At 35.3% G+C, this 115,299-nt stretch carries 104 protein-coding genes, 1 tRNA gene, 1 pseudogene, 1 riboswitch and 1 other annotated feature; of the genes and pseudogenes, 81 read left to right on the forward strand and 25 right to left on the reverse strand.

The genetic code is table 11. From position 1 onward, the window contains the following. Positions 1-54 precede the first annotated feature (54 nt). Positions 55-1,749 carry an arginine--tRNA ligase gene (gene argS / locus ABS916_RS11320; protein WP_350452001.1) on the reverse strand — a complete coding sequence of 565 codons (1,695 nt, stop codon included), beginning with the start codon at positions 1,747-1,749 and terminating at the stop codon, positions 55-57. Positions 1,750-1,841: 92 nt separating this feature from the next. Further along, positions 1,842-2,078, reverse strand: a binding site (T-box leader). A 171-nt stretch (positions 2,079-2,249) separates the two neighbouring features. Here argS and argR point away from each other — a divergent pair. The 3 genes from argR to ABS916_RS11335 all read left to right on the forward strand — a co-directional run bounded on the left by argR (position 2,250) and on the right by ABS916_RS11335 (position 5,188). Beyond that, complete coding sequence (gene argR, locus ABS916_RS11325) at positions 2,250-2,705, forward strand: arginine repressor (protein ID WP_035023287.1); 456 nt, start codon at positions 2,250-2,252, stop codon at positions 2,703-2,705. A gap of 31 nt (positions 2,706-2,736) precedes the next feature. Further along, positions 2,737-4,266 (forward strand): phosphohexomutase domain-containing protein, encoded by a 1,530-nt coding sequence (locus tag ABS916_RS11330; protein WP_350452002.1) that lies wholly within the window; start codon positions 2,737-2,739, stop codon positions 4,264-4,266. Between the two features lie 61 nt (positions 4,267-4,327). After that, a complete protein-coding gene (locus tag ABS916_RS11335; protein WP_350452003.1) occupies positions 4,328-5,188 on the forward strand; it encodes an aldo/keto reductase in 861 nt (286 codons plus the stop codon). Between the two features lie 49 nt (positions 5,189-5,237). Here the strand turns inward: ABS916_RS11335 and zwf are convergent, their stop codons facing one another. Next, positions 5,238-6,725, reverse strand: a complete 1,488-nt coding sequence (gene zwf, locus ABS916_RS11340) for a glucose-6-phosphate dehydrogenase (RefSeq protein ID WP_350452004.1) — start codon at positions 6,723-6,725, stop codon at positions 5,238-5,240. A gap of 501 nt (positions 6,726-7,226) precedes the next feature. On the opposite strand from zwf, the gene ABS916_RS11345 reads away from it, so the two are divergent. Both ABS916_RS11345 and ABS916_RS11350 read left to right on the forward strand, forming a co-directional pair. After that, positions 7,227-9,239, forward strand: coding sequence for a KUP/HAK/KT family potassium transporter (locus ABS916_RS11345; protein ID WP_350452005.1), 2,013 nt, complete (start codon positions 7,227-7,229; stop codon positions 9,237-9,239). A 171-nt stretch (positions 9,240-9,410) separates the two neighbouring features. Next, entirely contained in the window at positions 9,411-10,760 is a 1,350-nt protein-coding gene (locus tag ABS916_RS11350; protein WP_350452006.1) for a DEAD/DEAH box helicase, read from the forward strand. 52 nt (positions 10,761-10,812) lie between these two features. Here ABS916_RS11350 and ABS916_RS11355 read toward each other — a convergent pair whose 3' ends face one another. Next, positions 10,813-11,562 carry a DUF1189 domain-containing protein gene (locus ABS916_RS11355; RefSeq protein WP_350452007.1) on the reverse strand — a complete coding sequence of 250 codons (750 nt, stop codon included), beginning with the start codon at positions 11,560-11,562 and terminating at the stop codon, positions 10,813-10,815. 256 nt (positions 11,563-11,818) lie between these two features. Here ABS916_RS11355 and ABS916_RS11360 point away from each other — a divergent pair, with 256 nt between their 5' ends. Both ABS916_RS11360 and ABS916_RS11365 read left to right on the forward strand, forming a co-directional pair. Then, positions 11,819-12,427 (forward strand): superoxide dismutase, encoded by a 609-nt coding sequence (locus ABS916_RS11360; RefSeq protein ID WP_035023270.1) that lies wholly within the window; start codon positions 11,819-11,821, stop codon positions 12,425-12,427. Positions 12,428-12,568: 141 nt separating this feature from the next. Continuing rightward, a complete protein-coding gene (locus ABS916_RS11365) occupies positions 12,569-13,099 on the forward strand; it encodes a hypothetical protein (protein WP_350452008.1) in 531 nt (176 codons plus the stop codon). Positions 13,100-13,230: 131 nt separating this feature from the next. Here the strand turns inward: ABS916_RS11365 and ABS916_RS11370 are convergent, their stop codons facing one another. Then, complete coding sequence (locus ABS916_RS11370) at positions 13,231-13,869, reverse strand: pentapeptide repeat-containing protein (protein WP_350452009.1); 639 nt, start codon at positions 13,867-13,869, stop codon at positions 13,231-13,233. Then, positions 13,866-16,640, reverse strand: a complete 2,775-nt coding sequence (locus ABS916_RS11375) for a YfhO family protein (protein WP_350452010.1) — start codon at positions 16,638-16,640, stop codon at positions 13,866-13,868. Before ABS916_RS11375 ends, ABS916_RS11370 begins: the two co-directional genes overlap by 4 nt. A 152-nt stretch (positions 16,641-16,792) precedes the next feature. On the opposite strand from ABS916_RS11375, the gene ABS916_RS11380 reads away from it, so the two are divergent. The 10 genes from ABS916_RS11380 to ABS916_RS11425 all read left to right on the forward strand — a co-directional run bounded on the left by ABS916_RS11380 (position 16,793) and on the right by ABS916_RS11425 (position 24,797). Continuing rightward, a complete protein-coding gene (locus tag ABS916_RS11380) occupies positions 16,793-18,913 on the forward strand; it encodes a peptidoglycan D,D-transpeptidase FtsI family protein (protein ID WP_350452011.1) in 2,121 nt (706 codons plus the stop codon). A 222-nt stretch (positions 18,914-19,135) separates the two neighbouring features. After that, entirely contained in the window at positions 19,136-19,486 is a 351-nt protein-coding gene (locus ABS916_RS11385; RefSeq protein ID WP_350452012.1) for a hypothetical protein, read from the forward strand. 24 nt (positions 19,487-19,510) lie between these two features. Next, positions 19,511-20,023 (forward strand): hypothetical protein, encoded by a 513-nt coding sequence (locus ABS916_RS11390; protein WP_350452013.1) that lies wholly within the window; start codon positions 19,511-19,513, stop codon positions 20,021-20,023. A 142-nt stretch (positions 20,024-20,165) separates the two neighbouring features. Continuing rightward, positions 20,166-20,315 (forward strand): 50S ribosomal protein L33, encoded by a 150-nt coding sequence (gene rpmG, locus ABS916_RS11395; RefSeq protein ID WP_007724164.1) that lies wholly within the window; start codon positions 20,166-20,168, stop codon positions 20,313-20,315. A 168-nt stretch (positions 20,316-20,483) separates the two neighbouring features. After that, positions 20,484-20,792 (forward strand): hypothetical protein, encoded by a 309-nt coding sequence (locus tag ABS916_RS11400; RefSeq protein ID WP_350452014.1) that lies wholly within the window; start codon positions 20,484-20,486, stop codon positions 20,790-20,792. Positions 20,793-21,003: 211 nt separating this feature from the next. Next, positions 21,004-21,711 (forward strand): rhomboid family intramembrane serine protease, encoded by a 708-nt coding sequence (locus tag ABS916_RS11405; protein WP_350452015.1) that lies wholly within the window; start codon positions 21,004-21,006, stop codon positions 21,709-21,711. An 11-nt stretch (positions 21,712-21,722) separates the two neighbouring features. Then, positions 21,723-21,929, forward strand: coding sequence for a YqgQ family protein (locus tag ABS916_RS11410; protein ID WP_350452016.1), 207 nt, complete (start codon positions 21,723-21,725; stop codon positions 21,927-21,929). A gap of 27 nt (positions 21,930-21,956) precedes the next feature. Continuing rightward, positions 21,957-22,931: an ROK family glucokinase gene (locus ABS916_RS11415; RefSeq protein ID WP_350452017.1), complete on the forward strand. Its 975-nt coding sequence runs from the start codon at positions 21,957-21,959 to the stop codon at positions 22,929-22,931. Between the two features lie 251 nt (positions 22,932-23,182). Continuing rightward, entirely contained in the window at positions 23,183-24,292 is a 1,110-nt protein-coding gene (locus ABS916_RS11420; protein ID WP_350452018.1) for a YqgU-like beta propeller domain-containing protein, read from the forward strand. A gap of 109 nt (positions 24,293-24,401) precedes the next feature. After that, the gene (locus ABS916_RS11425) at positions 24,402-24,797 is read left to right on the forward strand and encodes a rhodanese-like domain-containing protein (protein ID WP_350452019.1); all 396 of its coding nucleotides are present in this window, start codon (positions 24,402-24,404) and stop codon (positions 24,795-24,797) included. A gap of 129 nt (positions 24,798-24,926) precedes the next feature. On the opposite strand, the gene ABS916_RS11430 is transcribed toward ABS916_RS11425, so the two are convergent. Beyond that, positions 24,927-25,157 carry an excisionase family DNA-binding protein gene (locus ABS916_RS11430; protein WP_350452020.1) on the reverse strand — a complete coding sequence of 77 codons (231 nt, stop codon included), beginning with the start codon at positions 25,155-25,157 and terminating at the stop codon, positions 24,927-24,929. A gap of 149 nt (positions 25,158-25,306) precedes the next feature. On the opposite strand from ABS916_RS11430, the gene ABS916_RS11435 reads away from it, so the two are divergent. From ABS916_RS11435 to glnA (ABS916_RS11470), 8 genes are all read left to right on the forward strand, one after another. Continuing rightward, positions 25,307-26,038: a glycerophosphodiester phosphodiesterase gene (locus tag ABS916_RS11435; RefSeq protein ID WP_350452021.1), complete on the forward strand. Its 732-nt coding sequence runs from the start codon at positions 25,307-25,309 to the stop codon at positions 26,036-26,038. A gap of 1 nt (position 26,039) precedes the next feature. Next, the gene (gene miaA, locus ABS916_RS11440; protein ID WP_350452091.1) at positions 26,040-26,993 is read left to right on the forward strand and encodes a tRNA (adenosine(37)-N6)-dimethylallyltransferase MiaA; all 954 of its coding nucleotides are present in this window, start codon (positions 26,040-26,042) and stop codon (positions 26,991-26,993) included. A gap of 43 nt (positions 26,994-27,036) precedes the next feature. After that, the gene (gene hflX, locus ABS916_RS11445) at positions 27,037-28,299 is read left to right on the forward strand and encodes a GTPase HflX (protein ID WP_350452022.1); all 1,263 of its coding nucleotides are present in this window, start codon (positions 27,037-27,039) and stop codon (positions 28,297-28,299) included. Beyond that, positions 28,296-29,552, forward strand: a complete 1,257-nt coding sequence (locus tag ABS916_RS11450) for a methionine gamma-lyase family protein (RefSeq protein WP_350452023.1) — start codon at positions 28,296-28,298, stop codon at positions 29,550-29,552. The genes hflX and ABS916_RS11450 overlap by 4 nt, the downstream gene beginning before the upstream one ends. Positions 29,553-29,660: 108 nt before the next feature. Then, positions 29,661-30,026, forward strand: coding sequence for a MerR family transcriptional regulator (locus tag ABS916_RS11455; RefSeq protein ID WP_041556352.1), 366 nt, complete (start codon positions 29,661-29,663; stop codon positions 30,024-30,026). Positions 30,027-30,082: 56 nt separating this feature from the next. Then, on the forward strand, positions 30,083-31,417 hold the full coding sequence (gene glnA, locus ABS916_RS11460; protein WP_350452024.1) for a type I glutamate--ammonia ligase: 1,335 nt from the start codon (positions 30,083-30,085) through the stop codon (positions 31,415-31,417). A 233-nt stretch (positions 31,418-31,650) separates the two neighbouring features. Next, the gene (locus ABS916_RS11465; RefSeq protein WP_035023220.1) at positions 31,651-32,043 is read left to right on the forward strand and encodes a MerR family transcriptional regulator; all 393 of its coding nucleotides are present in this window, start codon (positions 31,651-31,653) and stop codon (positions 32,041-32,043) included. 43 nt (positions 32,044-32,086) lie between these two features. Next, a complete protein-coding gene (glnA, locus tag ABS916_RS11470) occupies positions 32,087-33,427 on the forward strand; it encodes a type I glutamate--ammonia ligase (protein WP_350452025.1) in 1,341 nt (446 codons plus the stop codon). An 80-nt stretch (positions 33,428-33,507) separates the two neighbouring features. On the opposite strand, the gene ABS916_RS11475 is transcribed toward glnA (ABS916_RS11470), so the two are convergent. Beyond that, positions 33,508-33,885 (reverse strand): PH domain-containing protein, encoded by a 378-nt coding sequence (locus ABS916_RS11475; RefSeq protein WP_350452026.1) that lies wholly within the window; start codon positions 33,883-33,885, stop codon positions 33,508-33,510. 161 nt (positions 33,886-34,046) lie between these two features. Here ABS916_RS11475 and ABS916_RS11480 point away from each other — a divergent pair. The 25 genes from ABS916_RS11480 (at position 34,047) to ABS916_RS11600 (ending at position 56,284) form a co-directional block, all read left to right on the forward strand. Beyond that, positions 34,047-34,120 (forward strand) — tRNA-Arg (locus ABS916_RS11480). Between the two features lie 480 nt (positions 34,121-34,600). After that, positions 34,601-34,834: a glutaredoxin-like protein NrdH gene (gene nrdH, locus ABS916_RS11485; protein WP_035023211.1), complete on the forward strand. Its 234-nt coding sequence runs from the start codon at positions 34,601-34,603 to the stop codon at positions 34,832-34,834. After that, entirely contained in the window at positions 34,831-35,196 is a 366-nt protein-coding gene (nrdI, locus tag ABS916_RS11490) for a class Ib ribonucleoside-diphosphate reductase assembly flavoprotein NrdI (RefSeq protein ID WP_350452027.1), read from the forward strand. The genes nrdH and nrdI overlap by 4 nt, the downstream gene beginning before the upstream one ends. Further along, positions 35,183-37,366, forward strand: a complete 2,184-nt coding sequence (nrdE, locus tag ABS916_RS11495; RefSeq protein WP_350452028.1) for a class 1b ribonucleoside-diphosphate reductase subunit alpha — start codon at positions 35,183-35,185, stop codon at positions 37,364-37,366. The genes nrdI and nrdE overlap by 14 nt, the downstream gene beginning before the upstream one ends. A gap of 15 nt (positions 37,367-37,381) precedes the next feature. Continuing rightward, entirely contained in the window at positions 37,382-38,344 is a 963-nt protein-coding gene (nrdF, locus tag ABS916_RS11500; protein WP_350452029.1) for a class 1b ribonucleoside-diphosphate reductase subunit beta, read from the forward strand. A 391-nt stretch (positions 38,345-38,735) separates the two neighbouring features. Further along, positions 38,736-39,644, forward strand: a complete 909-nt coding sequence (locus ABS916_RS11505) for a DUF975 family protein (RefSeq protein ID WP_350452030.1) — start codon at positions 38,736-38,738, stop codon at positions 39,642-39,644. A gap of 347 nt (positions 39,645-39,991) precedes the next feature. After that, positions 39,992-41,167, forward strand: coding sequence for a hypothetical protein (locus ABS916_RS11510; protein ID WP_350452031.1), 1,176 nt, complete (start codon positions 39,992-39,994; stop codon positions 41,165-41,167). A gap of 61 nt (positions 41,168-41,228) precedes the next feature. Further along, positions 41,229-41,906, forward strand: coding sequence for a lipoprotein (locus ABS916_RS11515; RefSeq protein ID WP_350452032.1), 678 nt, complete (start codon positions 41,229-41,231; stop codon positions 41,904-41,906). A 173-nt stretch (positions 41,907-42,079) separates the two neighbouring features. Continuing rightward, entirely contained in the window at positions 42,080-42,643 is a 564-nt protein-coding gene (locus tag ABS916_RS11520) for a CDP-alcohol phosphatidyltransferase family protein (RefSeq protein WP_350452033.1), read from the forward strand. A 36-nt stretch (positions 42,644-42,679) separates the two neighbouring features. Next, positions 42,680-43,357 (forward strand): CBS domain-containing protein, encoded by a 678-nt coding sequence (locus ABS916_RS11525; RefSeq protein WP_350452034.1) that lies wholly within the window; start codon positions 42,680-42,682, stop codon positions 43,355-43,357. A gap of 171 nt (positions 43,358-43,528) precedes the next feature. Then, positions 43,529-44,095, forward strand: coding sequence for an NADPH-dependent FMN reductase (locus tag ABS916_RS11530; protein WP_035023186.1), 567 nt, complete (start codon positions 43,529-43,531; stop codon positions 44,093-44,095). Between the two features lie 1,016 nt (positions 44,096-45,111). Then, positions 45,112-45,549 (forward strand): MarR family winged helix-turn-helix transcriptional regulator, encoded by a 438-nt coding sequence (locus ABS916_RS11535; RefSeq protein ID WP_350452035.1) that lies wholly within the window; start codon positions 45,112-45,114, stop codon positions 45,547-45,549. A gap of 176 nt (positions 45,550-45,725) precedes the next feature. Continuing rightward, entirely contained in the window at positions 45,726-46,070 is a 345-nt protein-coding gene (locus ABS916_RS11540) for a DUF2187 domain-containing protein (RefSeq protein WP_350452036.1), read from the forward strand. Positions 46,071-46,388: 318 nt separating this feature from the next. Continuing rightward, positions 46,389-46,838, forward strand: coding sequence for a fatty acid biosynthesis transcriptional regulator FabT (gene fabT / locus ABS916_RS11545; protein WP_350452037.1), 450 nt, complete (start codon positions 46,389-46,391; stop codon positions 46,836-46,838). Positions 46,839-46,856: 18 nt separating this feature from the next. Beyond that, positions 46,857-47,831, forward strand: coding sequence for a beta-ketoacyl-ACP synthase III (locus ABS916_RS11550; protein WP_350452038.1), 975 nt, complete (start codon positions 46,857-46,859; stop codon positions 47,829-47,831). A gap of 74 nt (positions 47,832-47,905) precedes the next feature. Beyond that, the gene (locus ABS916_RS11555; RefSeq protein ID WP_350452039.1) at positions 47,906-48,136 is read left to right on the forward strand and encodes an acyl carrier protein; all 231 of its coding nucleotides are present in this window, start codon (positions 47,906-47,908) and stop codon (positions 48,134-48,136) included. A gap of 25 nt (positions 48,137-48,161) precedes the next feature. Continuing rightward, entirely contained in the window at positions 48,162-49,121 is a 960-nt protein-coding gene (gene fabK / locus ABS916_RS11560) for an enoyl-[acyl-carrier-protein] reductase FabK (protein ID WP_350452040.1), read from the forward strand. 163 nt (positions 49,122-49,284) lie between these two features. Continuing rightward, positions 49,285-50,229, forward strand: coding sequence for an ACP S-malonyltransferase (gene fabD / locus ABS916_RS11565; protein ID WP_350452041.1), 945 nt, complete (start codon positions 49,285-49,287; stop codon positions 50,227-50,229). A 21-nt stretch (positions 50,230-50,250) separates the two neighbouring features. Then, positions 50,251-50,988 carry a 3-oxoacyl-[acyl-carrier-protein] reductase gene (fabG, locus tag ABS916_RS11570; RefSeq protein WP_350452042.1) on the forward strand — a complete coding sequence of 246 codons (738 nt, stop codon included), beginning with the start codon at positions 50,251-50,253 and terminating at the stop codon, positions 50,986-50,988. A 15-nt stretch (positions 50,989-51,003) separates the two neighbouring features. After that, a complete protein-coding gene (gene fabF / locus ABS916_RS11575) occupies positions 51,004-52,245 on the forward strand; it encodes a beta-ketoacyl-ACP synthase II (RefSeq protein ID WP_350452043.1) in 1,242 nt (413 codons plus the stop codon). A 2-nt stretch (positions 52,246-52,247) separates the two neighbouring features. Beyond that, positions 52,248-52,736 carry an acetyl-CoA carboxylase biotin carboxyl carrier protein gene (gene accB / locus ABS916_RS11580; protein WP_350452044.1) on the forward strand — a complete coding sequence of 163 codons (489 nt, stop codon included), beginning with the start codon at positions 52,248-52,250 and terminating at the stop codon, positions 52,734-52,736. A 21-nt stretch (positions 52,737-52,757) separates the two neighbouring features. Then, the gene (gene fabZ / locus ABS916_RS11585) at positions 52,758-53,180 is read left to right on the forward strand and encodes a 3-hydroxyacyl-ACP dehydratase FabZ (protein ID WP_176944148.1); all 423 of its coding nucleotides are present in this window, start codon (positions 52,758-52,760) and stop codon (positions 53,178-53,180) included. Positions 53,181-53,184: 4 nt separating this feature from the next. Beyond that, positions 53,185-54,552 carry an acetyl-CoA carboxylase biotin carboxylase subunit gene (locus tag ABS916_RS11590; RefSeq protein WP_350452045.1) on the forward strand — a complete coding sequence of 456 codons (1,368 nt, stop codon included), beginning with the start codon at positions 53,185-53,187 and terminating at the stop codon, positions 54,550-54,552. Positions 54,553-54,613: 61 nt separating this feature from the next. Then, positions 54,614-55,462: an acetyl-CoA carboxylase, carboxyltransferase subunit beta gene (gene accD, locus ABS916_RS11595; RefSeq protein ID WP_350452046.1), complete on the forward strand. Its 849-nt coding sequence runs from the start codon at positions 54,614-54,616 to the stop codon at positions 55,460-55,462. Between the two features lie 51 nt (positions 55,463-55,513). Beyond that, a complete protein-coding gene (locus tag ABS916_RS11600; protein ID WP_502880606.1) occupies positions 55,514-56,284 on the forward strand; it encodes an acetyl-CoA carboxylase carboxyl transferase subunit alpha in 771 nt (256 codons plus the stop codon). Between the two features lie 43 nt (positions 56,285-56,327). Here ABS916_RS11600 and ABS916_RS11605 read toward each other — a convergent pair whose 3' ends face one another. Then, positions 56,328-56,636, reverse strand: coding sequence for a hypothetical protein (locus ABS916_RS11605; RefSeq protein WP_350452048.1), 309 nt, complete (start codon positions 56,634-56,636; stop codon positions 56,328-56,330). A gap of 269 nt (positions 56,637-56,905) precedes the next feature. On the opposite strand from ABS916_RS11605, the gene ABS916_RS11610 reads away from it, so the two are divergent. The 7 genes from ABS916_RS11610 (at position 56,906) to ABS916_RS11640 (ending at position 64,729) form a co-directional block, all read left to right on the forward strand. Beyond that, entirely contained in the window at positions 56,906-57,865 is a 960-nt protein-coding gene (locus ABS916_RS11610) for a tetratricopeptide repeat protein (RefSeq protein ID WP_350452049.1), read from the forward strand. Positions 57,866-58,026: 161 nt separating this feature from the next. Next, positions 58,027-59,307: a trigger factor gene (gene tig / locus ABS916_RS11615; protein WP_350452050.1), complete on the forward strand. Its 1,281-nt coding sequence runs from the start codon at positions 58,027-58,029 to the stop codon at positions 59,305-59,307. Between the two features lie 226 nt (positions 59,308-59,533). After that, positions 59,534-60,781: an ATP-dependent protease ATP-binding subunit ClpX gene (gene clpX / locus ABS916_RS11620; RefSeq protein ID WP_350452051.1), complete on the forward strand. Its 1,248-nt coding sequence runs from the start codon at positions 59,534-59,536 to the stop codon at positions 60,779-60,781. Positions 60,782-60,997: 216 nt separating this feature from the next. After that, complete coding sequence (yihA, locus tag ABS916_RS11625) at positions 60,998-61,585, forward strand: ribosome biogenesis GTP-binding protein YihA/YsxC (protein WP_350452052.1); 588 nt, start codon at positions 60,998-61,000, stop codon at positions 61,583-61,585. Positions 61,586-61,701: 116 nt separating this feature from the next. Beyond that, positions 61,702-63,114 (forward strand): glutamyl-tRNA reductase, encoded by a 1,413-nt coding sequence (gene hemA, locus ABS916_RS11630; RefSeq protein ID WP_350452053.1) that lies wholly within the window; start codon positions 61,702-61,704, stop codon positions 63,112-63,114. Further along, on the forward strand, positions 63,092-64,387 hold the full coding sequence (gene hemL / locus ABS916_RS11635) for a glutamate-1-semialdehyde 2,1-aminomutase (protein WP_350452054.1): 1,296 nt from the start codon (positions 63,092-63,094) through the stop codon (positions 64,385-64,387). The genes hemA and hemL overlap by 23 nt, the downstream gene beginning before the upstream one ends. 24 nt (positions 64,388-64,411) lie before the next feature. Next, positions 64,412-64,729: a nucleoside triphosphate pyrophosphohydrolase family protein gene (locus ABS916_RS11640; protein WP_350452055.1), complete on the forward strand. Its 318-nt coding sequence runs from the start codon at positions 64,412-64,414 to the stop codon at positions 64,727-64,729. 28 nt (positions 64,730-64,757) lie between these two features. Here the strand turns inward: ABS916_RS11640 and ABS916_RS11645 are convergent, their stop codons facing one another. Then, positions 64,758-64,922, reverse strand: a complete 165-nt coding sequence (locus tag ABS916_RS11645) for an SPJ_0845 family protein (protein ID WP_350452056.1) — start codon at positions 64,920-64,922, stop codon at positions 64,758-64,760. Between the two features lie 229 nt (positions 64,923-65,151). Here ABS916_RS11645 and ABS916_RS11650 point away from each other — a divergent pair, with 229 nt between their 5' ends. Then, positions 65,152-66,633, forward strand: a complete 1,482-nt coding sequence (locus tag ABS916_RS11650; protein ID WP_350452057.1) for an ABC transporter substrate-binding protein/permease — start codon at positions 65,152-65,154, stop codon at positions 66,631-66,633. Beyond that, the gene (locus ABS916_RS11655; RefSeq protein ID WP_350452058.1) at positions 66,626-67,351 is read left to right on the forward strand and encodes an amino acid ABC transporter ATP-binding protein; all 726 of its coding nucleotides are present in this window, start codon (positions 66,626-66,628) and stop codon (positions 67,349-67,351) included. The genes ABS916_RS11650 and ABS916_RS11655 overlap by 8 nt, the downstream gene beginning before the upstream one ends. A gap of 92 nt (positions 67,352-67,443) precedes the next feature. Here the strand turns inward: ABS916_RS11655 and ABS916_RS11660 are convergent, their stop codons facing one another. From ABS916_RS11660 to ABS916_RS11680, 5 genes are all read right to left on the reverse strand, one after another. After that, positions 67,444-68,316 (reverse strand): cation diffusion facilitator family transporter, encoded by an 873-nt coding sequence (locus ABS916_RS11660; RefSeq protein ID WP_350452092.1) that lies wholly within the window; start codon positions 68,314-68,316, stop codon positions 67,444-67,446. A gap of 178 nt (positions 68,317-68,494) precedes the next feature. Then, complete coding sequence (locus ABS916_RS11665; protein ID WP_350452059.1) at positions 68,495-70,396, reverse strand: PTS fructose transporter subunit IIABC; 1,902 nt, start codon at positions 70,394-70,396, stop codon at positions 68,495-68,497. A gap of 24 nt (positions 70,397-70,420) precedes the next feature. Beyond that, the gene (gene pfkB, locus ABS916_RS11670; RefSeq protein ID WP_350452060.1) at positions 70,421-71,338 is read right to left on the reverse strand and encodes a 1-phosphofructokinase; all 918 of its coding nucleotides are present in this window, start codon (positions 71,336-71,338) and stop codon (positions 70,421-70,423) included. Then, complete coding sequence (locus tag ABS916_RS11675; RefSeq protein ID WP_350452061.1) at positions 71,335-72,087, reverse strand: DeoR/GlpR family DNA-binding transcription regulator; 753 nt, start codon at positions 72,085-72,087, stop codon at positions 71,335-71,337. The genes pfkB and ABS916_RS11675 overlap by 4 nt, the downstream gene beginning before the upstream one ends. Positions 72,088-72,404: 317 nt before the next feature. After that, positions 72,405-73,154: a peptidylprolyl isomerase gene (locus ABS916_RS11680; protein WP_350452062.1), complete on the reverse strand. Its 750-nt coding sequence runs from the start codon at positions 73,152-73,154 to the stop codon at positions 72,405-72,407. A gap of 436 nt (positions 73,155-73,590) precedes the next feature. On the opposite strand from ABS916_RS11680, the gene obgE reads away from it, so the two are divergent. From obgE to ABS916_RS11760, 16 genes and pseudogenes are all read left to right on the forward strand, one after another. Beyond that, positions 73,591-74,898, forward strand: a complete 1,308-nt coding sequence (gene obgE / locus ABS916_RS11685; protein WP_350452093.1) for a GTPase ObgE — start codon at positions 73,591-73,593, stop codon at positions 74,896-74,898. A 162-nt stretch (positions 74,899-75,060) separates the two neighbouring features. Beyond that, positions 75,061-75,999: a ribonuclease Z gene (gene rnz / locus ABS916_RS11690; RefSeq protein ID WP_350452063.1), complete on the forward strand. Its 939-nt coding sequence runs from the start codon at positions 75,061-75,063 to the stop codon at positions 75,997-75,999. A 21-nt stretch (positions 76,000-76,020) separates the two neighbouring features. Next, positions 76,021-76,824 carry an SDR family NAD(P)-dependent oxidoreductase gene (locus ABS916_RS11695; protein WP_502880605.1) on the forward strand — a complete coding sequence of 268 codons (804 nt, stop codon included), beginning with the start codon at positions 76,021-76,023 and terminating at the stop codon, positions 76,822-76,824. A gap of 99 nt (positions 76,825-76,923) precedes the next feature. Next, entirely contained in the window at positions 76,924-77,355 is a 432-nt protein-coding gene (locus tag ABS916_RS11700) for a LapA family protein (protein WP_350452064.1), read from the forward strand. A gap of 168 nt (positions 77,356-77,523) precedes the next feature. Then, complete coding sequence (locus ABS916_RS11705; protein ID WP_350452065.1) at positions 77,524-78,111, forward strand: DUF1836 domain-containing protein; 588 nt, start codon at positions 77,524-77,526, stop codon at positions 78,109-78,111. 2 nt (positions 78,112-78,113) lie between these two features. Further along, entirely contained in the window at positions 78,114-78,980 is an 867-nt protein-coding gene (locus ABS916_RS11710; protein WP_350452066.1) for a DegV family protein, read from the forward strand. A 195-nt stretch (positions 78,981-79,175) separates the two neighbouring features. Then, positions 79,176-79,499, forward strand: a complete 324-nt coding sequence (locus ABS916_RS11715) for a single-stranded DNA exonuclease RecJ (protein ID WP_350452067.1) — start codon at positions 79,176-79,178, stop codon at positions 79,497-79,499. A gap of 846 nt (positions 79,500-80,345) precedes the next feature. Beyond that, positions 80,346-82,397, forward strand: a pseudogene (recJ, locus tag ABS916_RS11720) (single-stranded-DNA-specific exonuclease RecJ); the annotation flags it as partial. Positions 82,398-82,420: 23 nt separating this feature from the next. Then, complete coding sequence (locus tag ABS916_RS11725) at positions 82,421-82,933, forward strand: adenine phosphoribosyltransferase (protein WP_350452069.1); 513 nt, start codon at positions 82,421-82,423, stop codon at positions 82,931-82,933. A gap of 287 nt (positions 82,934-83,220) precedes the next feature. Next, the gene (gene dprA, locus ABS916_RS11730; protein ID WP_350452070.1) at positions 83,221-84,090 is read left to right on the forward strand and encodes a DNA-processing protein DprA; all 870 of its coding nucleotides are present in this window, start codon (positions 83,221-83,223) and stop codon (positions 84,088-84,090) included. 266 nt (positions 84,091-84,356) lie between these two features. Further along, the gene (gene topA / locus ABS916_RS11735) at positions 84,357-86,435 is read left to right on the forward strand and encodes a type I DNA topoisomerase (RefSeq protein ID WP_350452071.1); all 2,079 of its coding nucleotides are present in this window, start codon (positions 84,357-84,359) and stop codon (positions 86,433-86,435) included. A gap of 229 nt (positions 86,436-86,664) precedes the next feature. Further along, positions 86,665-87,564, forward strand: a complete 900-nt coding sequence (xerC, locus tag ABS916_RS11740; RefSeq protein WP_350452072.1) for a tyrosine recombinase XerC — start codon at positions 86,665-86,667, stop codon at positions 87,562-87,564. A 29-nt stretch (positions 87,565-87,593) separates the two neighbouring features. Beyond that, the gene (gene hslV / locus ABS916_RS11745) at positions 87,594-88,133 is read left to right on the forward strand and encodes an ATP-dependent protease subunit HslV (protein WP_350452073.1); all 540 of its coding nucleotides are present in this window, start codon (positions 87,594-87,596) and stop codon (positions 88,131-88,133) included. Between the two features lie 15 nt (positions 88,134-88,148). After that, positions 88,149-89,570, forward strand: a complete 1,422-nt coding sequence (gene hslU, locus ABS916_RS11750; protein ID WP_350452095.1) for an ATP-dependent protease ATPase subunit HslU — start codon at positions 88,149-88,151, stop codon at positions 89,568-89,570. 21 nt (positions 89,571-89,591) lie between these two features. Next, positions 89,592-90,401 (forward strand): GTP-sensing pleiotropic transcriptional regulator CodY, encoded by an 810-nt coding sequence (gene codY, locus ABS916_RS11755; protein ID WP_350452074.1) that lies wholly within the window; start codon positions 89,592-89,594, stop codon positions 90,399-90,401. Between the two features lie 119 nt (positions 90,402-90,520). Continuing rightward, positions 90,521-91,396 (forward strand): aldose 1-epimerase family protein, encoded by an 876-nt coding sequence (locus tag ABS916_RS11760; protein WP_350452075.1) that lies wholly within the window; start codon positions 90,521-90,523, stop codon positions 91,394-91,396. Between the two features lie 57 nt (positions 91,397-91,453). On the opposite strand, the gene plsY is transcribed toward ABS916_RS11760, so the two are convergent. Then, positions 91,454-92,068, reverse strand: a complete 615-nt coding sequence (gene plsY / locus ABS916_RS11765) for a glycerol-3-phosphate 1-O-acyltransferase PlsY (protein ID WP_350452096.1) — start codon at positions 92,066-92,068, stop codon at positions 91,454-91,456. Positions 92,069-92,541: 473 nt separating this feature from the next. On the opposite strand from plsY, the gene parE reads away from it, so the two are divergent. The 5 genes from parE (at position 92,542) to ABS916_RS11790 (ending at position 101,346) form a co-directional block, all read left to right on the forward strand. Then, on the forward strand, positions 92,542-94,542 hold the full coding sequence (gene parE / locus ABS916_RS11770) for a DNA topoisomerase IV subunit B (protein WP_350452076.1): 2,001 nt from the start codon (positions 92,542-92,544) through the stop codon (positions 94,540-94,542). Beyond that, entirely contained in the window at positions 94,532-96,985 is a 2,454-nt protein-coding gene (parC, locus tag ABS916_RS11775) for a DNA topoisomerase IV subunit A (RefSeq protein WP_350452077.1), read from the forward strand. The genes parE and parC overlap by 11 nt, the downstream gene beginning before the upstream one ends. 264 nt (positions 96,986-97,249) lie before the next feature. Beyond that, the gene (gene pflB / locus ABS916_RS11780; protein WP_350452078.1) at positions 97,250-99,478 is read left to right on the forward strand and encodes a formate C-acetyltransferase; all 2,229 of its coding nucleotides are present in this window, start codon (positions 97,250-97,252) and stop codon (positions 99,476-99,478) included. A 30-nt stretch (positions 99,479-99,508) separates the two neighbouring features. Then, on the forward strand, positions 99,509-100,270 hold the full coding sequence (pflA, locus tag ABS916_RS11785; protein ID WP_350452079.1) for a pyruvate formate-lyase-activating protein: 762 nt from the start codon (positions 99,509-99,511) through the stop codon (positions 100,268-100,270). 146 nt (positions 100,271-100,416) lie between these two features. Next, positions 100,417-101,346: a manganese-dependent inorganic pyrophosphatase gene (locus ABS916_RS11790; protein WP_350452080.1), complete on the forward strand. Its 930-nt coding sequence runs from the start codon at positions 100,417-100,419 to the stop codon at positions 101,344-101,346. A gap of 1,156 nt (positions 101,347-102,502) precedes the next feature. Here ABS916_RS11790 and ABS916_RS11795 read toward each other — a convergent pair. From ABS916_RS11795 to ABS916_RS11820, 6 genes are all read right to left on the reverse strand, one after another. After that, positions 102,503-102,802: a GNAT family N-acetyltransferase gene (locus ABS916_RS11795; protein ID WP_350452081.1), complete on the reverse strand. Its 300-nt coding sequence runs from the start codon at positions 102,800-102,802 to the stop codon at positions 102,503-102,505. A gap of 20 nt (positions 102,803-102,822) precedes the next feature. Continuing rightward, positions 102,823-105,717 (reverse strand): insulinase family protein, encoded by a 2,895-nt coding sequence (locus ABS916_RS11800; RefSeq protein WP_350452082.1) that lies wholly within the window; start codon positions 105,715-105,717, stop codon positions 102,823-102,825. A gap of 169 nt (positions 105,718-105,886) precedes the next feature. Continuing rightward, complete coding sequence (locus ABS916_RS11805; protein ID WP_350452083.1) at positions 105,887-106,633, reverse strand: DUF3307 domain-containing protein; 747 nt, start codon at positions 106,631-106,633, stop codon at positions 105,887-105,889. After that, a complete protein-coding gene (locus ABS916_RS11810; protein ID WP_350452084.1) occupies positions 106,634-107,320 on the reverse strand; it encodes a SatD family protein in 687 nt (228 codons plus the stop codon). 295 nt (positions 107,321-107,615) lie between these two features. Next, positions 107,616-107,758, forward strand: a riboswitch (Lysine riboswitch). Between the two features lie 81 nt (positions 107,759-107,839). After that, entirely contained in the window at positions 107,840-109,090 is a 1,251-nt protein-coding gene (locus tag ABS916_RS11815) for a GTPase (protein WP_350452085.1), read from the reverse strand. A 156-nt stretch (positions 109,091-109,246) separates the two neighbouring features. Then, positions 109,247-109,912, reverse strand: coding sequence for a YrrS family protein (locus ABS916_RS11820; protein WP_350452086.1), 666 nt, complete (start codon positions 109,910-109,912; stop codon positions 109,247-109,249). A gap of 631 nt (positions 109,913-110,543) precedes the next feature. On the opposite strand from ABS916_RS11820, the gene ABS916_RS11825 reads away from it, so the two are divergent. Further along, on the forward strand, positions 110,544-111,521 hold the full coding sequence (locus ABS916_RS11825) for a diaminopimelate dehydrogenase (protein ID WP_350452087.1): 978 nt from the start codon (positions 110,544-110,546) through the stop codon (positions 111,519-111,521). 39 nt (positions 111,522-111,560) lie between these two features. Here the strand turns inward: ABS916_RS11825 and ABS916_RS11830 are convergent, their stop codons facing one another. From ABS916_RS11830 to ABS916_RS11845, 4 genes are all read right to left on the reverse strand, one after another. Beyond that, positions 111,561-112,154 carry an ECF transporter S component gene (locus tag ABS916_RS11830; protein WP_350452088.1) on the reverse strand — a complete coding sequence of 198 codons (594 nt, stop codon included), beginning with the start codon at positions 112,152-112,154 and terminating at the stop codon, positions 111,561-111,563. Between the two features lie 319 nt (positions 112,155-112,473). Next, the gene (locus tag ABS916_RS11835) at positions 112,474-113,334 is read right to left on the reverse strand and encodes a MetQ/NlpA family ABC transporter substrate-binding protein (protein WP_350452089.1); all 861 of its coding nucleotides are present in this window, start codon (positions 113,332-113,334) and stop codon (positions 112,474-112,476) included. Positions 113,335-113,364: 30 nt separating this feature from the next. Continuing rightward, positions 113,365-114,051, reverse strand: a complete 687-nt coding sequence (locus ABS916_RS11840; protein WP_350452090.1) for a methionine ABC transporter permease — start codon at positions 114,049-114,051, stop codon at positions 113,365-113,367. Then, a complete protein-coding gene (locus tag ABS916_RS11845; protein ID WP_350452097.1) occupies positions 114,044-114,781 on the reverse strand; it encodes a methionine ABC transporter ATP-binding protein in 738 nt (245 codons plus the stop codon). The genes ABS916_RS11840 and ABS916_RS11845 overlap by 8 nt, the downstream gene beginning before the upstream one ends. Positions 114,782-115,299 lie beyond the last annotated feature (518 nt).

Consider the following 115,299-nt stretch of genomic DNA (forward strand, 5'->3'; position numbering starts at 1 on the left):
AATAAACAAGAAAAAGGGATTAAGACGTTTGTCTTAATCCCTTTTTCTTGTTTATTACATTTGATCGGGTGCTTGAACACCTAATAATCTTAAATCTTCTTTTAAAATTGTTGCAACAGATTGAACAAGTGCTAAACGAGCAGGTTTTTGAGCATCGTCAGCAAGTACTTTACTGTTTGCATAGTATTTATTGAAGGCTTGAGCTAAATGAATAGCATGCTTAGCGATAACAGAAGGTTCGAATTTTTCATAGGCACGTTTAACATCATCTGGGTAGCTTTCCAGTAATTTGATAATTTCCCAACTATAAGCATCATCTAAAGGATAGTCAACGGTTGTATCGATTCCAGCAATCCCTGACTTTCTTAAGATGCTCATTGCACGAGCTCTTGTGTATTGAACGTAAGGACCTGTTTCTCCTTCAAAACGAACAACTTCTTCGATAGTAAAGTCAAAATTATTTAAACGATCATTTTTTAAATCATGGAAGACAACAGCACCAATACCAACTTGGTCAGCAATGATTTCTTTATTTGGCAAATCTGTATTTTTTTCTTCAATTTGTTCAAGTGCAGAAGCAACAGCGTCATCTAAAACTTCTTCAAGTAAAACGATTTTTCCTTTACGAGTAGATAATTTTTTACCGCCTTGTGTGATCAAACCGAATGGAATGTGGTGCATATCATCCGCCCAGTCATAACCCATTTCTTTTAACACAGCTTTTAACTGTTTAAAGTGGTTGCTTTGTTCATTACCGACAGCATATAAAGACATTGCAAAATCATACGTACGTTTACGATAAATGGCTGCAGCTAAATCACGCGTGATGTACAATGTTGCGCCATCAGATTTTTTGATCAATGCTGGATTTAAGTTGTATTTTTCTAAATCAACGATAGTAGCACCGTCATTCACGGTTAAAACATTTTTTTCTTCGAGTAAGTCCATAACTTCTTGCATTTTGTCGTTATAAAAAGCTTCGCCATCAAAAGAATCAAACGTTATATCTAGGCGTTCGTAGACATGGTTAAATTCTTTAAGAGACTCTTCACGGAACCATTTCCATAGTTGTTGAGCTTCTTGATCGCCATCTTCTAATTTTTTGAACCATTCACGTGCTTCGTCATCTAATTCAGGTCTTTCTTCTGCTTCTTCATGGAATTTTACATATAAGCGTAAAAGTTCGACAATCGGATCTTTTTTCACAGCTTCTTTGCTGCCCCAAAGTTTATAACCAACGATCAATTTCCCAAATTGAGTTCCCCAGTCACCAAGGTGATTGATTTTTATGGGATTAAAGCCTACTTTTGTTAGGATATTTGCTAACGCATTTCCGATTACAGTTGAGCGTAAGTGACCCATTGAAATAGGTTTGGCAATATTGGGTGATGACATATCAATAGGAACATTTCTGTTTCCACCAATATCAGCATCTCCATAGTGAGGGCCTTTTTCTAGAATTTCTTTTAATACAGCAGCACTAACTTCCTTTTTGTTTAAAAAGAAGTTTAGATAAGGTCCAACAACCTCAATTTTTTCAACGATAGGTGAATGAACCGTTTCCCCTAATTCAGTTGCAATTTGTTGAGGTGCCTTACGAAAAGCTTTTGCTAAAGCAAAGGCAGGGAACGCAATATCACCATGTTCTGCAGATTTCGGATTTTCTAATAAACTGACAATATTTTCAATTGGTAATGCATCACCAATTTGCTCCTTTAAAGCCTGAGCAACACCTAATTTATAATCCATTTTTTTTCCTCCTAGATGAACGCCTTTTGACGATCAGAATTTAGTATTTTAGACATAAAAAAAACGCCCATTTTTGATTCTATGCTAATCAAAAAAGAGACGAGGTTTTCCCGCGGTACCACTCTTGTTGCTTCGTCTAATGACGAAACCACTTGTTTTTAGATAACGGCAAACAAAACCGAATGAGCTGATGGATACAGGCGAACTGTATTTTAAACCAGCTTTATTCTCTCCGAAGTGCGGTTCCTGAAAGTTTACACTATTGGCTTACACCGTCCCAACTCGCTTGAAATGTTTCTTAACAGTACTCTCTTCATCATAGAGTAGATATAGTCGAACTTTATTTATTATAGCAAATTGTGTAAGAGAATACCAATCTTTTTAAAGAATAGAATTTTTATTCACCTTTTTGTAAAAATATCGTAAAATATAAGCGTATACAACAATTGTTTGGTATACTACAAAAGAAGAATCGTTAAATTAGAAGGAGGCCTTGCAGTATGAAAAAATCAAATCGACAATTAGCAATCAAACAAATTATCACAAATCACGACATTGCTACACAAGAAGAGTTGTTGCATTATCTCAAACAAGAAGGGGTTGAGGCTACACAAGCAACCATTTCAAGAGATATCAAAGAAATGCATTTAGTAAAAACAACGTCATCCAATGGTAACGTTAAGTATACGATATTCCAAAACAATCGAATGTCTAATGAAGAAAAGCTACAATCTACATTAGGAGATGTTGTGATTCGATTGACTCAAGTACAGTTTACGAATGTATTGATGACTATACCGGGTAATGCGCATGTGGTGGCTGCATTGTTAGATGCCATTGATTTTCCAGAAATGGTTGGTACTGTAGGCGGCAACGACACTTGTTTAATTATTTCAAAAGATGAAGAAGATGCTAAAAAAATGCATGAGTATTTAAAAAGATGGGTCGAAGCGTGATCTTTAAAATGTCATAGGGAGTGAATCGATCATGAAGTCTGAATTTAATTTAGCTTCTTTACAAAATGGATCTGACATTCGTGGGATAGCCATAAAAACGTCAGACCATGATATAACCTTAACAGATGAAAGAATTGAAAAAATTGCTTATGGGTATGCTGTATGGCTAAAAGAAGTAAAGCAATTAGCCGTAGAGGATGAAAAAAAGCCAGTGACCGTTTCTGTAGGTCATGACAGCCGATTGTCAGCTGACCGGATCAAAGCAGTCTTCATAGAAGGGCTGACTAACGCAGGAATAGATGTTGTAGATGTAGGACTTTCTACCACACCTGCAATGTTTATGTCTACACAATTTGATTCATACAAATGTGATGGTGCCGTTATGATAACGGCTAGTCATTTGCCATTTGAGTACAATGGATTGAAATTTTTCACAAAAGATGGTGGTGCGGAGCACGAAGATATCGACTTTATTCTGCAACAGTCAGACTGGGAGAATGTTACTTGGGAAAACAACCAAGGAAAAGTTTCAAAGGCTCCCTTGCTGAATGATTATGCGAAAGATTTGGTAAATAAAGTTCGAATTGGAATCAATGATAAAGACATGTATGAAAAACCGTTAACTGGTCGCCACATTGTTGTGGATGCAGGAAATGGAGCTGGAGGTTTTTTTGCTGAAAAAGTATTAGTTCCATTAGGTGCTGATATCAGTGGCAGCCAATATTTAGATCCAGATGGACATTTTCCTAATCATATTCCAAATCCTGATAATAAAGAAGCGATGAAGAGTATTCAAAAAGCTGTTTTGCAACATGAAGCAGATATGGGTGTTATTTTTGATACAGACGTAGATCGTTCAGCCTTAGTAGACCGTAAAGGGGACACGCTGAATCGAAACAATTTAATTGCTGTTATTTCAGCTATTTTAATAAAAGAAAATCCAAATACGACAATTGTGACAAGTTCAGCTACTTCAGAACACCTAAAAACGTTTATTACGTCTCTTGGGGGCAAGCAAGACCGTTACATTACAGGATACCGGAATGTAATCAATCGTGCGATTCAGTTGAATAAAGAAGGCGTACAAACTAGTTTGGCTATTGAGACAAGCGGACACGCAGCACTTCAAGAAAACTATTTTCTAGATGATGGTGCATACTTAGTTGCAAAAATATTAATGGCCGATGCGAATTTGAAAAAAGAAGGAAAAGACTTTTCCGATTTGATTACAACTTTAAAACAACCCGTTGAAACGGATGAAGTACGGTTTAAAATTTTGCCAGAAGATATCCAAGCGACTGGTAAAAAAGTTATGGAAGATTTCAGTCGTTTTATTGAGAACGAAACCGATCTGTCAATTGAACCTGCCAATTTAGAAGGTGTACGCGTAAATACCTCTGGACAGTATGGTGCTGGATGGATGTTGTTGCGTATGAGCTTGCACGAACCTTTACTGGTTTTGAATTTTGAGAGCGATCAAGCTGGATCCATTAAAAAGTTAAGAGAAACAATAAAAGACTTTTTTTATGAACAAGTTGATTTAGATTCGTCTCGCTTGTAAATACCAGTCAAAATGGTTTAAACTTATTAATGTTAAAATGATAGCGAAGGAAGTGTAGTAAATGGGTGAACCGTTAGTAGAAAGTATTGAATTATACAATGGAGTTAAAATTCCTAAATTAGGTTTAGGGTTATTTTTAATGAAAAATGAAGCTGAATTAGTGGACGCTGTTAAATATGCAGTTGAAGTAGGCTACCGTCATTTTGATACAGCTAAAATTTACGGCAATGAAGAATATTTAGCTCGTGGATTAAAAGAAGCTGGAATCAACAGAGAAGAAGTCTTTATTACTTCTAAAGTATGGAATTACGATCAAGGTTATGAACAAACAAAAGTAGCATTCCAAGAAAGTTTAGATCGTTTAAACACAGATTACTTAGATTTGTATTTGATTCACTGGGCTGCTCCAAAATATGTTGAAACCTGGAAAGCTATTGTTGAATTGTATGAAGAAGGAAAAGTCAAAGCAATTGGAGTGTCTAACTTCCAAATCCACCACCTTGAAGAACTTAAAAATCAAGGATTGATGCAACCAATGATCAACCAAATAGAAACACATCCTGAATTCCCGCAAAATGAATTGCATGAATACATGAAGGCAAATGGTATCATTCATGAAGCATGGGGTCCTTTAGGCCAAGGAAAATCTGACTTACTAAACCATCCAATTCTAATGGAAATCGGTCAAAAGTATTTCAAGACTCCTGCACAAGTGATTATCCGTTGGCATTTAGAACGAGGAGAAGTTGTTATTCCAAAATCAGTTCATGAAAATCGTATTTTAGAAAATAGCGATGTATTTAACTTTTCTTTAACAACAGAAGAGATAGAACAAATTAATTCATTAGAAACTGGAATAAGATATGGCAGTGATCCTGATGATCAGGAAAGATTATTAGAAACTTCCATTAGACCAGTATAAAAACAAAAAAATAGACGCAAGCAGAATCTGCTTACGTCTATTTTTTTATTTATTCAGATGCAATAGGGTTCCAATGCCAGCTAAAGCCGTCTTTTGCTAATAGGGCATCACTTTCTGTCGGACCCATAGAACCGCTTGGGTAACTTGGAAGGTCCGTCTTATCTTGATCCCATTCTTTACGAATAACATCAACGAATTTCCAAGAAGAAGCTACTTCATCCCAATGCGTAAAGTTTGTTGCATCACCATTTAAACAGTCAAAAATCAACTTTTCATAAGCTTCAGGGCTATTTGCAACTGTTTCAGCTGAATGCTTGTGTTTAAGATTAAACGTTTCTGTTTCTAAACCAATGCCAGCTTTTTTTGTATTTAATTGAAGTGAGAATCCTTCAGTTGGTTGAATAAAAATGGTCAATACATTTGGTGGCAATTCTTCTTCAATATTTTCACTAAATAAGTTTAAAGGAACATTTTTAAAGACAACATTGATTTGTGTGCCTTTTTCGGCCATTCGTTTACCCGTTCGAATATAGAAGGGAACACCTTTCCAACGGAATGTATCGATCAGAACTTTACCTGCAACAAATGTTTCTGTTTGAGAATCTTCTGCAACGTTTAGTTCATTTTGGTATTTATTCAATAAACTATCGTTGTTAATGCCAACATCATATTGGGCGCGAACAAAATTTTCTTTCACTTCCTCAGGATTGAAAAGGCGAACAGCTCGTAAAGCTTTAATTTTTTCATTGCGAATGTCTATGTCTGTAAGTTTTGCAGGGGGCTCCATTGCCAGAAGAGAGACAATTTGCAAAATATGATTCTGTACCATATCTCTTAAAGCACCGCTTTTGTCATAATAACCGCCACGTTCTTCAACGCCTAAAGATTCGCTTAACGTGATTTGAATATTATCGATGTAGCGATTATTCCACATAGATTCAATCATGTTATTTGCAAAGCGTACAGTAGAGATATTTTGTACCATTTCTTTGCCAAGATAATGATCTATACGGAAAATTTGATTTTCATCAAATACTTCTCGGAGTTGTTCGTTTAAAATAGCGGCACTCTCATAATCATGGCCAAATGGTTTTTCAATAATCAAACGATTAAAGCCATTATCCGATACTAAACCTTGTTGATTTAATTGTTGAGTGATCGTGCCAAAAAAATTAGGCGACATAGCTAAATAAAATAGACGATTGCCATTGATTTGGTAGCGGTCATCTAATTCTTCTGCTAATTTTTTTAAGTTAACATAATGTTCTGCATCATTAACATTGTGTGATTGGTAGTAGAAGTGGCTGGCAAATTCAGTTGCAACTTCTTCTGAAATAACTAGGTCACTTATCGTTTCCTTAATAATTTCTCGATAATAGTCATTCGTCCATTCTCTTCTAGCAGTTCCAATTACAGCAAAATGTTCTTTCAAAAATCCTTTTTTATATAAGCGATAAAGAGATGGATACAATTTTCTCTTTGCTAAATCTCCGGTTCCTCCAAAGATTGTAAATAAAACATTCTGTTCAGTTGTCATCTATCTTTATACCCCTCTTCTAGAACAAAGACGTTCATCTTTTCTAAAACTATTGTACTGGTTTCTGCTTTTAGAATCAATCATTCGTTGATTCTTTCTTTTAAAAAGTAAGAGCTCTTATTACACATTTTTAGTCTGTCCAAATAATAGTATACAATAGTACACAAAGAATGACGAATTGCTGGTTTAAAAACGGCAAAATTTTTTCTTAATTTAGTTCAATAATAATGGATATTCTTGCACTAAATTATGTTGTTGACACTGGCTTGAAAATTATTATAATAAAGGATGTTAATCAAATCATACAATTAAATAAACCTATCAAATAGGGGAGTAGCTAACATATATTATGTGTTTAAATCAACTAGTCTGTGTTAATAAAACACTGGTTTAAACTTAAAAAGCAAGACCTATGCGTAATTCATAAGATTACGTATAGGTCTTGCTTTTTTGTACTGTTATAAATCATACATATGGATACGGAAGGAACGGAACAGAAAAATGGAAAATAAATTAACCACTAAACAAAAAAAGAACTTATCTATTTCAGGATTGTTAGTAACATTAGGAGTTGTCTACGGAGATATCGGGACCTCTCCGTTATACGTTATGAAAGCTTTAATAGAAGGCAATGGAGGGCTAGTTTCCGTTACAGATGAATTTATTTATGGAGCGTTATCTTTAGTATTTTGGACACTTACGTTATTGACAACAATTAAATATGTCATGATTGCTCTAAGAGCTGACAATCATGGAGAAGGCGGTATTTTTTCGCTTTATGCTTTAATTAGAAAAAAAGCTAGTTGGCTAATTGTACCAGCCATCATAGGAGGGGCAGCTCTCTTAGCCGATGGGATATTAACGCCTGCAGTTACCGTTACGACAGCTATTGAAGGACTAAGGACGATTCCAGCTTATGTTTCGTTTTTTGGAACTGGACAACAAACAGTGATTATGATCACGCTCGTTATCATTACTTTCTTATTCTTAATTCAGCGATTTGGAACGGAATTAATCGGTAAATTTTTTGGTCCGTTAATGTTCCTGTGGTTTTTTATGATTGGAACAATTGGATTAGTGAATGTATTAGGGAATTTTGATATTTTCCGCTCACTTTCGCCTGTATACGGTATTAAATTTTTGTTTAGCGAAAATAATAAAGCTGGGTTCTTAATATTGGGCAGTGTTTTCCTAGCAACTACTGGAGCGGAAGCTTTGTATTCTGATTTAGGACATGTGGGTCGAAAAAATATTTATTTAACTTGGCCATATGTTAAAATTTGTTTGTTGCTAAGCTATTTAGGACAAGGGGCTTGGCTTTTAGATGTAAGGGATAATGAACAACTGCAAGCGATAAAAGGTTTTAATCCTTTTTTTGAAATAATGCCCGATTGGTTTAGGATGATAGGGGTAGCTGCGGCAACTTTAGCAGCTATTATCGCTTCACAAGCGTTAATATCAGGATCCTATACATTGGTTTCTGAAGCCATAAAACTAAAGTTATTGCCCCGTTTGAAAACCATTTATCCATCAAGTTCTAAAGGTCAATTGTATATTCCAGTTGTCAATACGATTTTATGGTTATCTTGTTTAGGAGTCGTTTTATATTTCAGAAACTCAGAGCACATGGAAGCAGCATATGGACTAGCCATTACCATTACAATGTTAATGACGACTATTCTGTTGTTTAATTACTTAATTGTTAAAAAAGTTCCTAAAGTATTAGCAGGTATGATGATTATTTTCTTCGGTGTACTTGAAATCCTATTTTTCATTTCAAGTATTTCAAAATTTTTCCATGGCGGATTTGTAACCATCATTATCGCAGCGACTATTTTAATGGTTATGGTTATATGGCACAAGGCAAATCAAATTGAACAAAATATTGTAAGAGAAGTGAGTCTCTTAGATTACAAAAATCAATTAAGTAAACTTAAAGCGGAAGAGTCAATACCCTATTATGCTACTAATCTTGTTTACCTTACGAGTAAAGAAACTGAGGGGATGATTGATAATGAGATCATTTATTCGATATTTGATAAGCAACCAAAACGAGCAGCTGTTTATTGGTTTGTAAATGTTCTTGTAACAGATGAACCTAGAACAATGGAGTATACTGTAGAAACATTTGAGACAGACTTTATTGTTAAAGTTCAATTGCGGCTTGGTTTTAGAGTTCCACAACAAGTGAGTACCTATTTGAGACAAATCGTCATAGATCTTATGGCTGATGGTACAATTGAGAAACAACCCCAACATTGGGCTACGAATAATTTTAATCAAGATATTGGCGATTTTTGTTTTGTGCTGGTTCGCGAAGAACTTTCTGTAGATTCTGAACTATCTCGCAAAGGTCACTTTATTATGTCAGTCAAGCTAGCAATAAAAAAAGTTTCCGTTTCTCCAATAAAATGGTTTGGACTTGAATACACAGATGTAAAAATTGAACACGTTCCATTATTGCTTGGAAATCGTAAAAAGACCAAATTGAAACGTGTAACTACAAAAATATAAAGAAGCATTCAAACAAAGAAGCCTGTGGAAGAAAGTAACATTCTACCAAGGCTTTTTGTTTGCATAGAAAAGATAATTTTGAAAGCAAAATATATTTAAGTAACGAATACTTCACTTTTATGGTATAATACAAAAGATGCAAAAGAGTATCAAGAGAAATGAGGCGATAAAATGGAACATACCTTTGAAAAGTTTGGGTTACAACCCTTTTTAATTGACGCAATAAATGAAATTGGTTTTACAAAACCAACTGAAGTACAAGAAAAGCTTATACCAGCTATTAAAAGTGGGAAAAGTGTTATTGGTCAATCACAAACGGGTTCAGGAAAAACTCATACATTTTTACTTCCATTACTAAACAAAATTGATCCATCACGCAAAGAAGTGCAAGTGGTGATCACTTCTCCTAGTAGAGAATTAGCAGAACAAATTTATCAAGCAGCACTTCAATTAGTTGAAAAAGCTCCTACTAAAATTATTGTACAAAATTTTGTAGGTGGAACAGATAAAAAACGACAAATGACTAAATTAGCTGGAGTTCAACCACATGTTGTAATTGGAACACCTGGTAGAATTTTAGATTTAGTATCTGAAAAAGCATTATTGATTTATACGTCTCCAGTCTTGGTTATTGACGAAGCAGATATGACCCTAGATATGGGATTCTTAACAGATGTTGACCAAATCGCAAGTAAGTTACCAGAAAAGTTGCAAATGCTTGTCTTCTCAGCAACTATCCCAATTAAATTGCAACCGTTTTTGAAAAAGTATATGTCTAATCCATTATTTGAACAAATTCAGCCTAAAGAAATTATTTCGCCAACGATTGAAAATTGGCTTATTTCTACAAAAGGGAAAGACAGAATTGATGTTATTTATGAATTATTGACAATTGGACAACCGTATTTGGTCATGATTTTTGCAAATACGAAAACTAAAGTTGATGAATTAGCGGATGGTCTTAAATCCAGAGGGATCAAAGTAGCTAAGATTCATGGAGATATTCCCCCACGTGAAAGAAAACGTGTAATGAAACAAGTACAAAATCTTGAATATCAATTTGTTGTTGCAACTGATTTAGCTGCACGTGGTATTGATATTGAAGGTGTTTCACATGTAATCAATGCTGAGATTCCAAGAGACCTTAGCTTCTTTATTCACCGTGTTGGTAGAACTGGAAGAAACAATCTTAAAGGAACTGCCATCACTTTGTATGCTCCAAGCGATGAAAGTTTAATCATAGACATTGAAAAATTAGGGATTCCTTTTGAACCAAAAATAATTCAAAAAGGTGAAATAGTAGATACGTATGATCGTAAGCGTCGCACAACTCGTGAAAATACGGCTACTGATAAAATTGATCCTAAATTGAAGAGTATGATAAGTCAGACAAAGAAAAAAGTTAAACCAGGATACAAGAAAAAAATGTCTCGTGCCATTAAAGAGAGTGGCTTGAAGCAGCGTCGTGTTGAACGCCGTAGCCAAGCTAATGCTATTAAAAAAGCAAACAAGAAAAAATAATTGCAAAAAAAGGAGTTGAGAATCATTCTCAGCTCCTTTTTAATATCTTTTTTTAAGGCAGACGTTTCGTTTTAGGTAGTACTCGAATGGCTAAATAATAGATGAATAAAGTTACAAGTGTCTTGATTTCCAGTTGAAAAGCAGGCATTAAATTAACACTATTTAATAGTGCCATGAATAGCGTTGGCAACGTAGAAGCAACCAAGACGATTTTCCAGTTGTCACCAAATTTCAACTTTCTTCCAGTAAGAATAGAGAGAATATTCGCAAATAACGTATATAGTAAAGTATACAAAAATGTAATAAAAAGAGTAGATAACCACACAAGAATAAATGTAATAAGTGGCAAGTTAATACCAAATGCCTGAACATTTAAAATAAGGTCAATAAAGGTTTCGCTTGTTAAGCCGTTTAGCTGAGTGTATGGCAGTTGAATAGGGTAATCTGGAAGAACAAAATAAAGACTCTCTTCTAAAAAGGCAATTCCTAATAAGTTTGCAACTAAATCTTGTTCTACATCTTCAATGGTTCTTTCTCCATTTGGGTCAAAGGTGAAAATAATCGAATTCGTTTGATAAATATAACTTTTTACAGGTTCCGATGTAACGAGTTGATCATTTTCTATAGTAAAAGATGGAATACTTTCTGCAATAATTTGGCCATCTCGACTAAAATTATTGATTATTTGATTGCTTTGTATCCAAATTGGAATAGTTGCGATGAAAGCGATAAATAAAAAATAAAGAACTACTTTTCCCTTTTTCAATGTGAGTGCTTGTGCTAGCTTTTCTGGATGAATCAATGAATCTTTAATTAAAGTTATGAATTGAATAATAATCTCTCCTGACTTGATAAAACGAATGAATTTTCTATTACATACTAATAGTGCTTAAATTTATTGTAGCGGTTAAATTTAATAAACTCAATAGGCTATAGGTACTAAAAAGTAATTGTGTTATTTTTTCTAAAAATAACTACCTGAATACTTTGTGTTTTTTATTGAAAGGTGTTACATTTATTAGGGAAAGCCTAAAAAAAGATAATTGGAGGAATTGATTATGACATACGAATTACCAAACTTACCTTATGCATATGATGCATTAGAACCACATATCGATCAAGCAACTATGGAGTTTCATCATGATAAGCATCATGCAACATACGTTGAAAAAACAAATGCTGCTCTTGAAAAATACCCAGAGTTAGCTGAAAAATCAATTGAAGAATTAGTAGCAGATTTAAATTCTGTTCCTGAAGAAATCCGTACAGCTATCCGTAATAATGGTGGCGGACATGCTAACCACAGCTTCTTCTGGGAAATTCTTTCACCAAATGGTGGCGGAGAACCAACTGGAGCGTTGAAAGAAGATATTGAAGCAACTTTTGGAAGTTTTGATAAATTCAAAGAAGCAATTGAAACTGCTGGAGCTGGCCAATTTGGTTCAGGTTGGGCATGGTTAGTTCTTAACAATGGTAAATTAGAAGTAACTTCAACAGCTAATCAAGATTCTCCATTAACAGATGGAAAAACACCACTTTTCGGAGTAGATGTTTGGGAACATGCATACTACTTAAACTACCAAAACAAACGCCCTGCTTATTTAAAAGCAGTATGGAATGTTGTTAACTGGAATGAAGTAGCAAAACGTTACGAAGCAGCTAAATAAATTTTTAATTTAAAAAGACAAGCACTCATGTGTTTGTCTTTTTTTGAATAATCTTACCTTGCGAAGTTTTGTAACCGTTCTCTTTTGTGGTAAAATTAAGGTGTACAAATAGGAGTACCTTAATCAGTGAGGAGTGGTGAAATGAGTAAACGGTTCATCGGTGTTTATCCGTCTATAGAATCATTGATAGAAAAAATAAACAAACTTTTAGTTGAGGGACAAGCCATCAACCAAATGACACTCGTTACAAATAAAGACAGAGAAGCTATTTTACATGAATTCCAAATGGCTGTTCCACTTTACGAAAATCGCCCAATTTTATTAGAAAAGACAACTTGGTTGGTTCACCACACAGAAACTGATGATATTTTCTCGTTAGAAAAATATGGACTATCTATTAAAGAAGAACAAGACCACTATAACCAAGCAATGACTGAATTAACGTATGTTTTATTATTAGGTGAGAATTCAGATGAGAATTATTGGTATCCAAAGAAACGGTTAGGCCAACACATCACAGATACTGAAGGAAATAAAGAGTTTAATCATCAATCTGATTTTATCAACTCGGGATCAGCGAATAGCGATATCAGCAGTCCACGGTATAATGGCACATACAATAATCAACCATGGTTTGCACCGGATTCAAATAATGATACCACCAGACGATAAAAATTCTCTTAAAAAAATAACCCTAGTGTCCTTAAAAAGGAAATCAGGGTTATTTTTATCTTCAAATCGTCCGTTAGTATTTACTAGAATGCATTAACCAAAAGGAACGTTTGACCAGAAGCACGTTAGGATTATACAATTTGAATACCTAACATATTGGCAATAACAAGAGCTTGTCCAGCATTTAGTTTACATCCTTTTACTAAATCAATAGATACAGATAAGTTTTCAAATTCAGAATCGCTAAAATTTAATCCGTTGAGGTTGGTTTGCATAATAGACAATTGATTTAATTGACACCTCACAAAATCTAGTTTTTTCCAAGTCACTTCAAAAAATTCACTTTCAACCAATGAACAGTCTTGGAAACGAACTTGTTTCATTGAAGCATAATTGAAAGAACTGTAATTTCCGATACAATGGTCAAACTGAGCGTCAACGATAGATGATTCAGCAAAATTGGTGCCCAGAAACTTCGTATCTTTGAAAGTTGTACGATGGAAAATAGCACCAATCCATTCATTGTTACTAATGTTGCATCCTTCAAACGTAACATCTAAACATTCAAAACGAGTAAATTGGCAATGTTCAAAGGTCACATTAACAAAAGAAACATGTTGGAAGCAGACATTTTCTAGCTGCTTATTGGACAGGGTACAGTCTCTAAATTGACAATTTGTGTAGTAAGCTTCATGATCGATTTCATCAAAGTGCGAAGTTGTTAGATTAGCAGGTATTCTAGGTTGAGCTATTTTTATTGATGCATTCATTGGTTTCCACCTTTAAGATTTTTTTTAAGGAAAAGATTTGTAACAAAAAGTAGCATTGCCGAAATGAGCGTTAAAATGGCTCCTTCAAAAAATAAGGGTGTCGTATAATTAAGTTCAACAACGTGTTTACCTTCAGTGATAGGAATAACTAACAAACTGTCTAAAGCTTTCTTCGTTTGAACAGGAATACCATCAACTTTAACAGACCAACCTTCACTATACGGAATAGTAGTCATTAAGATTTCTTGGTCTTGTTGAATAGCTACAGTGCCTTTAAAAGATGTGTTGCCATATTCCTCGATGGTTATGCCACCAACTTTTAGAGATTGGATAGCTGCCTCAAATGCAGTTGAATCTAAACGATACAGTTGAAAGTCTTTTAAGCGTATCGTAGATTCTTCTAATTCAATTTTAAACGTAAGCGTATCTCCTTTGTTTTGACTGGCAATATTTAAAACTAATTGATCTCTGTACGTCTCATATTGAGTGAACGGTTCTCCATTTAAAAATAAGTTAACATCTTCTTCTTTAATATTAGGGCTAAGTGTTACATAGTAGGAATCATTCATTTCCGGTGTAAATTGAAAACTTACGGATGCATCGTTATTCAAAACTTGTTTCCGGTAAATCTTCTCGTTAAGAGCATCGGAAAGGGTCACATTTTGGTATACGGTACTATCAAAATCGCTAGGCACAAAGAACTGCTTTGTACCTCGATTATCAGTCAAACCTTGTAAAATCGCTTCTTGTAACTGAATCGGCTGATCCTCTATTAAAGAAACGTCTAGGATAGAGTCAGAACTTCCGAAAGCAATTGGTAAGGCATTGGGATTTTCGTAAATAAACGTCTTATCCGTTTCGCCAATTTGTGTATAAGAGCGTAAATCAGGTTTTGTCTGCATGGCATTTAGTTCAAATTCCTCTTTTTTGACATCTGAAACAGAAGGGATTAGTAAAGAATCTATTAATGATGGTGCTTGTTGCGTCCGATTAAAAGAATCTTTTAATCGAATACTTTTTACGCCCGACGATTGGTTGGTTTCTGCAAGATAAAGATTATTTTTTTCGCTCATGTAATACTGAATATTAAATAAAGCGTCGGTCACCAACGTTCCGTTAGAGTAAGCAAGAAAACCATCTCCTACAGGAAAACCGAGACTACCAAATAATGCAGGTATTGTTCGCTCAAAAGTTGAACTGAAATGAGTTACGCTCGGGTAGTCAGCTTGAAAACTATCATTTTTTGTTCGTAAAAACGTTTTTTCGACTCGATAAAAATTATCATCCATATCTTGAATGGCATCAACACTGTTATCCAGCCCGGTTTGGTAAACCGTAAAGCTATCTTGATCGACATAGCTCAAACGGGATAAATCAATTTGAGCATTTACACCCATTTCTACTGCGGTAAGAAGAAAGAGTGCAACAGGCAGCCAATTGTATTGTTGGGGTTTGATAATAAATAAAAAAATCACCATAAAGGTAAAAAGAACGGTTAAAATAATTTGTTCTGTATAAATAAAATCAAATTCCCCAGTGTAAACGTAAAAGCTTACTAAAGCTGTTAATAGCATGCTGACAAGTGTACTAATCGGTCGCATGCCTTCGTAATGCATAAAACTTCTAAATCCATTAATTAACATAAAGAAGCAAACCACAAACGAAAAGCGGTAAGGGTACCAGATAGGATATTGCATAGCATGCCAGATTTTATTGAAAGCTTCTAAATTCATAGAAACAACAAATAGAATCATCAATACTAAGGCGGTCAATCGCTCTTTTTTTGAAAAATAATGGTTAAAGAAGTAACAAAAAAATGAGACAAGTGCTAAGCTGCCAATAAATAAATTAGGATAACCAGAAGGCATTTGATCAAAATTAAAAGCGCCAATAAATAATTTGGATACCATTTCTGGAAACGGGTAGGCTAATTCCCAGTCAAATTCAAATTTAGTGTAGCTGGCTTTACTTTCCATAAGAGAGTGGAAAGTAGGCAGCAGTAAAATCCCTGCTAATCCTGCTCCTAATAGAGAATGCCAAATGAATAGTCCAATCGAAGTAAGCGTGTCTGTAAATTTGATTTTCCATCGAGTTCCATTTGGATAAGAAACACCGGTCAAACGAAAAATGAAATAACAAACTAGAAAGAGGCAAATCATATAAGTAATGTAATAATTCGCGAATAACATCAGTCCAAGAAAAAGAGAGTAGAGCAATCCTTTTTTTTCAGCAATCAATTGTTCAAGCCCCATGACAATAAGCGGCAGAAATATGAGACCGTCTAGCCACATAATGTTTAATTGATTAACAATCGTGTACCCCATTAAAGCGTAACTAATTGAAAAGGCAGCTAAGATAAAACCAGTTCCGTTGAACGCCTTTTTTAATAAATAGCCAAAACTTAACCCTGCTAAACTAATTTTTAAAAGAGTCAAGCAAGTCACGGCTAACGTGACCTGAGTATGCGGAAAGAGTAAAAATAATAAATTAAAAGGGCTGGTCAAGTAATAGGCCCATAACCCTACCATATCTCCACCGATAGCTTTAGAAAAAGAATAAAAGAATGTAGTTGGATCCTCAAAAAAGGTTTGGCGATAATACGAATAAAAATCAATGTATTGTTGTCCTAAGTCGACTGTTAGTAAAGAATCATTTCCAAAAGGATAAACGCCTTGAAAAATATAAATGAGTGCCATCGTAAAGAAAGGAACAAAAAAAGCTAACAACAAGGGCCATTGTTTTTGAATAAAGGTCTGCATTGTTTTTTGCATCAGTTTCAACTCCATTAACGAACTAGTAATTCTTCCAAGTACTAGAATAGCATAGAATGAGATGAAATAATTAAAGTTTTCTTTAATCAGTAGTTAATTCAAAACAAATTTGATACAATGAGACAAGTAATTTGAACAGGAAGGTGTCTTTTTTGAAAACAACTAAAAACAATAATAAGAAGAAAAAATCGCATATTCCTTTTCGGTTGAATTTTTTATTCTTCACGGTCTTTCTACTATTTGCTATGTTGATTCTTAGATTGGGTTATTTGCAAATTGTTAAGGGTGAAGAATTTGAAACAGAAGTTCAGCGAACTGAGACTACTTTGGCAACTGGAACCGTTCCTCGAGGTGAAATTTACGATAGCCAGCACCGTAAATTAGTCGGAAATGAAGCTCTTCAAGCGATTACTTATACTAGAGGTAAAGGTGTTTCTAGTGAAGATATGGCAAAGATCGCTATGAATTTAGCGCAGTACATCGAAATGCCGAACGTTACAGAATTTGAACAAGATAGTGATTTTGATTTGTCAAAACGAGACTTAAAAGATTTTTGGATTGCTCTAGATGAAGACAAAGTGAATAAACGCATAAGCGATGAGCAAAAGGAAACTTTAAGCGGGGCAGAACTTTATCAACTTCAAGTAGATAAAGTGACAGATGAAGATATTCAGTTTTCAGAGGAAGAACAAGAAGCGGCAGCTATTTTTAAACGAATGAATGGCGGTTATGCTTTATCAACAATCAACATTAAAAGCGAAAATGTGACGAATGACGAAATCGCAAAAGTAAGTGAAAATCTTTTGACATTACCTGGAATTGATACCGGTACAGATTGGGTCAGAACGTATCCAGAGGGGAACATGCTTAGGAGTATCCTTGGAGATGTTACAAGTGAGTCTGAAGGTCTTCCAGAGAACAAGGCTGCAACTTATTTAGCCCAAGGATATGCACGTAATGACCGTGTTGGGAAAAGTTACCTTGAGTTGGAATATGAAGAAGTGCTAAGCGGATCAAAATCAAAATCCGAAACTGAATCGAATCAAAACGGAGATATCGTCAATACAATCCAAAGTTATGCGGGTGAAAAAGGCGATAATCTTGTTTTAACAACTGACATGGATTTCCAAAAAATTGTTCAAGATATTGCTAAGCAATCAGTAGCTACTGAAAGCGAAGGGCTGAATGACAGTATATATGTTGTGGCAGCTGATCCAAACAATGGTGAAATTTTAGCGATGACCGGTCAAAAACGGAATCCAAAAACCGGCGAAATTGAAGATTATACGTTGGATATCATTAATTCGAGTTTCCAAATGGGTTCCGTAGTCAAACCAGCAACAGTATTAGCTGGATATATGGATGGAGCTATTACGCTGGCAGATAACACGATGATTGATGAACCTTTAATGATTAAAGGGAGTAACACTATTAGTTCAGTTTTTAATCGTTCAGGAAGTGTAGCAGTAAATGATATTACAGCATTAGAACGCTCATCCAATGTCTATATGTCAAAAATTGCCTTACGAATGGGTGGAGAGTACGATTACTATAGAAATATGGCGTTAGATATTGACTACAGAGCAGTCATAAAAAAATTGAGAAGTTATTATGCTCAGTTTGGATTAGGTATAAAAACGGGAATTGACTTGCCAGGTGAGGGATCTGGATTCATAGGAACCGCAGACAATCCAGGTTTGGCCTTAACATTTGCATTTGGGCAGTATGATACGTATACTCCAATCCAAATGATGCAATATGTTTCAACGATTGCCAATGGCGGAAAACGTATTGCGCCTCGTTTAATAGATGAAATCAGATCAACAGATGCAAATGGAAATTTGGGCGCTATTCAAACGCAATTAGAAACAGAAGTTTTGAACATTGTTGATGTTGGAAAAGAAGAAATGAGTCGTGTGCAACAAGGGATGTACCAAGTAACGAATGGAGCGAATGGTTCAGCCACAAGTTACTTTGCGGGTGCTGAATATACAATTGCCGGTAAAACTGGAACTGCTGAAGCATTCTATGATGGTGTTGTTGAAAGTAGAAAAGGAGAAAGTGTAACAAACCGAACTTTTGTCGGGTATGCACCTTATGATAATCCTGAAATAGCGGTTTTTGTTATTGTTCCTTTCTTACCAAATACGAATACTAATCACGAAAATACAATTGTTGCCCGTAAAGTCTTTGATGCTTACTTCCAAGTAGGCGACTATAAAGACCTTTCGGGAGAAATTGCTGAAGATCATGATGAAGAAACTGAAGAATAAGAGATTAAATAAAAAAGATTTTACTAGGTTTTCTGGTAAAGTCTTTTTATTTTACAAAAATCAAAGGTGTACCTAATAAGTTTTAAATTCAAATGCTGTTTTTCCTAATTCAGCAAGATGTATTGCTAACTCGTTAAATTATTAAGTTTATTTTACAAAGTATTTTTTTTAACTAAGGTATGTTAAACTTGAATTTGAGATTAAAAAGAAGAGGTGAATTTGATGGACTTATGGATAATTGTGATTATCTTATTAGTCATTGCGGTTGCATTAATTGGCTGGTCATTTTATAAAAAAGATAATGGCGAGAAAATTAAAGAAGAATTTGAAGAATTGTCTCTGCAATTGCTACAAGACATTTATAGTTTGAAAAAACGTGTTTCAGTTTTAGAAGAAGAATTGGATATTCAAGTAACAGAAACACCAACATCAGCTAAGATTCATGATGTTTTGAAGAAGCATGTAATCAGTTTATATACACAAGGTGTGGCAGTGGAAGACATTGTTATGCAAACACGTTTATCTGAAGCAACTGTAAAAGTTGTTATCGATGAGTATGTTAAAAATAATTAACCCCTAACAAAGGAGAATAATAACATGAGTAAACCGGCATTACGTTACTTAGCATTAGGATTTTTAGTTTCTGCTATTGTTCTTGCAGGATATAGACTTTTCCTTTATGATGTTCAACCTATCGCCTCTGAAAATGAGAAGACTGAAGAAACTGTTTTAACTAAAGAAGAAATATCCTATCAAGAAAAGTATGAAGCTTTGTTAGCTGATAAAGAAGTTGCCGATTTAGAAAAAGAAACAGCAACAAGCGAATCTGCTGTCGTTGAAGAAGAAGCAACAAGTGAATCAGCTGAGAGCCCCGAATCAGAATCTTCTGAACCTAGTGAGAAAAAAATCACAGTCGTTATCAACGATGGGGATCCAAGTAGTGTTGCTAGTCAACAATTAGAAGAGCAAGGACTAATAGAAGATGCTTTTGACTTTGATGGGTTCTTAGAAGAAAATAGTTATGCTGCGCTTATTCGTCCGGGTTCTTACGAAGTATCAAGTGAGATGGATTATAATGAATTAGCTAGTGTATTGATGGATAATAATTAGGTTGCAATAAAGGGCGTAAAGTAAAAAAACTTTACAACCACTAAAAAAATGCTAGCATGTTTATACAAAAAGTGATATGATATTTAAGTCAGAAGACAACAACTATGTCTTCAAATACTGTTTAATGCTTGGAGGGAAAATCATGCGTGTAAACATCACATTGGAATGTACAGAATGTAAAGAACGTAATTACATCTCAAAGAAAAACAAACGTAACAGTCCGGACCGTGTTGAATTCAAAAAATACTGCCCGCGCGAACGTGTTGTAACTTTACATCGTGAAACAAAATAACATTTTTGTTATTTCAATTCGCAAAAAATGAGATCTATATAGATAAAGCTGAAAGAATTTCTTTCAGCTTTTTTTATTTGGAGAAAATGAATTCGAAGAGCATAGCATTAGGTTCAATGATGTGTATTTGATATACTGAAACCAATAAATGAAAAGGTGGTTTTGAGGATGGATAAAAGTGAAGTACATTTGAGTAATGGAACAACTGTGGCCTTTGATAGTTCTGCTGAACAATTGCTAAACAAAGTAACAGATGAAGATGGAGAATTGTTAGAAAGTTTTGTTTTATTAGAAGATGAAAAAGGCATTTCGTACTATTTAAATCCAGGACAAATCGTTACTATTTCAGTTCTTAAATCCGATTCAACTTCAACAACAGATACGAATAAAGAAAATTCGGATTCTGAAGATAATCATACGAAAGAAAATTTAGACGCTATCAGCAACTTAAGCAAAGATATTGGAAATATGGAATAAACTCATCTGAGGATGTGTTTATTGACAAAATACTACTGAAATTTGGTTGACCACCTAAATTTCAGTAGTATTTTTATATGTCTAACTTTGTAGCAAGAACTTAAGTATTGTTGTTAAGAATAAGCAGCTTTATGCTATAATAAATAGTAGAGGTTATTTGATCAGTCTGATTTTTAACTGGTTCATTTAGTAATAGATTGGAGTTGATAGTTTGGAATACAGTACCCAAATGAAATTAAAGCGTTTTTTTAGAAAACCAGTCGTAACCTATGCTCTTTTGATCATTCAAATTTTAGCATTTGTTTTAATGACTGTAGATGGTGGAAGCACCAATGTTGCTACATTAGTAAAATATGGAGCAAAGTTTAATCCGTATATTGTTTTAGGAGAATGGTGGCGATTGATTACACCCATGTTCTTGCATATCGGATTTATTCATTTATTAATGAATTCAGTGATTCTGTACTACTTAGGGGAACAATTAGAAGGTATGTTTGGCCATTTAAGATTTGCCGGAATTTACTTGCTTAGCGGTATAGCTGGAAATCTTGCGAGTTTTGCGTTTAGTGATGCTTTGTCTGCCGGTGCAAGTACAGCTTTATTCGGCTTATTTGGAGCGACTATTATGCTTGGACAGACGTTTAAACACAATCCTGCAATCCAACAAATGGCGAAGAGTTTTGGTACGTTGATTATTATCAATATTGTATTTGGAATATTTAGTTCCTCTATTGATATGGCAGGGCATCTAGGTGGTTTGTTAGGTGGTTTCTTGCTTGCGACAGCAATTAGTGTGCCTAATCCACTTAAAACATGGAGGAATAAGCGCTTAATATATGGTGGACTGTTTCTCTTGATGGTTATTGTCTTAGCTTATATAGGATATCTCAATACCGCTGTCCCTCTTTTTGGACTTTAGGGAGTGAAGCAGTGAGAACATTATATGATGTACAACAACTATTGAAACGCTTTGGTATTTATGTGTATATTGGAAAACGAATGTGGGATATTGAATTAATGATGGTTGAATTAAAAAAATTGCACGAAAATGGGCTGATTGAAAATGATGACTATTTGCCCGCTTTATTGATCTTAAAACAAGAGCATCGTAAAGAAAAAGAACAATCAAAAGAATAATAAGCTGAATGTGGAGGAAGAAGTATTATGACAAAAAAAATCATTGGAATCGATTTAGGTGGAACAACTGTAAAGTTTGCTATACTAACAAGTGAAGGGGATATCCAACAAAAATGGAGTATTATAACAGACGCAACAGAAAATGGTTCACGAATTATTCCAGCAATTGTTGAATCGATCAATGAGCAGCTTGAAAAATATCAGTTAGCTCCAAATGACTTTATTGGAATTGGAATGGGATCTCCCGGAACCGTCGATCGTAAAGCCGGAACCGTTATTGGTGCGTACAACTTGAATTGGAAAACAAGCCAGCCAGTTAAAAAATTAATCGAAGAAGGCACAGGAATTTCTTTTGCTATCGATAATGATGCAAATGTAGCGGCTCTTGGAGAACGCTGGAAGGGTGCTGGAGAAAATGAAGAAGATGTTGTCTTTATCACTTTAGGAACCGGTGTTGGTGGTGGAATTATTGCAGGTGGACGTTTGATTCATGGTGTTGCTGGTGCTGCAGGAGAACTTGGACATATTACAGTTGATCCAGAAGGGTACGACTGCACGTGTGGAAAGAATGGTTGTCTGGAGACTGTTGCAAGTGCTACAGGAGTTGTACGTTTAGCTAGAGATTTTTCAGAAGATTACGCTGGAGAATCACAATTGAAATACAATATTGATGATGGTCAACTAATAACAGCTAAAGATGTTTTTGATCTTGCAAAAGAAAATGACAAATTAGCTGTTCGAGTAGTAGAAAAAGTAGCTTACTTTTTAGGTTTAGCATGTGCGAGTGTTGCAAATACGTTGAATCCATCAACTATCGTAATTGGCGGAGGCGTTTCTAATGCTGGAGTATTTTTAATTGATCAAATCAAATCTTATTTTGATCAATTTACTTATCCTACTATTCGTGAAACGACAAAAATTAGATTAGCTGAATTAGGTAACAATGCTGGAGTAGTTGGAGCCAGTTCGTTAATCAAAGAACATATGAATGGAACACTTTAATTTAATTATCCCTTTAGCTGTTAACGAGTAAAGTTACGCTGAATAAAAAAAGACGACTTCGGTAATGTGCCGAAGTCGTCTTTTTTTATTCAGCTAGAAGATTGTTTTTGTATGGGGATACATTCATTTTTGCTGTTATATAAAGGGTAATGAGTGTTTAAATGTATAGCATATGTTATAATCTAATGAAATAATAAGAATGCTTTCGAGAGGGAGAATCCTAAATAAATCAAAAAAATAAGGTGATTAGAATGAAAAGAAAAAAGAAAAAGTATATCATTTTTAGTTTAATTATTTTACTTTTTTCCGCGACCTTATTTTTAATAAGTTGCACTAAAAAACAACCGACAGAAGTTCATGAATCAGAAAAAAAACCTCTGTCGTATAAAGAAATTCCGATTGAGTATGAAAGTTTTAGAAAAGTAATTGGATGGATGTCAGATGAAGAAATTTTGCTCCATACTGGCGAAATAAATAATGACAGCTTATCTATTTTTAATATTTTTACAGGTGAGATCAAGCCTGTCTATGAGGCAGATGCAATTATTTTAACTGCTGTTATTTCAGAAGATCAGCGACAGGTGTTGATTCAAGTTGTTGGAGAAGATGGTGGAGAGTTAAGAATAGTTGATCTAAATGGAGCTGTTGTACAAAAATTACCATTGGTAACTAAAGGATTTGTTAATGTAAACTGGAACCCAGCGAATCAAAATCAGATTTTTATTTCTTATTATCAGTCAGACTCAGAAATAGTTGTTGGCAATTGGAATGTTGAAACGAATGAAGTTGTACCTGTTCCTTCTGCTTCTCTGAATCCTACTTGGTATTCTGCTAACTTGTATTTATATGTAGATAATAAAGATGATTTTTCTCTTGAATCGGGTGAACTTTATATGGGGGATACTCGAACGAATGAATCTTTACGATTAAAAAATCAGGTCTCCAATTTTTTTGTTCATGAGGATACCTTTATTACGTACACGCCTTCTGACTTTTCAGACGATGAATTATTATTGAACTATCAATATCCATTTATGGTGGATCAGTCATTCATGGAGATTCCTAAAGTAACCATGAATGATCGTCTTGTTTTTCCTTACTTAAGTCAAGCTGCAAGGAATACCCCAGTTTATGGAGTATTTGCAAAAAAAGCGGTGAAATTAGAACTTGAAACTGGGGATTTTGAATTTGGACAACTGGATTTTGACGAAAAGACAATTAAGCCTATTTTGGAGTTGCCGGATAATGCTCCAATTGCCATGTCGGAAAATGGTAAGTACAGCTTATATGGCTGGCGTTTTGAAAGTATTATAGATATAGAAGCGCAAAAAATCTATTCATTGATCAGTATGCCTAATTAAGTGCATGATAAAGTCTGTAAAAAACGCTGGTAATAAAAAAAGCTAGTAAAAGACCCCATTCTTGTGTACAATTATCCCTGTAGAACGAGTTGAAAGGGGTAAGTAAGAATTGGATATAGGTCAATTGATTAATATAGTTTTATGGATCATCATTATTGTATGGGCAGGTTACGAAATTTATAGTTATTTCAGACGTAAAAATGCTTCAGTCGAATTAACAGAGGAAGAGTTTAAAAAAGACATGCGAAAAGTTCAGTTAATTGATGTCCGTGAGAAAAAAGATTATGATGCAGGACACATCTTAGGAGCTAGAAATATTCCTTATTCGACTTTAAAAACACGCCTTGTTGAAATAAGAAAAGACCAACCTGTTTATCTTTATGATCATAATAAAGCAGTTAGTTTACGAGCAGCTGTTCGTTTGCGCAAGGAAGGTCATACGGATATTCACCATCTTAAAGGTGGCTATCGTGATTGGACTGGCAAAACGAAAGCAACTCAATAAAATATAACTAAACGATTGAATTTAAGAGTCAAAAAAACTTCCGCTAATAAGTTATTAGTGGGAGTTTTTTTGATTCTTATTCTCATCGAGTCGTTAGGGAATAGAACTTATAGGCGTTTCCCTGATGGCTTAATCTTCGTCCTTTATATCAATGTCTTCAGGAATAGGTTCGTTTAAATAATCTTGTAAGTCTTTTTTATATTTTTCAATCTCCTGTAAATATAAATTGAATTGTTCTTTATAAATTAAAATGGTTTCGCCATCTGATAAGGTGCGAATCTGTTTCTCATGAATAAGACGTGTAATATCGGTGATGGACAGGTCTAAATATTCTGCAGTTTCTTCAATCGTTAAATACATCTCAATTCCTCCTTCTGACAGAATCTATTGTACGTTACTTTAGAGAAAAAGACGACTGTTTCATACGATGAAATAGAGCTAACTATAGGGCATAGAATAGAAATATGCTATAATTATTAAGAATGTAAGCAATGGAGGGATCATACGTTATGAACCAAACGGAAATTATTGCTCATCGTGGAAGTAAAGGAACGCATCCAGAGAATACATTAGAAGCAATCGAAGAAGCTGTTCGAGTGGGAAGCGATGGCATTGAAATAGATGTGCATTTAAGTTTAGATAAAGAAATAATCGTTATCCATGATGAAACGGTTAATCGGACAACAGATGGAAAAGGCAGAGTTCAAGATCTAACGTTAATGGAACTAAAAAAAATGAATGCAGGCAGTTGGTTTTCTCCTGAATATATTAATTGTCGTATCCCGACCTTAAAAGAAGTTTTTTATTTCCTTGCAGATATTGACTACAAAGGATTGATCAATATCGAGCTGAAAACAGATTGTTATGCATATCCGGGTATTGAAGAAAAAGTACTAGCTTTTGCAGCTGAAAATAATTGGCCTTTTACTGTAGAATATTCTAGTTTCAATTATCAAACATTGATTCGACTAAAAGAAGTGGATTCTTCTTGTAAAATCGCTCTATTATTTAAGAATAATGGCGAAGATGTCGTTTTTTTAGATTTAGATATCCCAGTCAGGATGTGGCATCCTAAATTGAGTTGGTTCAAAAACAAAAGTCTTTTTAAAGCGCCAGAGATTCCGGTACGTGTCTGGACTGTCAATAAGAGCGAAGATATTCAATTTTGTTTAAGCAAACAAGTAGCAGGTATCATTACTGATTACCCTCAAAAGGCTCTTGAAATCAGAAATAAATGGTAGTATGAAGGAGAATAGCGTGAAAAAGAAAAAAATTATTATCATTGTAGGACCCACGGCTGTTGGGAAAACAAGCTTAAGTCTCTCGTTAGCTAAAGCTGTCAATGGTGAAATCATTAGCGGTGATTCTATGCAGATTTACCGCAATTTAACCATTGGAACAGCTAAAGTCTCCATAGAAGAACAGCAAGAAATCCCACATTACTTAATTGACGAAGTAGATGTCGCAACGAGTTATGCAGTATCCGACTTTCAAAAGCGAGCGCGGGTTTTGATTGAGGAAATCTCTGCTAGAGGAAAAGTACCAATTATTGTGGGTGGTACGGGTTTGTATATTGAATCGTTGCTATATGATGTAACCCTTGGCGGCAGTGGCGAGAATGATCCAGCTTTTCGTGAAGCGCAAGAAGCATTAGCTATAGAAAAAGGCAATCGCTATTTATGGGAACAGTTAATTAAAGTGGACCCTATTGCTGCTGAAAATATCCATTTTAATAATCGTCGGCGTATTATTCGTGCTCTTGAAGTGCATCATGTAACTGGCCAACCTTTTTCTAGTTATCAAAGTGAGCGCAAAGAGAAAGAACTACTTTATGATGCTAAAATTATTGGGTTAACGACTGATCGAGAAGGATTGTATAAGCGAATCAATCTTCGTGTAGATCATATGTTTGAAGAAGGATTGATTCGAGAAGCCGAGTGGCTATATCAACAACAATTACCAGATGCCCAAGCTTCAAGAGGGATTGGGTACAAAGAATTGGTTCCTTATTTTGAAAAAAGAGCTACTTTACAAGAAGCGAAAGAAGCGATCCAACAGAACTCAAGAAGATACGCTAAACGTCAGCTTACATGGTTTAAAAATCGATTAGATAACGTAGAATGGTTTGACTTATTGGCTTCTCCTGAAGAAGAGGAAAGAATCAAAAACGAAGTGAAAAGTTTTTTAAAAGAATAAGTTTAGTCCTATCATTAAAATACTAGAATAGAAGGTGAACGGAATGGAAACAAAAGAAACGGCTGAAACAGTGGAGCGCGTTATACTTGTAGGGGTACAAACAAGAGAAAATGATCAAGATTTCCGTTATTCGTTGACAGAATTAGCACAACTGACAGAAACAGCACTTGGAGAAGTAGTAGGAGAACTTACCCAAAAAAGAGATCGAGTCGATTCACGTACCTTTTTAGGCAAAGGGAAAATGGAAGAGTTGATTTCTTTAGTGGATGAACTAGAAGCAGATACGGTTATCTTTAATCAAGGTCTAACACCTGGACAAACAAGAAACATTCAAAAACTTCTTTTGGATGATGTGAAAGTGATTGACCGTATTCAACTGATTTTAGATATTTTTGCCATGCGGGCTAAAAGTAAAGAAGGTAAATTACAAGTTGAGTTAGCACAATTGCAATACTTATTGCCACGATTAGCCGGTCAAGGAATCAACTTGTCACGCTTAGGTGGAGGAATTGGAACACGAGGTCCAGGAGAAACAAAATTAGAAACAGATCGTCGTCATATTCGTGATCAAATTACTGATATCAAACGAGATCTTGCTGAAACAGAGAAACACCGTAGCCGTACGCGTGAACAACGTAAGGAGAGCGGAACCTTTCAAATTGGTTTAATGGGATATACAAATGCTGGAAAATCTACCTTGTTAAACAAATTGACTCAAGCAGATACGTACGAAGAAAATCAATTGTTTGCGACCTTAGATCCGTTAACTCGTCAATTATTGTTGCCAAGTGGAATGACGGTTACGTTAACGGATACCGTTGGTTTTATTCAAGATTTGCCAACCCAATTAATTGAATCCTTTAAATCAACTTTAGAAGAAACGAAGGGTGTTGACCTATTGCTGCATGTTGTAGATGCTTCTGCTGAAAATATGGCAGGACATGAACAGACAGTAGTTCAACTGTTGAAAGAATTAGGTATGGAGTCTATTCCAATGATTACTGTGTACAATAAAAAAGATCTCGTTGGGGATGCTTTCTACCCATCGCTTTTCCCTAATGTCTTTATCTCAGCGAATGATCCTGAAGATATCGATCAATTGCTGTCTGAGATCATGAACAAAATGAAAGAATTGATGGTCCCTTATCGGATTGAAGTTGAAGTTAGTCGTGGAGAGCAGCTGGTTCGATTAAAAAGAGAAACACTTGTTGGTTCCGAAGAATACGATGAAGAAAAAAATGTTTATGTAGTAAAAGGTTTTGCGAAAGCAGAGTCGAAATGGAATGGAGAGAATCAAACGTCATGAGTTGGAACAAACGCTATGCACCCGAATTAATTAAAAAAATTAAAGCCGTAGAAGAAAAAATCAAGCCTATCCATGATCAGATTCATGAAATAGCATTGTTCAATCAAAATAAAGTTTTGCAAAGTTTTAGAAATAAAAAAATTACGGAACAACATTTTACCCCTTCCACAGGATATGGGTATGATGATTTTGGAAGAGACGCTTTAGAAGAAGTTTACGCTGAAGTCTTTGGAGCTGAAGCGGGTTTAGTTCGACCACAGATCATTTCTGGGACACATGCTATCTCGACGGCTTTATTTGGTGTGATGCGCCCAGGAGATGATTTATTGTATATCACTGGGACTCCTTACGATACATTGCTTGAAATCGTGGGTGTTACTGGAAATGGCATTGGATCATTTAAAGAATACCAAATGGGCTTTGATCAAGTAGCTTTATTGCCGGACGGAACAGTGGATTTTGAAACAGTAAAAGAAAAAATAAATACGAAAACAAAAATGGTTGCTATCCAACGTTCTAGAGGGTATGCGAGCAGACCCTCGTTTACGATAAGCCAAATCGAAGAAATGATTCAATTTGTTAAAGGAATCAATCCAGAAATCATTGTCTTTGTTGATAATTGTTATGGGGAATTCGCAGAAGAGCAAGAACCAATCGAAGTTGGAGCAGACTTAATGGCTGGATCATTGATCAAGAATCCAGGCGGAGGTTTAGCTAAAACAGGTGGGTACATTGTCGGAAAAACAGAACTGATTGATGCTTGTGGGTATCGATTGACTACTCCTGGTATCGGTAGAGAAGCTGGGGCTTCTTTATATAGCTTGCAAGAAATGTATCAAGGCTTTTTTATGGCTCCTCATACAGTAGGTGAAGCCATAAAAGGAGCTGTTTATACAGCTGCTCTTTTAGATGCTTGTGGTATTGAAAGTACGCCAAAATGGGATGATAAGCGGACAGATTTAATTCAAATGATTTCGCTGAATGACAAAGAAAAAATGGTTAAATTCGCGCAGACGATTCAAAAATATTCTCCTATCAATGCACATGTTTCTCCTATTGGGGCGTATATGCCTGGTTATGAAGATGATGTCATTATGGCAGCAGGAACCTTTATCCAAGGTTCAAGTATGGAATTAACAGCTGATGGCCCTATTCGTGCGCCATACACTTTATATGTCCAAGGTGGTTTGACCTATGAACACGTTAAGTTAGCGGTCAGTTCTGCTGTAGAAGAATTGTTTTTTCAATCTTAAAATAATATAAGCGTTGACTAGTCTTAAAATTGAGTACGGTGATGTAAGATTTTTGACATTTTAAAAAGAGATTGTTATTGTAGTAATAGGCTAGATGGGAGGATCCTCATGAACGAGAAAGAGCTAAGGCGTTCCATGTCTGTATTTCCAATTGGAACAGTCATGACATTGACGGACTTATCTGCGCGTCAAATTCGTTATTACGAAGAACAAGAATTGATTTCTCCTGAACGTAATGAGGGGAACAGAAGGATGTATTCTTTAAATGATATAGATGTTCTTCTAGAAATCAAAGACTACTTAGCAGATGGCATCAATATGGCAGGAATAAAACGTATTTATGAATTAAAAGAAAAAGAAGTTGAAAACGAAGAGCAATCTGTTTTAACGGATGAAGACGTTCGTCGAATTCTACAAGATGAATTTTTAGCTCTACGCGGAATGAATCCGAAAGGTCCTTCACGCTTCTTTTAATTTTTCATAGTGAAAATATAAAAAAACTATTACAAAAGGGAGTAAAGATAACCAAAATGAAGAATTTTACGCGCAAAGAAATAGAAATTAGTGCCAAGGAACAAAATGTTCGTTATTTAAGATTGATGTTTACAGATATTGACGGAACCATCAAGAATGTTGAGGTTCCCATTAGTCAATTGGAAAAAGTTATGGAAAATAAAATGATGTTTGATGGTTCTTCCATTGATGGATTCGTAAGAATTGAAGAAAGTGATATGATTTTACGCCCTGATCTATCTACATGGTTGATTTTCCCATGGGAAGAAGTAAATGGAAAAGTTGCTCGTTTGATTTGTGATATTTATAATCCAGATGGTACGCCGTTCTCAGGAGACCCTAGAAATAATTTAAAACGTGTTCTGAAAGAAATGGAAGAACAAGGTTATACAGATTTTAATTTAGGGCCTGAACCGGAATTTTTCTTATTTAAATTAGATGAGAATGGAAAACCAACAACTGAATTAAATGATAATGGCGGCTATTTCGATTTTGCACCAACAGATCTAGGTGAAAATTGTCGTCGAGACATTGTATTGCAACTTGAAGAATTAGGGTTTGAAATTGAAGCTAGCCATCATGAAACGGCTCCAGGTCAACATGAGATCGATTGGAAATACGCGAGTGCAGTAGAAGCTTGTGACAATATCCAAACCTTTAAGTTGATTGTTAAAACTGTTGCTCGTAAACATGGGCTACATGCTACCTTTATGCCAAAACCTTTATTTGGAGTAAGTGGTTCTGGAATGCATTTTAATATGTCTTTGTTTAACAACGAAGGAAATGCTTTATGTGATGAATCGGATGAACTTGGTTTAAGTAAAACAGCTTATCACTTCTTAGCAGGTATCTTGGATCATGCTTTAGGCTATACAGCGATTTGTAACCCTACTGTAAATTCTTATAAGCGATTGATTCCTGGATACGAAGCGCCTGTATACATTGCATGGAGTGCTCGCAATCGTTCACCTCTAGTGCGTATTCCAAGTTCAAGAGGGATCTCTACAAGAATAGAGTTACGAAGCGTAGATCCTAGTGCAAATCCTTATTTAGCAGTAGCAGTATTACTGCAATCGGGATTAGATGGTGTGAAGAAAGAAAGCAAAGTTCCTCAACCAATCGACCGTAATATCTACCGTATGTCTTCAGAAGAAAGATATAAAAAAGGCATTAAAGATCTTCCGTCTACATTGCACAATGCTGTAAAATACTTGCAAGAGGATAAAGTCGTGCAAAATGCATTAGGAGATCACATTTATAAAAGTTTTGTCAGTGCCAAACATATAGAATGGGCTGCATACCGTGAACAAGTGTCTGAATGGGAAAAAGATAAGTACCTAACATTGTATTGACCTATTTAATAAAAATACGAAAAGAACCTGTGAATAAGCTATTCACAGGTTCTTTTTTTAGTTTTTTAGAATTGGTATAGTTCAATTGTTAAATTTTAATCGGAACGAATTATTTTTATTTAATTTTAATGTTCGGTATAACGTGTTAGGTTTTCTGACATTTGGTGCATTTTTTTGTTGACATCGAAAAAAAAGACTGATATTCTATAAAAGTAATCGAAAGGAGGTCTAGGATGAGTGAGAAAGAACTACGGCGTTCACGATCGGTATTTCCGATTGGTACAGTTATGAAGCTGACTGATTTATCTGCCCGACAGATACGTTATTACGAAGAGCAAGATTTGATTCATCCATTACGTAATGAAGGAAATCGTCGAATGTATTCTTTGAATGACATTGATGTTCTTCTTGAAATTAAAGATTATTTATCTGATGGAATCAATATGGCAGGCATCAAGCGAATATATGAATTGCAACAAAACAAAGAAAAAGCCAGGGAGCAAGAAATAACTAAAGTGATGACAGATGATGATGTTCGTAAAATACTGCATGATGAGTTTTTAGCTGTAAGTGGTTTGGGTGTTAAGACAGCACATTCATTTCTAGATCAAAATCGAATAGGATAAAATAAGATAGCGGAAACGCTAATCAAAAGGAGAGAAAAAGTGTATGGCTAAGTTCACGAGAAAAGAAGTAGAAGAAACATCAAAGAAAGAAAATGTCCGTTTCTTGAGACTGATGTTTACTGATATTTTGGGAGTTATTAAAAATGTTGAGGTACCCATTAGTCAATTAAAAAAAGTATTGGACAATGAATTGATGTTTGATGGCTCTTCAATTGAAGGATTTGTACGAATCGAAGAGAGCGATATGTACTTAAGACCCGATTTAGATACTTGGTTGATATTTCCATGGGAAACAACTGAAGGGGCTGGTAAAATCGCTCGATTGATCTGTGATGTCTACAATCCGGATGGCACTCCTTTTGCCGGAGACCCTCGTTCTAACTTAAAGCGTACACTAAAAGAAATGAAGGAATTAGGGTTCACAGATTTTAACTTAGGACCTGAACCTGAATTTTTCCTTTTTAAATTAGATGAAAAAGATGAACCGACTTTAGAGTTGAATGATGCTGGTGGCTATTTTGATTTAGCTCCAACAGACCTAGGTGAAAATTGCCGTCGCGATATCGTATTGCAATTAGAAGATTTAGGTTTTGAAATTGAAGCGAGTCATCACGAAGTTGCACCAGGACAACATGAAATCGATTGGAAATATGCTAGTGCAATAGAGGCGTGTGATAATATTCAAACCTTTAAATTGATTGTCAAAACAGTCGCTCGCAAACATGGATTACATGCTACTTTTATGCCTAAGCCACTATATGGTGTTAACGGATCAGGAATGCACTTTAATCTGTCACTATTTACTAAAGATGGAAATGCATTTTATGATAAAGATGGAGACATGGAACTAAGCGAGACAGCACGTCAATTCTTAGCTGGAATTTTAGATCATGCTAGAGCCTTTACAGCAATTGTGAATCCTACAGTGAATTCATATAAACGTCTTGTACCAGGCTATGAAGCACCAGTCTATATCGCTTGGAGCGGTCGCAATCGTTCGCCACTAATTCGTGTGCCACAATCAAGAGGGATGTCTACACGTGTGGAATTGCGCAGTGTTGATCCTAGTGCAAACCCATATCTAGCTATGGCTGTTCTATTAAAAGCAGGATTAGACGGCATCAAAAAGGAAATGAAAGCACCAGAACCTATCAACCGTAATATCTATGCAATGAGTGAAAAAGATCGTCATGAAAATGGCATCCATGATCTTCCGGGAACATTGCAGGATGCATTAGGCTATTTGGCAAATGACAGCATTATAAAAGATGGATTAGGTGGACACATCTATGAAAACTTCATGAATGCGAAGAAAATTGAGTGGTCTGCATTCCGTGAGCAAGTCACTGAATGGGAAAGAGATCAGTACTTAAAAATGTATTAAAATAGAATAGGCAAAAGGAGCTAGGAAATTTTTCCTAGCTCCTTTTGCCTATATGGGTCTAAACGCTTTATGACAGTACTCTAGAGGACAGCGACAGCCAAAGCTTGTTGAATGGTGGTAATGTGTTTATCATTTGTAAATTGTAATGTGATAGCTGGTTCGTTGGCGCTAGAAATAAAAATTTTTAATTCAGCATCTAAATCAAAGTGTCCGGTTGTTTCGACTAAAAATCGACTGATCGATTTATAAGGTAAGGAATGATAAGTTGTTTTTTTACCCGTAACTCCTTGTTTGTTAATAATGATTAGCCGTTTGTTTGTAAATATGATCAAATCACGGACTAGCTTAAAAGCTAAATCAATTTCTTCAGACTCTAAAATAATGCCATCTGATTTTTTTCTAGCTTCATTCTCACTGATATTTCCAGCATTTCCTAAAAGGCCACCAATTAATCCCATGAAAAACCCTCCTTGTCTTTTTCTATTGACTCATTGTAAACCGAGTTTTTTATAAATACAACTGATTAAAATAACGTTCTTTGTTAAAAATTAAATTAATTCGTAAAAAGTGTTGACTTTTTATTCATTATTACCTATAATTAATTTTGTTGCTAGTACATGTCTCAGTAGCTCAGTTGGATAGAGCATCCGCCTTCTAAGCGGACGGTCGGGAGTTCGAATCTCTCCTGAGACATCAAATGAAAAGTTAGAAAAGTTGAATAGTCAGCTTTTCTAACTTTTTTTCATGTAGAAATAAAAAATTAGGTCTTTTAAATTATTCAATAAATAATCGCTACTCTCATCTAGGTACTTCTAAAACGGTTTAAAAGAATTATTCAGAAAAATGTAAAAATATTCTATATTTTTTTGAAATTGATAGATTAATGTACAGCCAAAAAAAAGTTTTTCTCTTTTTATTTTTTCTTCACTTTTTTTTTAATGTGAAAAGTACACGAAACTGTTTTTGGATACAAATCTACTCAAGGTTCTTCTCGCTTTAATATTCACAAGCAATATTTTAGAACACTATATATAGAAAAAAATGAATATGTCAATAGGAAAACCACTATATATAGTGGTTTATTTATTTGCCAGTAGAGAGAAATAAGTGTAGAATACAACTAGAGAAATAGAAGAAAGATCATTAAAAAAGAAGCCTAAAGGAGAATGTATGATGACTCAAAAAACGATTATTGTTTATTCTAAACCAAATTGTATGCAATGTAACTTCACTAAAAAATATTTAGAAGATAAAGGTGTATCTTACGAAGTAAAAGATATCTTTGAATCAGAAGAAGCGTTAAATGAAGTCAAAGAACTTGGGTTCAGCTCTGTTCCGGTTATTTCAGTTGAAGGACAGGATGCTTTTAATGGATTTCGCCCAGATCTCCTTGATCAATTAGTATGAAAGTTGTTTACATTAGTTTAACAGGCCAAACAAGAAAGTTTGTTAAAAAATTAGATATGGATTCGCTGGAATTAACGCCAACGAATCCATATCTTGCTTTAAATGAACCATTTATTATTATCACTCCTACCTATGATAAAGAAGCAACAGACCTATTAAATGATTTTATTGAAACAGATGATAATAAAGACTACTTTAAAGGAGTAGCAGGTGGTGGGAATTTGAATTTTGGTAAGCTTTTCGCTTTTACAGCCAAAGATCTAGCCCATGATTATCAAGTTCCGCTACTACATACCTTTGAATTTCAAGGTAACGAAGAAGACGTTGCACAACTAAAGAAAGCGGTGAATGAAATTGGATAAACCTAAATTAGCATCAAAGCCAAAAGAAATTACGTATTTTAAGTTAAACAATGAACTGAATAGACCTGTAGATGGAAAAATCCCTTTGAATAAGGACCGTGAGGCTGTACGAGCTTATTTTTTAGAACACGTGAATCCAAATACAGTATTCTTTTACACTCTAGATGAAAAATTAAATTATTTAATTGAAGAAGATTATATAGAAGAAGAATTTTTATTAAAATATGACAGAGCATTTGTACGTGAGTTGTTTGATGATATTTACAGCCGCAAATTCAGATTTCGTTCATTTATGTCTGCATTTAAATTTTATACTCAATATGCCCTTAAAACAAATGACGGAGAACGTTTCTTAGAACGCTACGAAGATCGAATCGTTTTCAATGCGTTATATTTAGCAGATGGAGACACAGAATTGGCGAGTAGGCTGGCGGATGAGATCGTAAACCAACGATACCAACCAGCTACTCCAACCTTCCTAAATGCTGGACGCAAAAGACGTGGAGAATTGGTTTCTTGCTTCTTAATCCAAGCAACAGATGACATGAACAGTATTGGTCGTGTTGTGAATAGTGCATTGCAATTGTCTCGTATTGGAGGCGGAGTAGGAGTGAATTTATCTAATTTACGTGCTTCTGGTGATCCAATCAAAAAAATCGATAATGCTTCAAGTGGTGTTGTTCCAGTAATGAAATTACTAGAAGATAGTTTCAGTTATTCTAATCAACTTGGCCAACGTAATGGAGCAGGGGCTGTTTATTTAAATGTCTTCCATCCAGATATTGTTTCATTTCTTTCAACAAAAAAAGAGAATGCGGATGAAAAAATTCGTGTAAAAACTCTTTCTCTTGGACTAGTTGTACCGGATAAATTCTATGAATTAGCAGCACACGACGAACAGATGTATTTGTTTAGTCCTTATGATGTTGAACGTATCTATGGAGAACCATTTGCTTATATCGATATTACTAAAGAATACGACAACATGGTGAACAATGAAGAAATACGCAAATCTAAAATTAGTGCCCGTGAATTAGAAAATGAAATTTCTAAACTGCAACAAGAATCTGGGTACCCTTATATTATTAACGTTGATACAGCAAATCGTGAAAACCCAGTTTATGGAACGATTACAATGAGTAACTTGTGTAGTGAGATTTTACAGATCCAAGAACCTTCAATGATCAATAACGATCAAACGTATGAGCATTTAGGAACAGATATCAGTTGTAATCTTGGTTCAACTAATATTGTAAACTTGATGAATTCGCCTGATTTTGGAACTTCAATCGACACGATGGTTCGGGCTTTAACGATGGTTACCGATCAATCAAGTATTGATGCGGTACCGTCAATTAAAAATGGGAATGATAAGTACCATACGATTGGTCTTGGGGCAATGGGACTGCACACGTATTTAGCGTTGAATCAAATTCACTATGGTTCACCAGAATCCGTTGAATTTACGGATGTGTACTTTAAATTGTTAAATTACTATACGTTAGTATCCAGTAATAAAGTAGCGAAAGAAAGAGGTACGACTTTTTATAATTTTGAAAAATCTACGTATGCGAATGGTACTTATTTTGATAAGTACATCAACGAAAACTTTGTTTTTTCAAGCGAAAAAGTTCAACACTTGTTCGATGGGATCCAAGTGCCTACTATAGAAGATTGGGCAGCTTTAAAAGAAGCGGTAATGAAAGATGGTTTATATCACCAAAACCGTTTAGCTGTAGCACCAACGGGTTCAATTAGTTACGTAAACGAAACATCATCTAGTTTACATCCAATCACACGTTTGATTGAAGAACGTCAAGAGAAAAAGACGGGGAAAACTTACTACCCAGCACCTTTCTTATCAAATGACACAATGCCTTATTATAAGTCAGCTTATGACATGGATATGCGTCAAGTGATTGATGTTTATGCAGCGGCCCAAAAACACATTGATCAAGGGATGAGCTTAACACTCTTCTTACGCTCTGAAATTCCTGAAGGGTTGTATGAGTGGAAAAATGGACGCACAACCAAACAAACGACTCGTGATTTAAATATTTTACGTCATTATGCTTGGAAAAAAGGTGTGAAATCTATTTACTACGTTCGTACATTTACTGAAAATTCAGAAGAAATTGGTTCGAATGCTTGTGAGAGCTGCACCATTTAAAAGGAGAGAACTAGAATGACAACGAATTATACAGCCATTAACTGGAACAATATTGAAGACATGATTGATAAGTTAACATGGGAAAAATTAGTAGAACAATTTTGGACGGATACACGTATCCCATTATCGAATGATTTAGACGATTGGGCACGACTTCCTAAAATCGAAAAAGACATGGTTGGTAAAGTATTTGGCGGATTAACCTTATTGGATACTCTTCAATCGCAAGATGGTGTTCAGTCGTTAAAACAATCTATCCGTACTCAACATGAAGAAGCGGTGTATAACAATATCCAATTTATGGAATCAATGCATGCGAAAAGCTACAGTGCGATTTTTAGTACGTTAAATAGCAAATTTGAAATTGATGAAATTTTTCAATGGACAAATACAGATGAGTTATTGCAATTAAAAGCATCCACCATTAATGATATTTACCATAATGGAACAGACTTGCAACGAAAAGTTGCTAGTGTCATGTTGGAATCATTCTTATTCTACTCAGGATTTTTTGCCCCACTGCATTATTTAGGGAACAATAAGTTGCCAAATGTAGCCGAAATTATTAAATTGATTTTACGGGATGAATCTGTTCACGGAACCTATATTGGGTACAAGTTCCAAATTGCGTTTAATCAGTTGCCTGATGATGAAAAAGAAGAAATAAAAAATTGGACGTATGAATTGCTGTTTAAACTGTATCAAAATGAAGTGAAGTATGCAGAATATTTGTATGATGAAATAGGATGGACTGAACGTGTAAAAGTTTTTCTTAGATACAATGCAAATAAAGCATTGCAAAATCTTGGATTTGATCCGTTATTTCCAGATACAGCCAATGATGTAGATCCAGTTATTATGAACGGAATTTCTACGGGTACATCTAACCATGACTTTTTCTCGCAAGTTGGGAATGGGTATTTACTTGGTATGGTCGAATCTATGGAGACGGACGATTACGAAAAGTGGACTGTTTAACAATTAATTAAGAATTCATTTGGGATTTTTGAATGGAGAAATTTAAATAGCGGAAGAGGCTGGGACAAAAATCCCAGCCTTTTCTCTATATACAAATATCTATTCTAAAACGTGCTTCAAAAAGCAGACCCGGCGTCCTCTTCACGAATAATGCTCGATGGTCGACCATAGTACGCTTATTCGTTCCAGTTGCCCTAGTTCTTGCAAATCTATTCGCATTAGAGATAAGGTATGCGTTAGAAGATTCGGGCCTGAACGCTTTTTGTCCCACTCTCGTTTTTTTAAATTTAGAAATAGAAATAACCTTTTATCTGGTGGGGAATAATTGTGAAGAATTAAAGTTTCAGTTATGATAAGATTGTTAATAAGTTGGTAAAAAGGAGGAGAAAAAATGGAAAGACGTGAAATGAAAAGGACCGCAAAGAAATTATTAAAAGGAAATTGGAAAGTTGCTATTTTAAATTTAATTATTGTTTCTGTTTTGACAGGCGCCATTAGCCAAGGTATTTTTACTTTGATTGGTTCTGGAAGCTCTCTTACAATGCTTGATTCTTTCATGCAAGGAAACTTAGACAATCCAACAATGTTTGTTGAGCCAAGTATTACAGCTAGTTTATTAACTTCACTTGTTAGTATATTGGTCAGTTTTATTTCTGGATTGTTGAATGCTGGTTATGCTTGGAATATTTTAGACATGGTAGATGGAGCAAAATTGTCTATAGAAGGTATGTTCCAAACATTTAAAAAAGAACGTATCTTTAAAACGACGGGTTTGATTATTGTAATGACTATTTTAATCACATTATGGTCGCTATTATTGATCATACCAGGTATCATCAAAAGTTATAGTTACAGTCAAGCATTGAACCTAATGAAAGATAACCCTTCGATTAGTATTATGGAGGCATTAGATCAGAGTCGTAAAATGATGAAGGGGAATAAATGGAAATTTTTCCTATTACAACTCTCATTCATCTGGTGGTATATTGTACCGTTTATTCTTTTTGGTTTATTTACATTAGGAAGTACCCAAACAATAAGTGCGAGACTGGAAGCCAATCCTAATGAAGGAATCGTTGTTATTTTAGGTTTTCTACTAGTATTTTTAGCAATCTTGCTATTCGTCATTCTGATTTCTTTTTACATCGAACCTTATCGTATAACTTCTCAGCAAGTCTTTTACCGTTCGTTAACAGATGGAGATGCTTATAGCACTGAACATCCAACTACCATCAAAAAGGGTGACAATCAGTATAATGAGGACTACGAAGGCAAACAGTTAGATGATGTCGACTTTTAAAAATTTTTAACCGATCATATTTATTTTAAATAGAGCACTGTAAAGGCAAAATTTAAAAGACTAGCAAGGAATAAATGTTGAAAACATTCATTCCTTTGCTAGTCTTTTTTGCTAAATAGTAAAATGATTGAATAATCTGAAAATAAATAACACAATTTAAGGTTATATCTTTTTGTTATTAATGAAAGATAGGATACAATAAAACTAAGTATAAAAGGTTACAAAGATATAAGTATAAGAATATATATTCATTATTTTCAAAAATTAAATAGAATGGAGGGAAAGGTTAATTAGCTAAAGTTCATTTCTTAATGCTTCTCAGCACTTAAGAAAGGAGTAGAGAAAGAATGAAAAAGTTGGGATTTCTACTCATTTTTGTTGTTGTTTTGGCCGGATGCGATGTTGGTAAATTGGCAGATAAGTTAACAGAAGAAATTATGTCTAGTTCTGCTAGCAGTGTAAGCACTGAAAATAAAACAAGTAATCAATCAACTGCTTCTAGTGGAGAAGATTCAGCTGAAATTGAAAGCGCTATTGAAAAAAGTGAAGAGTCTCTGTCCAATCAAATTTCATCAGATTTAACGGAAAAAGATAGTTCGAATGAATTAATCTTAGTTCCACAAAATGATGAAATCGACAAAGGGTTAACTATTGAAACAGATGGTACATTAGCAATGTTAGAAGATTATGTAAAAGAAAATCCGAATATGGGTTATGAAAATGACGTAACTATTATTTATACAGGAGAAACATATGGGGAATCTCCAAACCTTGCAGGAATATTTTTTATTATCAATCGAACAGATAGTGCTATGAAAGATATTCGTTTCACGTATACATTTGGTAAATCAGATAGTGAATTGATTTTTGATAAACAGTCGTTTACATTGACTGGAGATAGTTTTGGTACACTAGATCCGAATACAGTTATGCCCATGTATCTAGTAGTTGATCCTTCTAAGGAAGCACTCTTGGAGGGCATGAACACGAGTCAATTGGTAGAAGAAATACACGTATTTGATTATACAGATGCTGGTAAGTCAGACCAACCAACTCAACCAGAGGAATCTGCTATTGAAACAATCGAAGAGGAATTGACTCTTGTCATTCCTAAAGAAAATGCTGACAATGGACAAACGCTTGATAATAATCCATTGATGGCTGAATTTCAACAACTCGTAACGGAACATCCGGATATGGGATTTAATAATGATGTGACAGTTATGTATTCTGGATTGTATGATAAGGCAGACGGCGATACATTGGCTTACTTTTTTGTTATTAATAAAACGGATACTGAGATGAAAAATATTCGTTATCAACTAAGTTACGGCAATAAAGATGGGGAAATGGTATGGGATAAAGAAGCTGTTATTTTGAGAGAAGATATATTTGGTCCGTTAAAATCAAATACCGTTCTCCCTCTAACGATGACAGTTCCAAAGGAAAAAGTAGATTTATTTTTTTCCATTACAAATGAGAATCTTTCCATTAAGTTGGATAAATTTACTTTTGAAGAGTAAAACAGGTTGGAATAATTAGGACTATAGGGTAGTAGGATTAAAAAGGGGAAGGATGATAAAAATGAAAAAAATATTAACGCTTTTAGGAGCAGTCGTTTTGTTGGCAGGGTGTGATTTTATTGGAGGAGGTAGCGAGACAACATCTTCTAGTGAAGCAAGTTCGACAGCAACGAGTGAAAGTATGATAAGTTCTGAAATGTCTTCCGAGTCTTCTGCAGTTGCTTCTTCTCAGTCAAGTATTATTGGTACAGAAGAATCTATGGTAGATTCTAGCGCAACAGGCGAGACAACAACAGATATGGATATTCCACTTGTCCCACAAAAAATGGAACTAGATCAAGGTTTGACACTTGAAAGTGATTCTGTATTACAAGAAATAGAAATGAGAATGGCAGAATCAGAAGACATTGGTATTGAAAATGATGTAGCTATTCACTTCACCGGTATGTATTTAGGTGAGGCTGGCGAGATGCAAGCTATTTTTATTATCGTTAACAGAATGGATGTTGCTATGACAAACATCGACATTACGATTAGTTTTAGCACGGTCGATGGCGATGTTATCCTAGACAAAGCACCCTTCTATTTAACAGAAGAATCTTTTGGAGTATTAGAACCGGAGACTGCGATGCCGATTTACTTAAATATTCCGCCTGAAAATGAAGATGCATTTTTCAGTACTTCTGATATCAATAATTTAGTTTACACAATTGACGAGTTTGATTTCGAAGAAAAATAAGTTAGTACGTTTAAACTAAAAGAGCCCGATTGAATGTTTTCTTTTACATTCAGTCGGGATTTTTTTTGACCAGAAGTTTTTTGAAAAAATCATAAAAGTAGTCTAAGTAGCAATAAAAATGGTAGGATTAACATAATACATAAGCAGTTATGCTATGCGAGAGGTGATGTTAAATGAAACTTCAGGCAAAAGATTTTCTCACTCTTCCCAATATTTTATCGTATGTTCGTCTATTGCTCATCCCAGTCTTTATGGTGCAGTACTTGACAGCTACAGATATAGGCGATTATTATATTGCCGGAATAATCATTATTTTTTCAGGATTAACGGACTTGCTAGATGGATATATTGCTCGAAAATTTAATCAAATTACGGAGTTAGGAAAATTATTGGACCCAATTGCTGATAAACTTACTCAGGTAGCGGTTATTATTTGTTTGCTCGTTCATTATGAAAAGATGTGGATCATCATTACCTTGTTCGTAGCAAAAGAATTATTTATGGCTGTAAATGATTTTTTACTTTATCGACAAGGTAAGAAACTTGATGGTGCTAAATGGTTTGGGAAAGTATCTACTGCAGTATTCTATGCGTGTATGACATTTTTAGTGGCATTTCCTAGTATCCAAGCAACGACTGCAAATAGCCTAATGATTGTTACTGGTTTTTTCTTAACACTCTCATTTGTCTTATATGGGCGTGAATTCTTTACCATGTATCAAAAAAGTTCAAAGTAAATTTAACGTGTAAGTAAATCCTGAGAGGAGTACAAAATGAATAATGCAGAACGCTTTATTGCGAGTTTTAATCGTATCCATAATTTCTTAAGCTTTTCAGATAATGAAAAAGAATATAAAAAGCCTTTTTACCGTTTATTAGATGAAAATGAATACCGCAATCCTGCCGTAAAAAAATATAAGAATGATCTACAAATTTTTGCCGATCTTAGAAATGTTATGGTACACAAAAAATTAATTCCAAATAGTTATATTGCTCAACCGACAGATAAAGTAGTCAAACACATTGAACAAATTGAAGATGAAATAAAAAGTCCTGAAAAAGTTTATCCATTATTTAAACGTGATGTCGTTCAGTTTAATTTCGATGATTTATTTATAAAAGTGTTAAAAACCATTAGTGAAAGAAAATTTACTCATTTTCCGGTATATAAAAACAAAGAATTGATTGGTTTATTAACAGAAAAAGGAATTACAATGTGGCTAGCGAATCAATTAGAAGACGAAACTATTTATTTGAAAAAAACGATGGTGGAAGAGATCGTTTTAGAAGATACAAGAAAAAATAATTATTTATTTATCAAAAAAAATATGTCTGTTGAGATTGCGGCAGATCTATTAAAAAATGATCGACGTTTAGATGCTTTACTTATAACAGAAAACGGTAAAGTATCAGAATCTCCTTTAGGTATTATTACTCCTTCAGATTTATAATAGTTCTTTAGGGATTAAGAAGAAAATAATTCATCTAAAATGATTTCGATTAAATCAAATTAGTTGCCGAATAAAAAAGTTTGTACTATAGTCACTTTAAGTTAGTAAAGTAATTGTATTGATTTATTGCTAAGTAAGCTGCTAAGCTAAAAAACAAGGAGGAAGAAGTAAATGACAAAAATTGGAATCATTACAGGTAGTACGCGTCCAGGACGAAATAGCTTGCAAGTCGCTCAATGGGTAAAAGAATTAGCTGACAAACGCGGAGATGCAGAATATGAAATTGTAGACATTGCAGAATACAATCTGCCTTTATACAATGAACCGATTTCTGCAGCATATAGTCAAAACTATGTTACACCAGAAGCCATTCCATGGTCTAAAAAAATAGCTGAGTTAGATGGTTATGTCTTTATTACTCCTGAATACAATCACGGTATTACATCGGCGTTAAAAAATGCAATTGATTATCTTTATCCTGAATGGAACAATAAAGCGGCAGGAATCGTTAGTTATGGTTCATCTGGCGGAGTAAGAGCTGCTGAGGCTTTACGAGTTGTTTTAGCTGAACTACAAGTTGCAAGCGTTCGTACACACCCAGCAATGTCTTTATTCACTGATTTTGTAAATATGAATGAATTCAAACCAGCTGATTTGCATGTAGCTTCAGTAAACACTTTATTAGACCAAGTTGTTGCATGGTCAACAGCGCTACAACCTTTAAGAAATAAGGCCTAAATCCGAGTCCAAATTCATACTTTTTAAATAGTAAATTTCCAATCTTTAAAGTTGAAATTAAAGCGTTTTCTTGTTAATATAATGGTGTAAAGAAGGACAAGGTACAATGTCTTCTTTATTAGAGTCAATGAATTATCGACTCTAAAGTTAATAGTAGATTCACTGCTATTAACTCAACTTCATAGAGTGGCTAAGTTCCTGAAATAGAATAAGTCAAGACTGAAGTATCCAAACCCCACATGAAGGAAGTAGAGTTCATGTGCACAATACAATTTAATAGTTAAAGTATAGAAAAATAGAAACAAAGATGGGAACTAGCTACAAAATGAATGGAGAGTCTCTAATAAGAGGCTCTCTTTTTTGCCTAAATTTTAGGCTTCATCAATTGACATGTTAGCGTTTACATGGTATATTCAATATGTAAAGAGAGACATGTATATAAAGAGAGCATGCCACTCTTTATAGAAGCTAGTGAAAGTAGCTTCGAGGACAAATAGTCGAGTAAAGCTATCTTGTCCAAGCTCATTTATTTAGTTGATTGCTAATGTATGACCTTTCTAAATGAAAACCAATCAGAAATACTAGATGAATGAGCGCTAATATAGTCAGCATGTAGTTCTAGTTTAAATGAATTGAAACGATCAACCTTTGTAGAAGTTGATATCAGAGATTCACTAGAACCATGCTATAAGATTTAAGAAGGACGTCCTGATTTCTAGGATGTTCTTCTTTTTTAGGTTCTTTAACCAATGATGTTGGTGCGATAAAATAAAATTTCTTCTGAAGTATACGGAAGTGCTTGTGGAGAGTCATAATCTTCAGACGTTCAAGCCTCTAACAAAACGTTAACGTTTTGTTAGTCGTATTTAATCCTTTATCCAACTACCCCTCAACGTGTAGCTATATAGATTGACAATCCCATATTTTTAATGGTATATTTATCTCGAATTAAAGATAATTCTAGTCCTAATAAAAGTATTTAAAGATAAGTTCAAAATGGAAGGTGATCCGATAAAATGGAAGACTCAACTAAAGCACTAAAAGCGTTAACCGTATTGTTAAAATCTTCTTCAAGTGTTCTAGATGTTATAAAAAAAGATATGATAAAATATGGATTAAATCCGACCGAATTTTCAGTTTTGGAGCTTCTTTATAGTAAAGGAGATCAGCCAATTCAATATATAGGAAAAAAAATATTATTAGCGAGTAGCAGTATTACGTATGTTGTAGACAAGTTAGAAAATAAAGGCTTCATACAACGTCGTCCTTCAGCCAAAGATCGACGTGTAACAAATATTGCCATATCTGAAAAAGGAACAGCTTTTATGGAAAATGCTTTTCCAGAGCATGAAGAGTTGATCTCAAGTGTGTTTGGTGTTCTCAATGAAGAAGAACTAACCACTTTAACTGAGTTATTAAAAAAAGTAGGATACAATGCTAGTTCATTTAAATAAAAAATAACAGGTTACTCATGCAAAAATAGAATAGAATTTTGAGGTTTAGCATCAAATGTAAAGACTCTTGCGTACTAGTGCTTCATTTTATTGCTAAAATATGGTATAATCATTTTTAGCAGAACAATTTACTGGAATACGCTCAAATTAAGAACCAAAGAAATGAGGGGATTTACATGGGGAAAGTTATTACCGAAGAAATTCAATCTTTAGTAGAAGTTGAACTTCGAAAAGGTGCCAGCAAATCAAGAATTGCGACCCTTTTAGGCGTACCATATGACGAAGCAATCGTTATCATTGACGAAATAAAAGCTTCATTTAGACCAGATGTAGGAGATAGAATTGTTTTTTCATTCCGAGACGAAAAAATGGCCGGAACAATCATCAAATTATTAAACAATAGTGCCGTTGTAGAAATCTATTGGGATAAATCTTCTGATAAAATGAAGGACATAATGGAAAGTAAAACCATTGTTAACTTTAAAGATATCGAAGAATTTGTATCTAGTGAAACAGAATAATAGAACAAAAAAAGAGTTGAGGCAATTTGTCTCAACTCTTTTTTATTTATAAATTTTCCTGAAATAATTTAAAAATAAGAATCATCTATGATTTCTTGAAAAAGGTTTTTACTGTTTTTTGCAAAAACTACTTTGATATTCAAAATAATTTTAATACTTATAGACATTGGTATTAAAAGGTTTTGATCAATGAAATGAAAATAATAATATATTTATTCTTGACACATTCATTAAAAAATAATATAGTTTGATGGTCAAACAATTTGATGTTCAAAGTAATTAACTTAATTGCTAATTTGAAAGAACGGAGGAGTTGATGTGGACGAATTAATTCCTGAAATTAATTCTTACTTGGTAACGATATTTAATGAAATTCTGATAATTGAAGAAGGTGCTCTTCAAAGCAGCACATTTAAAGATATCTCAATAAAAGAAATGCATACGATTGAAGCTATTGGAATGTATGGTGTTCATACGACAACGGAAGTTTCAAAGAAGCTTTCGGTTACTGTAGGGACGTTAACCGTTTCTGTTAATAACTTAGTGAAAAAAGGATACGTTGAACGTATTCGAAATGATAATGATCGCAGAGTCGTTAAGTTAGGTTTAACGAAAAAAGGTCGATTGCTTTATCGTCTTCATGATAAATTTCATCGAGATATGGTTAAGGAAACGCTAGAAGGCTTAAAACGAGAAGATGCAGAAATGTTGATCAAAGGCTTAAAAAACCTTCATATTTTCTTAGACCGCACGAAAAATAATTTATAAGAACAGAGTTGAATTCTAATGAAGGCAAAAATTATGGGTGCTGGAAGCTACACTCCACAAAAGGTAGTTTCCAATGCGATGCTAGAAAAAATAATGGATACCAACGATGAATGGATTAGGACTCGTACAGGCATAGAAACGCGTCACATTAGTGAGGGTGAAAATACTTCGGTTCTTTGTGGTAAAGCCGCAATGGACATTCTTGAAAAAACAGGTATTTCTGCTAAAGAAATAGATTTTATTATTGTAGCGACAATGACTCCAGATGGGTTAAGTCCTTCAACAGCTTGTTTAGTACAAGATTATATAGGAGCAAACCCTATAATGGCTTTTGACGTAAATGCAGCATGTTCTGGCTTCATTTATGCTTTATCGATCGCTGAGAAGTTGATTCAAAGTGGCACTTTCCAATATGGGTTAGTTCTTGGCGGAGAGGTCATGTCAAAAATCATTGATTGGCAGGATCGAAGTACAGCAGTCTTGTTCGGTGATGGTGCTGGAGGCGTATTACTAGGTGCAACAGAAACAGAAAACAGCTTTTTAGGAGAAGATATCCATTCTGACGGAAGTCGTGGAGATTCCCTTACAGCTGGCAGTCACTTGGTTACGAATTTCCATACAAAAGAAAATCTTGAGAATGGGTTTCTTCAAATGGATGGAAGATCAATTTTTGATTTTGCTATTCGTAGTGTTCCTGAGAGTATTCGAACCGTTGTGGAATCTTCAGATTATACTCTTGAAGAGATAGACTGTATTGTTGCTCATCAAGCAAATTACCGTATTTTAAAAGCTATTGCAAAAAAAATAAAAATTCCAGTTGAAACATTCGCAACAAATATTGCTGAATATGGCAATACTTCTGCTGCAAGTATTCCAATCTTGTTAGATGAACTTTTGACAAATGGAGATTTAGTTTTAGGAAGCAAGAAAAAAATCGTTCTTACTGGATTTGGTGGAGGACTCACATGGGGTTCCATGCTCATTCAACTTTAAAGAGGTTATACTGGCCCGCTTAGGCTTAAAAAAATAAGCAAAAAAAAAACAACTATAAATGGAGGAAATACAAAATGACATTCGAAAAAATTCAAGCAATCATCGTGGACCAATTAGACAAAGAGGAAGAAGAAGTACAATTAGAAACAAACTTCCGTGAAGACTTAGAAGCTGATAGCTTAGACTTATTCCAAATCATCAATGATATTGAAGACGAATTTGATATTAAAATTGAATCTGAAGAAGGTTTAACAACTGTTCAAGATATCGTAACTTTTGTTGAAGCTGAATTAGCTAAAAAATAAACACCCATAAGAAAGCAGGTACTGTATGCAGTCTGAATTAATTGAAAAACTTGGAATTAAATACCCTATTATACAAGGCGCAATGTCTTGGGTTGCTAATCCTAGTTTAGTGAGTGCAGTTTCAAATGCTGGCGGTCTAGGAATATTAGCTTGTGGATATGCTTCAAGTGAAATTGTGCGAGAACTGATTAGAGAAACAAAAAGTTTAACAGACAAACCTTTCGGTATCAACGTACTATTAACATCACCTAACGTAGATGATGTTGTAAAAGTTATCTGTGAAGAACATGTTAAAGTTGTAACGACTGGTGCTGGTAGCCCTGGAAGATACATGAACCAATTTAAAAGTGTGGGTACAGTAGTTATCCCAGTAGTGGCTTCAGTTGCTTTAGCAAGACGCATGGTAAATGAAGGAGCAGATGCAATTATTTGTGAAGGTATGGAAGCTGGTGGTCATATTGGTAAAACGACTACTATGAACTTATTGCCACAAGTGGTTGATAGTGTCTCTGTTCCAGTCATTGCTGCAGGAGGTATTGCTGATGGACGTGGTGTTGCAGCTGCATTTATGTTAGGCGCTTCAGCTGTCCAATTAGGAACACGTTTTGTTGTTGCACACGAAAGTACTGTTCATCAAAATTTCAAAGATGCCATATTAAAAGCAAAAGATATTGATACTGTAGTTACTGGTCAGATTACTGGTCATCCAGTACGTGTCCTACGTAACAAATTAACTCGTCAATACTTAAAAGTTGAAAAAGACATCACAAGTGATGAAAACCCAGATTTCAATCGTTTAGAAGAACTTGGAAAGGGTGCTTTGAGACGAGCTGTTATAGATGGCGATAAACAAACTGGATCATTTATGTCTGGTCAAAGTGCTGGATTAGTTAATAAAGAACAAAGTAGTCATGAAATCATCCAAGAATTAATGCATGAATATCAAGAAGTAATAAAAGAACAAGCCAACCTCATTTTAAAATAAGGTGAACTTAAGTAAAAAAATAACTAGAAAGCTAAAAGGAGGTCTTTTCGCTTCAGATAGTTTTTCTAGTTTTTTTTTCGATTATTTCTCTTATTGATTGAATGTATATGGAATGGATGATTTTTTTATAGACAAATTACAGTATTAAAGGAGAAGAAACCTTATGAAAATTGCCTTTGTATATAGTGGACAAGGCGCTCAATACGTTGGTATGGGGCAAGACTTGTATGAAAAGTATAGTGTAGTTCGAGAGGTTTTTGATCAAGCTGGACAATCTTTAAATATAGATATGCCTGAGCTGTGCTTTAAAGAAAATGACTTGCTGAACCAAACAACTTATACTCAGCCTGCTATCCTTACTGTAAGTTTGGCTATTGATGCATTGTTAAAAGAAAAAGGAATCCATCCTGATGTTGTAGCTGGTTTAAGTCTAGGAGAGTACAGTGCGTTTGTAAAAGCGAATGTGCTATCTTTTGAAGACGCTGTTAAATTGGTTAAAAAAAGAGGACAATATATGACTGATGCTGTTCCTCTCGGTAAAGGTGCGATGAGTGCCATAATGGGAACAGACCGCCAAACAATTCTTGACGCTTGTGATGAAGCAAGTGTACTCGGCATTGTTTCACCTGCAAACTATAATATGCCTGGACAGATTGCTATTGCTGGTCTTAAAGCAGCCGTAGAAAAGGCTGGAGAAATTCTTCTTGAAAGAGGAGCTAAACGAGTTGTTCCTTTGCAAGTCAGCGGACCCTTTCATACACAGCTATTAGAGCCTGCATCGATTCAATTGGAAGAAGCACTTAAGTCTGTTTCAATTCATGATTCTGAATTGCCTGTTATTAGCAACACCATTGCTAAAGTCTTTGAAAACAAAGAGCAAATAAGAACAATGATGGTGAAACAAGTGATGTCTCCCGTTTACTGGGAAGACAGTGTAAGAACAATGATTGATATGGGTGTTGATACTTTTATCGAAGTAGGTCCTGGTAAGACATTAAGCAGCTTTATCAAGAAGATCGATAAAACAGTGACCATTTTAAATGTTGAAAATGAAAAGACTTTAGAAAAAACGGTAAATAAACTGGCTGAGCTGAACGCTCCGGCCTAGTACATTAAAAGGAATGAGCACATGACTTTAAAAGATCAAACCGTTGTTGTTACAGGTAGTTCAAGAGGTATTGGAAAAGCAGTGGCTGTAGAATTTGCAAAAGCTGGAGCAAACGTTGTTTTAAATGGACGCAAACCTATCTCTGAAGAATTGATCAGCGAAATAGAAAGTTACGGTGTTAAAACGCATACTATCTTAGGAGACGTTAGTGATTTTAATTTTGCTAAACAACTCATTGAAGAATCAAAAGAAGTTTTTGGAAGCGTTGATATCCTAGTGAACAATGCTGGTATTACAAATGATATGCTTTTAATGCGAATGTCAGAAGAAGACTTTGATCAAACGATTTCAATTAACTTAAAAGGAACGTTTAATACGATTCGTCATGCATCAAAAGTTATGTTAAAACAAAAAAGTGGAACGATCATTAACATGGCAAGCGTAGTTGGACTTGTTGGAAACGTTGGACAAGCAAACTATGCTGCAAGTAAAGCTGGTGTTGTAGGGTTAACAAAATCTGCTGCAAGAGAATTAGCTGCTAGAGGAATTACCGTAAACGCTATCGCTCCAGGTTTTATTGACACAGAAATGACCGATGTATTATCTGATAAGATGAAAGAACAAGCGGTTAGTCAGATACCTTTGAAACATTTAGGTAACGTAGAAGATGTTGCGAGAGCAGCAGTGTTCTTAAGTGAAAATAAATACATTACAGGTCAAGTCATCAATGTAGATGGCGGAATGGTTATGAATGGTTAAAAAGGAGGAAAAATAATGACGAATCGTGTAGTAATTACTGGAATGGGTGCTGTGACACCTTTAGGAAATACGGTTGATGAATTTTGGGATGGTCTTAAAGCTGGAAAAAACGGTATTGCTCCTATTACAAAATTTGATGCAACGGAGACAGGTATCACTGTTGCTGGTGAATTGAAAGACTTTGATGCAACAAATTATATGCCACGTAAAATTTCAAAACGTATGGACGAATTTTCAAGATATGGTGTCGCAGCAGCTGTACAAGCTGTAGAAGAAAGCGGCATTGATCGTGAAAAAACAGATATGAATCGTTTTGGTGTCATTGTTGGTTCTGGTATCGGCGGATTGAACGCTATGCAAGAACAGATTATTAAGATGAACACAAAAGGACCTCAACGTGTAGCACCTCTATTTGTACCGATGGCAATCGGAAATATGGCCGCTGGAAATATTTCAATCGCTATTGGGACTAAAGGAATCAATACGTCTATCGTAACCGCTTGTGCTTCTGGAAATAATTCTATTGGAGAAGCTTACCGTAATATTAAACATGGTTACTCAGACGTGATTCTTGCTGGAGGAGCAGAAGGTACGATCAATGAAATCGGTATTTCTGGTTTTGCTGCATTAACGGCTTTATCAACAAGTACAGATCCTGACCGTGCTTCAATTCCTTTCGATAAAGAGCGTACTGGTTTTGTTATGGGTGAAGGCGCAGCTGTATTGATGCTTGAAAGTCTAGACCATGCTCTAGAACGTGGAGCAACAATTTACGCTGAAGTCGTTGGTTACGGTTCTACAGGTGACGGTTATCATATGACTGCACCAACACCAGACGGAAGTGGCGCAGGCCGTGCAATGCAAGACGCAATGGCTGAAGCCGGTATAACACCTGCTGATGTGGGCTATATCAATGCTCATGGAACGGGTACTGGAGCAAACGATTCTGCTGAAACAATGGCTATTAAATACGCATTTGGCGATGAGGCTAAAAATGTTGCGATTTCAAGTACGAAAAGTATGACAGGACATTTATTAGGTGCTGCAGGAGCCATTGAAGCAGTAGCATGTGTGAAAGCTCTTCAAGATGGTTTCTTACCACCGACTATCGGACTTCAAGTACCAGATGAAGCGTGCGATTTGGATTACATTCCTAATGTTGGACGTGAAGCTGATGTTAAATACACACTAAACAATTCTTTAGGCTTTGGCGGACACAATGCCGTAACATGCTTTAAGAAATGGGAGGGGCAATAAAAATGGATTTTGGTCAAGTGAAAGAAATTCTTGATCTAGTCAATCAATCAGAATTAACTGAATTTGATTTGCAAATGGATAATGTAACTTTACGTATGAGTAAAAATACATCTAGCCAACAAATCAGCAATCAAACGGTTCTTACTGATTCAGAAACTAGATTTAACGAACCTGTTCGTAAAGAGAATATACAAAAAGCTTCTTCTGTTTTCGAAGAAGTATCCAATTCTACTCCAATTGCTGAGATTGTTGCCGATGGTGCACTAGTTCATTCTCCAATCGTTGGAGTAATTTACACTTCTCCTTCACCTGATCAACCAGCTTTCAAAAAAGTGGGCGATAAAGTAACCGTTGGGGAGACACTTTGTATTGTTGAAGCAATGAAATTAATGAATGAAATTAAAAGTGAAGTAGATGGAACGATTACTGAAATACTAATAGAAGATGAACAAGTTGTTGAATTTAATCAACCGTTGTTCAGAATTGCCTAGGAGGAAACACCAATGACAAAAATGAATATTAAAGAAATCCAAGAATTGATCCCGAACCGCTACCCAATCTACTTTATTGACCGTGTAGACGAAATGATTCCAGGTGAACATGTTGTAGCACTTAAAAATGTAACGATCAATGAAGAAGTATTCCAAGGTCACTTTCCAGGTGAACCCGTATTACCAGGAGTATACATTTTAGAAGCATTAGCTCAAGCAGGATCGATTCCTTTATTGACGCTAGATCGTTTTAAAGGGCAAACAGCTTACTTAGGTGGAATGAACAAAGTGAAATTCCGTAAAAAAGTTGTTCCTGGTGACCAATTGATGTTGCAAGTCGACATTGTTAAATTGAAAGATTACGCTGGTATCGGAAAAGGTGTAGCATACGTAGATGGAAAAAAAGTTTGTGAAGCTGAATTAACTTTCATCATTGGTAGATAAGCCTATGTTTAATAAAATATTAATTGCCAATCGAGGAGAAATTGCTGTTCGCATTATTCGAGCTTGTCGTGAGATGGGAATCAAAACTGTTGCTGTTTATTCTGAAGCGGATCGCGATGCTTTGCATATGCAATTAGCAGATGAAGCCATTTGTATTGGCCCAGCCAAAGCTACTGACTCTTACTTGAATATGCAAAGTATTTTAAGTGCAGCGGTTGTGACGAATGCTCAAGCGATTCACCCAGGTTTTGGGTTCTTATCTGAAAATAGTACATTTGCGACCATGTGTAAAGAAATGAACGTTACATTCATTGGGCCAGATGCGGTTACTATTGATCAAATGGGAAATAAAGCGAATGCGCGTGCTCTTATGATTGAAGCAAATGTACCAGTTATTCCAGGAAGTGAAGGTTTCATTACCGATACTAATGAAGCTAAACAACTGGCAGATCAATTAGGTTACCCAGTAATGGTCAAAGCTGCAGCTGGTGGTGGCGGTAAAGGGATGCGTAAAGTCCTAAGAACCGAAGATTTAGCTGCTGCATTCAATAGTGCAAAAAACGAAGCGAAAGCAGCTTTTGGCGATGATCAAATGTATATGGAGAAAATCATTGAACATGCACGTCATATTGAGGTACAATTATTAGGGGATCATTACGGAAATGTTATCCATTTAGGAGAACGTGATTGTTCTTTGCAACGCAATAATCAAAAAGTAATTGAAGAGTCCCCTTCTGTAGCGATCAATGAAGAGCAACGGAAAAATCTAGGTGAAACAGCTATTCGTGCTGCAAAGTATGTCGGTTATAAAAATGCAGGTACGATTGAGTTTTTATTGGATCAAAATGGAGAGTTTTACTTCATGGAAATGAACACTCGTATTCAAGTTGAACATCCAGTAACCGAGATGGCTACCGAATTTGATATTGTGAAAGAACAATTACTGATTGCAAGCGGAGCAAAGTTATCGATTCAACAAAGTGATGTTCGTTTGACTGGACACACGATTGAATGCCGAATCAATGCTGAAAATCCTGCTTTTAACTTTGCACCTTCTCCGGGAACGATTCAATACTTATTGATGCCGAGTGGCGGAAATGGATTGCGAGTTGATAGTGCAATGTTTGCTGGAGCAGATATTCCACCTTATTATGATGCAATGATTGCAAAAATCATTACAAAAGGTGCCAATCGTGCTGAAGCCATTGCTAAAATGCAACGTGCTTTAGGTGAAATGGTCATCGATGGAATTATTAGCAACCAATTTTTCCAAGAAGATTTGTTAATGGATAAACGCTTTGTTAATGGAGAGTATGATACAAGCTTTTTACAAGATGTCTTTCTTAAAGAATGGAAACCTCGTATTGAATAAGTTTGTTTTGAATTAACAAAACCATCTTACTAAAAATGCAGTAAATAAAAGAGGTGACAATGTGCAGTTATTTAAAAAAAGAGCTTATATTCCAATTACAAAACACTCACAAATCAATGAAGAAACAGATAACCCTATGGTGCCGGATGGCATGTTCGCACAATGTCCAAGTTGTAAAAAAGCCATTTATACAAAGGATTTAGGTGCAGAAAAAATCTGTCCTGAATGTGGCTATACGTTTAGAATACGGGCACAAAAGCGAATTGAATTAACCATTGACGAAGGCAGTTTTGAAGAATGGCATCACGATATTCCATTTGAAAATCCTTTGAATTTTCCAGATTATGATAAAAAAATAGAACAAGCTCAAAAAAAGACAAATCTTCATGAAGCTGTTTTAACCGGGAAAGGTACAATCAATGGAATTGAAACGGCCATTTGTGTGATGGATTCTCATTTTATTATGGGAAGCATGGGAAAAATAGTTGGTGAAAAAATAACAAGAACATTTGAAAAAGCAATAGAAGAAAAACTACCTGTCATCATTTTTACTGCCTCAGGTGGAGCTCGTATGCAAGAAAGTATTTTATCGCTAATGCAGATGGCTAAAATTAGTGGGGCGGTAGCTCGTCACAGTGATGTAGGTTTACTATACGTAACGGTCTTAACTGACCCGACCACTGGTGGGGTAACGGCTAGTTTTGCCATGCAGGGTGATATCATCTTATCTGAACCTCAAGCACTAGTTGGGTTTGCCGGCAGACGTGTGATCGAGCAGACGATAAATGAAGAACTTCCTGATGATTTTCAACTTGCTGAATCTGTTTTAGAAAACGGGTTTATTGATAAGATCGTGCCAAGAAAAGAATTGAAACAGATTCTAAGCGGTATCTTACGCATGCATCAGTAAATATAGACAGGCAAGTATTTTATAAAGAAGGTGAACGAGTTGAAAGAAGCTATGGAAATCGTTGCTTTATCAAGAAAAACATCACGATTAACTGCTTTAGAAATAATGGAATCGGTTTTTGACGATTTTATTGAATTCCATGGCGATCGTTCTTTTCATGATGATAAAGCCATTGTCGGGGGCATAGCAACCTTAAATGGACAACCTGTAACGGTGATAGGCAATCAAAAAGGTCATGAAGTAAAAGAAAATATTATGCGTAATTTTGGATCTCCTCATCCAGAAGGTTATCGAAAAGCATTGCGTCTAATGAAACAAGCTGAAAAATTTAATAGACCGGTAATAACCTTTGTCAATACTGCTGGTGCTTATTGTGGCGTCGAGGCTGAAAATAGAGGACAAGGTGAAGCTATTGCACGTAATTTAATCGAAATGAGTAAATTAAAAGTACCGATTCTTTCCATTATTATCGGTGAAGGCGGTAGTGGAGGAGCTTTAGCTTTGGCTATGGGGAATCAAGTATGGATGATGGAACACACGATGTATTCTGTACTTTCGCCTGAAGGGTTTTCTTCTATTTTATGGAAAGATGCAACAAGATCGAAGGAAGCAGCAGAATTGATGAAGTTAACTGCTCAAGATTTATTTGGGCTTGATATAATTGACTTTATATTGCCGGAAACAAACTCAGAAGGTTTGTTGTCTCAAGAGCAAATTCTGAAAGATATGAAAAAAAATATAAGTTCGACTATAAAAGATCTTTCTGCAAAAACACCTGATCAACTCGTTGAAGAACGCTATCAACGATTTAGAAAATATTGATTTCTACTAAATAATAACAAAAAAAAGAGCGAATCAGTTGAAATCAACTGACTTGCTCTTTTTCTAGTTGTGGGAGATCGATTTTTGGTATTTTTACTGTAGAAGATTGATAAAGATATTTGCTATCATTTGTTTCAATCAAAATACTGTAGCGATGATCATCTAAAAGTAATTTGCCAAGCATTTCTCTAGAATAGATTCGTCCTAATGGAAAACCCTCCGGTAATGTGACGGTCACTTTTTTTAATTCATAAAAACCATTTGCAATCGTTTCTACAAATATAATATGTGCTAGAGATTGTAACTCAGTTTGTTCTTCACTAGTGAGGTCTTTTACAAAACCTTGATTCATTGAAGGATCCTCCTTAAAATTTTTATTTATTTTTTTATATCAGCGCACCAAATTTAGTTTACCATATTTTATATCGTGTAGTATATAAAATTTTGAAAATAAGGCCAAAATTTGTAAGCCCAGTGTAATAGGACGTTTAGTTGTTTAAATTTCACTAATCGCTTCAACTTAATTCACTTTAATGAATAAATGTATGTTAAAATAAAGACTGAGTAAAAAAACAAAATGAACTTTTTTATTGAATGACATGAATGCAGGAGAGTGACAATATGGGAGAAACAGTACCCTTTCCAAAGAATTACGACTGGTATAAAAAAGAAGCGATGGACTATTTTTTATCAGGAAGAATGGAAGAAGCTATTCCCTTTTTCGAGGAAGCTTATCGGTTAGAACAAGATGAGTTATTAAATACAAATTATACAACTGCGTTATATCAAGTTGGGGATTATCAAAAAGCCAAAGAGATAGCAGATGATAAGTATTCTTTTTATGAACAGGAAGAGTCGTTGGCTCTTTTTTATACAGCCATTTTAATAAAATGTCATCTGTTTCTCCAAGCAGAACAAGCCATTGTGTTTCGAAAGAAAAAATTTCCGCTAACAGATACTTCTGAAGAAAATTGGTTAGCTGTTCAAGAATTGTTAGAAGAAGAACAAACAAAAATTGAACTTGAGAAACAAAAAAAGGTCGACTATTTGCTAAAAGAATCATACTCTCTAGGAAATAAATCTTTTACAGAACAATCTGCTATTATGAAAGAATTAGAAGAGATTCCATCAGAACCTTTTATCCAAGCTGTAAAACCAATATTATCCAATCCTTACGTGAATGGCATTATTAAGGCGACAGCAATCGAACGTTTAGCTATTGAAAAGGTAGCAGGGGAGTTTGACATTTATTGGATGAAAGAAAAAAAAGTTATCCGACCAATTTTATTGACTTCCATCAAGAACCATGCGATTGTTCAAGAAGTATTGTCGCTATTATCTGAGCGTGTTGAACAAAATGATCCAACTCTTTATCAAGCTATGGTTCAAGAAGTATCGCTTCATTTCTTTGTGTTGTATCCTTTTATAGATGACGTGATCACTTCACCAGTAGAATGGGTTGAACTGTATCAAAAACGCTACGACAATTCTTTTGCAGAAACGATTGAACCTAGTTTAAACTGTAAAAAGATGGAAGATTGGATGCAAAGAATTGACCAAGAATTAATGGATTTAGTTTAACTAGTCATTCGTTAATTGAATGAGGCGTTATGTAGAGTTCAATCAGATTTACCTTTAATTCGTTGTTTTTATTTACAAATTTCAGCCTTTAGTGTACTATTAATGAGTATGCAATTGCATTTTTATTGCGAAAAATAGAGTGTTTCGGAGGGAAATATAATATGACTGCAAAATGGGAAAAAAAAGGCACAAATGATGGTGTCTTAACATTTGAAATTTCAGAAGAAAAAATTAAAGAAGGTTTAGATACAGCTTTCAACAAAGTGAAATCTACTTTAAGTGTTCCAGGATTCCGTAAAGGGAAAGTTCCTCGTACAATCTTTAACAAACAATACGGAGAAGAAGCTTTGTATGAAGATGCACTAAACGCTGTATTGCCTGAAGCATATGATGCTGCAGTAGCAGAAGCTGGTCTTGATCCAGTTGCACAACCAAAAATCGATGTTAAATCTATGGAAAAAGGCGAAGCTTGGGTTATTGAAGCTGAAGTTACTGTAAAACCTGAAGTTGAATTAGGGGAATACAAAGGCTTAACTGTTGAAAAACAAGATCGTGAAGTAACAGATGAAGACGTTGAAAAAAATATCGAAGAAAAACGTGCTGCACAAGCTGAATTAGTATTGAAAGAAGATGCTGCAGTTGAAGGCGATACTGTTGTTATCGATTATGAAGGATTTAAAGATGGCGTTGCTTTCGAAGGCGGCAAAGGCGAAAATCATTCATTAGAATTAGGTTCAAACTCATTCATTCCAGGTTTTGAAGAAAAACTTGTAGGCGTTAAAGCTGAAGATGAATTAGACGTTGACTTAACTTTCCCTGAAGACTACCATGCTGAAGATTTAAAAGGTGCTGCTGTAACATTTAAAGTTAAAGTACACGAAGTTAAAGCAAAAGAATTACCAGCTTTAGATGATGAATTTGCTAAAGATGTTGATGAAGAAGTTGAAACATTAGCAGAACTAAAAGAAAAAATTAAAACACAATTAACAGAAGCTAAAAATGCAGGTGCTGATGAAGCAGTTGAAGAATCAGCTATTCGTCAAGCTGTAGACAATGCTAAAATTGAAGATCTTCCATGGGCAATGGTCCATGATGAAGTTCACCGTCAAATGGATGTCTTCTTAAACGATATGCAACGTCAAGGTGTTTCTCCTGAAATGTACTACCAAATTACTGGTACTACAGAACAAGACTTACACAAACAAATGGAAGCTGACGCTGATTTAAGAACTCGTACTAACTTAGTTCTTGAAGCAATTGTTGAAGCAGAAGCTTTTGAAACTACTGAAGAAGAAGTAAACGAAGAAATCAAAAACTTGGGCGAACAATATGGTATGGACGAAAAAGCTGTCCGTGCTGCATTGACTCCAGAAATGTTGAAACACGACATTGCAATGAAAAAAGCTATTGATCTAATTACTGAAACAGCTGAAGAAAAATAATTGCTGTTTAGCTAATGATAAATAGTACTGACAAAAAGGAAGGACTTCAAAAAGGAACATCTTTTGAAGCTCCTTCTTTTTTGTCTGAAAGAGAAACAGTTTAAATCCTAGCATTAAAGGTAATATTATGCTATGCTATTTAAGATTTGAACGATTCTCATTGTAATATGAGTGACAAATCTGCTACTATTATAAGTGGTATGAATGAGAATAGAGGTGGACACGAATGTTTAATGATGAAGAAGCAAAAGGACCTGTGAGCTGCTCATTTTGTGGCAAATCACAAGACCAAGTAAAAAAAATTGTTGCTGGTCCAGGTGTATATATTTGTAACGAGTGCATTGATTTGTGTAAAGAAATTATTGACGAAGAATTCAATGATGCAGGCTATGGTGAGTTTTTAGAAGTGCCTAAACCTCATGAAATCAGAGGAATATTAAATGATTATGTTATTGGTCAAGAACAAGCGAAAAAATCGCTATCTGTAGCAGTATACAATCATTATAAACGTGTAAATCAAATGGGTGGCGAAGAAAAAGACGGCATCGAATTGCAAAAAAGTAATATTTGCTTGATTGGACCAACTGGTTCTGGGAAAACTTTCCTTGCTCAAAGTTTGGCTCGTATTTTAAATGTTCCGTTTGCAATAGCAGATGCTACAAGTTTAACAGAAGCTGGCTACGTTGGAGAAGATGTTGAAAATATTCTTCTAAAATTAATGCAAGCAGCTGATTATGATGTAGAACGAGCTCAAAAAGGAATTATTTATATTGACGAAATTGATAAAATTGCGCGTAAAGGCGAAAATGTATCAATAACACGTGATGTAAGTGGAGAAGGTGTACAACAAGCCTTGCTTAAAATCTTAGAAGGAACTGTAGCTAATGTTCCTCCACAAGGTGGAAGAAAACACCCTCATCAAGAGTTTATTCAATTAGATACAAGCAATATCTTGTTTATTGTAGGTGGAGCTTTTGATGGAATCGAAACGATCGTTAAAAATCGTATGGGAGAAAAAGTGATTGGTTTTGGTTCTGCTAAGAAAAAATTAGATGAAAGCCAAAGCGTTATGCAACAAATTATCCCAGAAGATTTACTGAAATTTGGTTTGATTCCAGAATTTATCGGACGTTTGCCAGTAATGGCTGCGTTAGAAAAATTGACTGAAGATGATTTGGTTCATATTTTAACAAAACCAAAAAATGCTCTTGTAAAACAATACAAGAAGTTGTTAGCTTTGGATGAAGTTGAACTGGAATTTGAAGATGATTCTTTAATAGAAATCGCTAAAAAAGCTATTGAGCGCAATACTGGTGCTCGTGGTTTACGTTCGATCATTGAATCAATCATGCTAGAAATTATGTTTGACTTACCAAGTCGTCCAGAAATTGTGAAATGCGTGATTACAAAAGATACAGTAAGTGGTTCAGGAAATCCTGATTTCTTTGATATCGAAGGCAAAAAAATCAGCTGATTTTAATTAAAAAGTTAGCATGAATCAGCTAAAAATCATAGACGAAGTTGGGCATCGGTCCTAGCTTCGTTTATTTTTTTTAATTTGTGCTTCATTTTATGAATACCATTAGACTCTATAGATAAAGTCGAGCAGGATTCAAATTTGGAATGTCATTGAGTGCTTTAATATGTTAGAATGGTAAAAGAATTTATAATTAGAGATGGAGATTAAATCATGAAAGTAAATAAAGCTGATATTGTCATAAGTGCGGTTTCGCCTGCTCAATATCCAAATACTGGACTACCTGAGATTGCTTTAGCTGGACGTTCAAATGTTGGGAAATCATCTTTTATCAATACAATGATTAACCGAAATGGTTTGGCTAGAACTTCAGGAAAACCCGGAAAAACGCAAACACTTAATTACTACATAATAGAAGATACTTTCTATTTTGTTGACGTTCCAGGATATGGGTATGCTAAGGTGTCTAAAACTGAACGTGCCAAATGGGGACAAATGCTAGAAACTTATTTTACTCAAAGAGACACATTAAAAGCAGCTCTCTCTGTCGTAGATTTAAGACACCCGCCAACAGAAGATGATGTACAAATGTACGAGTTTTTAAAATATCATTCTATTCCTGTGATTGTAATTGCTACAAAAGCCGATAAGATTCCAAGAAGCAAATGGAACAAACACATTAAAATTGTTAAAGATAAATTGAACTTAAGAGAAGAAGATGCATTCGTTCTTTTTTCATCTGAAACTGGAGAAGGAAAAGATAAAGCTTGGAGTTTAATTGAAAGTTACATTAAAAAATAACTTTTTTACCGATACAAATTAAACATAGTTGATATGTGAACCATGGAAAGGGTAGAAAGGTAGTTTAATTCTATCTTTTCTATTTATTATCAGTTAGAACGATGAAGAATAAGAGGATGGTACTATTGAAAATCTTATTATATGGGGTTAGTCATAAAACAACGCCGATAGAAATTAGAGAACATTACACAATCGAAGAAAACAGAATACCGGAGCAACTTGCTGAAGTACTTTCTTTTCCAGGAGTTAAAGAGGCTGTTATTCTTTCAACGTGCAATCGAACAGAATATTATCTTTACATTGATCAAAATGAATTTATGCATGGGGATATGCTTCGTTATCTTTCAAATCATACAGGGTATGAAATATCTGAAGTCATTTCAACAAGTTATGGAAAATCAAATTTAGATGCTGCAAATCATCTTTTTAAAGTAGCTACAGGTCTTGATTCATTGATCATTGGAGAGACTCAAATACTTAGTCAAGTAAAACAAGCTCTTGCAATAGCTATTGAACAGAAGACATCTGGCCCAGTTTTAAATTCTTTATTTCACAAGTCTATTTCTTTTTCAAAAAAAATGCATACTAAAACAAAATTAGATCATTTATCGTATAATCCAGGTTCAGCTGCTGTTAAACTCTTTAAAGAAGAGTGGGAAAGTATAAATGACAAACGTTTTCTTTTAATTGGATCAGGAAAAATGATTCGATTAGCGGCAAAAACATTATTTTATCAAGGTGCTACTCATATAACGCTCACTGGTCGTAATGAACAAAAAGTGAATGATCTAGCCAACGAAATGAATGTATGGGCTAAAATGAAACGTCATACAGGTATGTTAAACCGCTGCTTCTTTACTGCCGATTTTAACCATCTTCCTATGTCACTAGCGGCTGCGGATGGAGTTATCGTGGCCACCAAAGCGCAGCATTATCTAGTAACAGAAAAAACAATTGAAGAAATGGCTACGATTCGCGTCACTAAGAAAAAGCAACTCTTCATGGATTTAGCTGTTCCACGAAATATCGAACCTAGTCTTCAATATATTGAAGGAATTCAAGTTCTTGATATGGATCAGATTAGTTTTCGTTTAGATGAAGTCGATTTAGACAAAGATAAAATCGTAAAAAAAATTACAGCTGATTTGAATGAAGAAGTAACGGAATTTGATCACTGGTATCAAGAAAGGCAAGCTGTTCCCTATTTACAGGAACTTCATGATCAGGCGGTAGAGCTAAAAGAAAAAACACTTTCCAGCTTAGAACGAAAACTGCCTGAATTGACAGAGCACCAGATGCTTCTAATTGATAAGCATGTCCAAAGTATCATTAATCAAATGAAACGAAAACCTATTGAGTCATTAAAAGATTTAGCTCGAAAAAAATCGTCAAAAGATTCTAAGAAAGAATTGAATTTTTTTGCTAAAGCCTTAGGTTTCTCGGTTGAATCTGACAGGACAGAACGATTAACTGAAGTTCTTGCTGTAGAAAGTGAGGAGAGCAGTGTTGAGAATAACGAAACGATCTGAGGAAGCTTTTGAGAAAGCGATCCATCTAATGCCCGGAGGAGTTAATAGCCCTGTAAGAGCATTTAAATCGGTTGACGTTCCTCCTGTATTTATTCAAAAAGGTAAGGGCAGTCATGTTTATGATATAGATGGCAATGAATACATTGATTATGTATTGGGATGGGGTCCTCTGATCCTTGGCCATGCAAATGATCAAGTAATAAATGACATTCAACACACGGCAAGTTTTGGAACTAGTTTTGGGATGCCAACTCTCTTAGAAAATCAATTAGCTGAATTGGTTATCCAACGTGTACCTTCCGTAGAAATGGTTCGTTTTGTAAACTCGGGCACAGAAGCGACAATGAGTGCGTTACGTTTAGCAAGGGGTTTTACAAGTAGAGATAAAATAGTCAAACTAGAAGGAAGTTATCATGGTCATGATGATGCTCTATTAGTAAAAGTAGGTTCTGGAGTTGCGACGCTAGGATTGCCAGATTCACCCGGAGTTCCAAAAAGTACAACATCAAACACTTTAGTTGCCCCCTATAACGATTTAGAAGCGATTAAAGCGTTGTTCCAAACTTATCCAGGAGAGATTGCAGCTGTGATCGTTGAACCTGTAGCAGGAAATATGGGCGTTATTCCACCCTTAAAGGGGTTTTTAGAAGGATTGCGTACACTTACAAAAGATGATGGTGCATTATTAATCTTTGATGAAGTAATGAGCGGATTCAGAGTAGGCTACCATAGTGCTCAGGGATACTATAATGTATTGCCAGATTTAACTTGTTTAGGAAAAGTGATTGGTGGTGGTGTACCTGTAGGAGCATATGGTGGAAGAAAAGACATCATGGAACATATTGCTCCAGCAGGTAGCGTCTATCAAGCGGGTACCTTATCTGGAAATCCAATCGCAATGTCTGCTGGGATAGCTACACTTTCTCAATTAACAGAAAAAGATTATCGTTACTTTGAGACTTTAGGGGATGCACTTGAAAAAGGAATTCTTTCATTAAGTGCCTTATACGATGTACCGATTACGATCAATCGTGCGGGGAGTATGATTGGGCTATTCTTTAATGAAGGGCCAGTAACTAACTATGCGCAAAGTAAGGCAAGTGACACACTCTTTTTTGCTGACTATTATAAAGAAATGATTAATCGAGGAATATTGTTGCCACCTTCTCAATTTGAAGGAATCTTTTTGTCCACTACTCATACTCTAGAAGATATCGAACGAACTCTAGATGCTATGGAAGCGAGTTTTAAAGCATTGAAAAACGTAAAATAGAAAGACTAAAGGAGTTATTTCAAGATGGAATTTAATGAATATCAAAAATTAGCCAACCGTACTTTATATGGAAATGAACAAGTCTTAACCAATTGCGCTTTAGGCGTAGCTAGTGAAGCTGGTGAATTGGTCGATTTAATTAAAAAGTATACCTTTCATGGTCATGATTTAGATAAAAAAGAGCTAACCAAAGAACTGGGAGACGTTTTATGGTACTTATCTCAAATTGCGGAGTGGGCTGATATTCCTTTTGAAGAAGCAGCAGTACAAAATATCGAAAAATTGAAACGTCGCTATCCAGATGGATTTTCTACAGAGCGAAGTCGCAATCGTATTGAATAAAAAAATAGAAATGCTGAAAGCACATGTGCTATTCAGCATTTCTATTTTTTTTATCTAATAAACCTTTTTTCTTTTCATCATCTATCAATTGTTCCTTTTCGGGTGCTGGAAAAACAAGTTCGTCTTCAGGATCAATCGCAAATTTGCTGAATAAATCATCCAAACTTGTTTCATTTTTATGAATTTGTCCCATATTAAACCTCCTTTTTCTGTAATCCTATAGTAGACCCAATCTGCAAATAAAACAACTCTTTCTTAGAAAAAACCGTTTCAAAAATTCATATATACATTTTTAAATGTATATAAACAGGCTAAAAGACCATAAAAGTAAATATTCGTAAAAAATATTGCATAAATATTCTTAATCTGTTATGATAATTTATAAGTCAAAAAGAAGAGATCATCAGAAAAGAGGAAGAGACATGAAAAAGAACTCATTTTATTTAATTGTACTTAGTTTATTAACTGTAATTGGCCTATTCGTACCAGTTGAAACAGTAACAGCAGCAGATACCGCCTTAGAAGATATTCAAGAAAAAGGAACCTTAGTCATCGGAACGAGTGCTGATTTTCCACCTTACGAATTTCATAGTACAGTCGATGGAAAAGACACGATTGTAGGAATGGATATTTCCATTGCTCAAAAAATTGCAGAGGACCTTGGTGTAGAGCTAAAGATTGAAGATATCGGTTTCGATAGCCTATTGCCAGCACTAGAATCAGAAAAGGTCGATATGGTTATTTCAGGTATGAGTCCTACCGATGAACGAAAAAAAAGCGTTGATTTCTCCGATGTTTACTATACAGGAGGACAAAATATTGTTGTAAGAGAAGCGGATAAAGAGATTTATACAAACGCTGAGGATTTAACAGGAATGAAAGTTGGTGTCCAAACAGGCTCTCTACAAGAAACACTTGCTAAAGAACAAATGCCTGATTCAGAATTATTGAGTTTATCAAAAATCACCGATCTAATTCTGGCGTTAAAAACAAACAAAATCGAAGCTATTTTAATGGAAAAACCTAGTGCAGAAGCTTATATAGGAAATGATGATCAATTAGTCACATTTGATGGAGGTTTCCTTTTAGAAGATGGTGAGCAAGGTTCAGCAATCGCTTTTAAAAAAGACGCTCAGTCTTTAGTGGAAGCTGTAAATACGTCATTAGTAGAAATCAGTGACCAAGATTTGATTTCTGATTATCTAGAAGAAGCTGGTACTTATCTTCAAGCTGCTCAACAAGGAACGAATGGTGATGAAGAGAGCAGTAATAGTATTTTTAATTATTGGCAGTACTTTTTAAGAGGGACAGGATACACGATCCTTATTTCAGTAGTAAGTGTCTTTTTTGGTTCAATATTAGGGATTGGTTTATCCTTCATGAGAATGAGTAAAAATAAACTCATGCATTTTGTAGCAACAGCCTATGTTGAATTTGTTCGTGGAACACCTATGATGATTCAAGTAATGTTTATCTATTTTGCTGTAGGTTACCTTATAAATATTCCAGCATTAGCTTCTGGTATTATAGCCGTTTCTTTAAACAGCGCAGCCTACATTTGTGAAATTATTCGTTCTGGTCTAAACTCTGTGCCTAAGGGACAAGCCGAAGCAGCAAGAAGTTTAGGCATGAGTAAAAAGATTTCTATGCGTCAAATCATTTTCCCACAAGCACTTAAGAACATTTGGCCAGCGTTAGGAAATGAGTTTATAACTGTTATTAAAGAAAGTTCGATCGTATCCATTATCGGTGTAAGTGATTTGATCTTCCAAACAAAAGTTGTGACATCTGTTTCATACAGAGGGATCGCACCATTAGTGGTTACCATGATCATCTACTTTATCTTAACATTTAGTTTGACTAAGTTATTAAATCACTATGAAGGGAAGATGAATCATGATTAAAATAGATCATTTGAAAAAAGTCTTTGGTGACAATGAAGTCTTAACAGACATTAACCAGGAAGTAAAAAAAGGGGAAGTAGTGGTTATCATAGGTCCTTCTGGATCAGGTAAGAGCACCTTGCTTCGTTGCTTAAATTTACTAGAAAAACCGACCAGTGGAGAAATTATTTTTGAAGGAACTGCTTTAACAGGTCTAAATGAAACAAAATTAAATCAATTGCGTGAAAAAATGGGAATGGTTTTTCAAAGTTTTAATCTTTTCCCTCATATGACCGTCTTAGAAAACTTAAAAGTAGCACCGGTAAAAGTTAAAGGTGTGCCTGATAAAGAAGCTCAAGAACACGCCATTCGATTATTGGAACAAGTTGGATTATCGGATAAAGCTGATGCTTATCCCTCAAGTTTATCCGGTGGACAACAGCAAAGGGTTGCTATCGCACGGGCTTTAGCTATGGACCCAGATGTCATGCTTTTTGATGAGCCAACCTCAGCGTTAGATCCTGAAATGGTCGGTGAAGTGCTTAAGGTAATGCAAGACTTAGCTGAAATTGGTATGACAATGGTCGTTGTAACACATGAAATGGGCTTTGCTAAGGAAGTGGCAGATCGTGTGATTTTTATGGATGGCGGTTATATCGTTGAAGAAGGACAACCTGATCAAGTGTTTAATCATCCACAGCATCAAAGAACTCAAGACTTTTTAGCTAAAATATTGTAATCAGCGTGAGACTTAAAGTTATGAATTAAAGCCATACAAAAAGGAACCTACGATAATTTTATCGCAGGTTCCTTTTTGAGTTGACCATTAGTTTATTCAATTGGTTCAACATGAACTTTTGTATCAAAGACACCAAAATCAGCTGCTAATAACTGTTCGACCTGTTCCGTTAACTCATGGCTCCTTTTAACAGTCATTTCTGGGTTAGTTTTTATAATAACATCTACATGAATAATAGTTCCATAAGTTCTACCTTTAATAGATTCTACTTCCAAAACTTCAGGCAAAGTGAGTATTGTTAGCTTGAATTCCTTTAAATCATTTTCATTAAATCCATCAGACAATTCAAACGCACTTTCTCTAAAAATTTCAAATGCTGTTTTTAGAATGATAAGTGAGACAATAACGGCCATTGCACTATCTAACCATGCCATATTGAAATTAGAAGCAAAAATAGCTATAGCAGTTGATAAACTGATTAAACTGTCATTGAAAGTATCTTTAGATGCAGCTTGTAACGATTTACTTTTTTGTTTTTTTGCGAGTTTGTTGTTATATAAATAAATAGCCATCAAGACAATGCTTGAAAATAGTCCTGCATATCCTGCAATCAAGTCAGGTGAGTTTCTTTCTGGCACAAAAAAATGCTCTACTGCAGAAACAAGGACTTCCAGCCCCACAGCTAGCATAATGAACGAAGTAACCATGCTTGCAACAGTTTCAGCTTTCCAATGCCCATATGGATGATTATCATCTGGCGGTCGTCTAGCCAGCCTTAAACCAATCAGAACAGCAATCGAGGCAATTGTGTCTGTCGTATTGTTTAAACCATCTGCTCTTAAAGCGCTTGAACCAGAATAGTTCGCAACAATTAATTTTAGTGTAGCAATAAAAAGATAGGTCACGATGCTAAGCACCGCTCCACGTTCAGCAAGTTTTAATTCCTCATAACGATCTTTTATCATCGTCAAACTGTTCGACGTCCCTTCAAAATGAAATTAAGTAATAGCATTTAGTTTACCCAAAGTTAAGATGAATAGCAATTAGTTTTTATGTGGACAAAAAAACCGAGGTTAGGGCAGAACGCCTTAACCTCAGTTGCAAATGTACCTATTTTTTCTAAACAAACTTCTAAAAATGCTTTTATTTAAGCAATCCTTCAGTTGTAACAGGTTTTCTCCATAGACCAAGAATAACTGCTGAAATGATTGTTCCAATTACTAAGGCTACTAAAAATAAGAACCAGTGATTTGAAAGAGCTACAACGAATATACCACCGTGTGGTGCGGGGATAGTAATATTCCATAATTGAGTCAATCCACCAGCAATTGCTGCTCCCACAACGGAAGATCCGATTGTGCGAAGTGGATCAGCTGCTGCAAAAGGAATAGCTCCTTCAGTAATAAATGATAATCCCATTACGTAGTTTGTAAGGGCAGATTTTTTTTCATTGTCATTGAATTTATTTTTAAAGATTGTGCTGGCTAAAGCGATCGCAAGAGGTGGAACCATACCACCGGCCATAACTGCAGCCATCAAGCTTCCGTCTCCAGTGTCGGTAAAAATTCCAATAGAAAAAGCATAAGCTGCTTTATTGAATGGGCCACCCATATCGATAGCCATCATTCCGCCTAATAACGCACCTAAGATAACTGCATTAGCTGTACCCAAGTTTTCTAAGAAAGAAATCATTGCAAGATTAATTGTTGCGAAGATAGGTCCAACAATAAAGAACATAAGAGCACCAGTAATCAACAACCCAAGAATAGGATAGAAGAGAATAGCTTTTAAACCATTAAGAGATTTTGGTAATCCGTTTAACGCTTTTTTCAAAGCTAAAATCGTATAACCAGCTAAGAAACCTGCAGCAAGACCGCCTAAGAAACCAGCATTACTATTGACAGCAAGTAACCCACCAACCATACCAGGCATTAAACCAGGACGATCTGCAATACTTAACGCAATGTAACCAGCTAAAATAGGAATTAAGAAATTAAAGGCATTAGATCCAACAGTATTTAAGAATAAGAAAAGAGCGTTTGTATCGCCTAAAAAGCTTTCAACTAGGAAAGAGATAGCCATCAATATTCCGCCACCGATAACAAATGGCAACATAGTAGATATCCCATTCATTAAATCTTTATAGACACGGTTGACCCAAGTTCCTGATTCTTCTTCAGTTGATTCATCTTTTTGTCCATCTGAAGAAAAGATGGGTGCTTGTTTGTTCATTGCTTTGGTAATCAATTCTTCTGTTTTACGAATACCATCACTAACTGGACGTTGTAAAACAGGTTTTCCATCAAAACGAGCTAATTCAACTTTTTTATCAGCAGCAATAATTACACCATCAGCTCTTTTAATATCTTCAGCTGTTAATTTATTCTTGATTCCGTCAGAACCGTTTGTTTCGACTTTGATTTCAACACCCATTTCAGCAGCTTTTTTCTTTAAGGCATCCTCAGCCATGTATGTGTGTGCAATTCCAGTCGGACAAGCCGTTACAGCTATAACAAAAGGTTTTTCTCCTTCTTGATTTTTAGAAGGAGAAGTCGTTTCTTCGATTTCAGCTGCAGCTTCTTTTTCTTGTACTTCTTGAGCAGCTGCAAAAAGAGAACGAACTTCTTCAGCAGATTTTGCTTCTTTTAAAGATTGAACGAAGTCTGGGTGAATCAATAGACGAGAAAGGTTTGCTAATGCTTGTAAATGAGTATCGTTTGCGCCTTCTGGAGCTGCGATCATAAAGAACAAATGAGCAGGTTGGCCGTCTAATGAATCATAGTCAACACCATTTGTGCTTTTAGCGAATAAAACAGTTGCTTCATTTACAGCAGTTGTTTTAGCATGAGGCATAGCAATTCCGTCTCCTAAACCTGTAGAGGTCAGAGATTCACGGTGCATGATCCCTTTCTTAAATAGGTCAGCATCATTGATACGATCGTTTGCTTTTAAGCTTGCAATCATCTCATCTATAACGCCTTCTTTAGTTGTTGATTGTAAATCCATTATCATAACATCTTTAATCAATAAATCGTTGATATTCATAGTTGTTTTCCTCCTAAATCAATTTTATAAAGTTAGTTCTGTAATTGTAACGTTAGTTAATAATGCTTCTATCTCCGTTTTAGTTGCTAGGTCATCTGAAAATGCTGTGGCACTTCCAGTAGCGACGCTTTTTTGAAAAGCTTTTAACGGATCTTTCGTATCAACTAATGCTCCAACAAAACCGGCAATCATAGAATCTCCAGCTCCTACAGAATTTTTCACGATTCCTTTAGGAACAGTCGCTTGATAAACACGTTCATTTGTAAAGAATAAAGCTCCATCGCCAGCCATTGAAACTAAAGCATATTGAGCACCTAAGTCAATTAGTTTTTTTCCATGCACGATAATATCTTCCAACGAATGGAAAGTAGTATCAAACAATTCGGCTAACTCATGATGGTTTGGTTTAACTAACAACGGTTTATGCACTAATGCATTTAATAATTCTGAACCAGTTGTATCAATTACAAAATCTACTTGTTTTAAAACAACTTTTGCAATTAAATTTTGATAAAAATCTTCAGGTAGAGAAGGGGGCTTGTTTCCTGAAAGAATAATAATATCTTTAGCTGTTATCAAATCAATTTGACTGATCAATTGAGCTGCTTCGGCTTGTGTAATAACCGGACCTTGAGCATTTAACTCTGTCTCAGTATCAGACTTTAATTTAACGTTGATCCGTGTATCGCCTTTAATAGAAACAAACTGCGTGTTGACACCTTCTTTTTCCAACCAATCAGCAATAAAGTTACCTGTGAAACCTCCTAAAAAGCCTAAAGCCGTTGAGGGTTGATTAATGTGATTTAACACACGAGAAACATTGATTCCTTTGCCACCAGGAAGTTTTATATCGTTATCCATACGATTCAATTCACCTAATTGTACGGAAGGGACATGTACAATATAGTCGATTGATGGATTTAGTGTTACTGTATAAATCATGATTTTGCCTCCAATATTGTTGTTGTATTAAAATAACTTTCATAATTCTTAGGAGATAGATGATCTGTGATAATCAATGCGTCATCAATAGTACAAACCTTTACAAAAGTAACTTTATTAAATTTTGTTTCATCAGCAAGAATATACGTTTTTGAACTATTCATAACTGCTTGTTGCTTAACATTAGCTTCTTCCGGATCAGGAGTGGTAAAGCCATAATCTTTATCAATACCATTCATTCCCAAAAAAGACTTATTAAAACGATAACGAGACAATTGTTCAACACTAGTAGTTCCAACGATTGCTTGGGTGGTGTTTTTCAGCTTTCCGCCAATAAGCAAAACATCATTATTTTGATTTGCAAGCAACAGAGCATGTTGAACAGCGTTGGTTACAATACGAATACTTTTTTCCATTAAAAAAGGAACCATAAAAAAAGTAGTTGATCCTGCATCTAGGAAAATAGTATCACCATCTTCAACAAAAGAAGCGGCTAACTCTGCAATTTTTTCTTTGTTTTGAATGTTTTTGACTGCTTTCTCAGTAAGAGATTGCTCTTGTTCAATCGTGTAAACTCTTTTTGCGCCACCGTGCACACGTACAAGTTTTCCTTGTTCTTCAAGTGAAGCGAGATCGCGTCGTATAGTGGACTCTGAACAATCCATTTCTAACATAAGTTCTTGGGATTTAATAACTCCATATTGGGTTAATTTTTCTAATATGAAGTTGTAACGTTCTTCAGTAAGCATTATATCCCTCCAATAGCGCTACTTTACCACCAAAAACAGTCAAAAGCAATCAAAAGTAAACCGATTTCATCATTTTTTAATTGCTTTGCAAGCAGGATAACGCCAAAGAGAGATACAAATAATGTATACCAAATAGAGCAATAAAAATAAAAAGTCGGTGTTTTTTTAAATAGTAGCTTGTATACCAGTTCAGATGATCAAAATTAAATGAAAAAATAAATTTATTACAATCTCAACGCAAAAAAAGAAAGAAATCATTTAGATTCCTTTCCTAACTTAATGACTGTTGAATTGTGTCAACGATTAATGACATTGTTTTAGTCTATTACTTCAATAGATTCAATTTTAACTTCTTGCAAAGGTTTATCAAGCGAATCGGTTTCAACTTCACTTATGGCATCAATCACATCCATTCCTTCAATTACTTGACCAAAAACGGTGTAGTGCTGATCAAGGGAAGGGTAGCCTCCTGAAGTATAGGCCTCTACTATTTCATCAGGTGTAATAGTAGGGTCAGCCGAGGCGCTCACATCTACCGGATTTTGAACAATGTAAAATTGACTACCTATTGAAACGGGAGCATTTGTTTTTGCCATTGCTAAAGCCCCACGGATATGGAATAACTGAGAGGATATCTCTGTTTCGAACGGTTCGCCCCAGATACTCTCCCCGCCAGTACCGTCTCCTTTAGGGTCACCACCTTGAATCATAAAGTTGTCTAAGACTCGGTGAAAGGTGGTCTCATCATAATAACCTTCTTTACTATGTGTAATAAAATTTTCTACTGCTTTTGGTGCCAAATCTGGAAAAACTTTAACTTTAATCAAACCCACAGAGGTGGTGATATGAACTTCAATCTCATTTTCACTTACTTCATTAGTAAGCTGGGGTAAATTTACCGGCTGTTCATTGTCAGAAGATACTTGATTAAGAGAGCTTTCAGGATTAAACATGGTCGTGAAACTTGCTCCAGTGCTCTTTGATAAAGTATGGGTTCCGAAAATCATTAAACCTATTGCAACTATAAATAAGGTAAATCCAATAATATAACTTTTCTTTCTTTTCATGGTGCACGTCCTTTTGGTCTTTAAGCTGTTTCGCTTAATATTAAAAATTCATCTTTCTATCTAAATGAGTATTCAAATAGAAAATGTCCTAGTAAATCATACTACAAATGAGAAAATAATTAAATAGTTAAAATGAAATGATGGTATAATGAGTGAATTAGAAGTGGATAGTTTCAATTTAAGTTATATAGAAGTAAATTTGACAGTATCCTCATTAAAAAATAGACAAATGCATCAAATAGACGTACAATAGATAATGGACTAAAATTGGGTATACTGAACGTATTTCATTTTTAGAGGATATGTGATAATTGGCTTTCTTGTTTACATCTTGGAACAAATGTAATATTAAGATGCAGCGCCAGATCCATTGTGTAACCTAGAAAATAACTAAATCTCATACACTTAAAAATGAGGAGGAAAATAAAAAATGTCAATGTTTTTAGATCAAGTAACAATTAACGTAAAAGCCGGAGATGGCGGTAATGGAATGGTAGCTTTCCGTCGTGAAAAATTTGTACCCGATGGAGGCCCAGCTGGTGGAGATGGTGGTAAAGGTGGGGATGTCGTTTTTATCGTAGACGAAGGTTTACGTACATTAATGGATTTCCGATTTAACCGTCACTTTAAAGCAGAAGATGGCGAAAATGGTATGAGTAAAAACATGCATGGCCGTGGAGCAGGAGACAATGTCATTAAAGTCCCACCTGGAACAACAGTTAAAGAAGCAGAAACGGGCAAGGTTTTAGGCGATCTAGTTCATCATGGACACAAACTTGTTGTAGCTAAAGGCGGACGTGGCGGACGCGGAAACAGCCGTTTTGCTACTCCTAGAAACCCAGCTCCTGAAATTGCTGAAAACGGTGAACCAGGAGAAGATTATAAAATTGAAATGGAATTAAAGGTTTTAGCTGATGTAGGATTAGTTGGTTTCCCTTCTGTTGGAAAATCGACACTGTTATCAGTTGTTTCCGCTGCTCGTCCTAAGATTGGTGCTTACCATTTCACAACTTTAGTGCCAAATTTAGGAATGGTTCAAACACCAGACGGACGTAGTTTTGTTATGGCTGATTTACCAGGATTAATTGAAGGAGCTTCTCAAGGAATTGGTTTAGGAACACAATTCTTGCGTCATATAGAGCGTACACGCGTTATTTTGCATGTTATCGATATGAGTGGAAGTGAAGGCCGTGATCCATATGACGATTACGTTGCTATCAATAAAGAATTAGAAACGCATAATCTACGTTTAATGGAACGTCCACAAATTATTGTTGCTAATAAAATGGATATGCCTGGAGCAGAAGAACATTTAGTTGAATTTAAAGAGAAAATAAACGCTCTTAAAAAAGATGAGTATGAAGAAGACCTTCAAATATTTGCTATTTCAGCTATTACACATAAAGGAACACAAAATTTATTAAATGCAACAGCTGATGTATTAGATGTAACACCAGAATTTCCTTTATATGAGTTGGATCAAGAAGAAGATACCGTTATGTATAAACATACTCCTGAAGAAAAAGGCTATGCTATTACAAGAGACCCTGATGCTACATGGGTATTGAGCGGCGATAAACTTGAAAAACTATTCAAGATGACCAATTTTGATCACGATGCTTCTGTTTTACGTTTTGCCCGTCAGTTAAGAACGATGGGAATTGATGAAGAGATGCGTGAACGTGGAGCAAAAGATGGAGACTTAGTCCGTATCTTGAAATATGAATTCGAATTTGTTGAATAAAATCAAACTAAAACGACCAAGCAATCAAAAAGTTGATTGCTTGGTCGTTTATTTTTCACCTCATTATCGCTTATTTAAGAAAAGTTTGGTAAAATATGTCGAACGGTCAAGTACGATTTTGGAGTTAAACGAATGATACTTTAATGGTTAGGACAGGATGAAATGGAATTATTATTTTTAGGTACAGGTGCAGGAGTACCCGCAAAGCAACGAAATGTTACTAGCATTGCACTAAAATTATTAGAAGAACGAAACACAATTTGGCTTTTTGATTGTGGAGAAGCAACTCAGCAACAAATTTTACACACGACTTTAAAACCGCGGAAGGTCGATAAAATTTTTATTACACATTTACACGGAGATCATATTTTTGGACTTCCTGGTTTCTTAAGCAGTCGTTCTTTTCAAGGAGGAGATGGTCCATTAACCATTTATGGTCCTGTAGGAATTAAAAATTATGTTCAAGTGTGCTTAAAAACTTCAGGAACTATTTTGAAGTATCCGTTACATTTTCATGAAATTACCGCAGAAGGAATAATTTTTGAAGATCAGCAATTTAAAGTCATTTGCCGTAAATTAAAACATGGCATTCAGTCTTTTGGCTATCGTATTGAAGAAGCTGATCACCAGGGAATGTTACAAGCCGATAAAGTGAAAGAAGCCGGTATTCCTTTTGGTCCGATGTATGGAAAGTTAAAAAAAGGTGAAACGATTACCTTAGAAGATGGTCGCACATTTAATGGGAAAGAGTTCATCGGTGAAACTCAAAAAGGCCGTATTGTAACCATTTTAGGCGACACTAAGAAAACAAAAAATAATGTATTGCTTGCTGAAAATGCCTCTATTTTGGTTCATGAAAGTACATTTGACGGAGCGAATCGTAAAATGGCAAGAGATTATAACCATTCTACAAATTTAGACGCTGCAGAAGTTGCTAAAGAAGCACTTGTTGCTAAATTAGTGTTGACTCATATTAGCGCTCGCTATTTAGGTAGAGACATATATTTATTAGAAAAGGAAGCACGAAAAGTATTCCCTAATACTCAAATTGCGAATGATTTTGATGAAATTGATATTCCGCTTATTAGAACAGATAAATAAAACATAAAAAAGGAGCTTATGATGAAAAAAAATATGGATACACTTAGAGATAAAGTTGTTTTTATTACTGGCGCTTCAACTGGATTAGGTGAAAAAATCGCTTATGAAGCTGCAAAAAAAGGGGCTATTGTGGTCGTTAGTGCTAGAAGAGAAGATTTGCTTTTACAAGTTAAGGAAAAATGTGAACAATTATCAAATAAACCAGCTTATGCTTTTGGGTTAGATGTTTCAGATCCTGAACAAGTAAAAAAAGTGATCAATGAAATTTATCAGACTGTAGGAACAGTTGATGTTCTTGTCAATAACGCAGGATTTGGACATTTTGAAGAAGCATTAACCTTTGATATGGATATAGCAGAAAGAATGTTTCGTGTAAATGTTTTAGGTCTAATGTATGTAACTCAATTAGTTGCAATTGAAATGGCTGAAAGAAAACAAGGTCACATTATCAATATTGCTTCTCAAGCTGGGAAGATGGCTACACCTAAATCAACTATTTATTCTGCAAGTAAATTTGCTGTTATCGGTTATTCAAATGCATTACGTTTAGAATTAAAACCGTTAAATATTTATGTAACAACAGTTAACCCTGGTCCTATTGAAACAAACTTTTTTGATATTGCAGATGAAAGTGGAACCTATTTAGAAAAAGTAGGGAATCTAGTATTGAATGCTGAAGTTGTTGCTGGTCGTATTGTTTCTTTAATGGGAACACCTAGAAGAGAATTGAACATGCCTGCATTATTAGAAATTGCAGGGAAATTTTATACACTTTTCCCTCGTATAGGAGATTATTTAGCTGGAGATTTATTTAACAATAAATAAAGTACGCAAGCATTTTCATAGTGTCCGTACGGGCTATTGTGTTAAAATAACACTATAAAATAGAACGAATGAGTCTATTTGAAAGGAGACCTACACTTTATGAAAAAACAATGGGGGACAATTGTAGCACTTATACTTATTGTAATTGTAGCATTTTTTGCTGTTTTAAATGTTGAGTCAGTTCCAGTTAGTTTTGGTTTTACAGAAGTAACTTGGCCTTTAATTATGATTATTTTAGGATCATTATTTATTGGAGCTTTAACGACAGTTCTAATTTCTACAAGTACGACTTATAGAAACAAAAAAGAGTTAAAGAATGGCAAAAAAGAATTAGAAAATGCAGAAAATAGAAAAGAAGAAGCTATTGCTCGAATCAGAGCAGAATATGAGGATAAATTAACTCAAAAAGATTTTATTATTAATGAGAAAACAGATAAAATCAGCAGTCTAGAAAGAGAATTGGTTAATCGAATGACCCAATCAACGGGTACTTCTTCAAACGGACCAACTGATTCAGTACCAAAACAATAAAATTGAGTTCATTTTGATAAAAAAAGAACAAACTTTAGGGTTTATTCTTTTTTTATTTGTACTAAAATTCATTTTTATTTTAACAATCTAGTATGTAAAACTAGTTTGTCTAGTGAAAGCAATTGTGTTAAACTATTATTAATAGAAATGAGATAAAAAGGTGATTATATGCATAAAATTGAGGAAGATTTATTAGAATGGTCAAATGAAATAAGCCAATATACTTTTCCGAGATGGGAAGAATTACCTGATTTTGATCTTTATATGGATCAAGTTTTAAATCTGATTGAACGCTATCTAGCTATTTTTAAAGTGAGTGATCAAAAACAAATTATTACTTCGTCGATGATCAATAACTATGTTAAATTAGGATTGATTCCTCCTCCAGTAAAGAAACGATACACAAAAAAACATTTAGCGTATTTAATTGCTATTTCAATTTTAAAACAAGTGGTCACGATTCCTGAAGTAAAAGAAGGTATTCTTTATCAAGCGTCCATAAGTGGGATTAGAGAAGCGTATGATTTGTTTTGTACTGAACAAGAGTATGCTCTAAGAGCTGTTGCTTCTCATGTGAGGCAAGCTGATAAAAAACCGTTATTGCCGGATAGTACAGATAATACAACTTTGATTGTTCGAACAGCCACAATAGCTGTTGCTACAAAAATTGTTACTGAAAAAGTTCTCTATTTGGCCCATGTACAGCAAGAAGAGAACGAAAAGAAAAAAAATAAAACCAAAAAGTTGGAGGAGTAAGCATGAATAAACAAAAAATAGGTTTCTTAGTTGATTCAGGTTCGGATGTGCCTATAGAGGTCGTCAATAAAGCCAATATGAAAGTCATTCCTTTAAAAATTATCTATAAAGATAAAGAATACACCGATAAGGTAGATATTCATGCGCAAGATGTATACGATCGTTTAGAACAAGAGATACCAAAAACTTCTTTACCAAGTGGTGAAGTGATTAGTGAAATGTTACAAGAATTCAAAAATGAAGGTTATGAAAAGGTTATTGCTGTTACCATTTCAAGCGGGCTAAGCGGGACAAACAATATGGTTCGTTTAATGGCTGAAAATATTGAAGGACTAGACGTCTTTACTTTAGATACTAAAAACATTGGAATTGGTAGTGGGTTTTTAGCTATTCAGGCTGCAGAGTATGTTGAAAAAGAACTGGAATGGGAAGTTATTAAAGAAAAATTAAAGCAAGACGTCAAAAAATCTAAAATATTTTTCCATGTACCAACTCTAGAATATTTGCAAAAAGGTGGACGTATCGGATTAGTATCTTCTATTTTAGGAAATGTTTTAAATTTGAAACCCGTTATTTCTTGTAACGACAATGGAATTTATCATACAGTTGCAAAAGTGCGCGGAAATAAAAAGAGTATTCAACGAGCTATTGATTTAGCAACTGAATTTGCAGGGGATGCAAAAAAATACCATTTAGCAATTGCTTATGGTGGTAAGACAGCCGAGGTCCAAGTTGACGATATTCGACTAGAACTTAAAAAGAAATTGCCAAATTTTGTTACACTATTTGAAGATCAAATCAGTCCAGCTTTAGGAGTGCATACGGGTCCTGGATTAATTGGGATCGGTGTTCATATTATAGAAGATTAAGACTGAGTTAAATCAGTCAATTAAAAGATCGGACAACCTGTCCGATCTTTTTTTGTTGTCCCAGTGATGATTCATTAGGTAGTTGGGTTAAGCTGAGTTTTTTCAATGACCATTCATGTTCTGTTTTAAAAGGAAGAAATACTATATCTATACCTATTATTTTTGATATAATGGTGCAGTTAGGAGTGAGATAATTTGTTGAAATCACGTACAAAATGGAAATTAAAAGAACAAAACACTAATACTGAAATAGTAACAGATTTAAGTAAAGCATTAAACTTGTCTCCTTTGTTTATTGAATTGTGTTTACAAAGAGGCTTAGATTCTAGAGAAAAAATAGAACGATTCCTTAAGCCTGATGAATCCTGGATCTATGACCCTTATTTGATGCATGACATGGAAAATGCGGTTTCTCGGATCACAGATGCAGTTGAACAAGGAGAACAAATAACGATTTATGGCGACTATGATGCAGGTGCGATACGTTCACAAGTGAAAAGTTTGTGCACATGTCTTTAGTTTTACTAGGACATGGAGAACTGATCTAATGAGAGTTGGAATGAGAGAGTAACGTCTTGAAACGGCTCCCCTAATCCTCCGATATGCTTTTGGATAGGTAAAAACTCAAAAGTATAAAGCTCGGTGAAGTCAGCTGAAAAAAGCCGTAAGTAAGGTACGTTCCTTACACGAAAAAAATCCAGAGGTGGATTGTGCTTTTGATAGGCTGGGGGTCTTAGAAAGTATCTATGGTTAGAATGTTTCTTAAAGGAAACTGACGAATTTTCGAATGTACGAGTCGATACGTAGGCGATGTAGAAATGCAGCGTTAAGATTGCGCCTTAAGCTAATCTTATTGCATGTGGTAGAGTAAAAATCTGACGTTATGAAATACCATATTATCTTAAAGGGATAATCAAGTGCAACGGCCCATAGAAGAAACCTAAGGATATATAGAACAAGATAATTGGATTGGAACGTATGAAGCTTAGGGTGTGGATGCTTTTACCAGCAAATGAAACAGTTTAGACGAAAATCTCGTAAGGGTACAATAAGCTAATTTACCTAAGTGAAAGTAGAGCCATAGTACCGATGAAGCTATGATAACAAATAGTGGAGGGAGGGGCTCGAATCGATTTAGACTATCTTTATAAACTAGAGTGGCCCAGTGATTAGATAACTTACATTCAACTATTTTTTTCTAACCATATGCGTAAAGCATTTATACTTTTTATCTAATTTGCGATAGGCAACTTTAAGTTTAGACAGTCTAGAACGATGGAACGCCGTGTGAGGTGAAAGTCTCACGCACGGTGTGGAGTGGGGGAAAACCTGGAGATCAGTTCAAAAGGTTACCTATCACTATATGGTGTCACAAGTACAGCTGTGTTAAAAGAAACGATTGAAATGATTGGTGGAGAAGTTAACTACTACATTCCAAATCGTTTCACAGATGGATACGGACCTAATGTAGAAGCCTTTGAACGCTTAATTGAACAAGGTACACAATTGATTGTCACTTGTGACAACGGTGTCGCTGGACATGATGCGATTGATCGGGCAAAAACATTAGGAATAGATGTCATTGTAACGGATCACCATGAATTGCCAAATACATTGCCCGCGGCTTATGCTGTTATTCATCCTAGACATCCAAAGGGTTCGTACCCTTTTGGAGAATTATCTGGAGTGGGGGTTGCTTTTAAATTAGCAACGGCATTATTAGGAGAAATACCGGTAGAATTGTTAGATTTGGTTGCTTTAGGAACGATAGCCGACCTAGTCTCTTTAACGGACGAGAATCGTGCTTTAGTGATGCAAGGTTTGGTTGTGTTACAAAATACCCAACGCATCGGTTTATCCGCTTTATTTCAATTAGCAAAAATAAAACGTGAAGAAATTGATGAAGAAACCGTTGGATTTATTATAGGACCGCGCCTGAATGCAGTTGGACGATTGGGGGATGCCTCTCCAGCTGTTGAATTATTGACGACTTTTGATGATGAAGAAGCAGCCTCGCTAGCACAGTTGGTCCAAGAAAAAAATATCGAACGTCAAGCTTATGTTTCTACGATAACGAATGAAGCATTTGATATGATTGAAAAAAAGGATGTAGATTCAGATGTCTATGTTTTGGCAAAAGAAGACTGGCATGAAGGTGTCTTAGGTATCGTAGCTAGTAAAATTGTAGGCAAAACTGGAAAACCTGCTTTAGTCATGAACATTGATCCAGCTAAAGGTTTAGCTAAAGGTTCTGGTAGGAGTATACCGGCATTCAATTTGTATCATGCGTTGGATACTGTTCGAGAATTTACCACTACGTTTGGTGGACATCATATGGCCGCTGGTTTAACTGTTCCTTTAGAAAACATTGAACGCATTCAAAATGAACTCAATCAATATGCAATTGAAAATGGCGTAGCACAAGAATTGGGTGAAGAAACACAAATAGACGGCCAGTTGAGCATCAAAGAAGCAACTGTGGAAGTAGTGGAAGAATTAAACCGTTTAGCTCCATTTGGTACGGATAATCTTAAACCGACCTTCCTTTTTAAAAATGTTGAGTCTCAAGATGTTCGCCGAATTGGCGGAGACCAAGCGCACTTAAAAATGAAATTTTCAGAAGATAACGCTTTTCTAGACGTGATCGGTTTTCAGTTTGGTCCTGTTGCGGAAGAAATAGGACTACATTCAGCTATTTCTGTAGTAGGTAAATTAGCTATCAACGAATGGAATGGTTCGCGCAAAACACAACTAATGTTAGAAGATTTAGCCATTGAAGGCGTACAAGTCTTTGATTCTAGAAGTACTCAGATACCCTCATCGTTATGGAAGATTGAAGAAGCAGACTTTGTCTTTTTTGACCAACAAAACGTTGAACAATATGCGCATCTTTTATCGGATAAGAGTTATCGTCATGCCTTAACGACTCCTGATTCTTTTTCGCAATTTGAAATGAAAACGACTCAATTGATTTTTGTTGATTGTCCTTTTGATATTGAATTGGTCAAAGATCTCTTAGCTCAGTCTAGTCCCGAAAAAATTATTGCTTGTTTTTATAACCGAGAAGAACTGTATTTAAATGGGATGCCAAATCGTAGTCAATTTGGACAAGTCTTTAAGTACACAGCAACACATGTCGATATTGATGTTCGGAATAAACTGAATTTATTAGCTACTCATTTAAAAATTAAGGAAAATAATTTAATTTTTATTATTTCAGTGTTTTTAGAGATAGGATTTGTTACAATAACAGATGGTGTTATGAATGTCGTTAAAGACGTTCAGAAAAAAGAATTAGAGCAAGCAGCAGCTTATCAAAAACGACTAAAACAAATTCAATCTGAAAACTTTTTTGTTTACAGTCATTTTTCTGAGTTGGAGAATTGGATGAAACAACAACTAAAAGCAACACCTTAAAATTGAATGGAGGAAAAGTTTCAATGGATTTAAAAAAATATATTGCAGATGTCCCTGATTTTCCTGAAAAAGGAATTGTTTTTCGTGATATTTCTCCTTTAATGGCGGATGGAGAAGCTTACCGTTTTGCCACGAACGAAATTGTGAAATATGCAAAAGACAAAGGCGTTGAAATGATCGTTGGACCTGAAGCACGCGGCTTTATTGTTGGCTGCCCGGTAGCTTATGAAATGGGCATTGGCTTCGCTCCTGCACGTAAAAAAGGGAAGTTACCTCGTGAAACGATTGAAGTTACGTATGGTTTAGAATACGGAAAAGATACCTTGCAGATCCATCAAGATGCCATCAAACCTGGACAAAAAGTTCTTGTTTGTGATGATTTATTAGCTACTGGTGGAACGATTGCTGCAACAATCGAATTGATTGAAAAACTTGGTGGAATAGTTGTTGGAACTGCTTTTCTAGTTGAATTAAAAGACTTAAATGGTCGTGACAAAATTAAAGGATACGATATTTTAGCTTTAATGGAGTATTAATACCATTTAGCAAAAAAGGAGAGTGGTACAAAAAGCGTTTAGGCCCGAATCATTGGAACGAATAAGCGCAGTATGGTCATCGACCATCGAGCATTATTCGTGAAATGGACGTCGGGTCTGCTTTTTGGAGCACGTTTTAGAATAGATATTCGTATATAGAGAAGAGGCTGGGATTTTTGTTCCAGCCTTTTTTTGTGCTATTTTTTTGTAAAAGATGACATTTTCCTTTAATTGCGGAAATTACTTAAAGAGTATGAGCGTTTTGCAATGGAAAAGGAGAGTGTGACATGCAAACAACAAGTCTAAATCAGATGCTATTTCATTTAACTTTATGTAAAGGGATTGGTGCAACGAGCCGCATTCGTATGCTCTCAGCCTTAATAGATAACCCTTATTTAACCGCTTATGAACTAGCTAGTTGTGCCCAACTAAATTCAACAAATACAAGATTATTTATAGATAGTTTTGACGCTGTTGATTTAGAGAAAAGTTTGGATGAGTACGATAATAAACAGATCAAATGGATTTCTATTTTGGATAAAACGTATCCTGAATACTTAAAGCACATCTATAATCCACCGGCATTGTTATTCTATCAAGGAGATCTTTCGTTGCTCAATCATCAATTACTTGCCATCGTTGGATCTCGTTTGACTAGTTCTTATGGCGAAAAAGCCTTAACCCTTTTATTGCCTGAATTGATTAGTCATGAGATCATAACGGTAAGTGGATTAGCTAAAGGAATTGATAAAGCAGTTCACCAGAAAACCATTGAACTAGGCGGACGGACGATTGGCATCATAGGGACGGGATTAGATCACTACTACCCCTTTGAAAATGAATCGTTACAAAGTGAAATCGCTAGGAATCATTTACTAATCTCTGAATACCCAATAGGCACTAAGCCGTTGAAACACCATTTTCCGATGCGCAACCGAATTATTGCGGGTCTTTCGTTAGGGACATTGGTCATTGAAGCTAAGTATCGCAGTGGCAGTTTGATTACAGCTAATCTAGCCTTGCAAGAGGGGCGTGAAGTTTTTGCTGTACCTGGAGATATCACAAATCCTTATTCAGAAGGTACCAATGATCTAATCTTACATGGCGCAAAATGTGTCTTATCGCCACAGCATATTTTAGAAGAGCTAAATAGATAAAAAACGCTTCAAAAAAACAGTCAAACTGTTTTTTTGAAGTTTTTTTTAATACTAAGAGTAAAAGGGTGAAAGGATAAAAAAGGAAAGGTTTTCAAAGGGAGAAAACTGTTTTTTTCTTCTATTATATGCTATCTATTTTCACAAATGTAAATAAGGATGGTTGACAAAGTACCTAAAGATAGCATAAGATGATTAACGATTTCAATTATAGATTAGAGAACGACTGAATTAGTAAAAAAACACGCTCATTTGAGAGGAGCATTTCATTGGCATATAAATACCTGGTGATTGTAGAATCACCTGCTAAAGCAAAAACAATTGAAAAATATTTAGGTCGAAATTATAAAGTTGTTGCTAGTTTAGGACACATCCGTGACCTTCCTAAAAGTCGTATGGCCGTCGACGTTGAAAACAATTACCAACCTGAGTATATTTCTATACGAGGCAAAGGTCCTTTAATCAAGGAATTAAAAAAATACGCAAAAAAAGCTGAAAAAGTTTTTCTCGCAGCTGACCCGGATAGAGAAGGGGAAGCAATTGCCTGGCATCTAAGCTTTTTATTAGGACTTGATGTAACAGACAAAAATCGTGTGGTTTTTAACGAAATTACAAAGGACGCTGTAAAAAATGCCTTCAAAGAACCACGTTCCATTAATATGGATTTGGTAAATTCACAACAAGCTCGAAGAATACTAGACCGACTTGTTGGATATACCATCAGTCCAATTTTGTGGAAAAAAGTTAAAAAAGGCTTAAGTGCAGGAAGAGTACAATCTGTAGCATTGAAGCTGATTTGTGAGCGAGAAGATGAAATCAATCGATTTGAACCGGAAGAGTATTGGTCGATCGGTGCTAATTTCAAAAAAGATAAGAAAAAATTCAAAGCTAATTTTTATGGTTTAAAAGGAAAAAAACAAGCTTTAGGTAATGCTGAAGATGTCCAAAAAATTATTAAAGAACTAGATGGCGATCAGTTCGAAGTCATGTCTGTTACGAAAAAAGAACGGTTAAGAAATCCGGCGCTTCCATTTAAGACAAGTAGTCTACAACAAGAAGCCGCAAGAAAATTAAATTTTAGAACACGTAAAACGATGATGGTTGCCCAACAACTTTATGAAGGGATTTCGTTAGGTCGTGGCGGGGCTGTTGGTTTGATCACGTATATGCGTACGGATTCCACTAGGATCGCTCTTTCGGCTAAAAATGAAGCCGCGGAATACATCATCAAAGAATTTGGACCAGAATACGCAGCGTCTAAACCTCGAATAGGGAAAAAAGCTGAAGGCGACCAAGATGCCCATGAAGGGATTCGTCCTTCCAGTGTATTACGGACACCAAAAGAAGTTGAAAAATATCTGACAAAAGACCAGTATAAATTATACAATCTGATCTGGTCACGATTAGTAGCTAGTCAAATGACTCCTGCTGTATTCGATACTATGAAGGTCGATATTGCTCAAAAAGATATTTATTTTAGAGCAAATGGGTCTAAAGTGAAATTTCCTGGTTATCAAAAAGTCTATATTGAAGGCAACGATGAAGGTAAAGAAGAAAAAGAAAACTTGCTACCCGAGATGGAAAAAGGCGATAAAGTTAAGTCAATCGATATCGAACCAAAACAACATTTCACTCAACCACCTGCTCGTTTCTCTGAATCGACATTGATTCGTGTGCTGGAAGATAACGGTGTAGGTCGTCCTTCTACGTATGCTCCAACATTGGAAACTATTCAACGCAGGTATTATGTTAAGCTCCAAAGTAAACGTTTTGAAGTAACTGAACTTGGTGCAATTGTAAATGGACTCATCAATGAATTTTTCCCTCAAATCGTGGATGTTCACTTTACTGCAGATATGGAAAAAGATCTGGATGAAGTCGAAGAAGGCAATAAAGAATGGGAAAAAGTTATCGATCAATTCTATCAACCGTTTGCTATAGAAGTCGAAAAAGCAGAAGAGAACATGGAAAAAGTTCAGATCAAAGATGAACCGGCTGGATTTGACTGTGAGCTTTGCGGACATCCTATGGTGATTAAGTTGGGTCGTTATGGAAAATTCTATGCGTGCAGCAATTTTCCTGATTGCCGAAACACCAAACCGATTGTAAAAGAAATTGGTGTTGCTTGCCCAGTATGTGGTGAAGGACATGTAATTGAACGAAAATCGAAGAAAAATCGTATTTTTTATGGTTGCGACCGTTACCCAACATGTGAATTCGTCTCATGGGATAAACCAGTTGGACGCAACTGTCCGAAATGTGAACATTATTTAGTAGAGAAAAAAGCAAAAGGCAGCAAACAGGTTATCTGTAGCAATTGTGATTATAAAGAAGAAGTCCAAAAATAATACGGCTAACTAAAATAAATACTAGTTAAGTTTGAGTAGAAATGACTCTCGCTTAACTAGTATTTTTGCATATAAGTCAAGATTCCTTTCTGAATTCTTCCGTATTTAATGACATTTGTTTTAGAATAGCTGAATTGTTTTAAAATTCAATTAATTTAAATCTTAATCGATTGTAATCTAAATATTTGTATGATAAAGTAGCTTTGTTGTAGGAGTGGAGGGATTATTCTTGGTAGATCAAACGATTAAAGAGACTTTTTTGCAGTATTTGATTACTGAAAGACACTATTCTGAGCTGACTAAAAAAGCGTATCAAGAAGATATCACTCATTTTGAATTATTTTTAAATCAAACTGGGGATACAGATTTTAATAGCGTCACTCTTCAAGATGTCCGTATCTATTTAGGTGAATTAAATGAACAAGGGCTAAGTCGAAATAGTATTTCAAGAAAAATTTCGAGCTTACGCGCATTTTATCAATTCTTATTAAAAAATCAGTTGGTTAAAGACAATCCGTTCTCTTATGTCCATCTCAAAAAGAAAACGCTTCGTTTACCTAAGTTTTTTTATGAAAAAGAAATGGATGCTTTATTTGAAGCAGTAAAAGGTGAAGGGCCACTAGATTTTCGCAATGAAGCTATACTAGAGGTGCTATATGGTACGGGTATACGAGTGAGCGAATGTAGCGGCATTAAATTGAAAGACATTGATTTTGAATTAAGTGTTTTATTGATTCGTGGTAAAGGGAATAAAGAGCGCTATGTTCCGTTTGGCCATTATGCCGCTGTTGCTATCCGCGATTATATGGAAAAAAGTCGTACCCCTTTAATGACAAAACACAAACGAATCCATGATTTTTTATTTGTTAATCATCATGGTGATCCAATAACAGCCACTGGTATCGAATACGTTTTAAACCAAGTCATTAAAAAAAGCAGCTTAACATCTGATATCCATCCGCATATGTTGCGTCATTCCTTTGCGACTCATTTACTGAATAATGGGGCTGACATGCGGACTGTGCAAGAACTATTGGGCCATGCGAGTTTATCTTCAACTCAGATATATGCTCATGTGACTAAAGATCTTTTACAAAAAAATTATCGCCAATTTCATCCAAGAGCCTAAGTTTGGATAATTGACTGGAGGAAAAAACAATGACAGAATTTCATGCAACAACTATTTTTGCTATTCAGCATGATGGAAAATGTGCCATGGCCGGAGATGGGCAAGTAACGATGGGTGAACAAGTCATCATGAAAGGCACTGCTCGAAAAGTTCGACGCATTTACAATGATGAAGTGTTGGTCGGGTTTGCTGGAAGTGTGGCAGATGCCTTTACTCTAGAAGAGAAATTTGAAGCTAAATTACATGAATACAAAGGAAATCTAACTCGTGCAGCTGTAGAATTAGCTCAAGAATGGCGTTCGGATCGTGCCATGCAAAAACTTGAAGCATTGCTGATCGTAATGAACAAAGAAGAGATGTTGATGGTATCGGGTGGCGGGGAAGTTATCCAACCAGATGATGGGATATTAGCCATCGGTTCGGGTGGAAACTTTGCTCTAGCTGCTGGACGAGCGTTAAAAAAACTTGGGAAAGATCTAACTGCAGCTCAAATTGCTCAAGAAAGCTTAACAACTGCTGCAGACATCTGTGTATTTACAAATCACAATATTATTGTTGAAGAACTATAAGGAGTGAACTAAATGATGACTAAAGAAGACATGACTCCAAGAGAGATCGTTGCTGAGTTAGATAAATACATTATTGGACAAACAATGGCTAAAAAGTCAGTTGCTGTCGCCCTACGCAACCGACAAAGACGTTTAAAATTAAATGAAGATATGCAAAAAGAAATCACGCCTAAAAATTTATTAATGATTGGTGCAACAGGGGTTGGTAAAACAGAGATTGCGCGACGTTTAGCTACCATTGTTCAAGCGCCCTTTGTAAAAGTGGAAGCTACTAAATTCACAGAAGTTGGATACATTGGACGAGATGTTGAATCCATGGTGCGTGATTTAGTAGAAGCGTCGATTCAAATTGTAGAAAAACAACAGTACTCACAAGTTTTTTCTCGAGCAGAAAAAAATGCCATTGAGCGTATCGTAAAACTATTGATACCAGGAATCAAAAAAGAAAAACGCCAAAATACGAGTAGCAACCCTTTTGAATCGATGTTTAAAACCATGGGTGTAGATCCTAATCAATTAGCCCCACAAGCTGAAGAAGAGGAAGAAGAAGTAACAGAAGCCATTTCAACAGACCGTGAAAAAATGAAACAACAAATTCGTCATGGCCTTTTAGATGAAAGAGAACTGACGATACAAGTAGAAAGTCAAAAAAAATCAATGAACTCTCCTATGGGTGCCGGATTGGAACAAATGGGTATTGATTTAAATGAAACATTAGGTGCATTACGTCCGAAGTCTAAAGTTAAACGGACGGTTACTGTAAAGAAAGCCATTGAATTGTTTACCCAAGAAGAATCAGCTAAATTAGTCAATCAAGAAGACATCCAGTCAATGGCTGTAGATCTGGCTCAAAATGCTGGTATTATCTTCATAGACGAGTTTGATAAAATCACTTCTAAAAATGAAAATAGTGGAACTGTCTCTCGAGAAGGTGTCCAACGAGACATATTGCCAATCGTTGAGGGGTCACAAGTTAGCACAAAATATGGTCCGATTCAAACAGACCATATCCTATTTATTGCTTCTGGAGCATTTCATGTTTCTAAACCAAGTGACTTGATTCCAGAATTGCAAGGAAGATTTCCTATTCGTGTAGAGTTGGATGACCTCACCAAAGAAGATTTTGTTAAGATTCTAACAGAACCAAATAATGCGTTACTCAAACAATATATTGCGATGTTAGGGACTGAAAATGTCAATATCACATTTACGTATGAATCGATTGAACGGTTAGCTGCAATTGCTTATCAAGTAAATCATGAAACGGATAATATCGGAGCCAGACGTTTGCATACGATTTTAGAAAAATTACTAGAAGATTTATTATTTGAAGCACCCGATATGCAAATGGGAGACATTACCATTACTGAAAATTATGTCAATGAAAAAATCGAACACATTGTAGAAGACAAAGATTTAAGTCGCTACATTTTATAAAAAGAATGGTGGAGGCTTCTCATGAATGATTTACTGCAAAAAATGCGAAAAATTAATTATTTGTTACAAACAAAAGGTGGCGTAGTAAAGACGGATTCTTCAACAGATGGAGAATTAGCTTTCACTGATATGGCGATTGTATTAGGCGATATTCTTAATGCAAACACCTATTTGATTGATGACGCTGGAAATTTACTCGGCTATCATGAAAAACATGAAATCAATAACGAACGTGTGAAACAAATGTTAGTGGATGAAAAGTTCCCCGAAAAATACACACGCAGTATGTTGGAAATTTATGAAACAAGAGCCAATATTGATATTGAAAGTGACTATACCGTCTTTCCGATTGAAACAAGAGATATGTTTGTAGAGGGCTTGACGACAGTCATACCTGTATTTGTAGCAGGTCAGCGATTAGGGACACTTTTACTCGCGCGCTTGCAGCCAGTGTTTGATGACACTGATTTAATCTTAGGGGAACATGCAGCAACGGTTGTTGGAATAGAGATTTTGTTTAAGAAGTCTACTCAAATCGCTGAATCTGCTCGTAATACGGCAACTGTACAGATGGCGATCAAGACGCTGTCTTATAGTGAACTAAAGGCTATCAAGGCTATTTTTGAAGAATTAGACGGTACTGAAGGTCGCATAACCGCTTCTAATGTAGCAGATAAAGTTGGCATCACCCGTTCGGTCATTGTTAATGCCTTACGTAAGTTAGAATCTGGCGGCATTATTGAATCCAGATCATTAGGAATGAAAGGCACCTATATTAAAGTACAGAACGAAAAATTTATTGATGCATTGGAGAAAGAATCGATTTATTAATGAATTTTTATAGTATACTAAGTAATCCTTTAACTTATCATTAGTAAAGGATTGCTTTTTTACATCCGTATATTTTGGTAAAGATAGAGAATGAGTTGCAAATGAGGAGGCAAACAAAAATGATCACATTAAAGAACGATCTGTTAACGGTATCTATTTCTACAAAGGGTGCTGAACTTCAAAGTATCAAACGTACGGATGAAGGATTAGAATACTTATGGCAAGGAGACCCAGCTTTTTGGGGCAGAAAAGCGCCTGTTTTATTTCCAGTTGTAGGGCGTTTAAAAAATGATGAATACCGGTACAATGGAAAAACATATGCCTTGAATCAACACGGGTTTGCAAGAGATAGTGACTTTCAAGTAGAAGAACAAACAGAGACAACGGTGCGGTTAACGACCACTTCTTCATTGCAGACAAAAGAACACTATCCATTTGATTTTCAATTATCGTTAACGTATACCCTAGAGAAAAACACGGTTAACGTCAGCTATTTTGTAAAAAACACACACGAATCTGAAGTGATGTATTTTTCTATTGGAGGTCACCCTGGATTCAATGTTCCACTGACTAGTGATACCACGTTTGAAGATTATTATTTAACGTTTTTACCTAGACGATCTCGTCGCCAAATTCCATTAGTCGGTCCATACTTAGATTTAGAAAGTACCACGTTAGCTCAAACCAATACAGAGATCGATTTAAAAAGAGCCTTATTTGATAATGATGCTCTGATCTATGAAACCAAAGGAAAAAATATTTTTTCAATTAACTCTGAAAAAACAACTCATTCCGTATCAATCGCTTTTGAAGGCTTTCCCTATACAGGTATCTGGTCTCCTCCTAAAAAAGAAGCTCCTTTTGTTTGTATCGAGCCTTGGTATGGTCTTGCAGATTCAAGTGAATTTACAGGTGAGTTGAAAGACAAACTTGGTATACAACAACTAGAGGGTTCAGAATCATTTTCTGCTAACTATACAATCTCTCTAACTTAAATACAGACAAAAAGGAACTGAGACATGATGTCCCAGTTCCTTTGATGTTACGTTCTATTAAAAAGAATCTTTCTCATCTTTTTTATACCCTAAACCAAATGGAACTTTACTTTCTGTACCGTTCCGAATACGTTTAATATTTTCTCGATGTCTATAAATAATAAAGAGGGTTAAGATAAATGCAATGGTTGTTAAAATCCAATCCCCTATAATTAAACTCGAAAGGGTAATAAGTGGTAATGAGATCATACTTGACAGACTTACCATTCTAGTTAAGAATAATAAGACTAAGAATAGACAGACACTATAAATAAAGAATGGCGGGTTGTAGGCTAACAAAACACCTGCACTTGTGGCGACCGCCTTGCCACCTTTAAATTGAGCAAATATGGGGTACGTATGACCGAGGATAGCTCCTAAACCGATCACCATTGGGTTGATTGGCACATGAAAAAATAAAGGCAAACAAGCAGCCAGTGTTCCTTTTAATACATCAGCTAACAATACGACCGTTCCAGCAGTTTTCCCTAGCACTCTAAATGTATTCGTTGTTCCAGAGTTTCCACTGCCAAACTGACGAATATCTTTTCCGTAAATCTTTTTCCCGACCCAAACACCTGAAGGGATCGAACCTAATAGATAAGCAATAATAAACATGAGTATGATTTTAATCAACAAATTTCTCTCCTTGAATTGCAGTATACATAGTTAGAATAACGTATTCATCATTTTACCATTTATCGTATTAGAAGGCTAGGTAAAAACCGTTTTATTCACAAAGCCCATCGAAAGCTAATTAAGAATCATTTCTCTCTTAGCTTGCAATTCAAAAAAATAAATTGTTTAATGAGAAGAGAAATCTTCTTATTTCAAGGCGAACATATTTTCGGTTTTTATAAAAAAAACTACTGTTTAGTGCTTTCTATTCCTTAAAATATAGAGTATGATTAAAAAGGTGCTTCACTAAAATGAAGCAGTTGATTGATGCTAGCATGGGTTAACCCTGCTGGAGAAATAAAAAGAGACTAGAGAAAACTTTAAGATAAAGCAAGAAACTACTTGTGTTCAGTTAAAATAATGCCCGTTGTTTTGTTGAACAGATAAGTAGGAATCACTTTATGTTTAAAGCCTTAAGGAGTTTTAGTATGCCAAAAGAGTTAAATAAAGATTATAATGATGATTCAATCCAAGTATTAGAAGGATTAGAAGCAGTACGAAAAAGACCAGGTATGTATATCGGTTCTACGGATGCACGTGGGTTGCACCATTTAGTTTACGAAATAGTGGATAATTCAGTTGATGAAGCGTTATCCGGTTTTGGAACTGAGATAGATGTCACGTTGCACAAAGACAATAGCATCAGTGTCAAAGACAATGGACGCGGTATGCCAATTGGAATGCATTCATCTGGAATCCCTACTGTCCAAGTTATTTTCACAGTATTGCATGCAGGAGGTAAATTTGGCCAGGGTGGCTATAAGACTTCAGGAGGTCTGCATGGTGTGGGCGCAAGCGTGGTTAACGCATTGTCTGAATGGCTTACCGTTACCATCATTCGTGAAGGTGTCCATTACCAACAAAAATTTATTGAGGGTGGAAAACCCAAAGGATCGCTAAAGAAAATTAAAACCACTAATGAAAAAAATGGAACCATTGTCCATTTCAAACCTGATCCTACGATTTTTACCACAACGAACTTATCGTACGATGTGTTGGCAGAACGATTACGAGAATCAGCTTTCTTATTAAAAGGTTTGCGTATAACTTTAACCGATGAACGAAACGAACAAGCAGAAGTTTTTTATTACGAAGAAGGGATTAAAGAATTTGTCAGTTATTTGAATGAAGACAAAGACAATTTGACACCCGTAGCCTATTTTGAAGGTGAAAATAACGAGATTGAAGTTGAATTTTCTTTTCAATACAATGACGGCTATTCTGAAACGATTTTATCTTTTGTTAACAACGTACGGACGAAAGATGGTGGTACCCATGAAGCGGGTATGAAGACAGCCATCACGAAGACGTTTAATGAATACGCGCGCAAAGTTAATTTACTGAAAGAAAAAGATAAAAACTTAGAAGGTACAGACTTTAGAGAAGGTCTAGCAGCCGTTATTTCTATTCGTATACCAGAGAATCTTTTGCAATTTGAAGGTCAAACGAAAAGCAAATTAGGTACTCCACAAGCTAGATCAGCTGTAGAGACAGTTGTCAGTGATCAATTAAACTTTTATTTGATTGAAAATGGCGATCTTAGCCAACAATTGATCCGTAAGGCCTTAAAAGCAAGAGAAGCACGTGACGCGGCTAGAAAAGCGCGTGAAGAAAGTCGTAATGGCAAGAAGCGCAAAAAAAATGATACCCTTTTGTCTGGTAAATTAACACCGGCTCAAAGTAAAAATGCTAAACGGAATGAATTGTACTTGGTAGAGGGAGATTCAGCTGGTGGTTCGGCTAAACAAGGCCGAGACCGTAAATTTCAAGCCATCTTGCCTCTTCGTGGAAAAGTCATCAACACGGAAAAAGCTAAATTACAAGATGTGATGAAAAACGAAGAAATTAGCACTATGATCTATACGATCGGTGCAGGTGTAGGTCCAGAATTTGATATTGCAGACTGCAACTACGATAAAATCATCATCATGACCGATGCGGATACCGATGGAGCGCATATTCAAACACTGTTGCTAACTTTCTTTTATCGTTACATGAAACCACTTTTTGAAGCAGGAAAAGTTTATTTAGCTTTACCACCGTTATATAAACTATCTAGAGGTATTGGCAAAAAAGAAAAGATTGCTTATGCATGGACAGATGACGAATTGGTTCAAGTCACAAAAGACTTTGGCAAAAATTATATTTTGCAACGCTACAAAGGGCTGGGTGAAATGAATGCAGACCAACTATGGGATACAACGATGAACCCAGATACGCGCACATTGATTCGAGTGAAAATCGATGATGCTGCTCAAGCTGAAAAACGCGTCTCTGTCTTAATGGGAGATAAAGTAGAACCTAGACGTAAATGGATTGAATCTCATGTAGAGTTTACGTTCGAAGAAGGCGGCAGTATTTTAGAAAACAGTCAAATTATGGATCAAATTGAAACAGTAGATGAAGGAAGTGTCGAAGATGGAGAATAGAGCGGATATTCAGGAGTTGACCCTGGAAGAAGTAATGGGAGATCGTTTTGGACGCTATTCAAAATATATTATTCAAGAACGAGCTTTACCAGATATTCGGGATGGTTTAAAACCGGTTCAACGCCGAATTTTATATGCAATGAACGTAGAGGGCAATACGGCAGACAAAGGTTTTAGAAAGTCTGCCAAGACAGTCGGAAATGTAATCGGGAATTATCACCCACATGGGGACAGCAGTGTCTATGAGGCGATGGTCCGATTAAGTCAAGATTGGAAACAACGAGAAGTCTTGATTGAAATGCATGGGAACAACGGGAGTATGGATGGAGATCCACCGGCAGCTATGCGGTATACGGAAGCACGTCTATCAAAAATATCTGCTGAACTAGTTAGAGATATTGATAAGGAAACCGTTGATTTTGTTCTAAACTTTGATGATACAGATGAAGAACCAACGGTATTTCCAGCTAGTTACCCTAATTTACTTGTAAATGGGGCTACAGGAATCTCTGCTGGTTACGCAACAGATATCCCTCCTCATAATTTAGGAGAGGTGATTGATGCGACGATTCACCTAATTGACCATCCAAATGCATCTGTAACAGATTTAATGCAGCACATTAAAGGACCTGATTTTCCAACTGGAGCTATTCTACAAGGTGTAGCTGGAATAAAACAAGCTTATGAAACTGGAAAAGGAAAGATTATTGTCCGTTCTAAAACCCGAATCGAAGAAGTTAGAGGCGGCAAAGAACAAATCGTAATCAATGAAATTCCATATGAAGTAAATAAAGCTGTTTTAGTTCGTAAAATGGATGAAATTCGGTTGAATAAAAAAGTTGACGGTATTGCTGAAGTACGTGATGAATCCGATCGTAACGGACTTCAAATTGTGGTTGAATTAAAAAAAGAAGCTAATGCAAATGGGATTTTAAACTATTTATTGAAAAATACTGATTTACAAGTTGCTTACAATTTTAATATGGTTGCAATTGATAAACAAAGACCTAAACAATCTGGAATCAATAGAATGCTTGAGGCTTATTTAGAACATAAACGAGAAGTGCTTACTAGAAGAACAAATTACAATCTTCGTAAAGCTGAAAGTAGACAACACATCGTTTCTGGTCTCATTAAAGCTTTATCTATTCTAGATCAAGTCATAGATGCTATTCGTAGCAGTAAAGATAAGAAAAATGCAAAAGAAAATCTGATTGAACGTTTTGATTTTACCGAAATTCAAGCTGAAGCTATTGTTTCTTTGCAACTGTATCGATTAACAAATACGGATATTACAGCATTAGAAAATGAGGCTGCTTCTTTAGATAAAGCTATCGCATCTTATAACAAAATCTTATCAAGTTCTAAAGAACTAGATAAAGTGATGAAAAAAGAATTAGCCGAAGTGAAGAAAAATTACGCTTCACCTCGACTGACCATTATCCAGGATCAAATCGAAGAATTGAAAATTGATACTGAAGTTCTAATTGCATCTGAAGAAGTTATGGTTTCTGTCACAAAAGAAGGATACATTAAGAGAACCAGTCTGCGTTCATACGGTGCTTCTAAACCTAATGAGATGGGAATAAAAGAAGGCGATTATCCACTCTACATTCAACAGCTGAATACATTGAATCATCTTTTGCTATTTACCAGCAAAGGGAATATCATTTACCGTCCAGTTAATGAAATTTCTGATTTGAAATGGAAAGATATGGGAGAGCATTTATCACAAAATATTGCTTTTTCTGCCGATGAAACAGTTGTGAAAGTTTTTGGCATTACGCAGCAACTACCTCAAGCAACATTTACCTTTATTACTAAAGAAGGGTACATTAAGCAAACGGCTGTTTCAGAGTACGTTATTGGACGTAACTATAAAAATAAATCATTTTCAGCAATAAAACTTAAAACAAGTACGGATGAACTGATAAACATTATTTATACAGAAAACCCATTGTTAAAAGATGTCTTCTTAGTCACTCATAGAGGATTTGGCTTGCGTTATTCTTTAGAAGAAGTTCCGGTTGTCGGTTCAAAAGCGGCAGGTGTAAAATCAATTAACCTTAAAGAAGGCGACTACGTTATAAATGGTGTTTTAATAGATGTTGAAGCCGCTAAAAAAGAATTAATGATTTTAACGCATCGTGGATCGATTAAAAAAATGAACATTCTTGATTTTGAATCATTAGGAAGAGCTAAACGAGGGTTATTACTCTTAAGAGAATTAAAGAAAAATCCTCATCGTGTAGCTTTTGCTTTTGAAGCAACTAAAGAAGACCATTTTGTTATCCTAACTTCGAAAGGGAAAGAAATTTCTCTATCTAGTGCGTCCTACGCTATGAGCGATCGTTATTCAAACGGATCATTTATCTTGGATGAAGTGGCAGATGGAACACCTATTGAGATCAAAAAGGATTTATTAACTAAAGAGACAAAATAGAAAGAAGATGTAGCTTAACAGCTACATCTTTTTTTGTCTGTTTTATAATTAGTATTACAGTTCATGTTTTTGTGAAAAATCGCACGAAAATACACAGATAATAAAAGAAACAAAATTCGGGTTAATCCCTTTAAGATAATGTTTATTAAACGTTAAATATTATTTTAGTAACTAAAATTAATTGATTTGTTTTTATTTCGTGTTATAATGAGCATGAAGAATCTGTTAGATTGGTTCAACGGATAAAAAGGAGGAAGTTTGATTATGGAACAATGGAAGGGCTTTAAAGGAAGAGTGTGGCAAGAAGAAATCAATGTACGTGACTTTATTCAACAGAATTATAAACCTTATGATGGGACAGATGAATTTTTAGAAGGTCCTACAGAGGCTACTGAATTATTATGGAAACAAGTAATGGAGTTGAACACTAAAGAACGTGATGCAGGCGGAGTATTAGATATGGATACTAAAGTTGTTTCCTCTATCACTTCTCATGAAGCCGGTTACTTAAATAAAGAACTAGAACGCATTACAGGATTCCAAACCGATAAACCTTTTAAACGTGGACTACAACCATTTGGTGGTATCCGAATGAGTGAACTAGCAGCAGAATCATATGGGTATGAAATCGATCCGGAAGTTTCGCATATTTTTAGAGATTACCGTAAAACACATAATCAAGGGGTATTCGATGCTTACACACCTGAAATTCGTGCTGCAAGACGTAGTGGTGTAATTACCGGTTTACCAGATGCTTACGGGCGTGGACGTATCATTGGTGACTATAGACGTGTTGCTTTGTATGGTGTTGATCGTTTGATTGAAGAAAAGAAAAAAGATTTAGCTAATAAAGGTTACGGGACTATGAGTGAGGACATCATACGCGATCGTGAAGAATTAAATGAACAAATCCGTGCTTTAAATGAACTGAATGAGTTAGGAAGGATTTACGGATTTGATATTTCAAAACCAGCTCAAACGACACAAGAAGCCTTCCAGTGGTTGTATCTTGGTTATTTAGCTGCTGTAAAAGAACAAAATGGAGCTGCAATGTCTCTGGGACGCACATCTACATTTTTGGATATTTACATTGAACGTGATCTAGCACAAGGTATTCTTACTGAAGTTGAAGCACAAGAGATCACAGATCATTTTATTATGAAATTACGTTTAGTAAAATTTGCACGTACTCCAGAATACAATGATTTGTTCTCAGGTGATCCTACATGGGTAACAGAAGCCATTGCTGGTGTAGGTGACGATGGAAGACATCTAGTAACAAAAAACAGTTACCGTTTCTTACACACACTCTCTAACTTAGGTCCTGCTCCAGAACCAAACTTAACAGTACTATGGTCTACAAGACTTCCTGAGAACTTTAAAAAGTTTTGTGCAAAAGCTTCTATTGCGTCAAGTGCGATCCAATATGAAAATGATGACATCATGCGCTTAGAGTGGGGTGATGATTATGGAATTGCTTGTTGTGTTTCGGCTATGCGTATTGGGAAACAAATGCAGTTCTTCGGAGCACGTGCTAATTTAGCTAAAACGCTCTTATATGCAATCAATGGTGGGGTAGATGAAAAAACAAAAGATCAAGTTGCTCCAAAATACCAATCCATCACTTCAGAGTACTTAGACTATGACGAAGTAATGGAGAAATACGATGTATTATTAGAATGGATTGCTGGATTGTATTTAAATACTTTAAATATCATTCACTTTATGCATGATAAATATTCATATGAACGCATTGAAATGGCGTTACATGATAGTGATATTATGAGAACAATGGCCACAGGTATTGCAGGATTTTCCGTAGCAGTCGACTCATTATCTGCAATCAAACACGCAAAAGTAAAAACGATCCGTGATGAAAATGGTTTGGTAGTTGATTATGAAATCGAAGGAGATTACCCTAAATTCGGGAACAATGATGACCGTGTAGATGATATCGGAATTTGGTTGTTAAAAACATTTATGACAAAAGTTAAAAAACATCCAGCATACCGTAATGCTGTTCATACTACTTCAATTTTAACGATTACATCCAATGTAGTTTATGGTAAAAAAACAGGGAATACACCAGATGGACGTCGTTCTGGAGAACCATTTGCACCTGGTGCGAATCCAATGCATGGCAGAGATACACATGGAGCTTTAGCAAGTTTAACTTCTGTAGCTAAAATTCCTTATAAATACTCACTAGATGGTATTTCAAATACCTTCTCTATTATTCCTAAAGCTTTAGGAAAAGAAGACGACATTCAACAAGAAAACTTAGCAAGTCTATTAGATGGTTATGCTAAAAAAGGCGGACACCATTTAAATGTTAATGTCTTTAATCGCGAAACCTTAGTTGACGCGATGGATCATCCGGAAAATTATCCGCAATTAACTATCCGTGTATCAGGCTATGCCGTTAACTTTATTAAATTAACCCGTGAACAACAATTAGATGTCATTAATCGTACCATGCACGATAGCATGTAACGTTTAAAAATGATAAAAGGAGTCATCGACATGACTGAGCCAGCAATTGGGTACGTACATTCAACTGAGAGTTTTGGATCGGTTGATGGACCAGGTATTCGTTTTGTAACCTTTATGCAAGGATGTCGTATGAGGTGCGAGTTCTGCCATAATCCTGATACATGGAACATGGGAGGCGGAACACCTTATACAGCAGATCAATTACTAGAAGAAGCTTTATCCTATAAAGATTATTGGGGCAAAAAGGGTGGTATCACTGTAAGTGGAGGAGAGCCGCTCTTGCATATCGATTTTCTTATTGAGTACTTTAGAAAGGCCAAAGAAGAGGGGATACACACAACTTTAGATACTTGTGGGCAACCGTTCACCTATGATGAACCTTTTTTTAGTCGTTTTGAAGAACTGATGAAGTATACAGATTTGCTTTTATTTGATATCAAACACATTGACAATGAAAAGCATAAACGTTTAACGATGCACGGCAATGAAAATATTTTAAATATGTCTAGTTATTTATCAGAAATAAATAAACCGGTTTGGATTCGTCATGTATTGGTACCTGAGCGTTCAGATGATGATGATGACTTGATCCGTTTAAGCGAATTTATTCATTCTTTGGGAAATGTCTATAAGGTTGAAATATTACCTTACCATAAACTTGGTGTTTATAAATATGCTGCTTTAAATATTCCATATAAATTAAAAGATATTGAACCACCAACACTTGAACGTGTAGAAAATGCGAATCGACTACTACGTGTGCACGAGTACACAGGCTATCAAACACTATAGAGACAAAGAGAAGAAATAGGCTGATGCTTTTCAGTTTTATTTCTTCTTTTTCCATTTTTTTATGAAAATTAACATAATACTAGCTAAACTCGCTCATTTGAGATAAAATTTTAGTGTTAGTTATAGTTTAAAGGAGAGATAATAATATGAGTAAAGTTTTAGTTTTTGGTCATAAAAATCCAGATACAGATGCGATTACATCTGCCATTTCATTTGCTTACCTGCAAAAACAACTAGGTTTTGAAGCAGAAGCCGTTGCATTAGGAGAAGTAGGCGAGGAGACACAATATGCTTTAGATCACTTTAAAGTTGATGCTCCACGTGTTGTAGAGACAGTTGCAAATGAAACAGACAAGGTTATGCTGGTAGATCACAATGAATTCCAACAAAGCGTAAAAGATATTGCGGATGTGGAAGTTTTATCTGTCGTTGATCATCACCGTATTGCTAATTTCGAAACAGGAAATCCATTGTATTATCGTGCAGAACCTGTAGGATGTACAAATACAATCATTGCTAAATTATTTAAAGAAAAAGACGTCACGATCCCTAAAGAAATCGCTGGATTAATGTTATCTGCCATTGTTTCAGATACGTTATTATTCAAATCACCAACATGTACAGATGAAGATATTTCTATTGCAAAAGAACTTGCAGTTATTGCTGATGTTGACATTGATTCATATGGCTTAGAAATGTTAAAAGCTGGAACAAACCTAAGTGATAAATCAGCAGCAGAATTATTAGATATGGATGCGAAAAGTTTCCCTATGGGTGATAAAAATGTCCGTATTGCACAAATCAACGTTGTAGACGTTAATGACGTACTTTCTATACAAACTGAATTAGAAAAAGAAATGTTAAACGAAAATCATTCTAAAAATTATGATTTATTCGTGTTAGTCGTTACAAACATCTTAGACAGTGATTCTGTGGTCTTAGCATTAGGAAATCCAATCAACGCAGTAGAAGAAGCTTTTAATGTGACATTAGAAAATAATCGCGCTTTATTAAAAGGCGTAGTTTCTAGAAAGAAACAAGTTGTGCCACAATTAACTGAAGCATTAACAAACTAATAAAAGAAAAGCTAATTCATGACTAATTTAGTTGTGAATTAGCTTTTTTTGTTTTATAAAGGAAAAATAAGACTTAAACGGTTTGTGTATTGAAAGAATAAGAACTAAAAGTCATTTAAAAGCAATTAACGGACAATGATCAACAAAAGAATGCTAATTGATCTTAAAAGTACTCAAAATCGACACGAAAAAACGAGAAATCCTAAATTAGAACAATACAACTACTTTGTATAATACATATTATGTAAACTAGAAAAAAGATAAAATTTGCAAACTGATTAACAGGTCACTAATTCTGGTTCTTCTCTCTTTTAGTCATAACCATTCCTTTTTATATCATCCGAATTTATTTTAGTCTAAAAAATGAATTCTATGGTTTTTTATAATATTTGGATAAACAAATTTACGCTAAACAGATTTAAATTTACTTCAATTTAGCTACTGACTAATTCCTGTAGTTTTAAATCTTTTTATAACTTACTGACTTAGTTTTATGTTTTAATATTGAAATTAATTTTTGATATATTTATGTGCTTCAAGAAATATTAAAACAGCTAATAATTCTTTGGATAAGATTATCTAGCTTAATCTGTTAGAATTTGTTTTTAGCGGTCTTTATGGCTTTATATTCAGGAGATACCAACTTTAAATTAATCCTGTCTGGATCTTCAAAGAAAACGGCATAATAATTTGTTCCTCCTGCAAATGGGTGTTTTTCAGATTAAAGAATTGTAATGCCTTTTTCTTCTATTTTTTTCGTCATTTCATCGACCAGATGCTGTGATTCTGCATGGAAAGCCAAATGATTAAGACCGACTCTACTACGATGATATGGAATATCTAAAAATCGGTCTTCTGTTTGTACAAAAACGATATCAGTATCCTTTAATTTCTAACTTCGCCCGTTTTTCCAATCTTGAAAAGGTACGTAGCCTAAATCTTCCAGAAACCAGCCCCAAAACGTTACCGTTTTGCTTAAGTCGGATACGTAGAGCTCAATATGGTGAAGCGATTCTGTTAGTAATGCCCCATTCCTCCTTGTCTTTTATTTTATCACAATGAAAACCGAGACATCTTAATTAGTGATGCTCTCTCCTATTATTCGACGTAAAAAAGAGAGGAGAAATAACATTCTCCCCTCTCTTCCCCCCTACATTTATGCTTGTTTGTGTTTCTCGTAATTAATATGATCATATTTATCCGAGTTCTCTTGAAACTTCCAAACAACAAATGAACAAGTAGCGTAAATCGTTTTATTTTCCTTTTCCATTTCAGTAACTAATTTGTCCAATAACTGTTCGGCGATTCCATGACCTCTTAAACTTTTATCTACTAATGTATGGTCGGCAATGACATAGTCTTCATTTGTATCTTTGTAGTGGATTTCAGCAATTTTATCGCCTTCTTCATTGTTTAAAACAAAAGCTGTTCCTTTTTTTTTAAAATTATTATCCAATACACTCATTCTCTCTTTTATTAATACAGTTCGTATACCTTATCAAACAAGTCTTTTTCAGTTTCGATTTGGCCCTTATTCCCTATTACGACTACCGAGCTCTCTTTCAATACGCTGTCTAGGTCCTTATTAAGCATCTGTAAAGCGGTTGAATCAACTGCTAGAATCTCTTCCTTCAAATAAACCAACTCTTCATGAGTCACGGCTGTCTTTAGACGACTGAATGCGGTTAAACCTTTGCTGAAAGCTGATTTCGGCTGTTCCATGGGACTGATCGTGCCAATAATGTATTTTAATAATTCGCTTTCAGACAACTCCATTTGTGCTACATAGTTAGGCAAACCTTTATAAGTTTCCAACGTTTTACGGATGTTGGGGTCACGATAAGAACTCAAGGCAAACTGACCAGTTCGTTGATGGTTATAAAGCGAACCATAAGCACCACCTTTGACACGGATCTCATTCCACAAGTAACTGTAGCGAATAGCTGTTGCCAATACTTTTGCTGCACCAGTGTAGTCAAATTTATCGTTGGCATTTGAAGCAACAGCTACATAGTTCACGTCTTGAGCAGTGACATAAGCTTCATGTTGCTTTGCACCCGGCTTAATGACGGCTAGTTCACCTAATTCAGCACTAGGCAACTCAGAGAATGCTGCTTGTAATTTTTCTTTGACCAGTACTCCTCGATTTTTCTCACCGACATATAATATGTTTAAGCGACTTTTATTCAGCAAACCGTTTACTGTCTGCATGATACGCTCTGTTACCTCTTTTGACTTATCGGATTGCAAATCAGCACGAATGTCTTTCAAAAAATGGAATTGATCCATTCCGCTAATCAGTTCATTTAATTTGGCCGAAGATTTTACTTGACTCAATGCCCGATTTGCAGCTAGAACATGGGAACTGGAATTAATGCGTCGTTCGAAATTAGAAATCAGCTGTTGAGTGATTTTCAAAATCTCATCTTTATTTTCAAATTGCGTGTGGCACATGATTTCTTGCATTAATGTGACCAACTCTTCAAAAGAAGACTCCAAAGATTTTCCGCGTAAAATAAAATAAGGCTGCAACTGTCCTGCTTTATCTTCATAAATGTCTATCTTTCCGTAAATGCCGCCTGTGTACAGATCTTTTTGACGTTGCAAAGTTGCGACATCATATTTCTCAGTGGCTAGCTTACCAAGCAGATGACTCAATAAACTCAACCACTGATATTCTTCAGCTGCAACATCTTTCAAATCAATGTACAAACTAAGGTAGTCAATGCCAGAAGTGAATTGTTCAGCCTGATAAAAACGAGTTCCTTCATTAAAAGGAATATCTGTTAGTGGATACTCTTCTACCTGTGTGCTTAAATCTTCTTTTGTCAATGTTGGAATCTTTGCTAAATCTTCCGGTTTATCCGGCGCTTCTTGACGCTTGATCAACTCTTGTGTTTGAGCTATCAACTTGTCGATTTCTTCTTTTGATAGATTAGCTTTATATTCTTGCAATTGCTGATGAGATTTTGCTTCAAATTGATCGCTTTTACCAGGTTCAGCTTTTAAAATCACTGCAGTACGCAAAGGATTGTTTACTAGTTTTTCTTTGATCAGTTGCTCAAAATACCCCCTACCTGCCAATTCTCCTAGTTCTTTCAAATAGCCCGAAAATTGCAAGTTCACATAAGGACTCTTGTCATACAGCCAAGATTGATAAGCATTGATGGCATAAATGACTCCACGTGGGTTGTCTTCCGAAATAGCGGCTTCTTTCGTTTGAAAAGTAATTTTATTCAATGCTGCATTAATCAGCCCTTCATCGATTCCTTCAGTCATTAACTGCTTTAAAGTCTCTTGAACAACTTCTTTGAATCGAGTCATCTTAGAGGCATCAGAATATTTAGCAGTGATTATAAATCCCGTTGGATAGCCAAAATCAGCAACGCCACCTACTATGTCCCCACCTATATCCGCATCCAATAAAGCTTTTTTAAGCGGTGATTGATTATTGCCAAATAAAATTTCTTCCAAAACCTCTAGTCCATACATATCCAGTACATCATTCGGTTCAGACACATGCCATCCTAAAGCCAAATAATCTTTTCCTTTAGGGTTATCCCCTGCAGTTATTGAGTAAGTATCTTCAAATACAGCATTATCAGGTACAGCTGGTTCAAAAGATAAGTCGACTTTTTCACTCTGTTTGCCTGCGTCACTGAAATAGTCCTCTAATGCAGCAAAAGTTTCTTTTTCATCTATGTCTCCATATAAGACAGTCAGAGAATTACTTGGGTGGTAATACGTTTGATGGAAAGCAACAAATTCTTCTTGCGTTAAACTAGGGATGGCTTTTGGATTTCCACCAGATTCGTGACGGTAAATACTGTTGGGATACAACTGATGAGTCAAATGCTGTTGAACTTGTCTTTCAGGAGATGCTGTCGCCCCTTTCATTTCATTGTAAACAACGCCTTTATAAATCAGGTTATCTTCTGCTGACTCTAAATGATGATGCCAACCTTCTTGTGCTAATATTTGTGCATTATCGTAAAAGTTCGGCTTGAACACAGCATCTAAATAAACACTCATTAAATGCATAAAGTCTTTTTTATTAGTAGAAGCAACTGGATAAATTGTCTTATCTGAAAAAGTCATTGCATTGACGAACGTATTCAATGACCCTTTGACTAATTCAACAAATGGTTCTTTTGAAGGGTATTTTTCAGATCCATTTAAAACTGAATGCTCTATGATATGAGCAATTCCGTTATCGTTATACGGAGGCGTCTTAAACCCAATCGTAAACGCCTTATTGGAATCGTCATTTGCGAGATAAAGAACCTTAGCTCCTGTCTCAACGTGTTCATAAATGGTTCCCACGGATTGAATATCCGGTAACTCTTGTGTCTCAATTTGCTTAAATGCCATAGAATTCTCCTTTTCCTTATGCGTAATGATTTTATTCTACACCTTGTCCTTAATGGTTTATAGTATATAAGGGAATAAAAGCTACCTTGATTATTTAAGTACCTATTCCAAAGCCCAATGATTCAATAAAAAGTGAATCTCAACAATTGATTTCTTTACAGCTGCATTATCAGAAAATAAAGAAGTAACTGACGATAATCAACAAAGTGCTCAATAAGGTTCCCAGTAAATAGTATTCTGCAAACTGAGGACTTTCTGAAATTTTATTGTACCGAGCAATCGACTTCGCTGTCAGAACAAATCCAATGGCAGTAAATTGATTAGCATACAGCATCAGCAAAATAAAGAAACGTTCAAAAATACCTATCAATGCTCCCGCACTTGGGATTCCCTCATCTACTTGTTCTTCATTGGTTGGACGATAGTGATTCAATACTTTTTTTATTGTGATGCTGCATGGCCGGATCATCACCAATAGAATCAGTATCCAGGATAAAATAGTGTTCATATCCAAACCTAAACTGCTCGACAAGGTTTCTAATCCTGGCATATATTCAATCTCTATAGAAGATACTGTGATAGAAACAACTGCCGCAAGTAACACAAGGATGTGTAACCCTTGGTCTACTAGAAAGATAGACGTATCTTTCTTATTATGAAAGAAAAAGTGATTCGTAATCAAAAATTTTAGACCGTCAATCATGAAATGCAGCACTGAGACTCCTATAGCCACTTTCAATAAAGGCCAACTAAAAATAGGCATAATCACCCCTACCATAGTGATCAAATAGATAAAACAATGGAGCACTAATTTCTTACCAGATACTTCCTTTTCTCTAGCTAACTCAGACGATTGGAAATAAAAGTCTCCCAAGATATGTCCGATAAATAATACTATCCCTACGACTTGATTCACCTACTCATCCTCCTCAATATCCTGCATTAAAAAGTGGCTAGCGTCTATCAAAGCTGTTTTATAGGTATAATATTTCGCTGTATTCAGAGCTTTGTTAACGCTAGATTGGCCAATTCCTAATTCTTCAGCTGTCTTATATTGATTTTCTCCATGCGTGAAATAAACATACATAACTTCTTTTTGTCTAGCAGACCACTTTGATTTCAATGCTGTGGCCAGTGACAAAATAGTATTCAATAGCTGATCTGTATGTTGGTAGCCTTCTCCGGAACAAATCATCATATTGGTCTCGCTTGTGGTATATTTATTTTCATTTCTTTCAATGGTTTCAATCATTTGCCTTGCTCGGTGGTAGGCTGTGCCATCCATCTCCATAGAATTATCTCGTTGGATCATTGTACTGATATTGCCTAAGCCAATGCCAAATCGTAATTCAATGGGAGCCATGGCCAATTCGATTTCAAAAATAATACTTAAAATCACTTGTTTATTTTTCAGTAATCCTTGGAAACTGTCTCCTAAAGTAATAATGAAATTAGAAGCAATGTCCTCTGCATATTTCTCATTTATTATTTGTAAAATAGAATGAAATTGTTCTTGTACTTCTTTTCGATTCGCAATTTTACGAGAGTTTTTAATATCCCCTATAATGGCTGCATATGGAGTCCTTACAGTTTGTCTGGTCATCTGATCACCTCTTTCTTTGATTATAACATTAGATTCACTTCAAAATGAATCTTTATATAAAATTCATCTAAGACTGAATCTTTAGAGGGAGCTTTATTAATTAGCGCTAAATCATTCTATGTAGTTAACCATAATTAAATTATGTTAACTACATAGAACTGTAAAAAATTCAGATACTTTACCTCTTCCTATTAGCACCTGAGAAAAGTGGCTACTTTCTTAAAAAGGCTCTAATACATTACATTTTTCGTAAATACTGTAAAGTTTATATCGTTGTTGAACTGAATATTTTTCAATATGATGTAGAGGTTGCGGTGATTAAGAGTAAGATTTTCTGAAAGGAATTACTGCCGAAGTACTATTGTATTGAGGTTACGTTAAATAAGCGTAATAATACTTTGGCAAATTTTAATTACAGTTCAAAGTACTGCTGAATTAGTATAATTAATGAAAAAACCAAAATAATTATTTTGGTTTTAAAGTATTTTTGCTATTTTTTTAATTTAGGACAAAATCTATTTATAAATCATTTTTAGATTTTTTTCGCTTGGTTAACCTTTTAAACTTACTTAAAAAATGCTCTTTTTTTGAATCGTCTAATTCTAAGTTTTCTTTTGATAAGTCAGTTGTTAAATCAAGGTTTTTATTGATTTTAGAACCTTTTTTAAGACGTGCTTGGAATTTTTCTTTCATTAAAACTTCAATATTTTTAAGATCTGGGTATTTTCCATCTTTTTCTCCTGCAGCTATGATAGCCAATACCTCAATATAGCTCATAGAAAGCGCTGTTGTGATGATTGCTGCTGTTGAACCGCTAATGACTCCTCCAACAACTGTACCGGCTCCAGGTATCATTTTTATCACATTTGAAACGATGTACCTTCCTGCTAAAGTTGCTCCCCCTGTCCCTCCTATTGCTGCGACAAGACTTGCAATGGTAGATTTGTCCATTGAAATACCAAAAATAGCTGTGATATGAGCCAATAAGGTTACTTGCATCGGAACAAGAACAGATGCGTCAGAAAATGGTATTGGCAAAAATCCAACACCGAAAGATGTCGCAATGTACCTCAACGCCCAAGTACGAGCAGCAGTAGCTTTTCTTGCTATATCTACTTGTTGGGCGTTATTAAAAGCTTTTTTTGCCTCTTCAGGTATAATTTCGAGACTCATTTCAATCAATTCTTTTAATCCAAATGCTGGAACAGAAAAATCTTCAGTTACTTTAAAATCTTCAGCCATGATAGATATTACGCCATAGATTGGCAGATTAAGTGCTTCAATATACTCTTTAAATAGTTTTGCTGGTTCTCCGATTGATTGAGTTAAAATAATCACTACTGGAATTTTTTCACTCAATTCGCTAATCAATTCAAGCTCTGTGGGTTCTATACGCGATGAATTTGCATTAATACAGTAGTAAGCCAAATGTATTTCTTCTTTTATACCCAATTTTTTATTTTCATTAATCGTCTCAAAAATTTCATTTTTAATGTCGTTTTGAACTTCAAGACTTAATTCCAATCCCCTAGTATCATATAAAACTAAAGGTACTCCCTCTTTAGAAATACGTCTTAAATGTTTTGTAATCGGTCTTCCAATTCCGGTCAAAGCAAGATTTTCTCTAAAAACGTTATTAATTAAAGTACTCTTCCCTACCCCAGTCTTCCCAACGACCATCACATTAACGGGGGTCATTTTTTTTATTTCTTCTTCAGTTTTATTTAAAATATCTTGCACCATGTTAAAATTTTTATCTAAATTTTTCATATTACCCCTCCATCTATAAAAAAACTATCTTATAACTCTGTATGGTTTATCTTACCATTATCTCCATTCTGAAGAAATAAATACGTGTTTAACCCTTTATTCTCTACTAAAAAACCTAACTACAAAGCTAATTGCAGTTAGGTCCGTTTAAATTTCTTATTGTTTATCATTTTCTTTTAGTTGTTCTACTTTCGTTGGTTGCCATCCTTGATCATCTACCCAGTTCAAGTAAACACGATACGTTTTTGTTTGGCTACTATCTGAAACAGTTGCGACTACCTGCTCTGCCCCACCATTTTCAACCCACCATTCAATCATATCTGATTCATTTAAACCTGTTGCAACTGCAGCGGCTTTTTTGATTTCAGCACGATCTTGAGAACCATTGTTAAAGTCTGTTGTATGTTCTCCTTGTTGTTCTGTTGCTACCGGTTCCCAGTCACCTGTGTAAGCTTCTGATACATTATCGTCTGAAGGTTCGGTTTCATTTGTTTCAACCGACTCTGACTCAGATTCTTCACTTTCTTCTGACTCGCTCGATTCACTTTCAGATGATTCTGATTCAGAACTGCTTTCAGAACTGCTTTCAGAACTTTGAGAATCACTTTGAGTTGATTCGGAGCTGTCTTTTATAATCAGGCTAGAACTTTCAGTTGTACTTTCTTGTGGCTCATCTCCCCCACTAAAAAGTGACATGATGATTAATACGATAACAACCAATGCAGCGATCACAACTGCAAAAGTTAATATTTTTACCGTTTTTCTTTCTTTATCATATTTATTTGAACGTGTATTTTTTTTATTACCTTTAGAATCCTTCATACTTAATTCTCCAATCTTTAAAATGATTTACTTGGTTTTCATTTTTTGAAAACTACTTAAGTAGTATACCATTGAAATGGATTAAATACGTTAAGCTAGCATTACCATTCTGTTTCGTTTTTAATTTTTTTTATTTATTTGTAATAAGGTTAAAATAGTGATTTTATTTGAAAAAGCCAACAAACCATGCTAAACTATACATGAAAAGAGAGATATGCGTCAACATACCCCTCTTTAGAATAGAACCGTTAAAGACGGCAGCTACTATAGAACATAATACAAAAGTAATCGTCCTACTCGCTAAAGCTTAGACGGTTACTTTTTTTTGTTTGACGAGATTTTCAAAACAAGAGTTGCAAAAGCTAATGCAAACATCAGTGCTTCATAAATGCTCATGAGTTTTCCTTTCTAGGGAAAGCCCAAACAAAAAACATTGGCATCACCCCATTTTACAAGAGTTAGCCACCGCCTTAAACTTTTCTACGCTTTAAATTATACCACAGGCGAAAACAAAAAAGAAATGAAGATGAAACGTTTGTTCTTTTTTGATCCCTTTGTTGGAATATGTCTTAATATCTATTATACTGAGAGGGAACGATGACATTTCAACTATAGATTGGAGATAAATAAAATGACTCAAAAAATTCGAATTGGATTGGTTGGCTACGGTAATATTGGCAGAGGTGTCGAACTAGCAATCAATCAATTTAACGATATGGAAGGTGTTGCGGTCTTTACTAGACGTAATCCTGCAGATGTAGACTCAAATTTGCCTACAGTAAGTATAGACGATATTTTAAATTACAAAGATGCTATTGACGTTTTACTATTATGTGGCGGATCAGCCACTGACTTGCCAGTGCAAGGGCCAGAACTAGCAAAACATTTTTCGACCATTGATAGTTACGATAACCATGGTAAAATTCCAGCTTATTTCGAAGCAATGGATCTAGCTGCTAAAAGTGGTCAAAATGTTAGCATTATCTCAGTAGGTTGGGATCCAGGTTTGTTTTCGCTTAACCGTGCTTTATTTGAAGCTGTCCTACCCGTTGGACAAACGTATACTTTCTGGGGAAAAGGCCTTAGTCAAGGACATTCAGATGCTATTCGTCGTGTTGCGGGAGTAAATAAAGGAGTTCAATACACTGTCCCTCTTGATGAAGCTTTAGATGAAGTCCGTAAAGGTCAAAATCCTGAACTTACAACCCGAGAAAAACATATGCGGATTTGTTACATCGTTTCTGATGAAGGAGCAAATCAAGCAGAAATCGAAAACACGATCAAAACTATGCCAAATTATTTTGAACCTTATGAAACAGTTGTTCACTTTATTGATGAAGAACAATTTGAAAAAGATCATCAGAAAATGCCTCATGGTGGATTTGTTATTCGAACTGGAGAATCTGAGACCGGAAGTAAGCAAAAAGCTGAATTCCAACTTGAATTAGAAAGTAATCCTGAATTTACTTCTTCTATCTTGGTAGCTTACGCAAGAGCTGCAGTTAAGTTTAAACAAGAAGGAAAAACTGGCGCTTTTAGTGTATTGGATGTTCCAATGACTTACTTGTCAGATAAATCACCTGCACAATTAAGAAAAGAATTGCTATAAAAAAAGCCGTAGAAGATTGTACCTCTTCTACGGCTTTTTTTAATTTTGCGTACTAAATTTCTTTAAAGGACGTGCGATAATAGGTGCAATAATAGCAGCAGCTATCGCCTCACCTACTCCATTTGTTAAGACAACTGTCGCTAAGACCCCTAGTAGGTTTGAATAGTCTACTTCTAACAATGAAGCATAAGTTTCTCCGTAAATAATATAGATTAATCCTAATACCATTACTGTATTTGTTAATGAAGCTAAGATAGAAGAAATAATCATTGCTGTTGAATCTTTAGCTACTCTTTTTTTCAAGACATTATACGTATAACCAGCTACAAAACCAACAAGGATACGCGGAAGGATCGCAATAATGGGATTCCTCCATAAAAAATAATCAAACGGTGAAGCCGGCATTGTAAAGGCTTTGACCATACGAGTAATTCCCCAAACAGACCCAATGATCATCCCATCTTTTGTTCCAAGTGTAATGGATACTACAATAACCGTAATATGAATGATTGTAGGATTTAAGGGAGGAATAGGAATGTATCCTAATAATGGTACAAAATTTTGAATAATAATAATAGCTGTAAGAATACCTAAGATAGCTGTTCTATAAGCATTCCTATTTTTTTGGTACATCTTAACCCTTCTTTCTTTGGAAAACTCTATATTCTGTGTATGTACTGTTATTTTACATTATTTTGCATGTAATATCATTATAAATCTCTCTAGTCCTCAACTCATTTAAAGAATGAGTTATTCCCTATCTGAGTATGATTTAACTATTCATTTCTGCCGTTAATATTACTCTTTTATTAAGCAAACAATGTCTTTGCGCATACAAAAAGAGAAAAGTCCTAATGTATTGAGCTTCAAAATTAAGCATTTGCTTATATTTTTGAAGCATAAATCTAGGAACTTTTCCCATTTTATTAAAAAACTATTTTTTTATTTTTATTTACTTAGCTGGCTCAAATGCTGGCTCTAAATGTCCGATTTTTGATAATTCATCCAAGTAATCGTAAACTTCTTGAGATGTAAAAGCTTCGAGCAACGCTTGAATTTCAGCAGAATCTTGATTGTCTTCACGTGCAATCAATTGTAGCGCAAAGGTATAGTCATCATCATCTTCTAATAAAACAGCATCTTCTGTTTTCAATCCAATACTGTCAATGTAAGTTGGGTAGTTAAAGACCAATTCTACTCCATCTTCATATGCACCTGTTAAGTTTAATAAATCAATGTGTGTAAATGTTAAATTCTTAGGATTTTCTGTAATATCTTCTACAGTCGCTTCATGGTTGTCTATTTCAGGATCCAGTGTAATCACTTCGTAGTGATCTAATATAGACAAAGCTCTAGCTTCATTAGAAACATCGCTAGGAATCGCTACCTCAGCTCCATCTTCAAGTTCTTCGATTGTATCGTAAACAGGTGAATAAAAACCTACAACTGGATTATAAATCGTTTGAAGAGCCACCAAATTTCCTTCACGCTCAGTATTGAATTTTTCCATAAATGGTTTATGCTGTGCAAAGTTGGCATCTACCTCATCATTAAGTAAAGCTTCATTGTATTGGATATTATCGGATACTTCGACTAAATCCACTTTATAGGGTTCAGCAATAACCTCTCCAGCTATTTCAACAATGTCTGTCATCGGTGGCAAATGTGATGCTACTTTAATGACGATTTCTTCTTGTTCAGCTGATCCATCAGTAGTAATAACCTCTGATGAACTATTTGAATCTGAATTCCCTGTACCGCATGCTGCTAGAACTAATGCCAAACTACTTAAAAATAAACCTTTTTTTATCATTAAACTCTCTCCTTTTGAAAATAAATTTTGTTACCTCTTATCGATCTTGTGCGCAATTTTTAGTCCTAACCATTGCACTAAGACGACAAAAATAATAATAATGATGATTGCTGTATACATAATATCGGTTTCATATCGTTGATAGCCATAGCGAATCGCAAAATCTCCAATTCCCCCTCCGCCAACAACTCCCATAATAGTAGAATAGGAAATAAAACTAACAAAAGCTGTAGTGAACCCAATCAATAATGAACTTCGTGCTTCTACATATAAAAATTTCCAAACCAGTTGAGGGATAGTTGCACCCATAGACTGAGCCGTTTCTATTACGCCTTTAGGCACATCAAGCAGGGACTGCTCAACAAAACGTGCATAAAGTACGATTGCAATAAGCATCATTGGAAATGATGCAGCAATTGGATCTCCGGTTGCACGTCCATAGAAGTGACGAATAGCTGGCTGCAAGGCAATCACTAATAATAAAAAGGGAAATGAACGGATAATATTGACAAAAATATTGGCTAATTGATAGAGCCAATTATTTTCCATTGGTTTTCCTTTTGCCGTTAAAAAGAGCAAGGTTCCCAAAGGCAGTCCTAAAAGAATAGCAGCAACCATAGAAAATCCCATCATAATGGCGGTTTCATAGAGGCTTTCTATCAAATTTGGAGCGTGATCAATCACGCGCTCCAAATAAATTTCCAACGAATCAGACATTACCTAACACCTCCAACGCCCGTTGGTGATATGACTTAAAGATTTTCTGCTCATTTTTACAGGTTACTTGAATAGTATCAATCAATCGTCCCTTTTCGATCACTGCAGCACGTGTGCATAATTCTTTAATCACTTCTAACTCATGCGTCACAATTACTACAGTCATTCCGAATTCTTGATGAGCTCTTTTTAGCACATCGACGATTTCCTTCGTTGTTCCCTGGTCTAAAGCAGAAGTTGGTTCATCACAAAGCAGGATTGTCGGTCGTGTAATCAATGCACGCGCGATACCGACACGCTGCTTTTGTCCACCAGAAAGCTCAGCAGGGTAACTGGTGCGTTTATCTTTCAATCCGACAAAATCCAATACGGTTTCAATCGGTAAAGCCTGTTTGTAATCATATAGTTCTAAAGGCAACAGAATGTTTTCTTCAACAGTTTTATTGCTGAGTAAATTAAATTGTTGAAAAATCATACTAATTTTTTTTTGATAGAGTCGCAATTCTTTTTTAGATAGTTGCTGAACATCTACATTGTCAACAATTATCCGTCCCTCATCCGGCTGTTCTAGAGCATTAATAAAGCGCAATAGGGTTGACTTTCCTGCTCCGCTTTCTCCAATAACACCAAAAAGTTCATTTTTTTCAATAGACAAACTCACCTGATCAACGGCTTTGAATGCACCATTTTGTCCAATGAATCCTTTTGAGACCCCTTTTAATTCAATCAATTCAGAAACGCCTCCTATTGTTATGAAATTATTCCTGTTCATTAAGATAGATAACTAGCGCAAGAGTCATTTCATCTCGTTAAACTAGAGAACTTAAGTAGCATTCTGTTCTTTCACACAAAAATTAGTATAGTTTTTTTCAAAACTAGAAGCAATAAAAGGTCTAATCTTTTAAATGGATAAAAAAAGAACATTTAGTAAAACTTGAAGTAGAGCGTTTTGCAGGCCTCCCTTTTCTTAAAGAGAGTGAAATAAGAACAATATTGTTCTTATTAGTATTTTTAATGTTATCTATCTTATTGTAGTGAACCTAGAAATACTAAAATTTCTATTTCTTTAGCACATTTTATTGAGTAATTCTCATTATTTAGACAGTCTAGATGCTAAAAAGTCCAATAAAAAAAATAGGCTGGGACAAAACCCCAGCCTATTTTCTGTATACGAATATTTACTCTAAAACGTGCTCCAAAAAGCAGACCCGACGTCCACTTCACGAATAATGCTCGATGGTCGATGAC

Source organism: Carnobacterium sp. (assembly GCF_040274945.1).
In the GTDB taxonomy this organism is placed as follows: domain Bacteria; phylum Bacillota; class Bacilli; order Lactobacillales; family Carnobacteriaceae; genus Carnobacterium_B.

Coding starts and splice junctions, on each gene's coding strand:
- argS (WP_350452001.1), bottom strand. CDS start 1,749: ATGGATTATAAATTAGGTGTTGCTCAGGCTTTAAAGGAGCAAATTGGT.
- argR (WP_035023287.1), top strand. CDS start 2,250: ATGAAAAAATCAAATCGACAATTAGCAATCAAACAAATTATCACAAAT.
- ABS916_RS11330 (WP_350452002.1), top strand. CDS start 2,737: ATGAAGTCTGAATTTAATTTAGCTTCTTTACAAAATGGATCTGACATT.
- ABS916_RS11335 (WP_350452003.1), top strand. CDS start 4,328: ATGGGTGAACCGTTAGTAGAAAGTATTGAATTATACAATGGAGTTAAA.
- zwf (WP_350452004.1), bottom strand. CDS start 6,725: ATGACAACTGAACAGAATGTTTTATTTACAATCTTTGGAGGAACCGGA.
- ABS916_RS11345 (WP_350452005.1), top strand. CDS start 7,227: ATGGAAAATAAATTAACCACTAAACAAAAAAAGAACTTATCTATTTCA.
- ABS916_RS11350 (WP_350452006.1), top strand. CDS start 9,411: ATGGAACATACCTTTGAAAAGTTTGGGTTACAACCCTTTTTAATTGAC.
- ABS916_RS11360 (WP_035023270.1), top strand. CDS start 11,819: ATGACATACGAATTACCAAACTTACCTTATGCATATGATGCATTAGAA.
- ABS916_RS11365 (WP_350452008.1), top strand. CDS start 12,569: ATGAGTAAACGGTTCATCGGTGTTTATCCGTCTATAGAATCATTGATA.
- ABS916_RS11370 (WP_350452009.1), bottom strand. CDS start 13,869: ATGAATGCATCAATAAAAATAGCTCAACCTAGAATACCTGCTAATCTA.
- ABS916_RS11375 (WP_350452010.1), bottom strand. CDS start 16,640: ATGCAAAAAACAATGCAGACCTTTATTCAAAAACAATGGCCCTTGTTG.
- ABS916_RS11385 (WP_350452012.1), top strand. CDS start 19,136: ATGGACTTATGGATAATTGTGATTATCTTATTAGTCATTGCGGTTGCA.
- ABS916_RS11390 (WP_350452013.1), top strand. CDS start 19,511: ATGAGTAAACCGGCATTACGTTACTTAGCATTAGGATTTTTAGTTTCT.
- rpmG (WP_007724164.1), top strand. CDS start 20,166: ATGCGTGTAAACATCACATTGGAATGTACAGAATGTAAAGAACGTAAT.
- ABS916_RS11400 (WP_350452014.1), top strand. CDS start 20,484: ATGGATAAAAGTGAAGTACATTTGAGTAATGGAACAACTGTGGCCTTT.
- ABS916_RS11415 (WP_350452017.1), top strand. CDS start 21,957: ATGACAAAAAAAATCATTGGAATCGATTTAGGTGGAACAACTGTAAAG.
- ABS916_RS11420 (WP_350452018.1), top strand. CDS start 23,183: ATGAAAAGAAAAAAGAAAAAGTATATCATTTTTAGTTTAATTATTTTA.
- ABS916_RS11430 (WP_350452020.1), bottom strand. CDS start 25,157: ATGTATTTAACGATTGAAGAAACTGCAGAATATTTAGACCTGTCCATC.
- ABS916_RS11435 (WP_350452021.1), top strand. CDS start 25,307: ATGAACCAAACGGAAATTATTGCTCATCGTGGAAGTAAAGGAACGCAT.
- miaA (WP_350452091.1), top strand. CDS start 26,040: ATGAAGGAGAATAGCGTGAAAAAGAAAAAAATTATTATCATTGTAGGA.
- hflX (WP_350452022.1), top strand. CDS start 27,037: ATGGAAACAAAAGAAACGGCTGAAACAGTGGAGCGCGTTATACTTGTA.
- ABS916_RS11450 (WP_350452023.1), top strand. CDS start 28,296: ATGAGTTGGAACAAACGCTATGCACCCGAATTAATTAAAAAAATTAAA.
- ABS916_RS11455 (WP_041556352.1), top strand. CDS start 29,661: ATGAACGAGAAAGAGCTAAGGCGTTCCATGTCTGTATTTCCAATTGGA.
- glnA (WP_350452024.1), top strand. CDS start 30,083: ATGAAGAATTTTACGCGCAAAGAAATAGAAATTAGTGCCAAGGAACAA.
- ABS916_RS11465 (WP_035023220.1), top strand. CDS start 31,651: ATGAGTGAGAAAGAACTACGGCGTTCACGATCGGTATTTCCGATTGGT.
- glnA (WP_350452025.1), top strand. CDS start 32,087: ATGGCTAAGTTCACGAGAAAAGAAGTAGAAGAAACATCAAAGAAAGAA.
- ABS916_RS11475 (WP_350452026.1), bottom strand. CDS start 33,885: ATGGGATTAATTGGTGGCCTTTTAGGAAATGCTGGAAATATCAGTGAG.
- nrdH (WP_035023211.1), top strand. CDS start 34,601: ATGACTCAAAAAACGATTATTGTTTATTCTAAACCAAATTGTATGCAA.
- nrdI (WP_350452027.1), top strand. CDS start 34,831: ATGAAAGTTGTTTACATTAGTTTAACAGGCCAAACAAGAAAGTTTGTT.
- nrdE (WP_350452028.1), top strand. CDS start 35,183: ATGAAATTGGATAAACCTAAATTAGCATCAAAGCCAAAAGAAATTACG.
- nrdF (WP_350452029.1), top strand. CDS start 37,382: ATGACAACGAATTATACAGCCATTAACTGGAACAATATTGAAGACATG.
- ABS916_RS11505 (WP_350452030.1), top strand. CDS start 38,736: ATGGAAAGACGTGAAATGAAAAGGACCGCAAAGAAATTATTAAAAGGA.
- ABS916_RS11510 (WP_350452031.1), top strand. CDS start 39,992: ATGAAAAAGTTGGGATTTCTACTCATTTTTGTTGTTGTTTTGGCCGGA.
- ABS916_RS11515 (WP_350452032.1), top strand. CDS start 41,229: ATGAAAAAAATATTAACGCTTTTAGGAGCAGTCGTTTTGTTGGCAGGG.
- ABS916_RS11520 (WP_350452033.1), top strand. CDS start 42,080: ATGAAACTTCAGGCAAAAGATTTTCTCACTCTTCCCAATATTTTATCG.
- ABS916_RS11525 (WP_350452034.1), top strand. CDS start 42,680: ATGAATAATGCAGAACGCTTTATTGCGAGTTTTAATCGTATCCATAAT.
- ABS916_RS11530 (WP_035023186.1), top strand. CDS start 43,529: ATGACAAAAATTGGAATCATTACAGGTAGTACGCGTCCAGGACGAAAT.
- ABS916_RS11535 (WP_350452035.1), top strand. CDS start 45,112: ATGGAAGACTCAACTAAAGCACTAAAAGCGTTAACCGTATTGTTAAAA.
- ABS916_RS11540 (WP_350452036.1), top strand. CDS start 45,726: ATGGGGAAAGTTATTACCGAAGAAATTCAATCTTTAGTAGAAGTTGAA.
- ABS916_RS11550 (WP_350452038.1), top strand. CDS start 46,857: ATGAAGGCAAAAATTATGGGTGCTGGAAGCTACACTCCACAAAAGGTA.
- ABS916_RS11555 (WP_350452039.1), top strand. CDS start 47,906: ATGACATTCGAAAAAATTCAAGCAATCATCGTGGACCAATTAGACAAA.
- fabK (WP_350452040.1), top strand. CDS start 48,162: ATGCAGTCTGAATTAATTGAAAAACTTGGAATTAAATACCCTATTATA.
- fabD (WP_350452041.1), top strand. CDS start 49,285: ATGAAAATTGCCTTTGTATATAGTGGACAAGGCGCTCAATACGTTGGT.
- fabG (WP_350452042.1), top strand. CDS start 50,251: ATGACTTTAAAAGATCAAACCGTTGTTGTTACAGGTAGTTCAAGAGGT.
- fabF (WP_350452043.1), top strand. CDS start 51,004: ATGACGAATCGTGTAGTAATTACTGGAATGGGTGCTGTGACACCTTTA.
- accB (WP_350452044.1), top strand. CDS start 52,248: ATGGATTTTGGTCAAGTGAAAGAAATTCTTGATCTAGTCAATCAATCA.
- fabZ (WP_176944148.1), top strand. CDS start 52,758: ATGAATATTAAAGAAATCCAAGAATTGATCCCGAACCGCTACCCAATC.
- ABS916_RS11590 (WP_350452045.1), top strand. CDS start 53,185: ATGTTTAATAAAATATTAATTGCCAATCGAGGAGAAATTGCTGTTCGC.
- ABS916_RS11600 (WP_502880606.1), top strand. CDS start 55,514: ATGGAAATCGTTGCTTTATCAAGAAAAACATCACGATTAACTGCTTTA.
- ABS916_RS11605 (WP_350452048.1), bottom strand. CDS start 56,636: ATGAATCAAGGTTTTGTAAAAGACCTCACTAGTGAAGAACAAACTGAG.
- ABS916_RS11610 (WP_350452049.1), top strand. CDS start 56,906: ATGGGAGAAACAGTACCCTTTCCAAAGAATTACGACTGGTATAAAAAA.
- tig (WP_350452050.1), top strand. CDS start 58,027: ATGACTGCAAAATGGGAAAAAAAAGGCACAAATGATGGTGTCTTAACA.
- clpX (WP_350452051.1), top strand. CDS start 59,534: ATGTTTAATGATGAAGAAGCAAAAGGACCTGTGAGCTGCTCATTTTGT.
- yihA (WP_350452052.1), top strand. CDS start 60,998: ATGAAAGTAAATAAAGCTGATATTGTCATAAGTGCGGTTTCGCCTGCT.
- hemA (WP_350452053.1), top strand. CDS start 61,702: ATGGTACTATTGAAAATCTTATTATATGGGGTTAGTCATAAAACAACG.
- ABS916_RS11640 (WP_350452055.1), top strand. CDS start 64,412: ATGGAATTTAATGAATATCAAAAATTAGCCAACCGTACTTTATATGGA.
- ABS916_RS11645 (WP_350452056.1), bottom strand. CDS start 64,922: ATGGGACAAATTCATAAAAATGAAACAAGTTTGGATGATTTATTCAGC.
- ABS916_RS11650 (WP_350452057.1), top strand. CDS start 65,152: ATGAAAAAGAACTCATTTTATTTAATTGTACTTAGTTTATTAACTGTA.
- ABS916_RS11655 (WP_350452058.1), top strand. CDS start 66,626: ATGATTAAAATAGATCATTTGAAAAAAGTCTTTGGTGACAATGAAGTC.
- ABS916_RS11660 (WP_350452092.1), bottom strand. CDS start 68,316: ATGATAAAAGATCGTTATGAGGAATTAAAACTTGCTGAACGTGGAGCG.
- ABS916_RS11665 (WP_350452059.1), bottom strand. CDS start 70,396: ATGAATATCAACGATTTATTGATTAAAGATGTTATGATAATGGATTTA.
- pfkB (WP_350452060.1), bottom strand. CDS start 71,338: ATGATTTATACAGTAACACTAAATCCATCAATCGACTATATTGTACAT.
- ABS916_RS11675 (WP_350452061.1), bottom strand. CDS start 72,087: ATGCTTACTGAAGAACGTTACAACTTCATATTAGAAAAATTAACCCAA.
- ABS916_RS11680 (WP_350452062.1), bottom strand. CDS start 73,154: ATGAAAAGAAAGAAAAGTTATATTATTGGATTTACCTTATTTATAGTT.
- obgE (WP_350452093.1), top strand. CDS start 73,591: ATGTTTTTAGATCAAGTAACAATTAACGTAAAAGCCGGAGATGGCGGT.
- rnz (WP_350452063.1), top strand. CDS start 75,061: ATGGAATTATTATTTTTAGGTACAGGTGCAGGAGTACCCGCAAAGCAA.
- ABS916_RS11695 (WP_502880605.1), top strand. CDS start 76,021: ATGAAAAAAAATATGGATACACTTAGAGATAAAGTTGTTTTTATTACT.
- ABS916_RS11700 (WP_350452064.1), top strand. CDS start 76,924: ATGAAAAAACAATGGGGGACAATTGTAGCACTTATACTTATTGTAATT.
- ABS916_RS11705 (WP_350452065.1), top strand. CDS start 77,524: ATGCATAAAATTGAGGAAGATTTATTAGAATGGTCAAATGAAATAAGC.
- ABS916_RS11710 (WP_350452066.1), top strand. CDS start 78,114: ATGAATAAACAAAAAATAGGTTTCTTAGTTGATTCAGGTTCGGATGTG.
- ABS916_RS11725 (WP_350452069.1), top strand. CDS start 82,421: ATGGATTTAAAAAAATATATTGCAGATGTCCCTGATTTTCCTGAAAAA.
- dprA (WP_350452070.1), top strand. CDS start 83,221: ATGCAAACAACAAGTCTAAATCAGATGCTATTTCATTTAACTTTATGT.
- hslV (WP_350452073.1), top strand. CDS start 87,594: ATGACAGAATTTCATGCAACAACTATTTTTGCTATTCAGCATGATGGA.
- hslU (WP_350452095.1), top strand. CDS start 88,149: ATGACTAAAGAAGACATGACTCCAAGAGAGATCGTTGCTGAGTTAGAT.
- codY (WP_350452074.1), top strand. CDS start 89,592: ATGAATGATTTACTGCAAAAAATGCGAAAAATTAATTATTTGTTACAA.
- ABS916_RS11760 (WP_350452075.1), top strand. CDS start 90,521: ATGATCACATTAAAGAACGATCTGTTAACGGTATCTATTTCTACAAAG.
- parE (WP_350452076.1), top strand. CDS start 92,542: ATGCCAAAAGAGTTAAATAAAGATTATAATGATGATTCAATCCAAGTA.
- parC (WP_350452077.1), top strand. CDS start 94,532: ATGGAGAATAGAGCGGATATTCAGGAGTTGACCCTGGAAGAAGTAATG.
- pflB (WP_350452078.1), top strand. CDS start 97,250: ATGGAACAATGGAAGGGCTTTAAAGGAAGAGTGTGGCAAGAAGAAATC.
- pflA (WP_350452079.1), top strand. CDS start 99,509: ATGACTGAGCCAGCAATTGGGTACGTACATTCAACTGAGAGTTTTGGA.
- ABS916_RS11790 (WP_350452080.1), top strand. CDS start 100,417: ATGAGTAAAGTTTTAGTTTTTGGTCATAAAAATCCAGATACAGATGCG.
- ABS916_RS11800 (WP_350452082.1), bottom strand. CDS start 105,717: ATGGCATTTAAGCAAATTGAGACACAAGAGTTACCGGATATTCAATCC.
- ABS916_RS11810 (WP_350452084.1), bottom strand. CDS start 107,320: ATGACCAGACAAACTGTAAGGACTCCATATGCAGCCATTATAGGGGAT.
- ABS916_RS11815 (WP_350452085.1), bottom strand. CDS start 109,090: ATGAAAAATTTAGATAAAAATTTTAACATGGTGCAAGATATTTTAAAT.
- ABS916_RS11820 (WP_350452086.1), bottom strand. CDS start 109,912: ATGAAGGATTCTAAAGGTAATAAAAAAAATACACGTTCAAATAAATAT.
- ABS916_RS11825 (WP_350452087.1), top strand. CDS start 110,544: ATGACTCAAAAAATTCGAATTGGATTGGTTGGCTACGGTAATATTGGC.
- ABS916_RS11830 (WP_350452088.1), bottom strand. CDS start 112,154: ATGTACCAAAAAAATAGGAATGCTTATAGAACAGCTATCTTAGGTATT.
- ABS916_RS11835 (WP_350452089.1), bottom strand. CDS start 113,334: ATGATAAAAAAAGGTTTATTTTTAAGTAGTTTGGCATTAGTTCTAGCA.
- ABS916_RS11840 (WP_350452090.1), bottom strand. CDS start 114,051: ATGTCTGATTCGTTGGAAATTTATTTGGAGCGCGTGATTGATCACGCT.